At 65.3% G+C, this 85,100-nt stretch carries 76 protein-coding genes and 3 pseudogenes; 47 read left to right on the top strand and 32 right to left on the bottom strand.

Annotated features, from left to right (window positions below; translation table 11 throughout):
* The coding region (locus tag JZ791_RS11235; protein ID WP_254205558.1) for an FAD-dependent oxidoreductase at window positions 1–883 on the bottom strand (883 nt) is incomplete at its 3' end.
* A gap of 314 nt (window positions 884–1,197) precedes the next feature.
* The gene (locus tag JZ791_RS11230; protein WP_308162884.1) at window positions 1,198–2,460 is read right to left on the bottom strand and encodes a CynX/NimT family MFS transporter; all 1,263 of its coding nucleotides are present in this window, start codon (window positions 2,458–2,460) and stop codon (window positions 1,198–1,200) included.
* Between the two features lie 71 nt (window positions 2,461–2,531).
* On the opposite strand from JZ791_RS11230, the gene JZ791_RS11225 reads away from it, so the two are divergent.
* Complete coding sequence (locus tag JZ791_RS11225; RefSeq protein WP_216894166.1) at window positions 2,532–3,197, top strand: FadR/GntR family transcriptional regulator; 666 nt, start codon at window positions 2,532–2,534, stop codon at window positions 3,195–3,197.
* 159 nt (window positions 3,198–3,356) lie between these two features.
* Entirely contained in the window at window positions 3,357–4,817 is a 1,461-nt protein-coding gene (locus JZ791_RS11220) for an MFS transporter (protein ID WP_216894165.1), read from the top strand.
* Window positions 4,818–4,873: 56 nt separating this feature from the next.
* Here the strand turns inward: JZ791_RS11220 and JZ791_RS11215 are convergent, their stop codons facing one another.
* The 3 genes from JZ791_RS11215 to JZ791_RS11205 all read right to left on the bottom strand — a co-directional run bounded on the left by JZ791_RS11215 (window position 4,874) and on the right by JZ791_RS11205 (window position 7,949).
* On the bottom strand, window positions 4,874–5,725 hold the full coding sequence (locus tag JZ791_RS11215) for a TIGR02569 family protein (protein ID WP_216894164.1): 852 nt from the start codon (window positions 5,723–5,725) through the stop codon (window positions 4,874–4,876).
* Window positions 5,726–5,799: 74 nt separating this feature from the next.
* Window positions 5,800–6,984 (bottom strand): adenylyltransferase/sulfurtransferase MoeZ, encoded by a 1,185-nt coding sequence (gene moeZ / locus JZ791_RS11210; protein ID WP_216894163.1) that lies wholly within the window; start codon window positions 6,982–6,984, stop codon window positions 5,800–5,802.
* Window positions 6,985–7,070: 86 nt separating this feature from the next.
* Window positions 7,071–7,949 carry a DUF3152 domain-containing protein gene (locus JZ791_RS11205; RefSeq protein ID WP_308162883.1) on the bottom strand — a complete coding sequence of 293 codons (879 nt, stop codon included), beginning with the start codon at window positions 7,947–7,949 and terminating at the stop codon, window positions 7,071–7,073.
* A 292-nt stretch (window positions 7,950–8,241) separates the two neighbouring features.
* Between JZ791_RS11205 and fasR the strand changes: the two genes are divergently transcribed.
* A complete protein-coding gene (fasR, locus tag JZ791_RS11200; protein ID WP_216894161.1) occupies window positions 8,242–8,913 on the top strand; it encodes an HTH-type transcriptional activator FasR in 672 nt (223 codons plus the stop codon).
* 126 nt (window positions 8,914–9,039) lie between these two features.
* Here the strand turns inward: fasR and JZ791_RS11195 are convergent, their stop codons facing one another.
* Window positions 9,040–9,267 (bottom strand): DUF3107 domain-containing protein, encoded by a 228-nt coding sequence (locus JZ791_RS11195; protein WP_216894160.1) that lies wholly within the window; start codon window positions 9,265–9,267, stop codon window positions 9,040–9,042.
* Window positions 9,268–9,353: 86 nt separating this feature from the next.
* Window positions 9,354–10,052: a ferritin-like fold-containing protein gene (locus JZ791_RS11190; protein WP_216894159.1), complete on the bottom strand. Its 699-nt coding sequence runs from the start codon at window positions 10,050–10,052 to the stop codon at window positions 9,354–9,356.
* A 590-nt stretch (window positions 10,053–10,642) separates the two neighbouring features.
* Here JZ791_RS11190 and JZ791_RS11185 point away from each other — a divergent pair.
* Window positions 10,643–12,325 carry a DEAD/DEAH box helicase gene (locus JZ791_RS11185; RefSeq protein WP_254205554.1) on the top strand — a complete coding sequence of 561 codons (1,683 nt, stop codon included), beginning with the start codon at window positions 10,643–10,645 and terminating at the stop codon, window positions 12,323–12,325.
* A 357-nt stretch (window positions 12,326–12,682) separates the two neighbouring features.
* Window positions 12,683–13,906, top strand: coding sequence for an Rv3212 family protein (locus tag JZ791_RS11180; protein WP_216894157.1), 1,224 nt, complete (start codon window positions 12,683–12,685; stop codon window positions 13,904–13,906).
* A gap of 157 nt (window positions 13,907–14,063) precedes the next feature.
* Here JZ791_RS11180 and JZ791_RS11175 read toward each other — a convergent pair whose 3' ends face one another.
* Window positions 14,064–14,738, bottom strand: coding sequence for a class I SAM-dependent methyltransferase (locus JZ791_RS11175; protein WP_216894156.1), 675 nt, complete (start codon window positions 14,736–14,738; stop codon window positions 14,064–14,066).
* Between the two features lie 39 nt (window positions 14,739–14,777).
* Between JZ791_RS11175 and JZ791_RS11170 the strand changes: the two genes are divergently transcribed.
* From JZ791_RS11170 to JZ791_RS11160, 3 genes are all read left to right on the top strand, one after another.
* The gene (locus JZ791_RS11170) at window positions 14,778–15,203 is read left to right on the top strand and encodes a MarR family winged helix-turn-helix transcriptional regulator (RefSeq protein ID WP_216894155.1); all 426 of its coding nucleotides are present in this window, start codon (window positions 14,778–14,780) and stop codon (window positions 15,201–15,203) included.
* A 171-nt stretch (window positions 15,204–15,374) separates the two neighbouring features.
* Complete coding sequence (locus JZ791_RS11165; protein WP_216894154.1) at window positions 15,375–15,638, top strand: hypothetical protein; 264 nt, start codon at window positions 15,375–15,377, stop codon at window positions 15,636–15,638.
* Window positions 15,639–15,719: 81 nt separating this feature from the next.
* Window positions 15,720–15,965: a Smr/MutS family protein gene (locus JZ791_RS11160; protein WP_216894153.1), complete on the top strand. Its 246-nt coding sequence runs from the start codon at window positions 15,720–15,722 to the stop codon at window positions 15,963–15,965.
* A 67-nt stretch (window positions 15,966–16,032) separates the two neighbouring features.
* On the opposite strand, the gene JZ791_RS11155 is transcribed toward JZ791_RS11160, so the two are convergent.
* Window positions 16,033–16,659 (bottom strand): putative glycolipid-binding domain-containing protein, encoded by a 627-nt coding sequence (locus tag JZ791_RS11155; RefSeq protein ID WP_216894152.1) that lies wholly within the window; start codon window positions 16,657–16,659, stop codon window positions 16,033–16,035.
* 124 nt (window positions 16,660–16,783) lie between these two features.
* Here JZ791_RS11155 and JZ791_RS11150 point away from each other — a divergent pair, with 124 nt between their 5' ends.
* The gene (locus JZ791_RS11150; protein ID WP_216894151.1) at window positions 16,784–17,437 is read left to right on the top strand and encodes a nucleotidyltransferase domain-containing protein; all 654 of its coding nucleotides are present in this window, start codon (window positions 16,784–16,786) and stop codon (window positions 17,435–17,437) included.
* 644 nt (window positions 17,438–18,081) lie between these two features.
* On the opposite strand, the gene JZ791_RS44930 is transcribed toward JZ791_RS11150, so the two are convergent.
* A complete protein-coding gene (locus tag JZ791_RS44930; protein ID WP_254205538.1) occupies window positions 18,082–18,618 on the bottom strand; it encodes a Fic family protein in 537 nt (178 codons plus the stop codon).
* A gap of 9 nt (window positions 18,619–18,627) precedes the next feature.
* Window positions 18,628–19,128, bottom strand: a pseudogene (locus JZ791_RS44925) (Fic family protein); the annotation flags it as partial.
* Window positions 19,129–19,340: 212 nt separating this feature from the next.
* Between JZ791_RS44925 and JZ791_RS11140 the strand changes: the two are divergent.
* The 7 genes and pseudogenes from JZ791_RS11140 to JZ791_RS11110 all read left to right on the top strand — a co-directional run bounded on the left by JZ791_RS11140 (window position 19,341) and on the right by JZ791_RS11110 (window position 25,044).
* Window positions 19,341–20,248, top strand: a pseudogene (locus JZ791_RS11140) (IS5 family transposase).
* Window positions 20,249–20,563: 315 nt separating this feature from the next.
* Complete coding sequence (locus tag JZ791_RS11135) at window positions 20,564–20,851, top strand: hypothetical protein (RefSeq protein ID WP_254205537.1); 288 nt, start codon at window positions 20,564–20,566, stop codon at window positions 20,849–20,851.
* A 175-nt stretch (window positions 20,852–21,026) separates the two neighbouring features.
* Window positions 21,027–21,641, top strand: a complete 615-nt coding sequence (locus tag JZ791_RS11130; RefSeq protein ID WP_254205536.1) for an acid phosphatase — start codon at window positions 21,027–21,029, stop codon at window positions 21,639–21,641.
* Window positions 21,638–22,114, top strand: a complete 477-nt coding sequence (locus JZ791_RS11125; RefSeq protein WP_216894148.1) for a GNAT family N-acetyltransferase — start codon at window positions 21,638–21,640, stop codon at window positions 22,112–22,114. The genes JZ791_RS11130 and JZ791_RS11125 overlap by 4 nt, the downstream gene beginning before the upstream one ends.
* A gap of 167 nt (window positions 22,115–22,281) precedes the next feature.
* Window positions 22,282–22,623, top strand: a complete 342-nt coding sequence (locus JZ791_RS11120; protein ID WP_216894147.1) for a YciI family protein — start codon at window positions 22,282–22,284, stop codon at window positions 22,621–22,623.
* A gap of 242 nt (window positions 22,624–22,865) precedes the next feature.
* Entirely contained in the window at window positions 22,866–24,098 is a 1,233-nt protein-coding gene (locus tag JZ791_RS11115; protein WP_216894175.1) for an RNA polymerase sigma factor, read from the top strand.
* A 343-nt stretch (window positions 24,099–24,441) separates the two neighbouring features.
* Entirely contained in the window at window positions 24,442–25,044 is a 603-nt protein-coding gene (locus JZ791_RS11110; protein WP_216894146.1) for a GNAT family N-acetyltransferase, read from the top strand.
* Between the two features lie 9 nt (window positions 25,045–25,053).
* Here the strand turns inward: JZ791_RS11110 and JZ791_RS11105 are convergent, their stop codons facing one another.
* A complete protein-coding gene (locus JZ791_RS11105) occupies window positions 25,054–25,410 on the bottom strand; it encodes a hypothetical protein (protein ID WP_254205550.1) in 357 nt (118 codons plus the stop codon).
* A 237-nt stretch (window positions 25,411–25,647) separates the two neighbouring features.
* On the opposite strand from JZ791_RS11105, the gene JZ791_RS11100 reads away from it, so the two are divergent.
* Together JZ791_RS11100 and JZ791_RS11095 are read left to right on the top strand one after the other, a co-directional pair.
* Window positions 25,648–26,607, top strand: coding sequence for a diacylglycerol/lipid kinase family protein (locus JZ791_RS11100; RefSeq protein ID WP_216894145.1), 960 nt, complete (start codon window positions 25,648–25,650; stop codon window positions 26,605–26,607).
* A 233-nt stretch (window positions 26,608–26,840) separates the two neighbouring features.
* On the top strand, window positions 26,841–27,095 hold the full coding sequence (locus JZ791_RS11095) for a WhiB family transcriptional regulator (protein ID WP_040827274.1): 255 nt from the start codon (window positions 26,841–26,843) through the stop codon (window positions 27,093–27,095).
* A gap of 220 nt (window positions 27,096–27,315) precedes the next feature.
* On the opposite strand, the gene JZ791_RS11090 is transcribed toward JZ791_RS11095, so the two are convergent.
* Both JZ791_RS11090 and JZ791_RS11085 read right to left on the bottom strand, forming a co-directional pair.
* Complete coding sequence (locus JZ791_RS11090) at window positions 27,316–28,827, bottom strand: sensor histidine kinase (RefSeq protein WP_216894144.1); 1,512 nt, start codon at window positions 28,825–28,827, stop codon at window positions 27,316–27,318.
* A 127-nt stretch (window positions 28,828–28,954) separates the two neighbouring features.
* A complete protein-coding gene (locus JZ791_RS11085) occupies window positions 28,955–29,170 on the bottom strand; it encodes a biotin/lipoyl-binding carrier protein (protein ID WP_216894143.1) in 216 nt (71 codons plus the stop codon).
* Window positions 29,171–29,424: 254 nt separating this feature from the next.
* On the opposite strand from JZ791_RS11085, the gene JZ791_RS47170 reads away from it, so the two are divergent.
* A complete protein-coding gene (locus JZ791_RS47170) occupies window positions 29,425–29,499 on the top strand; it encodes a 50S ribosomal protein bL37 (protein ID WP_110293457.1) in 75 nt (24 codons plus the stop codon).
* Window positions 29,500–29,609: 110 nt separating this feature from the next.
* Here JZ791_RS47170 and rsrA read toward each other — a convergent pair whose 3' ends face one another.
* Window positions 29,610–29,873 carry a mycothiol system anti-sigma-R factor gene (gene rsrA / locus JZ791_RS11080; protein ID WP_216894173.1) on the bottom strand — a complete coding sequence of 88 codons (264 nt, stop codon included), beginning with the start codon at window positions 29,871–29,873 and terminating at the stop codon, window positions 29,610–29,612.
* A 53-nt stretch (window positions 29,874–29,926) separates the two neighbouring features.
* The gene (locus JZ791_RS11075; protein WP_305802009.1) at window positions 29,927–30,628 is read right to left on the bottom strand and encodes a sigma-70 family RNA polymerase sigma factor; all 702 of its coding nucleotides are present in this window, start codon (window positions 30,626–30,628) and stop codon (window positions 29,927–29,929) included.
* Window positions 30,629–30,903: 275 nt separating this feature from the next.
* On the opposite strand from JZ791_RS11075, the gene ybaK reads away from it, so the two are divergent.
* From ybaK to JZ791_RS11055, 4 genes are all read left to right on the top strand, one after another.
* Window positions 30,904–31,407: a Cys-tRNA(Pro) deacylase gene (gene ybaK, locus JZ791_RS11070; RefSeq protein ID WP_216894142.1), complete on the top strand. Its 504-nt coding sequence runs from the start codon at window positions 30,904–30,906 to the stop codon at window positions 31,405–31,407.
* A 281-nt stretch (window positions 31,408–31,688) separates the two neighbouring features.
* A complete protein-coding gene (locus tag JZ791_RS11065; RefSeq protein ID WP_216894141.1) occupies window positions 31,689–32,183 on the top strand; it encodes a MarR family winged helix-turn-helix transcriptional regulator in 495 nt (164 codons plus the stop codon).
* A complete protein-coding gene (locus JZ791_RS11060; protein ID WP_216894140.1) occupies window positions 32,180–33,889 on the top strand; it encodes an MDR family MFS transporter in 1,710 nt (569 codons plus the stop codon). The genes JZ791_RS11065 and JZ791_RS11060 overlap by 4 nt, the downstream gene beginning before the upstream one ends.
* 177 nt (window positions 33,890–34,066) lie before the next feature.
* The gene (locus JZ791_RS11055; protein ID WP_216894139.1) at window positions 34,067–34,366 is read left to right on the top strand and encodes a hypothetical protein; all 300 of its coding nucleotides are present in this window, start codon (window positions 34,067–34,069) and stop codon (window positions 34,364–34,366) included.
* Between the two features lie 9 nt (window positions 34,367–34,375).
* Here the strand turns inward: JZ791_RS11055 and JZ791_RS11050 are convergent, their stop codons facing one another.
* The gene (locus JZ791_RS11050) at window positions 34,376–35,149 is read right to left on the bottom strand and encodes an SOS response-associated peptidase (protein ID WP_216894138.1); all 774 of its coding nucleotides are present in this window, start codon (window positions 35,147–35,149) and stop codon (window positions 34,376–34,378) included.
* A gap of 267 nt (window positions 35,150–35,416) precedes the next feature.
* Here JZ791_RS11050 and JZ791_RS11045 point away from each other — a divergent pair, with 267 nt between their 5' ends.
* The 6 genes from JZ791_RS11045 to JZ791_RS11020 all read left to right on the top strand — a co-directional run bounded on the left by JZ791_RS11045 (window position 35,417) and on the right by JZ791_RS11020 (window position 42,990).
* Window positions 35,417–36,967 carry an aldehyde dehydrogenase family protein gene (locus tag JZ791_RS11045; RefSeq protein WP_216894137.1) on the top strand — a complete coding sequence of 517 codons (1,551 nt, stop codon included), beginning with the start codon at window positions 35,417–35,419 and terminating at the stop codon, window positions 36,965–36,967.
* Window positions 36,968–37,031: 64 nt separating this feature from the next.
* Window positions 37,032–38,360, top strand: a complete 1,329-nt coding sequence (gene aroA / locus JZ791_RS11040; protein ID WP_216894136.1) for a 3-phosphoshikimate 1-carboxyvinyltransferase — start codon at window positions 37,032–37,034, stop codon at window positions 38,358–38,360.
* A complete protein-coding gene (gene rsgA / locus JZ791_RS11035) occupies window positions 38,357–39,358 on the top strand; it encodes a ribosome small subunit-dependent GTPase A (protein ID WP_438804505.1) in 1,002 nt (333 codons plus the stop codon). Before aroA ends, rsgA begins: the two co-directional genes overlap by 4 nt.
* 87 nt (window positions 39,359–39,445) lie before the next feature.
* Window positions 39,446–40,894: an AAA family ATPase gene (locus tag JZ791_RS11030; protein WP_216894134.1), complete on the top strand. Its 1,449-nt coding sequence runs from the start codon at window positions 39,446–39,448 to the stop codon at window positions 40,892–40,894.
* Window positions 40,895–41,209: 315 nt separating this feature from the next.
* Window positions 41,210–42,172, top strand: a complete 963-nt coding sequence (locus tag JZ791_RS11025) for a DNA-processing protein DprA (RefSeq protein ID WP_216894133.1) — start codon at window positions 41,210–41,212, stop codon at window positions 42,170–42,172.
* Between the two features lie 35 nt (window positions 42,173–42,207).
* Window positions 42,208–42,990: a hypothetical protein gene (locus tag JZ791_RS11020; RefSeq protein WP_216894132.1), complete on the top strand. Its 783-nt coding sequence runs from the start codon at window positions 42,208–42,210 to the stop codon at window positions 42,988–42,990.
* Window positions 42,991–43,105: 115 nt separating this feature from the next.
* Here the strand turns inward: JZ791_RS11020 and JZ791_RS11015 are convergent, their stop codons facing one another.
* The 6 genes from JZ791_RS11015 to JZ791_RS10990 form a co-directional block, all read right to left on the bottom strand.
* A complete protein-coding gene (locus tag JZ791_RS11015) occupies window positions 43,106–43,957 on the bottom strand; it encodes a hypothetical protein (protein WP_216894131.1) in 852 nt (283 codons plus the stop codon).
* Window positions 43,957–47,973: a PDDEXK-like endonuclease domain-containing protein gene (locus JZ791_RS11010; protein WP_216894130.1), complete on the bottom strand. Its 4,017-nt coding sequence runs from the start codon at window positions 47,971–47,973 to the stop codon at window positions 43,957–43,959. Before JZ791_RS11010 ends, JZ791_RS11015 begins: the two co-directional genes overlap by 1 nt.
* A gap of 359 nt (window positions 47,974–48,332) precedes the next feature.
* The gene (locus tag JZ791_RS11005) at window positions 48,333–49,139 is read right to left on the bottom strand and encodes an SbcC/MukB-like Walker B domain-containing protein (RefSeq protein ID WP_216894129.1); all 807 of its coding nucleotides are present in this window, start codon (window positions 49,137–49,139) and stop codon (window positions 48,333–48,335) included.
* Window positions 49,140–49,203: 64 nt separating this feature from the next.
* Complete coding sequence (locus JZ791_RS11000) at window positions 49,204–50,136, bottom strand: restriction endonuclease (RefSeq protein ID WP_254205535.1); 933 nt, start codon at window positions 50,134–50,136, stop codon at window positions 49,204–49,206.
* A 123-nt stretch (window positions 50,137–50,259) separates the two neighbouring features.
* Window positions 50,260–52,326: an HsdM family class I SAM-dependent methyltransferase gene (locus JZ791_RS10995; protein ID WP_256461857.1), complete on the bottom strand. Its 2,067-nt coding sequence runs from the start codon at window positions 52,324–52,326 to the stop codon at window positions 50,260–50,262.
* 384 nt (window positions 52,327–52,710) lie between these two features.
* On the bottom strand, window positions 52,711–53,964 hold the full coding sequence (locus tag JZ791_RS10990) for a helix-turn-helix domain-containing protein (RefSeq protein ID WP_216894127.1): 1,254 nt from the start codon (window positions 53,962–53,964) through the stop codon (window positions 52,711–52,713).
* 590 nt (window positions 53,965–54,554) lie between these two features.
* Between JZ791_RS10990 and JZ791_RS10985 the strand changes: the two genes are divergently transcribed.
* Complete coding sequence (locus JZ791_RS10985; RefSeq protein ID WP_216894126.1) at window positions 54,555–56,060, top strand: plasmid pRiA4b ORF-3 family protein; 1,506 nt, start codon at window positions 54,555–54,557, stop codon at window positions 56,058–56,060.
* Window positions 56,061–56,308: 248 nt separating this feature from the next.
* On the opposite strand, the gene JZ791_RS10980 is transcribed toward JZ791_RS10985, so the two are convergent.
* The gene (locus JZ791_RS10980; protein ID WP_216894125.1) at window positions 56,309–56,833 is read right to left on the bottom strand and encodes a hypothetical protein; all 525 of its coding nucleotides are present in this window, start codon (window positions 56,831–56,833) and stop codon (window positions 56,309–56,311) included.
* 165 nt (window positions 56,834–56,998) lie between these two features.
* On the opposite strand from JZ791_RS10980, the gene JZ791_RS10975 reads away from it, so the two are divergent.
* Window positions 56,999–58,633, top strand: coding sequence for a hypothetical protein (locus tag JZ791_RS10975; RefSeq protein WP_216894124.1), 1,635 nt, complete (start codon window positions 56,999–57,001; stop codon window positions 58,631–58,633).
* Between the two features lie 592 nt (window positions 58,634–59,225).
* Here JZ791_RS10975 and JZ791_RS10970 read toward each other — a convergent pair.
* Window positions 59,226–59,597: a VOC family protein gene (locus JZ791_RS10970; RefSeq protein WP_216894123.1), complete on the bottom strand. Its 372-nt coding sequence runs from the start codon at window positions 59,595–59,597 to the stop codon at window positions 59,226–59,228.
* A gap of 334 nt (window positions 59,598–59,931) precedes the next feature.
* Between JZ791_RS10970 and JZ791_RS10965 the strand changes: the two genes are divergently transcribed.
* From JZ791_RS10965 to JZ791_RS10955, 3 genes are all read left to right on the top strand, one after another.
* A complete protein-coding gene (locus tag JZ791_RS10965; RefSeq protein WP_216894122.1) occupies window positions 59,932–60,285 on the top strand; it encodes a hypothetical protein in 354 nt (117 codons plus the stop codon).
* A gap of 277 nt (window positions 60,286–60,562) precedes the next feature.
* Window positions 60,563–62,107 (top strand): prenyltransferase/squalene oxidase repeat-containing protein, encoded by a 1,545-nt coding sequence (locus tag JZ791_RS10960; protein ID WP_216894121.1) that lies wholly within the window; start codon window positions 60,563–60,565, stop codon window positions 62,105–62,107.
* A gap of 185 nt (window positions 62,108–62,292) precedes the next feature.
* Window positions 62,293–63,135, top strand: a complete 843-nt coding sequence (locus JZ791_RS10955) for an SAM-dependent methyltransferase (protein ID WP_216894120.1) — start codon at window positions 62,293–62,295, stop codon at window positions 63,133–63,135.
* Window positions 63,136–63,218: 83 nt separating this feature from the next.
* Here the strand turns inward: JZ791_RS10955 and secA are convergent, their stop codons facing one another.
* Together secA and JZ791_RS10945 are read right to left on the bottom strand one after the other, a co-directional pair.
* The gene (secA, locus tag JZ791_RS10950) at window positions 63,219–66,050 is read right to left on the bottom strand and encodes a preprotein translocase subunit SecA (protein ID WP_216894119.1); all 2,832 of its coding nucleotides are present in this window, start codon (window positions 66,048–66,050) and stop codon (window positions 63,219–63,221) included.
* 98 nt (window positions 66,051–66,148) lie between these two features.
* Entirely contained in the window at window positions 66,149–66,463 is a 315-nt protein-coding gene (locus JZ791_RS10945; protein ID WP_216894118.1) for an Rv3235 family protein, read from the bottom strand.
* Between the two features lie 375 nt (window positions 66,464–66,838).
* Between JZ791_RS10945 and JZ791_RS10940 the strand changes: the two genes are divergently transcribed.
* The 6 genes from JZ791_RS10940 (at window position 66,839) to bluB (ending at window position 74,113) form a co-directional block, all read left to right on the top strand.
* Window positions 66,839–68,260 carry a WS/DGAT/MGAT family O-acyltransferase gene (locus JZ791_RS10940; protein WP_216894117.1) on the top strand — a complete coding sequence of 474 codons (1,422 nt, stop codon included), beginning with the start codon at window positions 66,839–66,841 and terminating at the stop codon, window positions 68,258–68,260.
* Window positions 68,261–68,279: 19 nt separating this feature from the next.
* The gene (locus JZ791_RS10935) at window positions 68,280–68,831 is read left to right on the top strand and encodes a DUF6912 family protein (RefSeq protein ID WP_438804504.1); all 552 of its coding nucleotides are present in this window, start codon (window positions 68,280–68,282) and stop codon (window positions 68,829–68,831) included.
* A gap of 86 nt (window positions 68,832–68,917) precedes the next feature.
* Entirely contained in the window at window positions 68,918–70,081 is a 1,164-nt protein-coding gene (locus tag JZ791_RS10930; RefSeq protein WP_438804502.1) for a ferredoxin reductase, read from the top strand.
* A 108-nt stretch (window positions 70,082–70,189) separates the two neighbouring features.
* The gene (locus JZ791_RS10925) at window positions 70,190–71,698 is read left to right on the top strand and encodes a fatty acid desaturase (RefSeq protein WP_216894116.1); all 1,509 of its coding nucleotides are present in this window, start codon (window positions 70,190–70,192) and stop codon (window positions 71,696–71,698) included.
* A 130-nt stretch (window positions 71,699–71,828) separates the two neighbouring features.
* On the top strand, window positions 71,829–73,082 hold the full coding sequence (locus JZ791_RS10920) for a fatty acid desaturase family protein (RefSeq protein ID WP_216894115.1): 1,254 nt from the start codon (window positions 71,829–71,831) through the stop codon (window positions 73,080–73,082).
* 380 nt (window positions 73,083–73,462) lie between these two features.
* Window positions 73,463–74,113, top strand: coding sequence for a 5,6-dimethylbenzimidazole synthase (bluB, locus tag JZ791_RS10915; protein WP_254205542.1), 651 nt, complete (start codon window positions 73,463–73,465; stop codon window positions 74,111–74,113).
* A gap of 139 nt (window positions 74,114–74,252) precedes the next feature.
* On the opposite strand, the gene hpf is transcribed toward bluB, so the two are convergent.
* The 4 genes and pseudogenes from hpf to JZ791_RS10895 form a co-directional block, all read right to left on the bottom strand.
* Complete coding sequence (gene hpf, locus JZ791_RS10910; RefSeq protein ID WP_438804503.1) at window positions 74,253–74,894, bottom strand: ribosome hibernation-promoting factor, HPF/YfiA family; 642 nt, start codon at window positions 74,892–74,894, stop codon at window positions 74,253–74,255.
* A gap of 307 nt (window positions 74,895–75,201) precedes the next feature.
* Window positions 75,202–75,363 (bottom strand): uracil phosphoribosyltransferase, encoded by a 162-nt coding sequence (locus tag JZ791_RS10905; protein WP_216894178.1) that lies wholly within the window; start codon window positions 75,361–75,363, stop codon window positions 75,202–75,204.
* Window positions 75,364–75,619: 256 nt separating this feature from the next.
* Window positions 75,620–75,856: pseudogene (locus JZ791_RS10900) on the bottom strand (iron chelate uptake ABC transporter family permease subunit); the annotation flags it as partial.
* Window positions 75,857–76,406: 550 nt separating this feature from the next.
* Window positions 76,407–77,471 carry a FecCD family ABC transporter permease gene (locus tag JZ791_RS10895; RefSeq protein ID WP_216894112.1) on the bottom strand — a complete coding sequence of 355 codons (1,065 nt, stop codon included), beginning with the start codon at window positions 77,469–77,471 and terminating at the stop codon, window positions 76,407–76,409.
* A gap of 68 nt (window positions 77,472–77,539) precedes the next feature.
* Here JZ791_RS10895 and JZ791_RS10890 point away from each other — a divergent pair, with 68 nt between their 5' ends.
* The 7 genes from JZ791_RS10890 to JZ791_RS10860 all read left to right on the top strand — a co-directional run bounded on the left by JZ791_RS10890 (window position 77,540) and on the right by JZ791_RS10860 (window position 83,183).
* Window positions 77,540–78,247, top strand: a complete 708-nt coding sequence (locus JZ791_RS10890) for a hypothetical protein (protein WP_216894111.1) — start codon at window positions 77,540–77,542, stop codon at window positions 78,245–78,247.
* A gap of 519 nt (window positions 78,248–78,766) precedes the next feature.
* Entirely contained in the window at window positions 78,767–79,213 is a 447-nt protein-coding gene (locus JZ791_RS10885; RefSeq protein WP_216894110.1) for a PaaI family thioesterase, read from the top strand.
* Between the two features lie 72 nt (window positions 79,214–79,285).
* The gene (locus tag JZ791_RS10880; protein ID WP_216894109.1) at window positions 79,286–79,588 is read left to right on the top strand and encodes an urease subunit gamma; all 303 of its coding nucleotides are present in this window, start codon (window positions 79,286–79,288) and stop codon (window positions 79,586–79,588) included.
* Window positions 79,589–79,638: 50 nt separating this feature from the next.
* Complete coding sequence (locus JZ791_RS10875) at window positions 79,639–79,947, top strand: urease subunit beta (protein ID WP_216894168.1); 309 nt, start codon at window positions 79,639–79,641, stop codon at window positions 79,945–79,947.
* On the top strand, window positions 79,947–81,668 hold the full coding sequence (locus JZ791_RS10870; RefSeq protein ID WP_216894108.1) for an urease subunit alpha: 1,722 nt from the start codon (window positions 79,947–79,949) through the stop codon (window positions 81,666–81,668). Before JZ791_RS10875 ends, JZ791_RS10870 begins: the two co-directional genes overlap by 1 nt.
* A gap of 472 nt (window positions 81,669–82,140) precedes the next feature.
* Window positions 82,141–82,458, top strand: a complete 318-nt coding sequence (locus tag JZ791_RS10865; RefSeq protein ID WP_216894107.1) for a hypothetical protein — start codon at window positions 82,141–82,143, stop codon at window positions 82,456–82,458.
* 50 nt (window positions 82,459–82,508) lie between these two features.
* The gene (locus JZ791_RS10860) at window positions 82,509–83,183 is read left to right on the top strand and encodes an O-methyltransferase (RefSeq protein WP_216894106.1); all 675 of its coding nucleotides are present in this window, start codon (window positions 82,509–82,511) and stop codon (window positions 83,181–83,183) included.
* Window positions 83,184–83,729: 546 nt separating this feature from the next.
* Here the strand turns inward: JZ791_RS10860 and JZ791_RS10855 are convergent.
* Window positions 83,730–84,521 carry a VOC family protein gene (locus JZ791_RS10855; RefSeq protein WP_216894105.1) on the bottom strand — a complete coding sequence of 264 codons (792 nt, stop codon included), beginning with the start codon at window positions 84,519–84,521 and terminating at the stop codon, window positions 83,730–83,732.
* Window positions 84,522–85,100: the final 579 nt, after the last annotated feature.

The following is an 85,100-nucleotide window of genomic DNA, read 5'->3' as shown; positions in this document are numbered from 1 at the left end:
CGACGACCTCGGCGGTGGTGTAACCGGGTGCGACCAGGCCGTAACAGGTCCCCTCCACCGCTGCGACCTCACCCACGGCGTAAATATCGGGATCGCTGGTCCGCAAACCGAGATCGGTGATCACACCGCCACGCGGACCGACCTGCAACCCGGCGTCGCGCGCCACCTGATCACGCGGACGCACACCGGCGGAGAACACCACCAGCGAGGCATCGATGACCGATTCGTCGGACAGCGAAACCCGTACTCCCGCACCGTCCTCGGCGGATTCGATGGCCGACGTGCCCACCCCGGTGTGCACATGCAGGCCCAGATCGGTGACCAGCTTTTCCAGGATGGCGGCGCCACCCTCGTCGATCTGCGCCGGCATCAGCCGCGGCGCGAACTCGACCACGTGCGGGGTCATTCCCATGAGGCGCAACGCATTCGCCGCCTCGAGACCCAGCAGGCCACCGCCGACCACGACGCCGACCGCCCCGGGACCGGCCGCCTGCGCGGCGGCGCGGATGCCGTCCAGATCGTCGATGGTGCGGTAGACGAAGCATTCCGGCCGGTCATGCCCGGGCACCGGTGGCACGAACGGATACGAACCGGTCGCCAGCACCACCGCGTCATAGGCGATCGCCTCGCCATCGGAGGTGAACACCTTGCGGGCGCCGCGGTCGATCGTCTCGGCCCGCACGCCCAGGCGCACGTCCACCAGATCGTCACCGGCGTAGTCGTTACCCGGCAGCGCCAGCGCGGCGGCGTCCCACGCCCCCACGTACGACGAGAGCCCGACACGGTCGTAAGCCGCCCGCGATTCCTCGCTCAGCACCACGACATGCCACAGGTTCTCGGTGTCACGCGCCCGCAGCGCCTCCACGAAGCGGTGACCGACCATGCCGTGGCCGACCACCACAACGGTGCGCTGGGCGGGAATGCTCGGCGTACTCACTGGGGACCTCCTGAATTCGGATGACCCCACCGTAGAAAACCGGTATTGCGCGAATGCTGCGCGAAATGTCCGTCGAATCAACGGATGCTCACGCATGTCCCGATCTTCGGGTGAGAACCGTGCGATTGTTTCATCCAGATGACACGACTGTTGCCGTGAATGACAAACGGTCGATCATCGCGAAAGAAGTCCGGTGAGGCGCCGAAACACAGTGTTCTGGGCCACATCCGAGGACCGTCGACGATATTCTGGGCAAAACCTCACCGCCGGTCAACTCGAACGGTGAAATTATCGGCCCAGGTGTCCTCCAGCATCCGCGGCTTACACGCCGACCATGCCCCAGCCACCATCAGGACCACCGCCACACCCTCGAACATGAAGGCCGCACCCCAGCCGCCCGTCCAGGTGTGCAGCACCCCGAACAGCAGCGGCCCCAGGCACGCCGCCAGATAGCCGACCCCCTGGGAGAACCCGGACAGCGCGGCCGAACCGGCCGCCGTCCGGCTGCGCAGATTCACCAGCGTGAGCGCCATCGGAAAGGTGCTCGGCCCCAGCCCCAGCAGCAGCACCCACAGCAGCGGCGCGGCCATCGGAGCCAGCACCAGCCCGGCGAAGGCGACGAAATAGCAGACGGCACAACCGATCACGAGCGGGAACGGATTACGCATCCGCGCGGTCAGGTTCGGCGCGACCAGCGCGACCAACAACCCGATCAAGGCGAAGACCCCGAGCATGGCGCCGCCGAAGGTCGCGCTGGCCCCCGCGTCACGCAGCACCTTGGGCAGCCAGGTGAACATCGAATACGAGATCAGCGAGGTCATCCCGAACATCCCGGCCATACCCCAGGCCACCGGCGAGCGCCACGCCCGACCGCCGCCCTGCCCGTCCCGCTGCGGCAGTGCCGTCCGATCGACCACGTCCCGGCCTCGACGGCCGCGCAGCACCCCGAACCACGGCAGCGTGGCCACGAATGCCGCCACCGCCCATATCCCGATCGAGACCCGCCAGCCGTGCGCGTCCGCCAGCGGCACCGCGATGAGCGCGGGCAGCACGGTGCCCGCCTGCACCACCGTGATGTACAGCGCGCTGAGCACCGCGAGCCGATCGGAGAAGTACCGCTTCACCAGCGGCGGAATGACGACGTTGCCGATACCCATCCCGGCCAGCGCCAGCGCGGAGCACACCAGCAGCTCCCAGGTCGACGGGACGACCGCCCGCACGGCCTGCCCCACCCCCGCCGCCAGCATCGCGACCAGCGCGGTCCGCTCCAGCCCGATCCACCGCGTCAGGATCGGGCTGAGTACGCCCCCGGCGGCGAACATCGCGGTCGGGATCATGCCGAACAGCCCGACCACGGCCGTCGAATAGCCGAGATCGGCCCCGATCCGATCGGCCAACGGGGAGAACGCCGTCACGGCGAGGCGCAGGGTGAACGCCGACAGGACGATCGCGGCCAGTACCAGCAGTCGCCCCTCGACCAGGGAACGACGCAGATCGAATTCCGTATACACAGGAGCTTCCACACTCACCGGAAAATCATAGGATGACCGGATGATGGGAGGCAATGGAATATCGCAGGGGTACGCTGTTGCCTGTGCAACAAGTCCGGCGGACCAGCCTCATCGCCCAGGTGACCGAGCAGCTGCGTACCGAAATCCGTTCCGGCCGCTGGCCCGTCGGCTCCCGCATTCCCACCGAGCCGGAGCTGACCGAGCTCACCGGCACCGGCCGCAACACCGTCAGGGAGGCGGTGCAGGCACTGGTTCACGCGGGCATGCTCGAACGCCGCCAGGGTTCGGGCACCTACGTCACCGCCGATTCCGATCTGGGTGGCGCGCTGACGAAGTACTTCGCCGACGCGGTCGAGCGGGACGTCCTCGAACTACGGCAGGCCCTGGACACGCACGCCGCGCGGCTGGCCGCCCAGCGCCGCGACGCCGCCGACATCGATTCCCTGCGGCAGCATCTGGAGGAGTACCGCCAGCGGCCGAACACCGATGACGCCGCCATCCACGCCGATGTGCAACTGCACCGCGCGATCGTCGTCGCCAGCCACAATCCGGTGTACCTCGAGTTCTACGACTCCCTGCTTCCGGTGATCGAACAGGGGATCCGCAGCCGTACGGCCCAAGCCGCCAACACCTATCACGATCAGCACGCCGAACTGGTGGATGCGGTGATCCAGGGCGACCCGGAGCATGCCGCGCGCGTGGCGAATTGCCTGCTGAGCTCGCTCATCTCCGAATATTCGGGCCGCTGACACGCACCTCACCACGCCACCCGGGCACGGGTGAGCTAGAAGTGGCGCTCATGCCACACGCACGTAACACCCGATTCCTACGGTAAGTCGGACCACAGCGATCAATCCGGCATACGCACCGCGCCGGAGCATCCGCGAGTGACGCTCGAGAGGAATCCCATGACCACCGACGCCCTGGCTCCGACCAGTCCGGCCACCTTCGGCTATCAGCGCCGAGGTCGCTGGCTGGACCACTGGGAGCCCGACAACGAAACCTTCTGGGACAACGGCGGCAGACAAACCGCGGGTAAGAACCTGGCCATGTCGGTGTTCTCCGAGAATCTCGGATTCAGTGTCTGGGTGCTGTGGGCCAGCGTGGTCACCGCCATGGGCTCGGCCGGATTCCATTACATGACCGGTCCGGCGGCCGTGAGCAATTCGCTGCTGCTGACCTCGACGCCCACTCTGGTCGGTTCGGTCCTGCGTATTCCCTATACGTTCGCGATTCCAAAATTCGGCGGCCGGAACTTCACCGTATTCAGCGCGGGCATGCTGCTGATCCCGACGCTGTTGCTGGCGTATTTCATCAACCAGCCGGGCACGCCGTTCTGGGTATTCATGCTGCTGGCCGCGCTGGCCGGATTCGGCGGCGGCAATTTCTCCTCGTCGATGGCGAATATCAACTTCTTCTACCCCGAGGGGAAAAAGGGCGCCGCGCTCGGCATCAACGCAGCGGGCGGCAATATGGGCGTGGCCCAGACTCAGCTTTTCGTCCCGCTGATCATCACCCTCGGCACTCACATCATGGCCAAGAATCCGGGCGGATACCGATTCGGCATCACCCTGTCGGTGCTGGTATGGGTGCCGTTCATTCTGGTCGCGATGTTCGGTGCGCTGCGCTATATGGATTCGATCACCACCGCCAAGGCCGACGGCAGCTCCTATCGGCTCGCCCTGACCAACCGGCACACCTGGATCATGTCGCTGCTGTACATCGGCACCTTCGGCTCGTTCATCGGATTCTCGTTCGCCTTCCCGACGCTGATCAAATCGAATTTCCCGGAGCTGGCCAAGATCGGCTGGATGAGCACGCTGGGCAATCTGGCGTTCCTCGGCGCGTTCCTTGGATCGCTGAGCCGTCCGTTCGGCGGATGGATCGCCGACCGATTGACCGGCGCGCGGATCACGCTGTACGTCTTCGTCGGCATGGCGGTGGCGACGGTGCTGACAATCATCGGCCTGTCGGCGAAGAGCTTTCCGCTGTATCTGATCGCATTCCTGCTGCTGTTCCTGCTCAGCGGCATCGGCAACGGTTCTGCCTATCGGATGATCCCGTCGATCTTCCGCGCCGAGGCCGCACGCCGTGCCGCCGAAGCGGGCCGGGATCCCGCGGCGGCCGCCGCCGCGGCCAAGCGCCAGGCGGGCGCGGCGATCGGCGTGGTCGGCGCGTTCGGCGGATCGGGCGGTTGGCTGTTGCAGCAGGTGCTGCGCGAATCCAATGTCCACTACCACGGCATGGCCCCCGCGATGTGGCTGTACACCGGAATCTTCCTGGTGCTGGGCGGGGTCACCTGGTGGTTCTATCTGCGTTCGGCGTTCGCGGTCGAGCGGATACCCTCGCTGGCACACGCGAACGTGTAGCGGCACACCGCGATTCACGGCCCCCTCCCGCTTCTCGCGGGGCGGGGGCCGTCGCGTCACAGCGACAACCGGACCATGTCGGCCGTATGTGCCAGCCCCGGAAAGGCTTCCGGCGTAGAGCGGGGATGCAGGGCGTGCACGGCGAGCCTGAACATGACCGCCCGCAATACCATCTGCCACCATTCCGGCAGGTCCGACCAGCGTTCCAGCAGTCCCTCGTCGGCCCCGCCCCAGGACAGCGCGTCGACCACGATCACCCCGGCGGCCCAGGGTCCGGGCCGCCAGTAGGGGGTGAGATCGGTGAGTCCGGGGGTGTCCGCGGCGGAGAACAGCACCGTGCCGAACAGATCCCCGTGCACCAGCTGCGGCGGGGTCTTGATCGGTTTGCGCAGGGTCGACAGCTGCGTGAGCAGTTTCAGGCTGTGCTGCCCGTCCAGCGAGGTGACCGGCTGCATGCCACCGGCCTTGAGGCTGCGCAGCGGCACCGGCTCCCACGCGGCGCGATCCGCGGCGACGAAGACGTCCACGTCCATCCACGGCGCGATGGGTTGCTGCACAAGGAAACGCGGCCGCTCCAATGCCGCGGTCGCCTCATGCAGCCGCAGCGAGACCGAGACCACCTCGTCGTGCCGGGGTTCGGGGGCGCCCTCCAGGAATGTGTCCGCGCGCCAACCGGACACGACGTAGCGTCCGTCGGTCGCGCGCACCGGCCGGGCCAGCCGCAGCCCGTCCACCTTCAGCGCCTCGCGCACCTTCGCCGACCAGGCCGCGCGTGCGTGGTCGGCGACCGGGGACAGCACCACGTCACCGCACCGCCACCCGCCGTCCCAGTCGTTGAGCGGGAGCGGTGTCACTTCGCGAAGACCGAATGTGGCCCGCACATGCTCGGGAGGTTCCACAGAAGTCACGACCGCACGCTACCCCCGACCGGCAATTCGGGCGCATGCGCCGCGCCGAACAAAGGCGCGGCGCATGGTGGGCGTCAGTAGACCGGCAGCGACGGGTCGATCTGCTTGGCCCAGGCGATGATTCCGCCCTGCAGGTGGGTGGCGTCGGAGAATCCGGCCTGCTTCAGCGCGGCCAGGGCCTCGGCCGAGCGCACACCTGTCTTGCAGTGCAGCACGATTGGACGGTTCTGCGGCAGTTCGGCCAGGGCCGCACCGGACAGGATCTGGTCCTTGGGGATCAGCGTCGCGCCCTCGATGCGCACGATGTCCCATTCGACGGGCTCGCGCACATCGATGATCGCGACATCCTTACCGGCGTCGAGCATGTCCTTGAGCTCGCGCGCGGTGATCGTGGAACCGGCGGCCGCGGCCTGCCCCTCCTCGGACACCACGCCGCAGAACGCGTCGTAGTCGATCAGTTCGGTGATCGGCTGACGCTCCGGATCGCGGCGCAGCTTGATGGTGCGGTAGTTCATGTCCAGTGCGTCGTACACCATCAGCCGGCCCAGCAACGGCTCGCCGATGCCGGTGATCAGCTTGATCGCCTCCGTCACCATGATCGAGCCGATCGAGGCGCACAGCACGCCCAGCACGCCGCCCTCGGCGCACGAGGGGACCATGCCCGGCGGCGGCGCCTCGGGGTACAGGTCGCGGTAGTTGATGCCGCGACCGTCGGGGGCGTCCTCCCAGAACACCGACGCCTGGCCCTCGAACCGGTAGATCGAGCCCCAGACGTAGGGCTTGCCCGCCAGCACCGCCGCGTCGTTCACCAGGTAGCGGGTGGCGAAGTTGTCGGTGCCGTCGACGATGAGGTCGTACTGGCGGAACAGTTCGACCGCGTTGTCGTTGTCGAGCCGGAACTTGTGCAGCACAACGTTGGTGCCGGAGTTGATCTCCAGGATCGAATCGCGCGCGCTGTCGGCCTTGCTGCGCCCGATATCGGATTCGCCGTGGATGACCTGCCGCTGCAGGTTGGAGGAGTCCACCTCGTCGAATTCCACGATGCCCAGCGTGCCGACACCGGCCGCGGCCAGGTACAACAGCGCCGGGGAGCCCAGCCCGCCCGCGCCGATCACCAGCACCTTGGCGTTGCGCAGGCGTTTCTGCCCGTCCACGCCCACATCGGGAATGATCAGGTGGCGGCTGTACCGGGCGACCTCCTCCCGGCTCAGCTCGCCGGCCGGTTCGACCAATGGCGGCAGGGGCTTCGGTGATGACACGTCCTGGACTCCTTCATCGAATTCGCAGCATCTCAGTCCTTCAACGCCGCGAACCGGATCGTTCTTCCCATGCCCATCGTGCCATCTCAGCCCCGGGGGTACGGCCACGGGTTGAAGCGGCACCGCTTCCCGTCCTTCGGCACCACACCCTGCGGATCCAGGGCGGCGATGTCGTCGTTGTGGGTGCCGAAGGTCTGCTGCATCATCACCGGAGCCAGCCCACCGTCGGTCTCGCACGGCTGATGCTGGTGGTAGCCGATGGCGTGGCCCACCTCGTGATTGATCTGGTACTGCCGGTACGAGCCGATATCGCCGTCGAAGGCCACCGCCCCACGCACCCATCGCACCTCCGAGAGCACCACGCGGCCGAGGTCGGCGTTGAAGCACGAGGAGTCGATCGGAATCTCGAAGCCGCAGGACGTCTCGGTGGTCTTGCGCGAGGTCAGCGAGACCCGGAAGTCGGGAGTGCCGGAATCGATGCGGCGGAAGCCGAAATCACGATCGTGGGTCCAGCTCTTGGGATTGGCCAGGGTGGCGTCGACCATGTGCGCGACCGCGTCGTCGCCGCCGAATCCGGAGGTGCCCACCCCGTCCTCGATCTCGACCGTATAGGTGAACGGATGGCCCTTGCCCGTGCCGACCTGCGCCGACGTACCGGGCACGATATGCCAGTGACCGGCGCCGGCCTCGGTGAACGAACCGCCGTCGGGCAGTGCGCCGGTCGGCAGACCGGCAGCGAACGCGCCGTCACCGCGAGGGGGTGCGCCGATGATGCCACCGGATTTCGAGTGCGGGCTCAGTCTGCCCAGGCCTGGCACGGCGGCGATAGGGGACTCGCCACCCCCCTTGACGGCGTCCACGATCACCAGCACCGTGACGACCGTCAGCAAGGGCAGTGCGTATGCCCGCCAGCCGTAGCTGCCCAGCAAACGGGCCAGTCGGCGCAGGTACCGGACGCCCGCGATGCCGAATGCGTCGTCCTTGGATGATCCGTCCCGCCGGTCGGTCACAACCTTCAGACTCTCACAACCGCGGCAGCTATACAGCAGCATCGACCGACCCGACTACGTCACAGTTAGCCGACTTAGCGGAAACGGTTGCGGTTTTTCACATCCTTGTGCGAGATTGCTTATGACGGCCAGCTACTGACGAGCTGCCAATAACTACCGGGATCGGCATCGCGGGACGCGGGCGAGTATCGTTCGTGGGATACCCGTGCACACCTTTTCCCGCCGGGAATCGATTGGGAGAGCCGAAATGACTGACCTCGTGGACCGGATGACGTCGTCGAGACTGTCGTCCGAGACCATGACGCCGAACAAGCGTGGAACCCGTCTGCCCCGCGACGCCCGACGGGCGCAGCTACTCGCGGCGGCCAGCGAGGTGTTCGTGCTACGCGGCTATCACGCGGCAGGCATGGACGAGATCTCGCAGTGCGCCGGCGTGTCCAAACCCGTGCTCTACCAGCACTTTTCGAGCAAACTGGAACTGTATCTCGCGGTCCTGCAGAACTACATCGACGCTCTGGTCTCCAGTGTGCGCCAGGCCCTGCGCTCGACCACCGACAACAGGCAGCGCGTGCGCGCCGCGGTGGCCGCCTACTTCGACTTCGTCGATCACGAGACCCAGGGCTTCCGCCTGGTCTTCGAATCCGATCTGACCAGCGAGCCGCAGGTGCAGCGCCGCGTCGAGCAGGCCACCGAGGCCTGCGTGGACGCGGTCTTCGACCTGGTCGCCCACGACTCCGGGCTGGACCCCTACCGCGCACGCATCCTGGCCGTCGGGCTGGTCGGCGCCAGCCAGATCACCGCCCGCTACTGGCTCGAGGCCGACCGCCCGATCCCGAAGGAAGAGGCCGTGGACACGACCGTCCAGCTGTGCTGGGGCGGCCTCAAGCACGTGCCGGCTGCCCGCCACTCCGCGTCTTAAGCCGACAAGCTGGCACCGCGAGAGCCGCTTGGCGAGCGGCGGTCGGCAGCGGATCAGCGATAGATGGCTTGACAATAGATCCGGGTCCCGGCGTTCTCGCCAGGACCCGGATTCGTTTTTCTGTGCTTAGACCGCGGCGAAACCCACGCGGCCCGCAGCGGCGGTGCCGATCTCGATGTAGGAGATCTTGGCGGCCTGGATCAGGTACTTGCGGCCCTTCTCGTCGGTCAGAGAGATCACGGCCTCTTTGCCACCCAACGCACCGGACACCAGCTTCTCGACCTCTTCCTGGGTCTGCGAACTCGTGATCACGAGTTCGCGCGGGCTATCCGAGATACCGATCTTGACCTCCACGGCCAACCTCCTAGAGTCCTTGGTGCTGTTCCGCACAAGGCTAATGCAGGACGAGCGGGCGTCGATAACGCTGTCAGCGAAACGGATTACCCCAGGCCGAGGACCCGCATCCGCTCGGCGTGGCTGTTCTGCATGTGCTCGAACAACGCCGCCACGCCGTTCAGGTCCCCGGTGGCCTGCAGCACCAGTTCGGTCAGCGAATCGCGCTGCGCCATCACCCACTGCGCCTGGGTGATCGCCTCGCCCAGCAGCCGCCGGCCCCACAGGGTGAGCCGGTCGCGCTGCGAGCGGCTGTCGGCGACCGCGCCGCGCACCTCCTCGACGACGAACTGCGAATGGTCGGTCTCGGCGAGCACATCGCGCACGACCGTGGCCACCTCGGGCGCGAGCGCGTTGGCCAGCACGGTGTAGAAGTCGGCGGCGATACCGTCGCCCACGTAGAACTTGACCATCGACTCGAGCCAGGTCGAGGGGTCGGTCGAGTCGTGGTAGGCGTCCAGTGCGCGCACGAACGGCGCCATCGCGTCGAAGACATCGACCCCCTGCCGCGCCAGCGCGCCGTTCAACGTCTCGAAGTGGCCCATCTCGGCGGCGGCCATGGTCGCGACGGCCACCTTGCCCCGCAGCGTCGGCGACAGCTTCGCCTCCTCGGCCAGGCGGTAGAACGCCGAGATCTCACCGTAGGCGAGCACGGCGAACAGATCGGTGACGCCGGGATGGTCGGCGGGGATACGATCGGCGGAATCGGATGAAACGTCCAGCGCGGCAGGCGGGTTTACTCCCATGCCATACACCCTAATAGGGGTATCGCCGGGCCGCCGACAGGTCATGCCCGATCGTCGCGAATCCGCGCTGGACGGCGCGCCCGACCCCGGGGCGTGTCGCGGAGCACACCGGCACTGTGTGATACCCCACTCCCGGACCCGGGCCCGGCAGTCGTGCGACGTGGACCACTCGGTGAATCTTCCTGTGCCGCACCACACGCCGGAGGCGCAGAATAAACCCTGAACCGAGCCCGCCGCAACGGCCGTTTGGCATTTTTGGCGGTAGAAATCGGACGGCGGAAGATATCACGCTACAATCTGCTTGGGCAACGGAAAATCCGGCTCGTGACACAGACCGATCACCCGGTCTCGTGACCGACCGGAGGCGCCGCCGCCCAAATGGAAAATGTGCGCGCACCAGATCCGCAACACCGATGCGCCGCGCCAGGTTGATGCCGTCACCGGCATCCCGCAGCGGCCGAGGTGGAAACACCGTCGGATATGTGGTCGTCGCGGGCCAGCGGGCCCGCCCCACACCTCGTGCGCGCGACGATGCGATACGCGAGGAAGGCAAGCACCTGAGCAAGCTCACTGTGGAACCAGAACCCGGGTTGACCGACACGCTGCTGACAGCGGAACTCGACCCCACACATAAGGCCCCGACATTCGCCGAATTGGGCGTTCGCGAGGAAATCGTCCGCGCGCTCGGCGAGATCGGAATCGAACGCACCTTCGCGATTCAAGAGCTCACCCTGCCGCTCGCGCTGGCCGGCGAGGATCTGATCGGCCAGGCACGCACCGGTATGGGTAAAACCTTCGGATTCGGCGTGCCGCTGCTGCAGCGCATTTCCACCACCGATTCGGGCACCACGCCGCTGGACGGTACGCCGCGGGCGCTGATCATCGTGCCGACCCGCGAGTTATGCATCCAGGTCACCCAGGACCTGGAAAATGCGGGCAAACATCTGACCAATCATCAGGGCTCGTTGAAGGTGGCCTCGATCTACGGCGGCCGGCCCTACGAATCCCAGATCGCGGCGCTGCGCTCCGGCGTCGATGTGGTCGTCGGCACCCCGGGCCGCCTGCTGGATCTGGCCGAACAGCAGCATCTGATCCTGGGCAAGGTCGGCGTGCTGGTGCTCGACGAGGCCGACGAGATGCTCGATCTGGGCTTCCTGCCCGATATCGAGCGCATCCTGACCATGGTGCCCGACAAGCGCCAGACGATGCTGTTCTCCGCGACCATGCCGGGCCCGATCATCACCCTGGCGCGCACGTTCCTGCACAAGCCCACGCACATCCGGGCCGAGGAACCGCACGATTCGGCGGTGCACGACCTCACCGCGCAGTTCGTCTACCGCGCACACGCGCTGGACAAGAGCGAGCTGGTCGCGCGCATCCTGCAGGCCGAGACTCGCGGCGCCACCATGGTTTTCACGCGCACCAAGCGCACCGCGCAGAAGGTCGCCGACGATCTGGCCGAGCGCGGCTTCGCCGTCGGGGCCGTGCACGGCGATCTGGGACAGGTGCAGCGCGAGAAGGCCCTGGACAAGTTCCGCAAGGGCAAGATCGACGTGCTGGTCGCCACCGACGTGGCTGCCCGCGGCATCGATATCGACGACGTCACCCACGTCGTCAACTACCAGTGCCCCGAGGACGAGAAGACCTACGTGCACCGCATCGGCCGCACCGGCCGCGCGGGCCGCACCGGCGTGGCGGTCACCCTGGTCGACTGGGACGAGCTGAACCGTTGGGCCGCTATCAATTCCGCGCTCGGCCTGGGCATCCCGGAGCCGGTGGAGACGTATTCCCGCTCACCGCACCTGTATGCGGAGCTGGGCATCCCGGAGGGCGTGGCGGGCACGCTGCACCGCAAGGTGGCCCAGCGCGACGAGGATGCCGTTGTGGTGGAACGCGAACCGCGCTCCCCGCGCAAGCGCAACCGTCGCCGCACCCGAAGCGGTCAGCCGGTCGATGGTGAAACCACCGATACCGCAACCGATTCGGATGACGATGTCACGCAATCGGTTACGGCCGAGACGGATTCGCCGGACACTGCCGATGATAAACCGGCTCGCCGTCGTCGGCGTCGTCGTCGCCCCTCGGATTCGAATGGCCGCGACGAGGATTCGGCCGCGGAGCCCGGCGACGTGACATCGGACTCCGGCGATTCGGAGCCGACCGACAACGACACCGACACCGCGGACGAGGCGGCAGACAGGCCCGCCCGCCGACGCCGTCGGCGCCGCAAGCCCACCGTCGATACCGACGCGCCCATCAGCGCATCGGCCTGATCGACCACACCTCCCGAGTAGGTGTGATCGCATCTCCTTTCCGTAGAGCTGCGCTGCCGGCCGGAGTCCTGGGCCCAGGACTCCGGCCGGCAGCATCCACGCCGGCAACCCACTCGGAGACTTCACCTATCAGCGCGCCAAGGCGACAACCTGCTCGGGCGACTCGGGATGCCGACGAGAATCCCGGCACCTGCCCGCCTACGCAAGCACGCGCCAGTTCCTTTCCGTAGAGGTGTACGGTCGGTCAGCATCCGAGGCTGGAGACTGCACCTATCAGCATGCCAAGGCGACAACCCGCTCGAGCGACTCGGGATGCCGACGAGACAACGCTGGAACCCAACCGCTACTCTCGCTGACGTGCTCGCACCCGAGCGCCGCACGCGCGCCGACCTCTATGCCGCCCTCGCTATCGCCATCTTCGTGGTGATCGCGATAGTCGTCGTGTGGTCGATCAGCGATGCGCGGGGCACGACCTCCGAGCCTGCCACCCATCCGGTCCCCCAGGCCGTGCCCGCCGAACAACTGCCCACATCTCTGCGGGAGCTGTGGCACGCGCCCGACGGAGCCGCCCGGCGTGCGTTGACCTCCGCCGGGGTCGCGGTCACGGGTGACGGCGGCACGGTCGCCGGTCGCAACCCCACGACGGGCGCCGTGGTGTGGAAGTATCAGCGCGATATGCCGCTGTGCGGGGTGGAGGCACAGTACGGCATGGTCATAGGCACCTATCGCGATCAGCGCGGCTGTAGCCAGACCACGATGCTGTCGGGCGAGAGCGGTGCGCGCAAGGCCGAGCGCAGCAGCTATATGGACCGTCAGCTGACGCTGTCCGGGGACGGCACCTACTTCCTGGCCCAGGGGCCGGACAGGCTCGAGGTGTGGCGCTCGGATCTGGTGCGCACGCTGGAATACGGCTATGTGGACGCGCCGGTCAATCCCAAGACCCAGCCGCGCACGGGCTGCACACTGCTGTCCTCGGTCTCCAGCAGCAGCCGCGTCGCGGTGCTCGAGCACTGCCCGGGCGAGGGCGCCGACAGGTTGTCGGTGGTGAACCCCGCGCCCAAGGACGCCACCATCCCCGAGGAGTACGGCTCCCACGTGCTGACCGAGGCCGGTGCGAGTGCCGACGGCGCGCGCCTGATCGGGGTGTCGGACAACCGCGTCGCGCTCTACCTCCCCGGAACGCCCACCGGCCCACCGAAGTTCGAGATCTACGACACGAACGCGAACGCGCTCGCCGAGAACCCCCTCAACGGTCCGGTGGCCCCGGCCATGACCACCACGCGCATCGGTTCGGCCGACTTGGTCTTCACCGGCGACAGCCTGATCGCCTTGAACGCCAGCACATTCGACATTCTGTGGGCCGTCCCCAACGTCCTGGGCTCCCCCGCTCTGATGGCCGACCAGATCCTGGTCCCGGTCACGGGAGGCATCGCGGCGATCAGCCCCACCACCGGCGCCCAGACCACCGTGATTCCCTTGCAGCGCAGCGACTATCACAACGAGCCGATCTCCCTCGGCGTGGTCGGCAATACGATTCTGGAGCAGCGGGGCGGTCAGCTGCATGCCCTCGGGCAGTCCTGAGCGGTGATCCCCAGTGCGGCGTGATCCTCAGTGCGGCCGGGGTTCTCCGTAGTGCGTCGCGGACACAGCACAACGCCTGCCCAGCAATGCGGTCAAAGGGACCGCACACCGGACAGGCGTTGAACAGTGTTGTAGCCGTAGCGAATTCAGCAGCCGATCAGGCCAGGTGCGCCTGCAACAGCCAGGCGGCCGCGGATTTGCGACCGTCACCCTCGTCGCGCAGGTCGGGGAACAGCTGCTGGGCGCCATCAGGGATATTGGCGTGGATGCGGGCCGGACGGATGTCATCAATGGCCCAGTACGCGCCGACAGCCTCGCGCAGCTCGTCCTCGCTGACGGCGTTGATCTCCGGCGGCAGCGCAAAGGCTCGATCGAAGACCAGCACGAAATAGGACGCGCCGGGCGCGGCCGCGCGCACGATCGACTCCTGATATCCCTTGCGCAGCTCGACGGGCATCGAGTGGAACAGGGTGCTGTCGACGATGGTCCCGAACCGGCCGTCGTAGCCGGTGAACGAGCTGATATCGGCGACCTCGAAGCCGGCGCCGGACAGACCGCGGGCGGCGGCCGCGGCCCGGGCGAGTTCGATCGCGGTGGACGACTGGTCAAGACCGACGGTCGTGAAGCCCCGTTCGGCCAGGTAGAGCGAGGTGGCGGCCTCGCCACAGCCGGCGTCGAGGATCTCGCCGTGGAATTTGCCCTCGGCGATGAGTGCGGCGATCTCGGGTTGCGGCTCCCCGATGCTCCACGGGGGCCGGACGCCCGACCCCATCTCGGGCATTTCGCCGCGGTAGGCGGATTCGAACATTGCTGGGTCGGCAGGGTTCGTCATGTAGCCGATTGTATGTCAACCTGGTTGATATATGTCAATATGGTTGACATGGCAGGACTAGAGGACAAACCGCTCGGCTACCTTCTGTACCGGGTGGCCGCGGCGCTACGTGCCGAGGTGGGCGCGACCGTCCTCGGTCCTCTGGAGCTGAGCTTCCCCGAATATCTCTGCCTGCGGGTCATCGGGGAATTCCCTGGCAAATCCAACGCCCAGCTGGCGCGCGACGTCACTGTCTCCCCCCAGGCCATGAACAAGGTGATCCGCGAACTCCAGAACCGCGGCCTGGTCACCCGCCCCGCCACCGTGCCCTCCGGTAGATCCCTGCCCATTACCCTCACCACCGCGGGCACAGCCTTGCTCGGGCGGGCCGATCCCATGGTGCTGGCCGCCGAATCCCGGGTCCTGGCCAACCTCAGCGATCAGGACCGCCGCGAATTCCGTCGCCTGCTCGCCGCTGTGGGATAGACGGACAGGTCGGAATCATTCGAGAACACTGGGAATTCGTTATTTTGCATCAAACGAATACCAGTTGACCGCGAGTCTCCTGTGCGTCTGCTCGAGACTGTTGATTCTTTCATTGCACGGGCGTGAAATGTATTGCGAGGTCGGGGACCCCTCAATATCGGAGAGAACGTCATGAAGAGGAAACTGTCCGCATCGATCGTCGCCCTCGCGGCCGGCGCCATGATCGCCGGCCCCATGATCGGCACCGCCAGCGCCGCACCCGTCTACTCGGCGCCCGCCCACCAGGACGGCGGCTGGGGCGGGTTCAACAACCCCGGTCGGCACGACCCGCACGATCCCTGGCACCAGGACTGGCGCTGTGACCGGCACGGCTTCTGGCACAACGATCAGCACGATTGGTGGGGTCACCGGGATTTCCGCTGCCGCGGGTGGTAATCCAGCAGCCCTGGTGATGTGATAGGTGGCCCGGTCGATGCCGACCGGGCCACCCACCGAGAGCCGGAAATGGAGCCGAGAGTGCTGAGTCTGGATCTGCACCCGATCTTTCGAAGCAATCGCGATATCGACCAGGCCATGCGAACCTTCCTGATCTCCGCCGCCGCCGGCGGCGCACAGGTCGCCGCCATCATCCCCGGCAAAGGCTCCGGCAAACTCCAAACCCGCGTCCTGCGCTTCCTCGACCAGGGCCACGTCAAAAAGCTCTACGCCCGCCGCGAGATCGACCCCAGCAACCCCGGCCGGATACTCGTGCACTTCGGCTAGGTGTTCTCGCCGAGGAACAGCGTCGGTGAGCTGCCCCTGAACACCGGCAGGCGCCCGAGCCCACGCCTCACAGCGAGCCCGGCCGCACCGACCCGGCTCCCGCCGAACGCTCCCGCCCGGTCACCGATTCGGTAGCCGGAACCCGCCGCCCCAGCATCGGATACTCGAGCACCAGCCCGTCGGAGTCGAAGAGCAGATCACTGGTGAACGAGCCCGACGCATACCGCACCCGCACACCACCGTCCGCCGCCCCGAGATGCGTGTACTGCTGCGCCGAGGCCACCACCCGCAGGCTCGGCACCTCCACGAACGCCATCGTGAACCGTTCCTGCCCCACGCCCTGATGCAGTCCGTGCCGCAGTACCGGCATCGTGTTGGTCATCGGCGAACACGCCAGATCGCAGTCCAGCGCCTCCGCCAAATCCGGTCGGGCCACCCCGTCGACGGTCCACCCGTCCCCGTCACGCCGTAGCGCCACCCTGCGCTGCGCGTCAGCGGTAGTGCAGACGACCTCGAGCCGGACGGTGGCCGCCCGATCGTCGGTCTCCAGCAGATACGACAACCGATAGGGCTCGGGCAACTGCCCCGCCACACTCCCGTCGGCCCGCACCCGAAGCCCATCGATCCACACCCACGCCGCCTCGAATCCCGCCGTCTCCTCGACCTCCCACACCGCAAACCGCTCGACACCCACAGCCATCACCCCTTTCAATACCGTTGTCGCACAATGTCTATCCCGTCACCCGGCGGCCCACCTCGAGAACCCTTCCGGCAAGGCACTCCTCCAATACTGCCCACCTCCGAGGACAATCACCGCAATGATGCCGAATTCCTTTCCGTCCCAACATCCCTCGAACCCTGACGAAACCGAATTCCAACGCCTCTACGGCCCCTGGGCAACTGTCACCCCCACCGACGTAACCGCTCTCCTGGGCGAGTTCCCCGCCCCCTGGTGGATAGCCGGCGGCTGGGCCCTCGATGCCCACACCAACACCCACCGCCCCCACGACGACCTCGACGTAGCCATCTTCCGAACCGACCTCCCCGCTCTCCAACGCGCCGCATCCCACCGCCTCCACATCTGGTCCGCCGCCGACGGCGCCCTGCGCCCCCTCAACGCCACCCACACCACCCTCCTGGACGGCGCAACCCAAGTCTGGCTACGCGAATCAGCAACCGCCCCTTGGCTTCTGGACGTCCTGCTCAACCCGGGCACCCCCACCGCCTGGATCAACCGCCGCGACGAATCCCACACGGCCCCACTAACCGAAGTCACCTGGACGACCGAAGACGGCATCCGCTACCTCAACCCCGAAATCGTCCTCATGTTCAAGGCGAAACAGGGCCGCCCAAAGGACCGCCGAGACCTCGAAAAAACTTGGCCGACACTGGATCAGAAGCAACGTAATACCGTCACCACCTACCTTCGGACGCACCACCCCGGACACGAATGGGAGTCCTACATCAGCTGACGCATACACCGGAGCCGCCGGCCCCTCGTCCTCGTCGCCCGCACTCGTCACACGTCGCCGAGGAATCGGTGATGGTTCGGCACGTAGTCCAGGTACGCGGGTCGGCCTGGAGCCGTGCGATCGCCACCGCAAAAGCACGGGTGTCCTCCGGCAGGGGCCGCTTCAAGGTATGCTGTGTACCTTCTTCAAAGGTCAGGAAAACGCAAGACAGGCTGGTTTACCAGCATAAATATGTCAATCCAGAGGTAAACCAGATGGTTGCTAGCTAGATGACCGGAAGGAACCATGGTGAAGAGGAAGACGATCGGCCGCCTATTCGCCGCAGCGGCCGCAGTTGGACTGATGACCGCGTCGTATGCGGGGACGGCGAGCGCCACGGCACTCCCCCTCACGCATCAGCAGCCGCCACCAGGTTCGGGCGGGTGGTGGAGGCCGCCGCCTCCGCCACCCGGGCCACACCAATGGTGGGGCCACGATCACGACGGACGGTGGGATCCCGGCGATCCGTATCACAACGATTGGCACTGTGACCGGTGGGGTTACTGGCACAACGGGCATGACGACGGGTACGGCCGCCCCGACGGCCGCTGCCGCCCATGGTGATACCGCACCGGATGTGACGGACTCTGCCTCGCAGCACGACATCAGGGCTGCGAGGCAGAGTCTCCGTCGGCCGTGGTGAAACCAGCCGTAAGAAGTGCGTGGCCGCCGAGTTCGTAGGATGTGCTGCGCCCACCGGAATCCGATCGTCGCAGCGCGCCGAGTTCGACCAGATCGTTGATATCGCGCAGTGCCGTGTCTTGCGAGCATTTCGCGAGGATGGACCATTTGCGAGTCGTGAGCTTGCCGTCGAACCCGTCCAAGAGACGGTTGAGCACGGTTATCTGGCGTGGGTTCATCGCTGTTTGTGCCCAGCGTCGCCAGAAACGGGCTTTCGCGAGGACCGTGTCGACGGTTGAATCGGCGTGGTCGATTGCGCGCTGTAATGCGCCCAGGAACCAGAGCAGCCATTCGGTCACGTCCAGCGAGCTTTTTTGCGTGCGCTCCAGGATCGAGTAGTAGGCGGCGCGTTCCCGCTGGATCTGTGCCGAAAGACTGTAGAAGCGTTGGGAACTGCGATCAGCGCGAGCCAGCCACAGGTCGCCGAGGGCTCGGGCGATACGGCCGTTGCCATCGTCCAAGGGGTGGATGGTTACGAACCATAGATGAGCCAAGCCGGCCTTGATGATCGCGGGCGTGGTGGGGTCCTCGTTGAACCAATCCAGAAACCGACGCATTTCGGTGTCGAGCCGAGCGCTGGGCGGCGCCTCGAAGTGCACTCGCTGTTTGCCGTAGGGCCCGGATATCACCTGCATCGGGCCGGTGGCATCGGTTCGCCAACCGCCTATACGAACACGCGCGATGCCGGAGTATCCCGTCGGGAAGAGCCCGGCATGCCAACCGAAGAGTCGTTCGGCGGTGACCGGCTGATCATGGTGGACGGTCGCGTCGAGAACCATCTCCACCACGCCATCCACATGCCGATCGGCGGGCACGATCGCACCGATGTCCACGCCCAGATGGCGCGCGATGGAAGAACGGACCGATGCGACATCGAGCAGTTCGCCCTCGATCTCACTCGTCTTGACCACGTCGGCGGTGAGAGCTGCCAGGCTGGCCTGCTGCTGTACGGAATCGTCGGTGTCGGCCAGCCTGCCGAGCAGATGCCCCTGCCGGCGGGCGACCTCAGCGATCGAGTCGGCTAGGCCGTGTTTAAGAAGTGAGTTGATGTCAGCACGATCGATGTCTGATTGCTTGTAGGCGTTTGGGTTTGGTGTGTCGCTGCTGGGAGATGGGCGAGGTCTCCGGTAGTTGGTTTGTTTACCAAGACGAACCGAATACCGGAGACCTCGTGACCAGGGTAGTGGCTGCGAGGCGTGCGGACCTCACCGATGAGCAGTGGGCGGCGATCGAGCCGCTTCTGCCTGTCGGTAAGAAGTCCGGGCGCCCGCCGAAGTGGATGAAACGGCAGCTCATCGACGGGATCCGTTGGCGGACACGGGTCGGTGCGCCATGGCGGGATGTGCCCGAGCAGTATGGGCCCTGGCAGTCGGTGTACGGGTTGTTCCGGTCCTGGCAGCGCGCCGGGGTGTGGGCAGCGATCCTGTCTGCGTTGCAGATCTGCGCCGAGGCCGCCGGCGACATTGCCTGGGAGGTCAGCGTGGACTCCACGATCGCCCGCGCCCACCAGCACGCTGCTGGTGCGCGTAAAAGGGGGATCTGCAGGTCCAGGCACCCGGCGGGGACCTTGTCGAGCCGGCCGATCACGGCTTGGGCCGCTCCCGGGGCGGCTGGGGCACGAAATTGCACGTGGCGTGCGAGCAGGGCCGTAAACCGTTGGCGCTGTTGATCACTCCCGGCCAGTGGGGTGATAGTCCACAGTTCACCGCCGTGCTCGACGAGATCAGGGTCCCCCGATTCGCGACCGGGCAGACCCGCACGCGACCGGACCGGGTCCTGGCCGACAAGGCCTACAGTTCCCGCGCCAACCGCGACTACCTGCGGCGGCGGGGCATCAAATCCACGATCGCCATCCCGGCCGACCAACTCGCCCACCGACGTCGACGAGGAACCCGAGGCGGGCGGCCACCAGGATTCGATACTGAGACCTACAAGCAGCGCCACGCCGTCGAATGCGGCATCAATCAGCTCAAACAACACCGTGCCGTGGCCACCCGATACGACAAACTCGCCGTCCGCTACCTGGCTACCGTCCACATCGCTGCCATCAACATCTGGCTCGGCACGGGCCACTTCTTAAACACGGCCTAGGCGTTCAGCATCGTACGTCAGGCCGGGCCAATGCTCGTCCTGCCAGATGTACCTGCGATAGCCACCCGTCATGCGGTGATCATACCAACTATTCACCGCAGATTCTGCGGTGAATAGTTGGTCTAGTCGCCGCAGCCGGCCGCCGGTAGGTAAAGCAGCCGAAATATAAGATCCGTAACCGCACGAGACCTGGGTATTTCGCCGAATGCGGGCGAGCCTGGCCTTGCGTAGTTAGCATCATGCGTCGGCTGGCCAAGTGGCTGCTGGATCGAACGACTGGAAGGGAACATGGTGAAACGCAAGACAATCGGTCGAATGTTTGTCGCGGTGGCCGCGGCTGCGCTGCTGACCGGCTCCGTTGCGGGAGCGGCGAGCGCTCAGGCGATCATGCCTGCACACCAGCAGGGTTCGGCGTCCGGGCCGAACCAGCCGCCGCCTCCGCCGCCGCGGGGGCCGCATCCGTGGTACGGCTACAACCACGACGGCCGGTGGGACCCCGCCGATCCGCATCACAACGATTGGCATTGCGACCGTTGGGGTTACTGGCACAACGACCACGGTGACCAGTGGGGCCACTCCGATCAGCGCTGCCACCAGTGGTAACACGCTCGACCGTCTAGACCCGTAGTAGAACGAGTGATGCACCGCAGTCCGGCATCGTGCTGGTGAGCGCCGATCGGTGTCGACTGCGGTGAATCCACGGCGGCGGTACGCGTCCGGACCGCACGATGACCGGGCGCGGGCTGCGGCGAATATCCGATCCGGCATGATCGACCCCATGAGTGGTTCCGCGAAGGACTTCCGGCTGGTGCTGCTACGACATGGGGAGACCGAGTGGTCTCGGGATCACAAGCACACGGGGCGGACGGATATTGCGCTGACGGCGGCCGGGGAGGAACAGGCTCGGGCCGCCGGGCCGGAGATCGCCGCGTTGGGGTTGGCGGATCCGTTGGTGTTGGTGAGTCCTAAGCAGCGAGCCGTGCGGACGGCGGAGTTGGCGGGGTTGCACGATGCTCAACTCGACGAGGACCTCGTGGAGTGGGATTACGGCGACTATGAGGGGCTGACCACGCCGGAGATTCAGAAGAGCGCGCCGGGGTGGACCGTGTTCACCGATCCGGTGCCGGGCGGGGAGTCGGCGGCGCAGGTGGGTGCGCGGGCGGATCGGGTGCTGTCGAAGGTCGAGCCGGAGTTGCAGGTGCGGGATGTGGTGTTGGTGGGGCACGGGCATTTTTCGCGGGTTCTGATCGCTCGGTGGGCGCAGTTCGAGGCGCGGGAGGGGCGGCGGTTTTTCCTGTCGACGGCGGGGATCAGCGTGCTGGGGCATGAGCATGGGACTCGAACGATCCTGGCGCACAACCTGATTCCGGATCCCACGGGAGTGGGGCGATGATCCGGCGGGCTACCCCGCAGGACGTGACCGCGATGGTAGGACTGGTCTACGACCTCGCGGAATACGAGAAGGCTCGCCACGAGTGCACACTGACCGACGAGCAGTTGCACGCCGCCCTGTTCTGCCCGGAGCCGAAGCTGTTCGCCCATGTGGCGCAACGAGATTCGGGTGGTGAGGTGCTGGGATGCGCGATCTGGTTTCTCAATTATTCGACCTGGACCGGAACGCACGGGATCTACCTCGAGGATCTGTTCGTCAAGCCGGAGGCTCGCGGCCTGGGGCTGGGTAAGGCCCTGATCGCGGCGCTGGCACGTGAGGCCGTCGCCAAAGGATACCGCCGGGTGGACTGGTCGGTGCTGGACTGGAACACACCCTCGATCGAGTTCTACAAGGCGCTGGGCGCCGAGGCTCAGGACGAGTGGACCGGGTTTCGCCTCACCGGACAGGCCCTGACCGCCCTGGCGCAAGATTGAACCACGGCTCAGCCTGGCAGTATCGAGCTTGGCCCCTAGCCCGCTGACGTCGCATGAGCGCAACCCGTCTGAGAATTTCCGCCAGGACTGTCGATTCCGCCGGACGGTATGCGTCGGAGAGTTGAATGGTCCGAACAGCGGGCCACACACTCGTAAGGACGGTAATCATGTCGCAATATCTGGTCCTGATCTATCAGGATGAGCGCGCTGTGCCCGAGCCCTCGCCCGGCGAGCCGGTCATGCAGAGTCACGTGGACTTCATGCAGGCCAACCAGGCCGCGATCGCCGGCGGTAACGCACTCGCGTGGAGTCACAGCGCGACCAGCGTCCGGCAGGACGGAGCCGGTGGGTTCGTGATCACGGACGGGCCGTTCGCCGAGACCAAGGAGCAACTCGGTGGTTACTACCTGATCGAGGCGAAGGATCTGGACGCGGCGCTCGAGGTCGCCAAGCAGGTGCCGATGCTCGAGGGCGGGGTCGAGGTACGCCCGATCCTCACGCTCGGCTGATCCGGCCGAGTCACAGAGCGCGAGATCATGACCCGGATGAATCCGTCCCACGCGTCCGCCCATAGGACACCGAACTCCGGTGCGGCTGTCCGGCGAGAACATGTGGGCGTACCCGCATCGCCCGATCCTCGCGCTCGACAGAGTCGGCCGAATCGGTCAGGAACGACACCGTGACCCGGGTGGATCCGCACTCCGCGGACTCGTCCACGTCGCCGGACGCCTCGCCAACGCGGCAGCCGGAAGTGGCCGCCGCAGTGGCCGATGCGCACCGGCGGGAGTGGGCGTTCGTGCTCGCGACGACCGTACGGATCACCCGGGATCTGGATCTGGCCGAGGAGTGTGTGCAGGACGCCTACGCGCAGGCGCTGCATCGGTGGGCCGCGCAGGGGGTACCCGCGCGGCCCGCCGCCTGGCTGACGACGGTAGCCCGCAATCGCGCCCTCGACCTGCTGCGACAGCAGTCGACCATGCGCCGGGCGCTGCCGCTGCTGATCGAGGACGAGCACACCGGCGACGTGGCCGACGCCGCGATCACCGCACTGGAGGAAATCCCCGACGATCGACTCCGGCTCATCTGCACCTGCGCCCACCCGGCACTGTCACCCGAGGCACAGGTCGCGCTGACACTGCGACTGGTCTGCGGGCTCAGCACCGCCGAGGTGGCCCGCGCGTTCCTGGTCGCCGAGCCGACCATGGCCGCGCGCATCACCCGGGCGAAGAAGAAGATCGCCGCCGCCCGCATCCCGTATCGCGTGCCCGGCCCGAACGAGTTGCCCGAACGCATCGAGGCCGTGCTCGCGGTCGTGCACCTGCTGTTCACCACCGGCCACACCGCACCCTCGGGCGCCGATCTGATCCGCCGCGATCTGACCGAGCGGGCCACCGACCTGGCCCGCATGCTGCACACGTTGCTCCCCGAAAATCCCGACGTCACAGGACTTCTCGCGCTCATCCTGCTGACCGACGCCCGCCGCGAGGCCCGCACCGACGTCGATGGCTCGATGCTGCCCCTGTCCGATCAGGACCGCACCCGCTGGGACCGCGACCGGATCACCGAGGGCATCGCGCTGGTCCGCGCGGCCCTGGCCCGCGAGCCGGGCCGATACGCCCTCCAGGCCGCGATCGCCGCGGTGCACGCCGAGGCGCCCACCTACGCCGACACCGATTGGGCCGAGATCGTCGGCCTCTACGACGTGCTGGTCCAGGTGTGGCCGTCACCGGTGGTCGCCTTGAACCGAGCAGTGGCCGTCGGGATGGCACAGGGCCCCGCCGCAGGTCTGACCTCGCTGGACGAACTGTCCGCCGAACCCCAACTGGCCGGATACGGCTACCTACCTGCCGCCCGCGCGCACTTCCTGGCCGAACTCGGCCGCACCCGGGAGGCCCGCACCGCCTACGAAGAGGCCATCCTGCTCACCGAAAACGCCACGGAACGCGCCTTCCTGGCCGCCCGGCTGGCCGAACTCGACGCCTGATGAACCTCGTTCATCGGAAAATCGGCCGCCCGCACCGCTGAGCGCCAGTCCGAGTGCCAGCGAGCACGCCCCACCGCCCATGAGGAAGTCCTCCTGCTCACCGAGGTCGCTACAGAGCGGATCTCGCTGGCCGCTCGTCCAGCCGAGCTGGATCCGAGGAGATTCGTGATCGCAAATCCGCCGACGCTGGCCAGCCCGGATACCTGCCCTGCGCGAGTGGCGACTCGACCGACGGCGGTCCGCCACTTCAGCCCGAGACCGCAGGCAGACCATCGAGTGACGCCGAAATCTGAACGAAACAATCTCCCGCACACTGTCGCATATGTCCCCTATCGTGGAACACATGGCGGGGACTGTCCGTCCGGCGACGACGTCGGATATCGCCGAGCTGGCACGGGTCCTCGGCTCGGCGTTCGCCGACGATCCCGTATTCGCCTGGCTGCTACCGGATTCCACGACCCGCGTCCGGCGTTTGACGACGATGTTCGGGACCATGGCCCGGCACCAATTCCTGGACACCGTCGATGTGGTCTTCGACGACGCCGGCGTCATGGTCGGCGCCGCCGGGTGGGCTCCCCCGGGCCGCTGGGCGCCCTCCGGCCTCACCCAGCTGCGAATGGCGCCCGCGTTGGCGCGCGCACTGCGCGGCCGAACGCTCGTCTCCGCACGGGTGGCCGATCGAATGGCCCAGCATCATCCCGACGATCCGCACTGGTACCTGGCCTTCGTCGGCACGCTGCCCACCGCGCGTGGACGCGGCTACGGCCAAGCGCTGCTGGCCCCGCGTCTGGCCCACTGCGATGCCGTGGCCAGTCCTGCCTATCTCGAATCGAGTAAGCCGGACAACATCCCCTACTACCAGCGCTTCGGCTACGAGGTGCAGAGCGAACTCGACATCACCGACGGAGGCCCGCCACTGTGGCCCATGTGGCGCGCACCCCGGTGACCGCGCAGGTCAGGCCGACCCGATCGACGAGTCGTACCCCTGCGCCATCCACCGTGACGACGGCGGCGAGAACAACAATCCGAGCCCGACCAGCGCGACCACCCCGAGCGGAATCCCCAACGGCACCAGATTGCCGCTGATCATGTACCAGGCCGCCGGAAGCAGCAGGATGTTCGCGATCACCGCGATGGCACGCCCCCACCGCTTGCCGAGGAACAGCCCAACCCCCGCCGCCAGCACCGCGCCGCCGAAGATCACGAACCAGCCCGCGGTGCCGTAGCCGCTGGTCTTGCTCTGATCGGCCCCGGACACACCGCGCACGATGAACACGATCGCCAGGATCAGCCCGAACGCGCCCTCCAGCATCGACACGGCCCCCGCCCCACGCACCGTCGCGGGCACGCCACGCCGGACGCCGGATTCCGTGCCGCTGTCATCGGAGTTCTGCTTCGCCACGCGCCCAGCCTACGACCACCGCGCGACGGACAGCGACCAGGGCATCGGAGCAGATCCCCGGCTCACACCCGGAATTCGCACGCCGTTGGCACTCCCGCCCGCACGGTCCCACACAGTTCGCACACAGTCTGTCAGTACGCTCGTAACGTGCGGACGCTGCTGATCGTCAACCCGAATGCCACCTCCACCACGCCCGCGACCCGCGATCTGCTGGCGCACGCGCTGGAGAGCCGCACTCAGTTGATCGTCGCGCACACCCAGCACCGCGGACACGCGGCCGAGCTCGCGCAGTGGGCCGCGACCAACCAGATGGACCTGATCGTGGTGCACGGCGGCGACGGCACGGTCAACGAGACGATCAACGGTTTCCTGCCGTTACCGCAGATCGACGACGGACAGGCATGGAAGCCCCGGCTCGGCGTCATCCCGGGCGGTTCGGCGAACGTGTTCGCGCGATCATTGGGAATCCGGCCCGACCCCGTGGCCGCCACCAATCAGCTCATCGATCTGCTGTCACTGGACAAGGATCGCCGGATCGGTCTCGGCATCGCCGACGACCGCTGGTTCGGCTTCAGCGCCGGGGTCGGGCTGGACGCCGAGGTCTGCGCGGCCATCGATCGCAGCCGCGCCAAGGGCCGCACGGCCACCCCGTCGCGCTATGTGCTCACCTCGATCCGGCAGTTCTTCCGGGCCCGCCGCCGCGAGCCGTCTGTGACACTGCACATCCCCGGACATGATCCGGTTTCGGACATTTATTACGCCTTCATCTCCAATACCACGCCGTGGACCTACCTTGACAACACCGCGGTACACACCAATCCGGGCACAACGTTCGAAACCGGTCTCGGAGTGTTTGCCATGCGCTCCATGGCGGTGGCGCCGTCGCTGTGGATGGTCAGGCAGCTGATGGCCGCCGGTGGAAATCCCAAGTCCCGCAACCTATTTCGAAACGACGATGTGAAGTCGGTGCGAATCGAGGCGTCCACGCCGATCGGATTGCAAATAGATGGCGATTTCATCGGCCGGCGCAACATGGTGGATTTCACATCCGTCCCGGAGATCCTCGATGTGCTCGCTCCGCAGCCGGAATCAGGCCGACACAACTGAGAAACACGCCAGTTGTGCTGCGAAAACCTACCCGACAGGGTAGAAAGGAGCCCACAGATCCCAGTAGTGGGGATCTTAGGCGTGAGCTTCCCCACGGTGCACCACATAGCTATTGACATCTACGGTGTTCGTGAAAGCATTCACAAGCAACCGTGCGGAAACATGCGAGTCGCACATGTGAACGAACCACAAACTCGAGGCGCACTACAGCGCCCAGCAAAGGAGCAGAGGAAATGGACTGGCGCCACAAGGCCATCTGTCGTGACGAGGACCCCGAGCTGTTCTTCCCGGTGGGAAACAGTGGTCCTGCGCTCGCGCAGATCGCCGATGCCAAGCTGGTCTGCGCCCGCTGCCCCGTTACCGCCGACTGCCTGTCCTGGGCCCTGCAGTCCGGACAGGATGCCGGCGTATGGGGTGGTATGAGCGAAGACGAGCGGCGCGCACTCAAGCGTCGCAACGCGCGCACACGTACCCGGGCCGTCGTCTAGTACGACGGTCGGCGTTACGGCCATCGCGAAACAACCGCATTACCCGGCTCGTAACGCGCACTTCAGCCCGGCACCTTCAGGTGCCGGGCTTCATTGTGCACACACCTGATTCCGGCATCCCCACTCTGTGATCCAGATGTACATTTTGCCGGAATCCACATCCGCGCAATTGCGTCATTCCGATCGAAAGCATTTGGGAATGGCGCGGGCTCAGCCGGATTCAACGCGATCTGCGCCCCAGCGGCACCCGCAGCACCGCATCGGTACCCACATCCGCACCCGGATGCAACCCGATGGACCCGCCCAGCTCGGCGGTCACCAGCGTGCGCACGATCTGCAGGCCGAGCCGGTCGGAGCCGTCGAGGCTGAACCCGTCCGGCAGGCCGCGCCCGTCGTCGCCGATGATCACGTCCAGCCAGCGCGCCGACCGTTCCGAGCGGATGGTGACGGTGCCGTTCTCGCCGGAGTCGAAGGCGTGCTCGATCGCGTTCTGCACTAGTTCGGTGAGCACCATGACCAGCGGCGTCGCGCGTTCGGCCGAGAAGACGCCCAGTGAGCCGTCGCGACGGACCTTGATGCGGGCGGTGTTCACCGTCGCCACGTCGGCCATGATCGGCAGCAGCCGGTCCACGACCTCGTCGAGATCGACCTCCTCGTCGACCGACATCGACAGCATCTCGTGCACCGAGGCGATGGAGGTGACCCGGCGCACCGATTCGGTCAGCGCCAGCTGCGCCTCCTCGTTCTCGGTGCGGCGCGCCTGCAGGCGCAGCAGTGCCGCGACGGTCTGCAGGTTGTTCTTCACCCGGTGGTGGATCTCGCGGATCGTGGCGTCCTTGGACAGCAGCGCGCGGTCGCGGCGCTTGACCTCGGTGACGTCGCGCACCAGCACCGCGGCTCCGGCCAGCTCGCCGCGCGGGCGCAGCACCAGGGTGCGCAGCAGGACCGTCGCCCCGCGCGCCTCCACCTCCATGCGGCGCCCCGATTTGCCCGCCAGCGCGGCCTGGATGTCGGTGACGACCTCCTGGGCGTCGAACGGGTCGGTGATCAGCGACCGGGTCGTCTGGGCCAGATCCTGCCCCGCCAGATCGGCCTGCAGGCCCATGCGGTGGTACGCGGACAGCGCGTTGGGGCTGGCGTACTCGACGATGCCCTCGGTGTTCAGGCGGATGAACCCGTCGCCGGCGCGTGGGCTGGAATGCGAGCCGGTGCGGTCCTCCAGGGTCGGGAAGGTGCCGTCGGCGATCATCTGGCACAGATCGTCGGCGCAGGCCATGTAGGCGGTCTCCAGGTTGCCCCGGACCTTGGACCGCTGCACCTCGGTATCGCGACCGAGCACAGCGATCACGTCGTCGCCGACACGCACCGGAATCGCCTCGCGGATGATACGCGCCGGATTGGGGTGGTAGACGCCGCTGGACTCGCCGTCGAGGTTCACTCGCACGATCACGCCCGTCGACAGGGCCTCGAAGACCTGCGCGTGGTCGGCCTGGGAGGCGAGCGAGCCGACCAGATCCTGCTGATGCACGGTGGCGGCCGTGGTGGGACGGCACTGCGCCACACAGACCACATCGGCCCCCTGCGTGACCGGGCCCGCACCGACCCACAGTTGCAGGTCCGCGAACGACAGATCCGACAGCAGCTGCCAATCGCCCACCACCCGCTGCAGATGATCCACGGCCGCACCCGGTAGGTCGGTGTGCTCGGCCAGCAGATCGCTCAACGTCGACATGGCTGCCCGCCTCTCCGCGCCGCAGCGCACCAGTGGGCGTCGCGAGAGCCCTGATACCCATAGTCGTACGAAATCGGTTGTCACGTCGTGCGTGCGCGCGACGCGTGCAATCTCCTAGGAGATGCCTCTAGGAGATGACGGCGATCAGATCGCCCTTCTGCAGCACATCACCGGGCTTGACGTTGATCGAGGCCACCGTACCGTCACCCTCGGCGACCACCGGAATCTCCATCTTCATGGACTCGAGCAGCACCAGGGTCTCACCCTCCTTCACCGCCGCGCCCTCCTGCGCGACGATCTGGAAGACGGTCGACACCATCTCCGCGAGCACTTCCTCAGCCATGACACCCTTCCGGTAGACCGCCACTGTGATTGACCTGCTGACAGTTATAGCGGACCACACCGACAGTGGTTACATCCGATCAGCAACGGGATACCCCGGCGTAACCACCATGTCGTCCCAGGCGAGTGCGGTCGGCGATGCCGTTGGCTGTAACCTCGGATCGCGGGAATGAACCTCTGATCCCGGAATGCGCGTATGAGGCGAGTCCGTACCGCCTCTACGAGGGTTCGAGCCGAGCAACGATAGGAGTAGCGATGGGTAAGCGTGGTCGCAAGAAGCGCAGCCGCAAGGGCAATGCCGCCAACCACGGCAAGCGTCCCAACAGCTGAACGCTGAAGTCATTCTCACGGCGCGATGTGCCTACGCACGGTAGCGGGTGAAATGCGCTGAGCGGCACGCCTTCTCATCGAGGGCGTGCCGCTCTGCTGTGTAGGCGCCGCTAGGAGTTGTCGATCCGCGTCTCGGTGATGGTGATCGAGCGGCGGATGTCCAGCGTCAGACGCTCACGCAGCGAATCGGGGGCGCGGTCGCCGCCGCATTTGCGGTTGAGCAGACGCTTGAGCTTCTCCTCGAGGCCGTAGGCGTCGATGCAGGGCGAACAGGTCTCCAGATGGTGCTGGAGGCGCTCGCGCGTGGCCTCGTCGCATTCGCCGTCCAGCATCAGCCACACGTCGGCCAGCACGGCCGTGCAGTCCAGCTTCATGTCGTCGTTGTCCTGGTGGTCGCTGTCCTGATGGTCGCTGTGTTCGTGCTCGCTCACTGGGTCACCTCCTGCCGCGCCCCGTTCCCCGACTGGTTGCGATCGAATCCCCGCTCGTGGGCCACGCCCGACAGCAGGCCTTTGAGCTGCCTGCGGCCGCGGTGCAGCCGCGACATCACGGTGCCGATCGGAGTGCCCATGATCTCGGCGATCTCCTTGTACGGGAAGCCCTCGACGTCGGCGTAGTACACCGCCATCCGGAATTCCTCCGGCAGCTCCTGCAGGGCGGCCTTGATGTCGTCGTCCGGCAGCGCCTCCAGCGCCTCCATCTCGGCCGAACGCAGGCCCGTCGAGGTGTGCTCGGCGGTGGCGGCCAGCTGCCAGTCGCTGATCTCGTCTGTCGGGTACTGCGCGGGCTGGCGCTGCTTCTTGCGGTAGGAGTTGATGTAGGTGTTGGTCAGGATCCGGTAGAGCCAGGCACGCAGGTTGGTGCCCTCCCGGAAGGACTTGAAGCCCTGATACGCCTTGGCGAAGGTCTCCTGCACCAGGTCTTCGGCATCGGCCGGATTGCGGGTCATCCGCAGCGCGGCGCCATACAGCTGATCCAGCAGCGGGAGCGCGTCGCGCTCGAACCGCTGCGCCAGTTCGGCCGGATCCTGCGTGGTGCGCGAGGTCGTATCCCCGTCTCCCGACTCCTCGGGGCCGGCATCACCATCCGGACGATCGGCCGTCAAATCTTCGTCGCTCGTCACGCCCATCCCTTCGATCGCCGTAGTCACAGAATCTACCGCGAACGTGGTGGACAGCGGGAACCCGGTAACCGGCGGCGTCCCGGGCAGCTGTGTGAACAGCGGCGACGATCCGGTGTGCACCGGACGTTCATCGATCAGAACCGTCACCGGCAGACTCCTTCGATTCTCACGGAATGGGATGGGGCGTATGCCGTTCAACATGCGCCCGGTCCGCGGTGTTCCCGAGTGTTCCCGATAATCGGTTGACTACACGCCGTTCGGGAGCTCTACTGTGGAGCCTCATGGCCGCCTCCACCCCCGCGATCCGCGCGCTGACCCAGGCGAAGGTGACGCATCGGGTGCACACCTATCAGCACGATCCGCGCAGTGATTCGTTCGGCGCCGAGGCGGTGGCCGCGCTCGCGGATCAACTGGGCGTCGCGGCCGGGCAGATCTTCAAGACGCTGGTGATCGAGCTGTCGGGCGGATCCGCACCGGCTCGGCTGGCGGTGGCGGTGCTGCCGGTGCCCACGACGCTGTCGCTCAAGGCCGCCGCCGCGGCGCTGGGCGCACCGAAGGCGGTCATGGCCGACAAGGCCAAGGCCGAACGCACCACCGGCTATGTGCTGGGTGGAATCTCCCCGCTGGGCCAGAAGCGCGCGCTGCCGACGGTGATCGACGCCTCGGCCCTGGAGTGGGACCGGATGCTGTGCAGTGCGGGGCGGCGGGGGTTGGAGATCGAGCTGGCGCCGGCGGATCTGGTTCGGCTCACGGATGCCGTCACGGCACCTGTCGCCGCGTCCTGACCTCTCCCAGCCTGGGCCGAATGCCGCGTTCGGTTGAGGTCCGGCTGTCTCAACCGACTGAACGTTACGTTCGTCCGCTTCGACCCGATGAACGTGATATCCGGCTGGTCCAGCCAGGATTGATAGCCGCCAACCCACTACTGTGAGCTGCGGCAATCCCGCGTGACCGAGCCCATCTTGCATATTCGATGCATCCCACACATACTTGCTCACTACAACTAGTTGGAATAAGCAAGAAGTTGGCTGCGTTAAGCAGTTCAGACATCAACGAGAGGCCGTTCATGGACCGCAACGAGGTGATCGACGTGATCGCCCTGCAACTGATCCGTCTTGGCCGCATCCGCGAACGCACCAACGCCCAGGTCTCCGCCGCTTCCGGCGGTGAGATCGAGACTGCGTCCTACGGGATCATCTTCCGGTTGCTCAATGACGGTCCCATGCGCTCAGGGGCGCTGGCCGAACTCCTCTACTCCGATGCCTCGACGATCAGCCGGCAGGCCGCCGCGCTGGTCAAACGCGGGATCATCGAACGCCGTGCCGATCCGGCCGACGGTCGAGCCAGCGTCCTGGCCGTCACCGACGCCGGACGGGAACTGGCCACCGCGCTGCGGCAACGCCGTAACGGGATGCTCGACACCATGTTGTCGCACTGGAGCGACGACGACCGCGAGCAACTCGCCACGATGCTGCGGCGGTTCGTGGACGACTACGAACAGGCGCGTCCCGCTCTCGATCCCCTGCACACGAAAGACGCGCACCCGAAAGACACACCATGACCTCGAACACCGCGACAGCCGGTGAGCTGTCCGCCGACCGCACAGCGGGCGGCTTCACCCACCGTCAGGTGCTGGTGATTCTGTCCGGCCTGATGCTGGGCATGCTGCTGGCCGCACTCGACCAGACCATCGTCTCGACCTCCATCCGTACCATTTCCGATGACCTGCACGGCTATTCGATGCAGGCGTGGGTGACCACCGCATATCTGATCACCTCGACCCTGAGCACGCCGCTGTACGGCAAGCTCTCGGACATGTTCGGCCGCAAGCCGTTCTATCTGGCCGCCATCACGATCTTCATCGTCGGCTCACTGGCATGCTCGTTCACCGATTCGATGTACCAGCTGGCCGCGTTCCGCGCGCTGCAGGGCCTGGGCGCGGGCGGGTTGATGTCGCTGGCGCTGACGATCATGGGCGATATCGTCGGCCCCCGCGAGCGTGCTCGCTACCAAGGTTATTTCCTGGCCGTCTTCGGCACCTCCAGCGTCGTCGGCCCGGTCCTGGGCGGACTGCTGGCCGGACAGTCGCACATTCTGGGCATCACCGGCTGGCGCTGGGTGTTCCTGGTGAACGTGCCGGTCGGCATCCTCGCGCTGGCCGTGGTCACCCGGGTGCTGCGGCTGCCCAAGCGCCCGCGCACCTCGGTCCGCATCGACTGGTGGGGCGTGCTGGCCCTGGTGGTCGGCCTGGTGCCGCTGCTGATCGTGGCCGAACAGGGTCGCAGCTGGGGCTGGGGCAGCGCCGCGGCGTTGGGCTGCTATGCGATCGGCGTCGTCGGCATCCTGGGCTTCATCGCGATCGAGGCGAAACTCGGTGACGCCGCGCTGATTCCGCTGCGGATGTTCAAGAACTCCACCTTCGCGCTCGGCGTGGTCATCTCGTTCGTGGTCGGCGCGGCCATGTTCGGCGGCATCAGCCTGCTGCCGCAGTACCTCCAGGTGGTGCGCGGCTCGAGCCCGACCGTCGCCGGATTGCAGACGCTGCCGATGGTGTTCGGCATGATGACCGCCTCGATCATCGCGGGCCAGACCATCTCCCGCACCGGGCGGTACCGGATCTTCCCGCTGATCGGCGGCACGCTGCTGACGCTGGGACTGTTCCTGCTGCACTTCGTCGGCGCCGACAGCCACCTGTGGCTGGTGATGATCTTCATGCTGATCACCGGGCTGGGCCTGGGCAATCTGATGCAGCCGCTCACGCTGGCGCTGCAGAATGCGTTGCCGCCCAAGGATATGGGTGTGTCGACCTCCTCGGCGACGTTCTTCCGACAGATCGGCGGCACGCTGGGTGTGGCTGTCTTCCTGTCCATCCTGTTCGCTCAGCTGAGCCCGAACATCGGGCATCAGATGCAGGTCGCGGCGAGTCAGCCCGCGTACCAGCAGGCGATCGCGCAAGGGGTGCACTCCAGCAACCCGGCGGATGCGGCGCTGTCGAAGGGCCTTGTCTCGCACGATACTTCGGCCGCGGCCTCGGTGCTGAACGACAGCTCGATGATCCAGAAGCTGAATCCGACGCTGGCCCATCCCTTGAAGGTCGGCTTCTCCGACTCGATGGACGCGGTGTTCCTGTCGGTCGCCGGGATGGCAGCGCTGGCACTGGTTCTGGTGATCTTCTGGAAGGAGGTGCCGCTGCGCACCGCGGGCGGCATCGCGGCCAGCTCCGAGGATTCCGACGAATCCCCGGAGAAGGTCGAACTGGTCGGCTGACCTTACGAACTGGTCGTTCGGTCGCAGGATCGGGCTCGTCGAGAACACGCAGAGCCACGGGGACCAATCGCGCAAATCACGCGAACACCCCCGTGGTGATGCGTTACTTGACGGGCCCGATTTGTCGTTCGACCCCCGGAGGATGTGATGCGAATGTCCCGACCGATCGTCCGCACCATGATCGTCGCCTTGTCGGGCGGTGCGATCATCGCACTAGGTTCCGCACCCGTTGTCGCAGCTCCGGAGAAGCCCAGTTTCCCGCTGGGCGCGCAAAACGAGCGCGAGCCGCAATCCGAGAAGCAGCCCCAATTGGAGAAGAAGCCGGATTCTGCCGACAAGGCGGAGAGGCTGGGAGGCGGAGTGGCCTCCAGGATCATCGATCTGGGTCAGGGCATGGCCAACAAGATCGTCGATATGGGTGCGGGCGTGGCCAAGTGCGGTCTCAACATCGCCGCGCCGACTGTGAAGTGCGATTGAGCCTGCGGATCACAGCAGGCTGATTTGCCCGGCCTGATCGTCGACCTGCGCCAGCAGTTCGGGGCCGTTGTTGCGCACGCTGTTCACCAGGGCCGGGACGGCTCGGATCGCGATATCCGAGACCCGTTCCGGCCCTGGTGTTTCCAGCAGTTCGTGCGGTGCGGGATGGTCCGGATCGAGCCACGCCGACCAGTGCTCGCGCGGCATCACCAGGGGCATCCGGTCGTGGATCTTGGTCAGGTCGCCGATCGCGTCGGTGGTCAGGATCGTGCACGACAGCAGCGGATCCATGTCGCGATGGGCCGGATCGCGCCAGCTCGACCACAACCCGGCCATGTACAGCCGCGAGCCGTCGGCGTGAGTCATGAAGTACGGCTGTTTGACCGCCTTGCCCTTGCCCGGCTCCCCCTGCACGACCCATTCGTACCAGCCGTCCATCGGCACCAGGCAGCGGCGCTTCTTCACCGCGTCACGGAACGAGGGCGCCTCGGCCGCACGGTCGGCGCGGGCGTTGAACAGCGGCTTGCCCTTGGCCGGGACGCCGGGCTCGCCGGCCTTGGTCCAGATCGGGATCAGACCCCAGCGCATGCGGCGGATGCGCAGGCGCGGGTCGTCGTCGGGGTGGTCGTGGTCGTGCCGCTCGACCACGGTCAGCACCTGGTTGGTCGGGGCGACGTTGTAGTTGGGCGTCGCGGCGTCGGGCGGGGTGTCCGTCTCGTCGATCGCGTCGAGTTCGGCCGCCAACCTGCTCGGATTCGCCGTGGTCGCATATCTGCCGCACATGGTTCCCATGCTGCCACCACGCTGCGCGTTCGGCCCGCGCTTCGCTCCGGCGGGCCGTGTCTCACGGACCCGGCCTTCTGCGCCCGATTCCGGCCTGGCGAGGCACTGCCGACCGCTGTGCGTGCCGCGCTAGCTGGATCTTTCCGATTAATACATAATCACTGCAATAGCTGGGATGTTGGCCGGAATTCCAACTGAGGGCGGTTGACTTCACATCTATGCTGTGAGAACTTCATGCCACCACTTTCTCAGTAGGGGTCGCCGATAATGTCCACCACGGAATCCACCACCGGATCGTCACCCGCGAAGCCGTCCGCCGCCAACGCCGAGACGACCACCGGCGAGACCGTGCTGACCTCGGTCAACCCGGCCACCGGCGAGACCATCGCCACGCACCCGATCGCCGACGAGCAGGCCGTCGCCGCAGCGGTTGCCACCGCGCGCACCGCCTCCGCCACCTGGGGCGCGCTGAGCTTCGCCGATCGCAAGCGCTACCTGCTGCGCTGGAGCAGCCGCCTGGTCGCCGTCTCCGACGAGCTGTGCGAGCTCATCCACACCGAGAACGGCAAGACCCGCGACGACGCCTTCCTCGAGCTGATGCTCGTGCTCGAGCACATCGCCTGGGCCGCCAAGAACGCCGAGAAGGTCCTGAAGCCCAAGAAGGTCGCCCCCGGCATGACGATGGCGAACTTCGGCGCGACCATCGAATATCGACCGATGGGCGTGATCGGCGTGATCGGCCCCTGGAACTACCCGATCTACACGCCCAACGGCTCGATCGCCTACGCGCTGGCCGCCGGGAACACCGTGGTGTACAAGCCGAGCGAGTACTCCACGAGCATCGGCAATTTCATGGCCAAGACCTTCGCCGAGGCCAATCCCGAACTGCCGGCGGGCGTGCTCGTCGCGATCAACGGTTACGGGGCCACAGGCGCCGCGCTGGTCACCTCGGGTGTGGACAAGGTCGCCTTCACCGGCTCGGCCGCCACCGGCAAGCGGATCATGGCCGCCGCGGCCGAGACGCTGACCCCCGTCCTGATCGAGGGCGGCGGTAAGGATGCGGTGATCGTGGCCGCCGACGCCGACATCAAGGCCGCCGCCGACGCCGTGGCCTACGGCGCGACCATGAACAGCGGTCAGACCTGCGCCGGCGTGGAGCGGGTGTACGTGGACTCCTCGATCCGCGACGCGTTCGTCACCGAGATCAAGAAGGTGCTGTCCGGCGTGCATCCCGGCTCGGACGACAAGGCCTCTTACGGTCCGATGACCATGCCGAGCCAGATCGATATCGTGCGTCGTCACATCGACAACGCGCTGGCCAATGGCGGTACCGCCGTGGTGGGCGGGCCGGAATCGGTCAAGGGGCCTTTCATCGAACCGGTCGTGCTGCTCGACGTGGACGAGGGCGCGCAGGCGGTCACCGACGAGACCTTCGGCCCGACGGTCACCATCCGCACGGTCAAGAGCGTCGACGAGGCGGTCGAGCTGGCCAACAACTCGAAGTACTCGCTGGGTTCGGCGGTGTTCTCGCGCAAGCAGGGCGTGGAGATCGCCCGCCGCCTGCATGCCGGAGCCACCTCGGTGAACTCGGTGCTGGGCTTCGCTGCCATCTCCGCGCTCCCGTTCGGCGGCCGGCGCGATTCGGGCATCGGCCGCATCCACGGCGCGCCGGGCCTGATGGAATTCGTCGACCCGCACTCGATCGCGGTGCAGCGCTTCGCGATTCCCGGTATGGCGCTGCTGAGCTACCAGCGCACGGCGAGCACGATGAAGCTGCTGCGCCGACTGGTCCCGCTGATCCACGGACGGCACAAGTAAGCCGCCATTGCGGCCCGCACCCCTACTCCCGACGGGTGCGGGCCTCGGCGTTTGCTTCAAGTTCATGACCATCCGCTCACCGATTCGCGCGATAAGCGAAGATGTAAGGGTGAGTCTCTGGCCTGCGCCCTACATCGACCAACCCGTCCACGCGACCGTCACCCTGCCCGGCTCCAAATCGATCACCAACCGGGCCCTGATCCTGGCCGCGCTCGCCGACCGCCCCTCGACCATCACCGGGGCGCTGCGCAGTCGCGACACCAACCTGATGATCGCCGCGCTGCAGGCCATGGGCGCGGGGATCGACGGCGACGCCGAAACGCTGACAGTCACCCCCGCCGCCGCGCTGACCGCGGCCCGCGTCGACTGCGGCCTGGCCGGAACCGTCATGCGCTTCCTGCCCTCGGTGGCCGCCCTGGCCGCCGGCGAGGTCGCCTTCTTCGGCGACGAGCAGGCCAGCGTGCGCCCGCTGACCACCATCCTGGACGCCCTGCGGCAGCTCGGCGCCAAGATCGACGGCGACGCTCTGCCGTTCACCGTGCACGGCGGTGGGTCGCTGCACGGCGGGCAGGTGCGGATCGACGCGTCGGGGTCTTCGCAGTTCGTTTCGGGGCTGCTGCTGTCGGCCGCACGGTTCACCGAGGGCCTCACGGTGCACCACGAGGGCGCGCCGCTGCCGTCGATGCCACACATCGAGATGACTGTGCAGATGCTGCAGCAGGCCGACGTCCAGGTCACCGCTCCCACCGATCCTCGTCGCGAACAGGTGTGGACGGTGGCTCCCGGTACGATCCACGCTGTGGACTGGGAGGTCGAGCCGGACCTGTCCAACGCCACGCCGTTCCTGGCTGCCGCGGCTATCACGGGTGGCGAGGTGACCATCCCGCACTGGCCTCAGCTGACCACTCAGCCCGGCGATGTCATCCGGGAGATCCTGGTCCGCATGGGCGCGGAGGTCCGACGCGCCCATGGCAAGCTGACTGTGCGCGGGCCCGAGCGGCTGGCTGGGATCGATATTGACCTGCACGACGTCGGCGAACTTACCCCGACGGTGGCAGCGCTTGCGGCCCTTGCGGATTCGCCGTCTCAGTTGCGTGGGATCGCACACCTGCGCGGGCACGAGACCGACCGCTTGGCGGCCCTGACCACCGAGCTCAACCGCTTGGGCGGCAAGGTCACCGAGACCGAGGACGGCCTGTACATCGTGCCGACACCGTTGCAAGGCGGCCCCTGGCACTCCTACGCCGACCACCGCATGGCGACTGCCGGCGCGATCCTGGGCCTGCGGGTGCCCGGCGTCCAGATCGAGGACATCGGCACCACGGCCAAGACCCTGCCCGACTTCGTATCGCTTTGGGATGCAATGCTTTCCGGCGAGGGAGCCGAGTCCTGAAACGCCGCGAGTACGACGAGTCCGATGTCCGGGTACGCCCGGGCAGGGGCTCGCGCCCTCGCACGAAAACTCGTCCGGAGCATCTGGACGCGGAGTCGGCCATGGTGATAGGCGTCGACCGTGGGCGGTGGAGCTGCGTGCTCGACGACGATCCGGCGCGACCGCTGGTGGCCATGCGTGCTCGGGAGTTGGGTCGGTCGCCGATCGTGGTGGGCGATCAGGTGGATGTGGTTGGCGATCTTTCGGGCAGGCCGGATACATTGGCCCGCATCGTCCGGGTGGCCGATCGCTCAACAGTGTTGCGCCGCACCGCCGATGACACCGATCCGTTCGAGCGAATCGTCGTCGCCAACGCTGAGCAGCTTTTCATCGTCGTCGCACTGGCCGACCCTCCCCCACGAACAGGTTTCGTAGAGCGCGCCATGGTGGCCGCGTACGCCGGTGGCCTTGAACCAATCCTCTGTTTGACCAAACACGACCTGGCCGCCGAATCCGAATTCGCCGCAGCCTTCGACGATTTGGACCTGACCATCGCCTACGGCGGGCGGGAGGATCCTCTCGAACCGATCCACGCCCTACTGCACGACAAACTGACCTGCCTACTGGGCCATTCCGGAGTCGGCAAGTCCACTCTGGTGAATCGCCTTGTCCCCGAGGCCGATCGAGCAGTTGGCGACGTCTCAGGCGTCGGCAAGGGCCGCCACACCTCCACCCAGTCCTTAGCCCTCCCCCTAGCCGATGGCGGCTGGGTCATCGATACTCCAGGCATCCGCTCCTTCGGCCTAGCCCACATCACCCCGGACGACGTCGTCCAAGCCTTCGCCGACTTGGCGGACGCCATCGAGGATTGTCCGCGAGGGTGCACACACCTTGGCCCGCCCGCCGATCCTGAGTGCGCGTTGGATCTGTTGCCGGGCAAGGAACGCCGCGTAGCCGCCATCCGCCTGCTCTTGGTCGCCCTCAACTCCAACGACCCGTGGGTCGTGGGGACCAGTTAGCGGGACGACTCCGGTGTACACAAACTTATGCACGCCGTCATCCGAGCAAAAGATAGAACTACACTTCTAAGATGTATAGTTCTATAAATGGCAGCTCTGAGCAAGCCCGAGCGTGTATTCGACCGTCACCGCGAGTGGGACGGGCTCGCACGCTTCGCCACCTCATCGAGCCCGGACGTACGGCTCGGCATTGTCAGTGGACGCCGGCGACAAGGCAAGACCTTCTTGCTCGACGCCCTCGCCGAGGTGGTCGACGGCTTCTTCTTCACCGCCACCGAAGCGACGGAAATCGAGTCACTGGAACGGTTCGGCCGCGCCGTGGCCGCCTACGCCGGCGGCGGGCGATACGCTTTCAAGGACTGGGATGAGGCGTTGGAGCGCCTGTTCGCCGTCGTCGGCGACGGCCTCATCGTCATCGACGAGTTCCCCTATCTGAGCAAGGCCAGCCCATCCCTGCCGTCGATGCTCCAACGCGCCCTCGACCCCCGCGGCGATGCCCGCCGAGCCCGGTCCCGGATCCTGCTGTGTGGATCCGCCATGTCCGTCATGGGCAAACTTCTGTCCGGCAGCGCACCACTGCGTGGCCGCGCCAGTATGGAACTGATCGTCAGGCCCCTCGCCTACCAGGACGCCGCCACATTCTGGGGAATCGACGACCCGCGACTGGCGGTGCTGGTCCATTCGATCGTCGGCGGCACACCTGCCTACCGCCGCGAATTCGTCGCCGGCGACGCCCCCGACTCCCTGAGCGACTTCGACTCATGGGTCCTGCGAACCGTCCTGAACCCACAAGTCCCCCTCTTCCGGGAAGCCCGCTACCTCTTGGCCGAGGAAACCGAAATCCGCGACCCTGCCCTGTATCACGCCGTCCTCGGCGCCATCGCGGGCGGCCACACCACCCGCGGCGGAATCGCAAACACCATCGGCCGCAACGCAACCGACATCGGACATCCCTTGTCGATACTGGAAGACTCCCAGCTGATCGTGCGCGAGACCGACCCTTTCAGCAAGGGCAAGTCCGTCTACCGAATCGCCGAACCCTTGATCGTGTTCTATGAGGCCATCATGCGCCGCCAATGGACGCTTCTGGAGCGGGGCAACCCCGAAACCGCTTGGCGCAATTCTCGAGCCAGCTTCCTCTCTCAGGTAGTGGGCCCCCACTTCGAAGGCCTCTGCCGAGACTGGGCAATGTCGGTGGGCCCCGAGGTATTCGGTGGTCTACCAGGCCAAGTAGCCGCAGCCACTGTCAACGACCCACGCGAAAAGTCCCCGATCCAAATCGATGTCGCAATCCTGGCCCCCGAAGAACCCGGCCACCCCCGCCGCATCCTGTCACTGGGCGAAGCCAAGTGGGACAAAATCATGACCCTCGGCCACGTAAACCGTCTCACCCGCGCCCGAGATCTGCTGGCAGCCAAAGGGTACGACACATCCGAGACCGTGCTCGCCTGCTACAGCGGTGCGGGATTCGACGAGAACCTGCAAGGGTCCGGGGAGAGTATGTTGATCGACCTGAGCAGCATGTACTCCGGCTAGAGGGGCTTACGCTCGAGCACGCCAACGGGTTCGGCAGCCGGTGCGGTTCAAAAGGGGCTCCTCCTCTGCCATGTCCCGGAACGCAGGCAGCCGTTATAAGTCGATCTCGGTCTTCCGCGCAACAACAGCCCTCGCACCGCGATCAAGTTAGGAGCTGACCGGGCCGAAGGGATGAGGACACGATGCCCGGGGCACCGCCGCGACACGCCTAGCCGATGCCGCCACGGACTACCCTTGCGACCAAACTCAGACGGTCGACTACAGTCGGTAGCATAATTCGAACAGATGTTCGTCTACGTGATTCGAGGAGGGCAGGTGACCCACCCATACGCCATCCAGCGTTGGGACGCCGACGCAGCGGCCAACGCGGCGTCGCACTGGGACGACAACGACCGCGCCGCTCTCGTCGCCTTGATGCGCCTGAAGCCGAAGAACGCGGAGTGGTCGGAGCTGACCGAACGCGTACTCGATCGTGGTAGCGCTTACGCACTGTGGAATGACGACCATCCCCGCGACCTATTCGGCAACGAAGACGGTGACGACGCCCTCCTCGAAGAGGCAGTCCGCGATGTCGCGGACTGGAAGCAGGCACCGTTCTACCTCCACACCTTCATGGACCAGTCGTACCCGGACCAACTGCGCTCGGTACGACAGATGCCGCCCCTCGTATTCATCCGTGGCAAGCAGGTCGATTCGGAAATCGGTGTATGTGTCGTCGGCTCTCGCAAAGTGAGCGATGCCGGAATCCGATTCGCACGCGCCATCACCGACCACTTGGTCACCAATTCCATCTCCGTGATCGCCGGACTGGCCGAGGGAGTGGACACCGTCGCACACGAGACCGCCCTCGAAGCAGGCGGCCGAACTGTCGCCGTACTCGGCAACGGCCTGAACAAGACTTACCCGCAATCGAATCGAGCACTGCAGGCCGAAATCGCCGACCGTGGAATGCTTCTGACCCACTTCCTGCCCGAGTACGCACCAACCCGCTGGTCATTTCCCGCCCGAAACGCGATCATGAGCGCCTACGCCGCAGCGACCGTAATAGTGGAGGCCGGCGAACGCAGCGGAACCCGCATCCAAGCACGAGAGGCCGTAGCACACGGACGCCCGGTAATCCTGAACTCATCGGTCGTTCTGTCCACAGCCTGGGGACGCGAACTCCTGGACGCCCCAGGGGTTTATGTAGCCGCGTCCGCAGACGAGGCGATCGAACACGTCAGAACCATCCTCGGCCACCGCGCCAAGATCGCCGACTGGCTCGACCCGGACGAATGATCACACCGGGAGATCCTGCGCGAGAGCTCAGGACGATGGTGCAGGAACGAGTAGGCGCATTTTTCCACAACACGTATGCGCCTGGCACAGAAGGTATTTGCATCGTGTGCCGCGGCGCGACGGGCGACGATCGCCTCTGTGGCTATTGCCGTAACCACCAGCGTCAGTTCCGCGGCCTACTGGCCGACCGAACAATCCTGTTGACCTACGCCCAGGGCTACCATCCGGACGGAAAGCACCAGTCCGCACACGAGGTCCGCGCGTACAAGGCACACCCTCCTGTACCCCGCTGCAGTCAGAACCTACGACTCGTGATCAAAGCCGCAGTGGCACTGCACCAGTCGTGCATTACTAGGTGGCTCGGCGCCAACTGGGACGCGATCACCTTCGTCCCGTCGGCCGAGCGCCCCGCCCAAACGCATCCCTTGGCCCAACTCGCCGGAGACGTTCAGCAGGTCACATCGAATCTTCCGATATTCCACCTGACCCCCGGTCCAGGCAGCGATTCCCGCCGCGTACTGGTCGACAACCGGTTCGCCGTACCCAAAGATCAGCGATCGATGGTCAACGGCCGCAACGTACTAATCATCGATGACACCTGGACCTCCGGAGCCAGCGCACAGGGTGCCGCCATCGCGGCCAAGCGCGCCGGCGCCAACACCGTAACAACCCTATGCATCGCACGATGGTTGAGCTGGAAATGGTCACCAGATCGGCCCGTGCTCCAATCCCTCGACAATCCTTACGATCCTCTGGTCTGCCCAGTCGACGGGCTCATCTGTCGATCCGCAGCAAGATTCACCTGGGGTCATACGTAGCCTGTGTCCGTCCAACTACGCGCTTGGCGCAACGGCAGGATTTGACGGGACATGGGATCGAGCAGCTCGGTGAACAACGATCAAAGCTGATGGTGATCAACCGCCCACTCGGAACTCATACTCCCTCGGTCTGAAATCGCTGCTCCAAGTCGTTGAGCATCGCCTGCAGTGGTGCCCAGCACAACCCGACGCTGTCGTTGTCGAAATCCGGATTGTCTGCCAGTTCCTTGCCAGGATGGATGTAGTTACGGAAATTCCGCACCGTATGCATAAATGTCTTGGCATCCAGCTGAATCCATCCATGAGCGTGGGCCGTGTCGATAAGCATCGCAAGGTTCGGCTGCCTGCTCGTCACGAGCTTGCCCTGCGGATCCACGAATCGATTGTTACGGCACTCCTCGTCACGCTCGGTCAGCATCGTCAGAAGCATCCCTTCGACAAAGCTACCGATCGCGATGACCGCCATCGTGTACGCCCCGCTCCGCTGACAGATCCGCGCCTCGGCCGCCCGCTTGAGGAGCAAATCCGCAGTGCCCGAATTATCGATCAACCGGCGCACCCGTTCATCGAGATCGTGCGGTTCGGCATTGGTCGAGCCGGAGCCGTTCGCACCAAGTTCCGCGACCACGGGCCGGCCGCCGGTGTCGATCACCAGGAGACCCTCCGCTTTAAGTACCTCATTCACCATATTGCGGAAAGCTCTTGCGGCAGCATCACCTTCGTCGTATTCCAGTGGATCGCAGACGCGACACAGCAGACGTTCGATGTCTCGCGACTGATTATTCCGCTCCTCCATCTGCTCAGCGAGCCACGAAACCTTGCTTGTCCCATCGTATTCCGGTGGATCCTGCCAACCAGCCCGAGCAAGGAGGATCTGCAGTTCTCGGCCCGTGCGGACATACGGTCCATCCGGGTCGACGATTATGCGCGCCAGTCGCTCAATGGTTTTCGGATCAATCGGAGACATCACAGTTCCTCCCGGTCTTGCCAACGCTGCGCTTCGTCCCAAGCCTTACGTAGACTCTCGTCGATCTTGCGACCGCGGCGCTTGAAGCCGAGGTCCTCCCGCACCTGCCGCATCCGTTCCTCCGGATCCAACAGCACCCCATCCGACATCCGCCAGCGGAACATCGAAGTCACTTGAGCATGCGAATAATTGTCGATCGTCAGCCCTGGACGCACGTCGGGACGCGGGAGCTTCGGTCGAATCTCTCTGGTGTGCACGGGAATCGCTCGATCCATTCGGACTACCTCGAACGCCGACTCCTCATTGCAAGCGGCGACGGCTTCGTCGAACGCCGTGACGATACGGTCGAGTTCTCGTTCCGGCTCGGTGAACCACGCAGATGCCCATACACGATGGAATCGCCAACCCAACCGCTCCAGATGCTGCTGGCGCAGACGATCTCGGTCTCGGGCGCTGGCCGTGCGGTGGTAGCTGTCACCATCTGCTTCCACGGCAAGGATCATCCGACCGGGCTCCTCCGGATGCGGAAGCGCAAAATCGATCCTGTAGTCCGATACTCCCCATTGAGGTACAACTGCGAGCCCCCGGCCGATCATGCCATCGTGGATCGCCTGCTCGAACCCATTCAACTCGGCCGCGACAGCCCGCCCCACGGATGCTGTGTCCCCGCCCCGACTCGCCGCATCCAGATAGCGGCGCAGCAGTTCGGTACCCGTCATCCGGTCACTCGGCGACAGAGCGCCCGGGGGAAACGATGAGACGACCGTCATACGGCGTTTGGCTCTCGTCACGGCCACGTTGACCCGCCGCTCGGTTCCCGCCTGGTTGAGCACGGCGAATCCCTGCCTTCGGACTCCGCCCGTCGCGTTCTTGGCGACCCCGAGGCTGAGGATGATGGCATCACGCTCGTCGCCCTGCACAGTCTCGATGTTCTTGATGAAGAAGCGTTTGGTGGGCCCACGATCGTCGGCGAAGAAGTCGTTCAGGTCCGGCCTGCCTTCCTGGGCTCGACGAATCGCCATATCGAGTTTCTTCTGGTGCGCCGCACCGAGGGTGATGACCCCCAAGCTCTCGTGCGGCCGGGTTTCAGCGTGCTCGATGATCAAATCGACGACCCGTAGCGCCTCGGCATCAGCGGAACCGTTCTCCCCCGGCAGTACTCGGCCGTCGACCACCTCGAGGCTGACCGGTGTATCCACACGCGCGCCGGGAAAAGATACCAGCTCGCCGCCATACACTTCCTTGTTCGAGAATTGGATCAACCGCTCATCCTGGCTGCGGTAATGCCATTGCAACCGACAATGATTCGCGACCATCGGCTGAAGGGTTGTCAGTATGGACTCATAATCGCGCAGCTCGACATCGGCGTCGGACTCGCCGTCGTCGGATTCGAGCCGGTCGAAGAAGCTGGTGGGTGGAAGCTGCTTTTCATCACCGGCCACTACCAACCGCCGCCCACGCATGATCGATGTGATCGCATCATGCGGCTGAACCTGACTCGCCTCATCGAAGATGACCAGATCGAACAGCTGCTCCGCCGGTAGAGCCCGGCTGACTACCAGCGGCGACATGGCCCAGCACGGTCGCACGGCGAGCATGACATGCGGGGCCTCGGCGACCAATTTTCGCACCGGGCGGTGACCGCGCTTCTTCTTGCCCTCCCGTTGCAGCAACATCGACTCATCGGGGTATTCGGCACGTGCCTGCATGGCGCCCCGCGCGACGCGACGAAGGATCCGCTGAACCGCAAGGTCGAGATGTCGTTGGTCGGACTCGCGGAACCGTTCGAGTACCCGATTGTGGGAGTCTGCCTGGAAATCGCGCAACGGCTGAGAGGTCAGCATGAACTCTTCATCGAGCGACCACATCAACGCATGACGGAACAACAATACTGCTTGTTCGGGATCGGCATTTCGTTGCGCGATCTCTTGAAGCAACGGATCCAATCCGGCACCGCGCATCCGGCCGAGCCGGGCGTTCAGATCGGGCAGAAAGGGAACCATCTGGCGGTCCGCAGCCAACACGTTCAACCCGCGATCGATGTTCTCGAGCGGTTGCTCTGCGAATTCCACGCCGGCAGTCATCGCGATGGCAGCCAGCTGGGTTTTCAGTTGATCGTATTGGTTACTGACGAGGCCCAGGTCACCGATCCGACCCGGCCCTGACGGCGCGCCGCCCAGCTGACGCCACTCGTTCCATTCCTCCAGTACCTTGGTCACCCCCGCGTGCAACTGCGGCTTCTGGGTGATCCCGGATGGGTTTTGCCGAAGCTCTTTGAGCCGGTACCTGCGCTGTCGCCACCCGAGCTTCGGCTGCAGCCCATTCCGCGCACCCCGCCCCGCCGTAGCCACCCGGAATTCGTTCAGTGGTGCGTGAAAGATATCGGGCCCCAGGACGCGGGCGCTTTCCGATATCGCGCTCAGCAGCCGCAGGGTGCGATCCCATCCCTGGAAGTCCTTCGGCTCGAGCAAGCCCGCCTGGGCGACCAGCGCGCGCATGCTCGCTTGGCCATCCCGCAACGTATGAGCAGTAACCTGCTCCAGCCGGAGCAGCACGTCACGGGCATCCTGCTCGGTGGCGACTCGGGCCTGCCACCATGGTGATTCGTGCCGGATGAGCCGCAGGCCGCCATTGGTGACAAATTGCCTCAGATCGTCCTCGACCGATCGGCACGCGTCGGGTGTGAATTGCTTCAACGATCGCAAACGAATCGAGGTCTCGATACCGCCAGCCGAACTGACGATCTTCTCGCGAACCTGGTAGGCACTCAGTGCCCACGGCTCGTGCGGAGTGTGCAATGCCTCGGCGTACTCGTTGAGACGTCTTCGACTGTCGTCCAATTCGCGATCCAGGTCGTCTCCGTCGACAGCCTGAACGCGGGACAACTTGTCGAAGCTCTCGCTCAATTGCGTTGCAACAGCTCGGTTACTGAGTGAGGACTGATGCAAATCGAGCACCAGTGCGCCGAGTTCGATCTCCTTCAGCCGATCCGTCACCGCCTCGATCGCCGCCCGTTTCTCGGCAACGAAGAGGATCTTGAGCCCCGCCGCGGATCCGGCGGCGATGATGTTCGCGATCGTCTGACTCTTACCGGTACCGGGCGGACCGTCGATTACTACATGTCTATCACCCAAAGCGGTTGCGATGGCACGGTATTGGGAGGAGTCCGCATCCAGGACCAGAGAGTCGTCCCGCGACGGAATCTGGTCCGGGCGCGCCGGGATGTATGGAGCCTCGCCTCGCGGGTCCGGGCCACGAGGCGCACAGCCCGCCAGTAGGGCGACCAGATCGTGCTGTGCCATCAGGTGCGATGCTGATCTCAAGTCTTGGACCATTGGAAGCTTTGCGTAATTGCAGATCCCGATGGCCGTCAACGGCTCGAACCCCAGCTTGACCCCCTGCTTCTCGGCAATTTCAGCGATGCGCCGGAATATCTTGTCCACCAGCTCATCTGGTCTTACAGACCCCTCAGCTTCGGCCAGCACGCCGTCGAACTCGACACCGTTGATGTCAATCCCGTATTCGTGCTGAAGGCAGTACAGGAGTACGGGATTCAGCTCGGGTTCCGGGTCCGCTTTCAGCGTAAAGTCGTTCTCGGCCGCGGTACGAGCTTCGACGGTGATCTGATACAGCAGCAACGGTGCACGCAGCGCGACCGCCGCGCGTGCACCCCCGCGCTTGACCTCATTGCTGGTCACCCGACCGTAAACGAGACGACCGACGTCGGTACCCTGCTCCTCGCTGAAGCCGCGGATCTTACGCACCAGACTGCGGGTTCGCGTACAGGCATCGCGGTACGCCTCGTCACCGGAGAACAGCTCACCCAACCTGGTCTGCCGTCCCGAAATAAGCTGCGCCACCTGCGGTTCAGGGCTGGAGCCGAGATCCAGCGCGGTCGTCTTGGTAATTTTGAAATTCAGCATCCCGTTGCGGTGGTCGAGCTGGATCAGCGCGTTGGACCACTCTTCCGCCTTACGTTGCAGTGCATCGTCGGCATCCTGAAGTCGACTCGTCATGCGGCAGCACCTCTCGGAGAAAATTCACACCCTGCACAAGACTGCGCACGGCCCCCGCAGCCCACCCGTATCTGTCCGAGTCGAACAGTATGCACCGTCACCAGGCAACTGATCTAGTCTCGCTGCGTTGTATGCGAACTTCTGGAGCATTCGTTACGTGCGTCGTCGTACTGCAGCAACCGTGTCGTCACCGAACCGTGCCTTGACAATCGAAGTGAGCGCGCCGGGGAGCCGAATCCGAACGGCCGCAGTCCTATCCGACCTTGTCCATCCGACGTCTCCATGGCAAGGACTGCATCGCAACTCGATCGGCATCGACCTGTCACCTGCAGGCCACCGTCGCGACTCGGTGAGTCGCCTCAATCCGACGTCAATTCCGTTCCGTCCCAGGTAAATCGCGCTGTGGTCACCGCATCGTCCCCGCCTCCCGTGAGGATCTGATGGATCCCGATCCCGCTCAGCTCAGCATACGTGCACCACTCATGGTCGGAAGTGAGTACGAGGTCGAGGTCCAAAGCCGCGAGGAGTGCGAAGATCTGGCCGCGATTGGTGGTATCCACACCGACGAACACCTCGTCCAGCATGATCACACGCGGCGCCTGTGGTGTGGCCTCGTAGTGTGCGGCTACGGCTGCGAAGAGTGGTAGATGCAGGGCTATGGCCTTTTCGCCGCCGGAGAGGGCGCCGTGGAGTTTCTTGGTGAGCAACTGGTAGCCCTCGCCGTTGCCGCGGTCTACTTTGACGACGAATCGATGCCATGCGGTGTAATCGAAGACCTGGGCCAGTTGTTGTTCCCAGCTTGTGGCGGTGTCGTCGGCCTTGGCCTCCTCGATGCGGTCGCGCAGGAAACGATGCAGGGCTTCGTGATCGGTCTCCGTGAGCCGGATGGGGTCCTTCAGGAGGAGGTCGCGGGCCGCTTTGGTGCCGGGAGGCAGATCGGGAGCGACCTGCCAGACCAGTTTGACCGATACGTTCGAGGCTGTTCGGACCTTCTCCAATCGGGCGTTCATGTTGTCCACCAGCTCGTTGGCCTGGCGGATCCTGGCTGCCAGATGACGGCGAGTGTCGCACTCTACGATCCACCATTCAGTAGCATGACTCCGCGTGGACCTGAAGAGTTGTTCTCCGCAGCGGAAATTGATGCGATCGAAGAAGTGCTCGCCCACCTCCGTGCCACGGCGATCCCCCACGACACAAAGATCGCCTAACTGATTCGCTAACTAGAAGAAGTTACTCGAAGTAGTCGTCGTCGACCTCAACGATGGGGATCACCTTCCGTTCCTGTACGCCCACCCCGTACTTGATCATCAGAGACGTCAGCCTTTCGCCATCGATGAGGACGACCCGGGTATTCTTGATCGAATTCGCGTATTCATGTGCACCTTTAGAGAAGCTGCTTGTCGTAATGAATACACCCCGAGAGGCGCCGACGCCATGCAGCGCCCCGACAAAGGATTGGAGTGTCGGTCGTTGTACGATGTTTTCGGCTCCATACCGTTTGGCCTGGACGTGAATCCGGTCGAGGCCAAGTGGGTCCTGGTCGATGACGCCATCCACACCTCCATCTCCGCTTCCCCCTATTCGGACAGCTCGCTTTTCGGCGCCGCCGTACCCCATGGCGATAAGCACGTCGAGTACAGACTGCTCAAAATCGTGTGGGGTTTGATCGCGCAGTCGCTTGAGTAGCTCTGCAGCGACGTCGGCGTGAATACGGGTGATGCCGGATTCGATCTGTTCAATGGGGTCGGCCGAGTTAATCGGTTCCGCAGGCGCTGCTTCGAGGCTCGCTAGCACTGCACGGGATCTCATCGCAGTATTGGCCTGATATGCGGGTAGGCTCTTCAGAGTCCGCTCGTCGAGGCCTGTCGGATATTCTACGAGAGCAGCACGCCCGGCATCGGTAATAACATAATGCGCCTTGGCTGGTTTGGCAATGAGCTCGGCACGATACAAACCACTCGATGCCCAGCCGATTCGGTTCAGTGAGCGTTGCTGTCCGGATGGCAGCATCTCGGCACGCTGCTCGGCCGGCATGTGGATACGGTCCAGGACGGCGTTTTCGAGTTCGCGTTTTTTCCAAATCCTGCCATCGCTCATCACCTCCAAGATCGGCGTGAGAAACCTGTACCATTCACGCATCTCGGTGACTTGGCCTGCAGTCATGGTTCCCCCTGTGTTCGAGCAGCCTTCGGATACTGGGCGCTGCGATTGTGGTAATTTATGTATACAGCATTTCTGCCCGGCTCCCACTTCTTGCGGGAGATGGTAGTAGAGGTCGTCTCCGGCCTACAGCCAGACAAGATCCAGGTTGAATTGGGGCCTTTCGGATAGTTTTTCATAGCTGAACATACGGAATTGATCAGATTCGGTTCGGAACGCTCTAGGCTGACCTGGTTTATACATGTCCAGAAAGTCTCTGAGATCGGAGTGCTGTAGGGGATGCTCCCGGGTGAACATCCCGCGACTACGGAGATCATAGGCCCACAACTGGCGCGTTGCGGGGTTCCCTCCACGTCGAGCAATCTTATCGAAGAACAGGACGTTCGCCTTGAGTCCGGCAGCATAGAATATGCCTGTGGGCAGGCGGAGGATTGTATGCACGTCGCACTCCTCTAGTAATCGCCGCCGAACCGTCTCGCCGACACCGCTGGCGAACATGAAGTTGTCAGGTACGACGATTGCGGCTCGTCCGCCGATACGCAACAGCGAATACACGTATTGCACCCAGTTGACTGGCTGGTTCGTTGTAGTGACCCAATGGCCTTGCGTTGTCTCGCCTTGTTTATCCCAAGCTTCCATACCGAAGGGTGGAGATGACAGCACGAGAGAGGCGCGGCGACGAGGCCGTGCGGCTAAAGCGTTATCGGCTTCGATTAAATCACCCCCGTCGACTCGGCCGATCCCATGCAGAAACATGTTCATCCGAGCAAGCAGGGCTGTTTTAGAGTCGAATTCGATACCGCTGATGCCACCGTCGGCCAAGTGCTCGATCTGATCTGCACTCAGCGCGGAGCCATATTTGTGTTCCAAGTACTCATACGCACTAATGAGGAATCCACCGCTCCCACAAGCAGGGTCGACAATCGTATCGTGCGGTTCAGGGGCCGCGCACGCTACGATCGTGTCGATCAGCGGGCGAGGGGTGAAGTGCTGACTCGTTCCGGAACGGACGTCTGCGGCGAATCGATCGAGTAGCGCGTCGAACGCACCGTCAGGTGTGCCGTCGGCTGGGGCCGGCTGTGACCAGGTGTGCTGGTCAATCAGTTTGATGATATCGCGCAGGGTCGTCGGTCGACGGACGGTCTTGCCTACTTCGGTAATCTTGGTGAACGGATTTCCCAACTGAGCAAGTTCGTGGAGAATGTGACTGTACTGCCCCATTAGGTTTTCGTCTTCAAGATTCCGCAACGATTGCCATCCGAGGTGAGCCGGCACCGTAAGCCGGGCCTTCTGGCTTCCAGACTGCTCATCGGCAACCTTGAGAGTCAGCAGGAGCGAAAGCTGGTCGGCATAGTCGATAGCGGACACCCCCTCATCTCGCAGTACTGTCGCGATCTGCCATAACTTCTCAGCAAGTAGCCGGTCACTAGAGAACCTGGCACGTGATAGGAGCGTGGCGGCGTCGAAGGGGATATCAGAAGTGCCGAGTTTGGTGGCTGTGGCGGTGAGTTGGCTGACCTGGTCGGACAAAGAGCGGACCAGCTCGCGAAGTTCAGCTTGGTCGGCGATGGCCTGGTGAATCTCATGGTCGGCGACGCTGCGGGCTTGCGATTCTGCCTGTATCCATGCTGACTGCTGGTCAAGCTTCATAGACTGCTCATCGACGGTAAACCGAATGCCAATAAGCTCTTCCCGGTATGCCTCCAACTCGCGCTTCAGCTGCTCGGAGGCTGTTGCTTGCTCATTGCCAGAAAGCGCTGGCGGCACGAATGGCGGTAGCTGTCTGTCGTCAGAGATCGTGCGTTCGAACCATACACCCAGCTGGTAACACTCGTAAACGAGCCTCAGGGCTGCACTCTTGTCGTCGAGGTTGTCGTGTGCTGCGGAATTGCCGGTCAGACGGACGTCGGTGAACAAGTCACTGACGACGTCGCTAATCAAGCCCCGAGCCTGTAGAACTTGTATCCGCTGGCTGAGATTGCCAGGTTTACCGCTCACAGCAAAAGCGGCCCAGAGTAGCTCAGTCAGTCGCTCAACGAACTGCCTGGCCTTTACCATCGCGGCCATGGGGTCCGAATACACGTGTGCCTCTGCAGACGCCCCCAGGAGGAACAAGAGCGAATCTCGGGCTGCCAAGTAACCAAAGTTCGATGACAGCTGCGCCGTCTTGTACAGCTGTGAATCCGAATCCATACGTCCCCTGCAGTGCGTTCGATGACAACAGAGCAAAGTAACACAGCGCTGCTTAGCCGACTGCCCAGAGCCGACCGAGTACGTGTTCACGCATTAGTTGCGTCCCGCTCCGTGCCGTATTCAGTACATGCACAGCCTCACGCCCGGTCAAACCCAATCGTTCCGCGAGTCCGAGCGGAACAGTATCCGTATCCCCAACTAGCTCGACGAGGAACCGATTGCGTGCTTGCTCTGCCACATGAATATCGGCCGAGGCCTTCCGAAACACCTCCGACCGCGGCGGTGTCCGCCCTCCCGATCCGAGCGTGTCCAGTTCCCCGGTCGCAACGAGTCGGGCGCGGGCACGTTCGAGCTGCGACATCACCTCGGCTTCGCGGTCGGCGCTCATGCGATCACGATATCGCGGGCCGCTAGCGCGGCGTCCAGTTCCCTGACTGACCGCGTATCGGCCCACGGTGACAGGTGATGCCGTCCCTGGACAATCGCACCTGCGAGTCTCGGTGAGCGGTTCTGCACCGCCAAGACGGCCGCTTCGGCGACCGCGCCGGCCGCCTCCTCGATTTCGTCGAGCTGGATCAGGCCGCGTTCCAATTCCAGGAGCGTGACCGCCCGGTCTCGCACATAGTTCGATGGCATGGTCGCCAGCGCGTGTCGAGATGCCTCCACCGCGCGGACGGCATCGCCCAGGACGGCCAGGCAATTGCCCCGATAGCTCTCCTGGATCCCCGCGCCCATGAAGTAGGCGCGGCTTTGGGACGGATGGCACGGCTCGATGCCGACGAGCATCGAGTCGGCCTCGTCGAGCGCCTCCAAACATGCCGATCGTTGTCCTGCGATCGCCGCGGCTTCAGCATTGCGTATTGCGACGTACGCTCGCAGGTGCCGGTCTTGTGATTGCGCCACCCAGCTACGCGCCGCGACCGCGTAGTCGACTGCTATGCGTGGCCGGCGTTGCCAGGTCTCCAGCTGCGACAGGTGGCACAGCATGTACGCGCCGAGATCCGAGTCCTCGGCCTCGTGGGCGTTCTCTCGCGCTTGGGTATACAGGCGTGCCGCAGTTGGATAATCTTGCCCATCCCAGGCCAAAGATCCTGCTAGACCGGTCCATTCGGCGTACAGCGACATCACCTCTGACCGCAGCGAGGCCGGACAGTCCCGCAGCATCGCCTCCGTGACCTGCTGTTGGGCGATGACCATGCCCTGCGCTGCGGGAGAGCCCAGCATGTCATCCAGTTGCATTGCCTGGTGCAGTGTCGAACGCAGCAACGACACCGCCTCGATGTCCGGTCGGCCTGCACCGGACATCAACCATGCCGCCCGTTCGGCCGCATCGCCGAGTCCCAACGCGGCCAACGCGCCAACTCCGAAGGCACTGATCTTCAACGCTTTTCGACGATTCACGTCGTCCTCATTCCGACGTAGACACTCGAACCGCTCCACGACCTCCTGCGGAGCCTTTGCGAGCATCGTTGCGTAAGCGGCTTGTCCGAGCCCGCCGACCGGCGTCGCGTCCTTCTCCCAACGTCTGACCGATCGCTCGGCCACGCCGAGTGTGCGTGCGAACGTGCCCTGTTTCATGCCGTAAGCGCGACGTAGCGCAACGCAGTCTTCCCAAGTCCATATCGCGACGAAAGCCATAACAGCCCCCTGCGGAAAAGTAGTGATCGCCACTCTAGACGGTCTTTGTCCGGCTGCGCCTGCAGTAAGAGCAGTAGTCGCCGATTCAGCCGGTTCCTGTCCGGCCATGTCCGGAAATGTCCGGCGCCACAGCGAAAACATTGCACCTGGCTCCGGCATCGAGTCGACACCGCGCCCTCGAAGTCCTCGATGCCGGGCCGCCTTCCATAGTCCAGCGACACATGACATACCAGGGGTGAGATGCGATGACGTTCAACTGGCGGCGAGGACACGAACCGGACCACAACTCGGTGCAGGCCATCATCGACCGCGTCCAAGCCGAATGGCACGCAGAGCGGAGACGCGCCCAATTCCGCGCCCAGATCGTCGACGCTGGGCTTTGGCCTGCCGGATGGCCCCACGAAGCACCCGAGGTCCCCCTGAGCGTGGAAGAATCTCACCGAACTATCGAGCGCCACAGGGGGTGTCGTGTCGACGAATGCCCGCAAAAAGCAGCGGCCATACAAACGCTGACCGCACCGCCGCGTGAGAAAATCGCCCGAGCCAGACTTTCCGACGGACCGCCGACACGCCCGGTGTAGCCTGCCGACATGTCACGCAAGGACCTGCCACATGGGATCGGGGAAGCTCTCGATGCCATGTCCCCCGACGACCTGCGTTACGTACTGGGACAGCTCCTGGCGGCCGGGGCGACGCTCGGCGAGCAACCCGCCGAGCCAGCACCCTCGCGACGGCGTCCGCGACGTACCGAGCTCAGGAAATATCGTGTCCGCGTAGACCTTCGCGGCACCAAGCCTCCGGTGTGGCGCCGACTCGAGCTGTCCTCGGATCTATTCCTGAACGAGCTGCATGAGGTGATCCAGACAGCGTTCGGGTGGACAGACAGCCATCTGCATCAATTCGGCAGCGGACCAACGTATTACGATCGCCGAACGGAGTACTACCTGTGCCCGTTTCAGGTTGAGGAGGGTGAACCCGGCATCCCCGAGGAACAGGTCCGCCTCGACGAGGTACTCGCCGAGATCGGCGACGTCTTGTACTACTGCTACGACTTCGGTGACGACTGGCAGCATACGATCAAACTCGAAGCCGTTCTGCCACATACGCCCGCCGCACCTCGCGTTGTCTGCACCGGCGGCCGCCGGCCCGGTCCGCTGGAGGACTGCGGCGGCACGGAGGGCTACGAACTTGTCGCCGCCGCAACCGATCCCAGTCACCCCGATCACGCTGCGGCCCAGGCTGAATTCCTCGATCTCTATGGCGAAGAAGTGCCTCCCCACTATCGGTTGACTCCCTTGGACTTTGAGGCGATCAACGATATTCTGACTACAATCGATACTGGTTCGAGCGAACCTGAAAACGGACGCGAACTGCCCCCCGCATTGGCGGAACTGGTGGGTAGTCTGCCGACTCCCATGCGAAAGCGGTTGCTCGCCTTGATCGATCGGGCCGCGCTAGCCGAACCGGTGTTGGTCGACACCACCGCCGTATCACAGGCCGTGCGTCCCTACCTGTGCGTAATCGAACATGTCGGTGCCGATGGTGTGAAACTGTCCGCCGCCGGATACCTTCCGCCCCGGATCGTCGAGTCGATCTTCACCGAACTCGGCATGGACGAGCACTGGATCGGCAAGGGCAACCGCGAAGATTTGACACCGCAGGTGCTGCGGCTGCGCGAATCGGCACAACGAATGGGGTTGCTACGGAAGCATCGTGGCCGACTCGACGTCACCAGTAAGGCGCGTGAGCGGAGCCAAGACCCGGTCGCACTGTGGTGGCATCTGGCCGAACGCGTTGCGCCGCTGACCAAGAAGCGTCACGAGCAGCAGGCCGGGCTGCTGTATCTCGTGGCCGTGGCCGCGGGTGCCGAGACCGACGGCATCGACCACACAGTCGCGCAGCATCTTGCCGCACTCGGCTGGGTCATGTCCGACGGCGGGCCATGCACCGCAGCCGATGCCTCACGCGCAGCGCATTCGGTCAAGGACACACTGGATAGCCTAGGGCTATTGCGCCGGCAAGGCGGCTCGCAGCATCTGACACCTCAAGCCATCGTCTTCGCCCGAGCCGCACTGCAGGACCGGTCACAAGCCTGAGCGCCGGGTGCAGGCAGGTTCATTCCCGCAATCGACGCCCGGCAAGGCGGCCACCACACAAGTCCGGAAAATGGCCCCGATCAAACCGGCTCGGCAGATCGTCAGTAGTGCACCCGGCAGATCCTCAATAAGTCTTCGGCAGATCGTCAGCAGCCTCCGTCAAAAAGGCGCTCTTCCTGCTGGTTTGCCTGTAATCAAGGCCGACGTCGGGCGGTGCAGGCTACTCGGCCCTCGCTTGGCCGACACAATCAATCCCCTCTCGGCGGGACAGGACCGAAGTCGCCTTCGAGGGGCTCCTGTAGCTTCTCGGCAAGTACCGGGTCGGTAAACACGAACGCCGTGTTGCGCCATTCGTAAACCACCCGGGCCACCGAGGACCATTCACCCAGCTCCGCGGATGCTTGAAAAGCACGGGCGAAATCTACGACGAATTGGCCACGCTCAGGTTCCGGAAGGAAGTCGACCCACGGAAACTCGTCCATCAGTGCTCGGGCTGCGAGGTCGTGTGGGAGGTGCGCCAACACGTTACGCAGCGCACGGGCGGCGTTGATCGCACCATCCGACGCGGACCGCGCGCGATCTTCCCTTATCAGCAGCAGCGGCACGCCATCGCGACGCCGTACCCGGACAACGCCGTCCTCGGCCAGTCTCGCTACCTGCTTGGGGTCGCGCCGTAGCTCACTCCACTGCACCTCGGTAACCATGCGCGAATTCTGAACTTTTTCAGAAGTATTGGCAAGCACATCGCCTACCAGCCCCTTCGCACGATTCACGGCGGCACCTGGCACCACACCGAAGATTGTGGCGGCAGGCCACGACCAGACGCCGGATAATCGGCTGCTGCGGAGGTTCAAACCCGGAAATCATCTACGCGGCATGCGGTTTCGGTCGGTATTGTACTGTCGTCCCTAGTCGATGGGGGCAACGAGGGGGTGTTGATGGTGATCAGGATTGATCCTCAGATCTACTACGATTCCGCCAAACAACTGCGCACGCTTGCCTCCGAAGTCCATCGCGTGGCTACAGCACTCGCCACTGGGTTGGGGGCCACGGCGGGGATGGGCGGTTCGGACCCGGCGACGGCGTGGAACAACGCGTACCGCCAACACGCGAACGATATAGTCGACACAGTGATCGCGTACTCGACCGCGATCGCCCGCTTCGCCGATGTCCTCGACGTCTGTGGCTGGAACTGGGATACCGCCGAGTACAACGCGAATATCAGCAAGAACAAGGGCCCAGCTCCCGGCAAGCCGCAACTGGGCAAGGCTCCAACGGTGGGCGTGGCAGATCTTCCCCATGTACCGGACCCCAACGCCGGCAGCGCGATCGGATTGACCATCGACCCGCTGATGGCGAATCCGTTACTTACGATGTCCTCGCCGCTGGGTAGCCTGCATATGCCCAGCGGCAATACCGATCTACTCGACGGAGCCACGACGGCGTGGACCGTCTTTGCGAACAGTGGTCCGATGAATACCGACAGCACTCCGCAGAGAATCAATGATGCCTTCGGTGTCATCAGCGCGCCCGAGGTATCCGATATAAACCAGTTTCTGGCGTATTTGGAGCAGGGTCAGACTGCAATCTGGAATGCGGCCTCCGGCCTAGCCAAAGCCGTGCGCGTCTACCACGATGAACTGATCGCTTTCCGATCCGGACTGGCGGCTGCGGCGCCGGATGTATTTCCACACCATCATGTTTCGACCGCAACCATCTCCAGTCAGGTGCAGATGACCGTCGTCGGTGACGTGTCGACCGACGAGATCGGTACCGCCGTAACCAAGCTCGACGATGTTTATTCCGGGCATTCCCTGGCGGGACTGTTACGAACTCCGACATTCGACGGCACCGACGAACTCGGCATCATCAGCCAATTGAGGACGATCGGCGAGATCGCGCTCCCCGCGGAATCGGGCAACCAGGCCGACAACGCAGGCATCGACCGTTCGTTCGACAATATCTCTACCTGGAATGCGGCGCCAACTCAGCTGTCCGCCGTCGACCCGAGTAAGCTTGATCCTTCGATGCGCACTTGGGTCGAGTCAGCCGTGAAGTACGGTAATCAAGCGGGTGTAGATCCCCGCCTTGTCATGGCTGTAGTCCTCAATGAGGGTGCGACTCGCAACCAGGTTCTCGGTGGTGTCGACAACACTGGATACGATGCAGTCCGCTACCTCGGCAGCCCCTTCCGCAACAATTCCCTCGGCCTGACCAACATGAAGGAAGACACATTCAACTCCGTGAAGCAAGCATTTCCCGACCAGTTCAAGAACGACGACTGGCACGATCTGACCGGAAATAATGACCTTGCTGTCAAGGCTAGCACCTACCGCCTCAAACAGATTCAGGATAACTATGCCGGACGCGTACCAGATGACATGAGGGCGAAATACAGCTTCAATCAATTCATGACCGCAGGCTACAACGCCGGCGATGGGGCCATGAGTGGAATATACATACCTAAAGGTAGCATCGGGCCCGATGGGCTCGCCTACAGCAATCGCATACTCAGTCGGTTCGATCAAGCCCAGTCAATAATGTGCGGGAGCGGTGCCTACATATGTCGATAATGCTGCGTCGAAGCGCTTGGAAATGGATTGCATCTACAACCGTAGTAATTCTACTCGCAGCGTTCGGGGTCGTGCTCTGGACATGGCTACACCGACCAGCCGAGTCAACTCGGATGATGGATCGAGTCACTATTTCAGGGTTCGAAAAGATTGCACAGAAGGTAACTACGAACAATGGAAGCGAAGACTTTCCGCCGAGCACAACAGCATACTTTTTCGGTCCAGGCGGTCGAGTGGATGTCTCGACGCCGGACTTCACACACGATGCGGGTGCCACCGACCTGCCCAGAGATGAACCTAGGTCGCGGCAGACGGTGCTCTACCTAGGTTCGAGGCCAGGAGATTGGGTAATCAGCGTTACTCGGCCATACCCGAACGTCAAACTTCAGGATGATTGGGTCGCGTTGACCGACAAACAGCAAGCCGCCATCGTGAACGGATCGGCGCAACTGCTCGAAGTGTATGTCGGTTCCGGTGGCTGACGGGCTGCGGTTGTATCGTTCACCAGCCGTTCCGGGTGTGGTGCGTGGCAGGACCACGCACCACACGCAGAATCAATCATCTGGACGCGGGCGGTCACCAGGGTTGGCAGCTACGCGGCGTGCCAAGTCACCAGGTCGAACTCGTTGCCCTCGGGGTCGGCGAGGGTGGTCCAGCGGACGTCCGGGAGGGTGGTCTCGCTGAGGGGATTGGCGCCCAGGGCGGTTACTCGGGCGATTTCCTCGGTGTAGTGGTCGGTGATCAGGACGAGGTGGAACCTGTTGCCTGGCTTGGGGTTGGGGACGTTGTGGAACAGCATTCGGGGGCCGGTTTCGGGGGTGGTGGTGTCGACTGCCGTGTCGCCGGCGACCTTGCCGGGGCTGACCGGTCGGCCGAGGGTCTTTGCCCAGAAGTCTGCCAGGGCTGTGGAATCGACGCAGTCGATGTTCAGGGCTGCGACATTCAGGGTGATGGGGGTGGACATGGCGGTTCCTTTCGGTGGGTTGTTCGAGGTCAGCGGTTCGTGTGCTGTTCCAATCTCGATGTCACTACTCTCCGGCCTCCTGTCACGGGAGAGTCAAGAGGTGATCTACTGCGCGCCCAGAACACGACGGTGACGTCGGCCGACGAGGTGCCTACTCGATGAGCGGAGCAGTCACACGGGAACGCTCGCGCACAACTACGACGAGCCTTGAGATGTGTAACCAGCTCTGGCAGTGCATATTTCAGACACCGTCGATTGCAGGGTGATGTAACCACCGCGGCTATCTGTTAAGTGAACCCGTTCTTTCGGGCCATTCAACAAACAGGTAATTGCCATGAATATCTTTGCGAGAATTGCCATTTCGTCGATTGGCGTCGCGGCCACCGTCGCGAGCGCCGGTATCGCCGCCGCCCGACCACCCGGACAGTGCGCCAGCGACTGGCGCGGTGACACGGTCTGCATCAACGTTGCGGATGGCCAGGTGCGGGCGACCGGTCATGACGACTCCCCTGGCGCCACCGTCTTTCTCACGCTCTACAACGCCACCACCGGCACTGTGGTTGCTGGGCCGGTGGTCGACCGGTCGCTGCACGTAGACCTCCCGCCTGGCGCGTACTACGCGAACTACTACGTAGCGACCACGGATCTGGGCGACGCTCAGATCAACAGTCCGATAGTCGCCATCTAACGATCCTCGTCCGAGCCCGACGACGAGACCTCCTCCCGGCCCGACCGCGCACCCACTCATGGAGATCCATCCAGCAACACCTCCGTCACGAAGGTGTGCGAGGGTAGCAAGGTCGGTCCGTTCACGAGAGGTCACCGTTGCCCGAAGATTGCTCGAATCATATTGTCAGCCGTGATCTTTCGATTACTGTAGTGAACCGGACTTGACGGGGTAGCCAGCACCGGCTGGTCCGACGGCTCACCGAAGCGCCACTCGAAAGACATGCATGAGAACCGCGATGTATTCTCCAGCCCTCGCCGGCTGGTCTGCTCAGCTCTTCCCTGCGACACTCGGCGAGGCCACCGCGCGCCTACGGACACGCCTGACAAGCTGGATCGGGCCCGATGGGGCGATAAGGGACGGGTGCCGCAGCCGGGTGTTCGAGTCGGTGCTGGCGCTGAACCTGTTGGAGCGTATCGGGTTGGAAGGGGAACGGCGGGACCGGTTGGTCGGCTATCTGAGTGCGCAGGTTGCGGTGGATCCGCTGGATCGGATTCTGGTCGATCTGGCGCTGACTCGCACCGACACCGCGACTCCCCCGGTGGGGCTGGTCGAGGCGTTCATCGCGCAGGCGCCGGACTTCACCAGTGCGCGTAAGAACGCCATGTTCGAGGCCACGTTCGCGTTGTACGGACGCACGCCCGACAAGCTGGATCCCGAGGCCTTCGCCATGGCGGGCCTGCATTCCTGGGCCAAGGTTCAGGTCACCGCGGTGAAGGTGGTTCTGGCGGATGCCACGGGGCAGCACGAGCTCATCGATGATGAGGACGTGCGGATCTTGTTGGAAACCCAACGCCGGGAACATGTTTGGGAAAGCAACGTGCTGATCCACCTGTGGACGCTGCATGCGCTGCACAGACTGCCCAATACCGAGCAGGTGGTGGCACAGGGGATCACGAAGGCGTTGGCGCACCAGCGGGAGGACGGGGGGATGCCCTTCTCCAGCGACACCGACACCTGGTGCACCGCGACCGCGGGTGTCGCGCTCGCCGCCGCCGGTGCGGACCCGGATGTTCTGCACACCATGGCCGCTCATCTGGTGTCCCAGCAACGGCCCGGAGGAGGCTGGTCCTATACCGACCTGTCGGATCAGACCGACGTCGACGACACCTCGGTCGCCGTGCAGTTCCTCACCGTCCTGGATAAAGATCGGTACCACGAGCAGATCTGCCGCGGCGAACACTCGCTGCTGGCCGTGCACAACCCCGACGGCGGGTTCCCCACCTACATCGTGGGGGCGGCCTCCGAGGCCTGTATGACCGCCGCTGCGGTGGACGCGCTCACCCTGCGGTGGAAGCACCACCACGGTGCCATCGTCGCCGGGCTCGAGTTCCTGGCCGGTCAGCAGGGCGATGACGGGGCGTTCCCCCCGGACTGGTCCAGCAGCCGCTGGCACACCATCTTCCGGGCCCTGCTCGCCGCCTCCCGCAATCCGGGGCACTGGCCCGTCGGCCTGCGGAACATGACCGACCGGATCATCGGCTTGGTCCTGGCCGCGCAGAACGACGACGGCGGCTGGGGACAGCAGGACGGCGAGCCCAGCGACGCGATCAGCACCGCCTACGCCCTCATCGCGGTCTGCCATCAGGACGATCCACGGCCGGCGGCGCGGGCGGCCGGATACCTTCTGACGTGCCAGCGCGAGGACGGCGGGATCGACTCCATCCCGGACTCGATCGGGCCGCGGCCGCTGCGATTCACCATCGCGGCGCTGGCCGATATCTTCGTGTTGCTGGCCCTGGGACACCTGTCCCATCGTCTTGCGGCGGAGGAACTTTCATGATCGAACGAGACCATCGGCCCTGGACTCCCGCCCCGTTGTGGCTATCGTCCCGGTTTCGCGGTATTCCGACTCTCCATCGGAATATCCTGTCGTCGTAGGCTTTGGCGAGTCGCCACGCGTCGGCAGTAGCTTGGTGTGGTCTGATCGGGCAGATCCTGCGCAACCCCTTATCGGAAAGGACCACCATGTCGGACAGCCAGGGCCAGACCGGTTCACGCCTGCCGACCACCATCGACACAACCAAGCCGCACGAAGCGCGCTTCTACGATTACTGGCTCGGTGGCGTAGACCACTATCCAGCCGATCGCGCGCTCGCCGACGAGATCGCCGCTCATGTGCCCACCATTCGCAATATGGTGCGCAACAATCGCGCGTTTCTCGGTCGGGCCGTGCGTTATGCGATCGCCGAGCTCGGCATCACCCAGTTCCTCGACATCGGCACCGGTCTGCCGACGGCCCGCAACACGCACGAAGTGGCCCAGGAAGTGGATCCATCAGCCCGGATCGTCTACGTCGACAAGGATCCGCTGGTCCTCGCGCACGCACGCGCCCTGATGGCCAGCACCCGGGAGGGCAAGACCAGGTTCATCCACGCTGATCTGCATGATCCCGCCTCGATCCTGAACGACCCGATGCTCACCGCCACGCTCGATTTCGATCGCCCGATCGCCATCACGCTAACGATGATCATGATGTACTTCCGTGACGCCGATGACCCGCACGGCATCATCAAGCAATTGCTGGAGGCCGTCCCGCCGGGCAGCAGCCTGACGATCTCGCACCCGACCGCCGACTTCAATCCGGCGGCCACCGAACAGGCCGTGCGCGCATGCGAGCAGGCCGGTATCCCGATGGTCCCGCGAACCCGCGCGGAGGTCGAAAAGCTGTTCGCCGGAACCGAAATCATCGATCCGGGCGTGGTCACACTCGAGGAATGGCATCCGGAGCTCGCCGAGGTGCCGCTGTTCGAAGTCGATCCCGACGCAGGTAACTCCTGGATCTACGCGGCTATCGGGCGCAAGCTCTGAATCCCGCATAGCGACAGCATAATCAGCGAAGGCTCCCATGGGATTCCATGGGAGCCTTCGCTATTGATCGGTCAGCCCGAAAACTACCGGCGGCGCTTGGACTTCGGCGCGCGGTCACCACGGGACTCGGCGCGGGCGGCCTCGCGGCGCTCGCGGCGGGTCTGGGTGTGGTCCTGCTCGTCGCCGTACTCCTCGCGATCGCTGCGGCGAGCGGCACGGCCGCCCTCGTCCGGGCCCGAGTAGCTCAGACCGCGGGGGCCGGAGTCGTCGATGCCCTTGGCGCGCAACGGCGCCGGGGCCCCGTTGCCGTTGGGCTGGTTGGGCATCGGCGCGTCGACCATCCGGCCGACGGGCGAGCGCAGGCCCTGATCGATCGCCACGCCCTCCGGCTGCGGCGCCTGGACCTCGACCTGGAGGTTGAACAGGAAGCCGACCGACTCCTCCTTCAGCCCCTCGAGCATCGCGGCGAACATGTCGAAGCCCTCGCGCTGGTACTCCACCAGCGGATCGCGCTGGGCCATCGCGCGCAGGCCGATGCCCTCCTTGAGGTAGTCCATCTCGTAGAGATGCTCGCGCCACTTGCGGTCCAGCACGCTCAGCAGCACCTGACGTTCCAGGTTGCGCATGCTGCCCTCGCCCGCCAGATCGTCGATCTCCTTCTCGCGCCGCGCGTAGGCGTCGTGCGCGTCGTCGAGGACCGCGTCCAGCAGTTCCTCGCGGCTCAGGTCGCCGACCTCATCGTGCTCGTTCTCGCCGGTCAGATCCCGGTAGTCGATGCTGACCGGGTAGAGCGTCTTGAGCGCGGTCCACAGCTTGTCCAGATCCCAGTCCTCGACGTAGCCGTCGGCGGTGGCGCCGTTGGTGTACGCGGTGATCACGTCGGTGATCATCTCCTGGACCTGGCCCTCCATATCCTCACCGGACAGGATGCGCTGCCGCTCGGCGTAGATGATGGTGCGCTGCTGGTTCATCACCTCGTCGTACTTCAGCACGTTCTTGCGGATCTCGAAGTTCTGCTGCTCGACCTGGGTCTGCGCGGACTTGATCGCGCGCGAGACCATCTTGGCCTCGATCGGCACGTCGTCCGGCAGGTTCAGCCGGGTCATGATCGACTCCAGGGCCGCGCCGTTGAAGCGGCGCATCAGCTCGTCGCCGAGGGACAGGTAGAAGCGGGACTCGCCCGGATCACCCTGACGACCGGAGCGGCCGCGCAGCTGGTTGTCGATGCGCCGCGATTCGTGGCGCTCGGTGCCGAGCACATACAGCCCGCCCGCGTCGCGCACGGCCTCGGCGTCCTCGTCGACCTCCTGCTTGACCTGCTCGAGCGTGCCGTGCCACGCCGCCTCGTACTGCTCCGGGGTCTCCACCGGATCCAGGCCCTGGCGGCGCAGCACCAGGTCGGCCAGGATGTCGGGGTTGCCGCCCAGCACGATGTCGGTACCACGACCGGCCATATTCGTCGCGACGGTGACCGCGCCCGGGCGGCCCGCCTCCGCGATGATCTGGGCCTCCTGCTCGTGGAACTTGGCGTTGAGCACGTTGTGCGGGATACCGCGCTTGGTGAGCAGCTTGGACAGATACTCCGAGCGCTCGACCGAGGTGGTACCGATCAGCACCGGCTGGCCGGCCTCGTGCCGCTCGGTGATGTCGTCGGCGACCGCGGCGAACTTGGATTCCTCGGTCTTGTAGATCAGATCCGCCTGATCCATGCGGATCATCGGCTTGTTGGTCGGGATCGGCACCACGCCCAGGGTGTAGGTCTGGTGCAGCTCGGCGGCCTCGGTCTCGGCGGTACCGGTCATGCCGGCCAGCTTGTCGTAGAGGCGGAAGTAGTTCTGCAGCGTGATGGTGGCCAGCGTCTGGTTCTCCGGCTGGATCTCCACCCGCTCCTTGGCCTCGATGGCCTGGTGCATGCCCTCGTTGTAACGGCGGCCCACCAGGATTCGGCCGGTGAACTCGTCGACGATGATGACCTCGCCGTCGCGGACGATGTAGTCCTTGTCCTTGGTGTACAACTCCTTGGCCTTGATGGAGTTGTTCAGGTAGCTGACCAGCGACGAGTTCGCGGACTCGTACAGGTTGTCGATGCCGAGCTGATCCTCGATGAATTCGACGCCTGCCTCGTGCACGCCGACGGTGCGCTTCTTGATGTCGACCTCGTAGTGCAGGTCCTTCTTCAGCAACGGCGCCATGCGCGCGAATTCCGCGTACCACTTGGAGGAGGCGTCGGCCGGGCCGGAGATGATCAGCGGGGTGCGGGCCTCGTCGATGAGGATCGAGTCGACCTCGTCGACGATGGCGTAGTTGTGCCCGCGCTGGACCAGATCGTCCAGCGAATGGGTCATGTTGTCGCGCAGGTAGTCGAAGCCGAACTCGTTGTTCGTGCCGTAGGTGATGTCGGCCGCATAGGCCGCGAGGCGCTCGGCGGGCGTCATCCCGCCCAGGATCACCCCGACCTCGAGGCCCAGGAAGCGGTGCACGCGGCCCATCCACTCCGAGTCGCGCTTGGCCAGATAGTCGTTGACGGTGACCACGTGCACGCCGTCGCCGCTGATCGCGTTCAGGTACGCGGGCAGCACACAGGTGAGGGTCTTGCCCTCACCTGTCTTCATCTCCGAGACGTTGCCGATGTGCAGTGCCGCGCCACCCATGATCTGCACCTTGTAGTGCTTCTGGTTCAGCACCCGCCAGGATGCCTCGCGCGCGGTCGCGAACGCCTCGAGCAGCAGCTCGTCCAGCGTTTCACCGTCGGCGTAGCGCTCCCTGAGCTCGTCGGTCTTGGCTTGCAGCTGCGCGTCGGAAAGGTCCTCGAACTCCTCCTCCAGAGCGATGACCTCGTCCGCGAGCCTCGCGAGCCGCTTGACGGTGCGACCCTCACCAAAACGTAGCAACCTCGTCAGTGTCAGCGCAGGCACGGGTTCGTCAATCCTCTGGTCGGTGGTGGCGTCTTTCGGTGCTTATGTCAGCAAGGTTCATGGTAATGCGGTCACCATGGTAGAGGGCGGGCGCATTTTCATCGCAGGCGTAGTGCTGTCACCCGCCATTCACCGCGACGGGCGACGATACGCGCGGCGAGAGCGAACCGTCGCGTCCCCCGTTCGTAGCCGCCGAAGACCTCGACGACCCCGGGCCGCACCGGCACGATATGCACCCCTACCAATACCGCGACGCCCAGTCTGCGGTCGGCGGCACAGGCGCGGACCAGCGTCTCCACCGCCGAAATCACGGCGGGGGCGGCCAGCGGACGCAGCTGCGGCGCCCCGCGGCGGCCGTCCAGCACCTCCAGCACCAGCCGCAGCGAACGCTCAGCGAATCGTTTTGCCGCCAAACCATTCTCATCGGTCGCGGCGTACGATGTACAACGTCCGGTATGTGGCGACCGGCGGCGCGCCGCAGGCGTGACCATGCCGTGGGCGGACATACTGGACACGACACCATGGCGGCAGGGCAGCGTGGCCCCGCGTACAGCGTCCGGCGTCAGCGGATCGTCCCGCAAGGGCGGTTCGCACTTCGGCGCATGCGACAGCGAACGACGAGACTCGACCATTCCCTTCCCCCTCGGCTAGTCGGACCGTTCACCCCTGGACGGACCGCAATAGCATGCCACGCCGTTCGCGAGAAGGTCGCTGCTTTCACATCCAACACCACCGGCTGACGCTGTCGTCCGCCACCCACGACGATTCGACAAGGGGTACCGCACGAGGTGATCACGAGACTGACGCCGCAGGACACGTCGTTCTTCCGGCTGGAGTCGAGCAGCAATCCGATGCATATCGGCTCCCTCGCGATCGTGCGCGACCCCTATCCCGGTGAGCACTCCGCCGAAGGCGTCCCCCAGAGCACGGACTCGCCCGGCCCGCTGACCCACGACCGGCTGCTGGACCTGGTGGGCAGGCGACTACCGCTGGTGCCGCGCTACCGGCACCGGGTGCGCGAGGTCCCGTACCAGATCGGACGGCCGGTATGGGTCCCGGACAGCGGGTTCGACCTCACCCGGCACGTGCGGTGCTCAGCCCTGCCCGCGCCCGGGACCGACGCGCAGTTGCTCGACCTGGTCGCCCAGCTGGCCTCACGCCCGCTGGAGCAGACCCGCCCGCTGTGGGAGATGCATCTGATCGAGGGCCTGTCCGGCGGCCGCCGCGCGATCTTCACCAAATCCCACGCCGCGCTGGTCGACGGCACGACGGCGCTGGAGATCGGGCATGTGATCCTGGATACGACTCCCGTCCCGCGGGCGCTGAACCCGGTCGCCTGGTTCCCCGAGCGCGAACCCGCCGACCTGGAATTGCTGGCCATGACGGCGATCGAGCTGGCGGGCCAGCCCAGCGAGGCGCTAGAGGCGATACGCCGTCCCCTGGCCGGCACCGCCGGACGGGTCCTCGGCGCGGTACGCACCGCCGCCGGCGGCACACCCGACGGCCCGTTCAACGCGCCCACCTCCCGCAACCGACGCCTCGAGGTCGTGTCCACCAACCTGGACGACTACCGCACGATCCGCAAACGGTTCGACTGTTCGGTCAACGACGCGGTTCTCGCGGTCGTCACCGGCGCGCTGCGTGTATTCCTGCAGTCCCGCGGCGAGGTGCTCACCGAGTCCGAGGTGCTGCGCGCGGTGGTGCCGATGGCGGTATATCCGGATCAGGCCGAGCCCAGTCGGCCCGACGCGGGCGGGGAGGTGTCCTCGTTCCTCATCGATCTGCCGGTGGGTGAGCAGAATCCGGTCATGCGCATATCGCATATCGCGCACGCGACCGAGACCAATTACGCCAATCGGCGCGGCGTGCGGGCGCGCGTACTGGTCCATATGGCCGGATTCGCTCCGGCGAGCCTGCATGCGATGAGTGTGCGCGCGGCGAGTACGTTCGCAGAACACACGTTCAACTTGGTGATCACCAACGCGCCGGGTCCGCAGCGGCCGATGTACGTCGGCGGCGCGCGGATGCTGGAGATGTATCCGGTATCGCCGCTGCTGCGCAACCAGACCACGACCATCGGAATCACGTCGTACGACGGGCGGGTGTTCTACGGTCTGAATGCCGATCGCGATGCGATGGCCGATATCGGTGTATTGGCCGCGGCGGTCGACGAGTCCATGGAGGAGATGCTCGGTGCCTGCGTCCAGTAAAGCTGCCGGTAACGGCAAGCTGCGGGTCTACGTCCCGGCGACCATCGCGATGCTGCGCGCCCTGGTGGCCGATCGCGAGATCCGCGCGGTCAACGACACCGCCTTCGCGGTCACCCCGGCACTGCGCGAGTCCTACGCCTCCGGTGACGACGAGGAACTGGCCGAGGTCGCCATGATCGAGGCGGGTCGCGCGGCGCTGCGGTTGCTCGCCCAGGAGCGCGAGGCCGCGCTGCTGTCCGGAGAGAGCTCCGATACCCCCGATGACGACACCCCCTACTCCAGCCCCGTCTACCGGCGTGCGGTGATCGCCGCCGACGTCACGGGCGCGACCCTGCGCTCGGACCTGGACGACGCGGTGGTCCGCCTCGACGCCCCGATCACCTACTCGCAGATCGCCTCGGTGCATGTCGACCTGGCCGAGGCCGAGCCCGCGGTGGCCAAGGCGGTGGACGTCATCGACGCCGCCGACCTGGGCAACGAGGACGCCGAATTCGTGCTCGGCGACGCCGAGGATCATCAACTTGCCTGGTACGGGGCGCAAGAGCTGCCGTTCCTGCTAGAGCTGTTGTAAGTCCTCACACACCGGCGCCGCGCTAACCTACGATGCCGTAACCTAGCTCCAAGGGCCGCGCCACCCGGGCGCACGAGCATAGGGAAATGAGCATTCGCACGATGGTCTCGAAATCGGTACAGGGCATTCGCGCATGGCTGGAGGCTCCGGTCGCCGAGGCGAAGGTGGCCGGACGGACCCGCCTCGACGCGCTGCGCGGCGCGGCCGCGCGTGTCACCACTCCCCTGCTACCCGACGACTACCTGCACCTGGTCAACCCCCTGTGGTCCGCGCGTGAGCTGCGCGGGCGCATCGTCGATGTGCGCAAGGAGACCGCCGACGCGGTCACCCTGGTGATCAAGCCCGGCTGGGGCTTCGATTTCAAGTTCACCCCCGGCCAGTACATCGGCATCGGCGTCCTGATCGACGGCCGCTGGCACTGGCGCTCCTACTCGCTGACCAGCCCCCCGGACTGGACCGATCCCGACAACCGGGCCAAGCGGGTGATCTCCATCGCGGTGAAGGCGATGCCCGAGGGATTCCTGTCCAGCCATCTTGTCAACGGCGTGCCCGAGGGCACCGTAGTGCGCCTGGCCGCACCGCAGGGTGGTTTCGTGCTGCCCGAGCCGACCCCGGCCAAGGTGTTGTTCCTCACCGCGGGCAGCGGCGTCACGCCCGTGATGGGGATGCTGCGCACGATGGACCGCCGCGCGAACATGAGCGATGTCGTCCACATCCACTCCGCGCGCACCGCCGAGGACGTGATGTTCCGTGACGAGCTGGCCGAACTGAACGAGAAGTACGCGGGCTTCACCTCCCATGTGAATCTGACCGGTGATCGGGGCAAATTCGCACTGTCCACCCTGGACGAGCTGTATCCGGACTGGCGTGAACGCCAGACCTGGGCGTGCGGCCCGCTGGAGATGCTCAACGACATCGAGAACCATTGGACCGCGGCAGGGCTGGCCGAGAACCTGCATATCGAGCGGTTCGAGGTCGAGCGTTCGGCGGTCGGCGAGGGCGGCACGGTCACCTTCGCGCGCACCGGCCGTAGCGCGCGGGTCGACGGCGCCACCACGCTGATGCAGGCCGGGGAGGACGCGGGCGTTCGGATGCCGTTCGGATGCCGGATGGGCATCTGCCAGACCTGTGTGGTCGCTATCACCGACGGGCATGCCCGCGACTTGCGCAACGGCATGGAACACCAGGCCGGGGAGAAGATCCAGACCTGCATTTCCGCTGCGGCCGGTGATTGCACCCTCGATGTGTGAAACCCGTTAACCGAAGCCCGCTACCCTCGGTATCGGCATTATGATGCCGCGTATAGGCAATCACTCCGAAATCCTCATGCGTCGACCGAAGCGAGGCATCCGACCACCGTGGCAATCACCGACATCAAGGCGTTCGCACATCTGACGACGTCCGATATCGAGGCACTAGGCCAGGAGCTCGACAGCGTCCGACGCACGGTCGAACTTTCCCTGGGCGATCGTGATGCGAAATACATCCGCGGCACCATCCGCACTCAGCGCATGCTCGAGGCCGCGGGCCGGATCACGCTGTTCGCCGGTAAGCGCCGTACGGCCTGGCTCACCGGCACAGCTCTGCTCGCCCTGGCCAAGATCATCGAGAACATGGAGCTCGGGCACAACATCAGCCACGGGCAATGGGACTGGATGAACGACCCGGAAATCCACTCCACCACCTGGGAATGGGATATGACCGGCACGTCCGGCCAGTGGAAACGGGCGCACAACTACTCCCACCACACCTATACCAACGTGCTGGGCAAGGACGAGGATCTGGGTTTCGGCATCCTGCGGATGACCCGCGACGAGCAGTGGCGTCCGCTGCACCTGCTCCAGCCGCTGGCCAATCTCGTGCTGGCCGCCACCTTCGAATGGGGCATCGCCTTTCATGATCTGTCCGCGGAGAAGGATCAGCTGGGCGTGAACAGCTGGCAGGTGCTGTCCGAGCCGAACAAGGCGTTCGCCCGCAAGGCCGGACGGCAGTTGGCCAAGGATTTCGTGATCTTCCCCGCGCTCACCGGCCCGGCCTGGAAGCAGACGCTGAAGGCCAATGCGACGGCGAATCTGATCCGCAACCTGTGGACCTACGCGGTGATCTTCTGCGGCCACTTTCCGGACGGCGCCGAGAAATTCACCGAGGAGCATTACGCGAACGAGACCCGCGGCGAATGGTATCTGCGCCAGATGCTGGGCAGCGCCAATTTCACCGCGGGCCGGGCGATGGCGTTCATGAGCGGCAACCTCTGCTATCAGATCGAGCACCATCTGTTCCCGGACATTCCGAGCAGCCGGTACCCGGAGATCTCGGTCCGGGTGCGCGAACTGTGCGATAAATACGATCTGCCCTATACGACCGGATCGATGGGCAAGCAGTATCTGCTGGCCTTCCGCACCATCCACAAGCTGGCCCTGCCCGACCGGTATCTACGCCGCACCGCGGACGACGCGCCCGAGACCTCCTCGGAGCGCAAATTCACCGACCTGCTGCACTGGCCCGGCGTTCCCGGCACCGATGCCGTCGTCGATCCTGATACCGGCGTGCGGCGCGGGCTGCGCTCGGCCATGGCCGAGGCGAAGGTGGCCCTGCGGGAGAAGGCGCGGCAGGAGAAGCAAGCGCTGCGCGAGGCCAAGCAGTCCCTGCAGGAGAAGGCCCGTCTGGAACAGCAGTCGCTGCGGGAGACGACGCTCGCCTTCCAGGAGAAGGCGCGCGTGGAGCAGCAGGCGTTCCGGGATGCCACGCAGGCCTGGCAGGACAAGGCGCGCGAGGAACAGCAGGTGCTGCGTCGCCGTGCGCTGCGGGAACGGGCGCTGTGGCGGGTACGGCGGCGTCAGCGTGCGCGCCGGGTCGGGGACGCATAAGATCCTCACGACCCACCCCGCTGGCTCCGCAAGCTCCGTCGGCTCACATCCTCCAATGCGGCGTACGTCACAGTTGTGATTCGATACGGAGACAACCTACGGACCCGTAACTTACGGTAGTGTAACCAATATGGCGATCTCGGATGTCAAGGAATACGCCCACCTCACCCCGGAGGACGTAGAGGCGATCGGTGTCGAACTGGATGCGATCCGGCGTGAAATCGAAGCCTCCCGTGGACAGAGCGACGCCCGCTATATCCGCAATGTGATCCGGCTGCAGCGTGCGCTCGAGATCAGCGGGCGGGCGGTGCTGTTCGCGAGCTTCCTCCCGCCGGCCTGGCTGGCCGGTGTCGCGCTGCTGAGTACGGCGAAGATCATCGAGAACATGGAACTCGGGCACAACATCATGCACGGGCAGTGGGACTGGATGAACGATCCGGAAATCCACTCCTCGTCGTGGGAGTGGGATAACGTCGGCCCCTCCGAGCACTGGAAGATCACGCACAACTTCCTGCACCACAAGTACACGAACGTGCTGGGCATGGACGACGACATCGGCTACGGCCTGCTGCGCGTCACCCGCGACCAGCGCTGGTCGCCCTTCTACCTGGGCCAGCCGGTGTACAATCTGCTGCTGCAGATGTTCTTCGAATACGGCGTCGCGATCCAGCACCTGGAACTCGGCAAGCTCGCGAAGAAGAAATGGGCGCCCGGCAGCCCCGAGCGCAAGCAGTTCGAGGAAGACCGCCGCCTGGTGCTGAAGAAGGTCGGCAGGCAGGTCGGCAAGGATTATCTGCTCTTCCCGGCGCTGACCGGCCCGTTCTTCCTGTCCACGCTCACCGCCAACCTCACCGCCAACGTCATCCGCAATATCTGGACCAACGCGGTGATCTTCTGCGGCCACTTCCCCGACGGCGCCGAGAAATTCACCAAGGGCGATGTGGAGAACGAGACGCAGGGCGAGTGGTACCTGCGCCAGATGCTCGGCAGCGCGAATATCTCCGGCAGTGCCCTCACACACTTCATGAGCGGCAACCTGTCGCACCAGATCGAGCACCACCTGTTCCCGGACCTGCCCAGCAATCGGCTGGCCTCGATCGCGGTGCGGGTGCGCGAGATGTGCGACAAGTACGACCTGCCCTACACCACCGGTTCGCTGCCGGTGCAATACGGCAAGGCGTGGCGCACCATCATCAAGCTGTCGCTGCCCAACAAGTACCTGCGCCGCGGCACCGACGACGCCCCCGAGACCAAGTCGGAGCGCGCGTTCGGCGGCGCCTCGATCGTGGACCCGTCCACCGGTCGCCGCAGTGGCCTGCGCACCGCGTTGAAGGAAGGCCGCCGGCGCCTCGCCGAGGCCCGCCAAACCGTATCTGCCAGCTAACCCGCCTCCCCGCGCCTCAGGCCAGACTAGGGTGCCACGCAGGCGGCGTTGGCGGCCGGCGGTAAGTTGGCGGCTGAGTCAGCCAGTCCCCGATCAGAGTTACCCTCTTCTTCCGGAGGTCGAGGGTTGCGCTGCGTCAGCGGATCAGTTGGGTGCCATTAGGCGTTGCGTTGCCGGGCTCTGGTTGAGTGCTGTCGAGAGTCGAGTGCCGTCGGGTCCGCCCCGTCCAGAGTTTCGGGCGTGGTGGACTCGTGCGTGCAGGGTGCCCGTGCGCGTAACGGTGTGGGGATGTTGGAGAGGGTTCCTCGATGCCGGAAAGTCGCCTCTGGTTGACTGAGGAGTGTTTTTGGCGGTTGCCGGTGAGATTGGCTGAGGGCTTGTTGACTGAGAGTATCTATGACGTCATTCGGCGGCGGCGGGATGTGCGGGCCGAGTTCACGGGGGAACTGGTCGACGACGACACGTTGATGCGCATCCTCGACGCCGCGCACCGCGCACCTAGTGTGGGCAACTCCCAGCCATGGGATTTCGTGATCGTGCGTGAGCGCGCCACGCTGGAGCGGTTTGCCGCGCATGTGGCGCAGAAGCGGATCGAGTTCCACGATTCGCTACCGCCCGAGCGGGCGAGCACCTTCGAGCCGATCAAGATCGAGGGCATTACCGAGAGCGGTACCGGCATCGTCGTGACGCACGACGACAGCCGCGGCGGGCCGCAGATCCTGGGCCGCGCCACTGTGCCCGAGACCGGCCTGTACTCCACGATCCTGGCGATTCAGAACCTGTGGCTGGCCGCGACCGCCGAGGGGGTCGGGGTCGGCTGGGTCAGCTTCTACGACTCCCCCGTGCTGACCGAGCTGATGCAGCTGCCGGCCGGGATCCGTCCGGTCGCCTGGCTGTGTGTGGGACCGGTCCGCGAATTCCAGGAGGTTCCCGACCTCGAACGGTTCGGCTGGCGCGACCGCAGGCCGCTGTCCGAGGCCGTCCACTGGGAGCACTACTGTAGCCCCACCGATAGCACCCATATCTCGTAAATCGCAGCTGGACAACTGATTTCGCGAGATATGGGTAACTTACCGGGTACGGGCGAACTTACCCGCACCTCTCCGCCAGCCGCCAACGCCACCGGTGTGGCACTCGAGTCTGGCCTGAGGCGCGGAGAGGCGGGACAGCCTACGCGAGCCTGATCAGGCCGTAGTCGAAGGCGTGACGCCTGTAGACGACCGATGGTCGATCGGACTCCCGGTCGTGGAAGAGGAAGAAATCGTGGCCTACCAGTTCCATCTGGTAGAGCGCGTCATCGACTGTCATCGGCATGGCGGAGTGCACCTTGGTCCGGACGATATGCCCGGGACCGGCGTTATCGGCCGATTCCATGTCCTGCGACTCGTGGTCGTGGACTGCGGATCCGTCGGCGCTGTGGGGCGCGGGCAGCGCCTCGTCCATGAGGTCGGCCGTGGCCTCGGCCACCGAGACCGGCGTCTTCTCGCCATAGTGCACGCGACGGCGATCCTTGGAGCGGCGCAGCCGGGCTTCCAGCTTGTCGATCGCCTGCTCGAGCGCGCCGTAGAAACTGTCGGCACACGCCTCCGCACGCACGATGGGGCCCTTGCCGCGGGCGGTGATCTCTACGCGCTGGCAACTCTTACGCTGACGACGATTGCGTTCGTGGAAGAGTTCGACATCGAATAAGTAAATCGACGGATCGAAGCGCTCGAGACGAGAGAGCTTGTCCGCCACATGAATTCGGAAATGATCGGGGACCTCAACGTTCCGGCCCTTGACCACGACGTCCGCGATGGGCGTCCTGGGCAGGTCCGACGCAGTTTGCTCGGCTCCGTCGAACTCGAAGGCATCAACGACGCCGTATCGGGCCGAGGAATCTGCTTCTTTCACTGAAGGTCGTGAAGTCGTCACGTGTACCTCCCGGATCTGGCCACGCACTCGAGTCATGCGCAGCGGGTATAAAAATCCGTGCCGAGGGGGCTCGCACCAGGAAGCTCGACACGAAAGTCGCTCGAGGCGCCACCTCCAACCTCTGAGATCGGGTGTCAGATCGCTCTGATGGCCACGCTATTACGCCAGCGACCGGTCCGCCAGTGTTCACGCAAATTTCGCTGACTCAGGCGACACAAGTCACCAAAACGGCACGCACGCCCACTTCCGCCTCAGCCAGCACACGGATCGACTCGGCGGCGGTGGCTCCGGTGGTGAGCACGTCGTCGATCAGAACAACCTCGACATTCGGGGTGAATAGGACATCGGGCAATCGGGCGGACGGCATGATGCGACCGCACAGATTGGCCCGGCGCTGGCGCGGACCGAGCCCCGCCGAATCGCGGGCCCTGCGGTGCATTCGCAGTGCGGGTGCGCAGTGGCAATCGGGCAGCACACGCGCGGCGACCCGGGCCGCCCTCGTCACCGGATCGCCTCCGCGGGCCCGCGCGGCATGCCGTCGCGTCGGCGCGGGCACCAGAACGAGCGACCGCCGCGAATCCCGCACCCGCCGTGATGCCCAGCACATCCGGCCCGGCCAGCGGATTACGCAGGACCGACTGCGTGATCGCCCCGGCGATCCCGAGCGCGGACCCCGCGACGACGGCGGTCACCGCCCGCGGCAACCGGGAATCGATCACGACGAACCGTTGCGCCCGAGTCCCCCCGCCGCCCAGCACCTCGACCACCTGCCCCAGCGGAATCCGGAACTCGCCCACCGCGATATCGATCGCGAACAGCACGACCACCGTCGCGAGCAACGCAATCGTGGTGACGACCATGGCGATTCGCAGCACCGCTGAATATCGCCCCAGTCGGATCGCCGGGCGCACCCGCGTGAGCGACGAGCCTTCGAACCGGGTGCGCACATCGATGGTCACGATCGAACCTCGGACGCGCTTGCCGGGGTCGTCATCGGTGCTGGCGTGCTTTTGCCTGACCGGTCTCTCGCTGCATTCTTCGCACCAAAAACGCTGGAACCAGACGAACACGGCCGAAGAATGCACGCCCAGGCCGGATCTACGAAGCTGCCCGTGCAGGGGGACAGGGGCCTCGGAGTAACAGCCACAGTCCGGCCTGACGCTGCATCTTCGGGGTCGAAAGCTCTGGTTTCCGCCAAATCGATCGTAAGAATGCAGCCGGAGGCCGGTTCTCCGCACCCGCCCAAGTGTGCGCAGACCAGACGGCCCGATCGCCACGTGGCGCCGATGCGCGTGTGCCGGGGCGAGTCCCGAGTCGGCCGCGCCCACGTTCGGCTGAGCAGGATGATGTCGGCCGAGTGCGCCGTCACCGGATATGCCGCTCCGGACGACTTTGCGCAAATGTCGATGCTCACAGTCCCACCGGTTTCCGGCGGCGGACCAGGGCGATGAAGACCGGACCGCCGAGTGCGGCCAAGATGATGCCGGCTTGAATTTCGCCGGGGCGCGCGACGATACGACCCACGATGTCGGCCAGGAGCAGCATCAGCGCCCCCAGCAACCCCGAACTGGGCAGCAGCCAGCGGTGATCCGAGCCGACGAGCATGCGGGCCAGGTGCGGGACGATCAGGCCGAGGAAGGCGATCGGGCCGACCGCGGCGGTGGCCGCACCGCACAGCACGACCACCGCGGCCAGACCCAGCGCCCGGTTGCGGCCGACGTGCACGCCCAGGCTGCGCGCGGAATCCTCGCCCAGCGCCAGGGCGTCGAGCCCGGGCGCGGCCGAGCAGGCGAGCAGCACGCCGAGGATCACGAACGGAAGGACCTGCCACAGCACGCTGACGTCATGCCCGGACACCGAGCCGATGACCCAGTATCGATAGGTCTCCAACGCCGTGGGATCCAGCAGCACAATGGCATTCGTCAGCGCTTGGAGCACCGCGGTGAGCGCGGCTCCGGCCAGCACGAGGCTCAGCGGGCTCGCCGCCCCGATCGCCGACACCGCGTACACCACCAGGCCCGCGAGCAGCGCCCCGGCGAATGCCAGCCAGATGTATTGCCGCGGTTGGGTCAAGGCGAACAGGTGCACGCCGAGGATCGCCGACAACGCCGCCCCGGCGTTGAGCCCGACCAGTCCAGCGTCGGCGAGTGGGTTGCGGGTGTAGCCCTGGATCAACGCACCGGCCATACCCAGCGCCGGCCCGGCGACCAGGGCCAAACCCGTGCGCGGCAGCCGTAATTCGCGCACGATCCGCGCGGTCCGCGTACTCGCCGGACAGCTCAGCGGCGGCCCGTGCGGGCACCACAGCGCGTGGAATACCGCGTCCGGCGCAATGGTCCGGGAACCCACCGCGATTCCGGCGATGATCGCGACCAGCAGCAATGCGGTCAGAAACACCAGCGCGCGGACGCGATGACGTTGGTGGGTGACTAGACCGGCCACGGCGACGAATAACTCCTGAGTGATTCCGAACATTGCCCAACAAGTCTGGTAAGCCTAACCTATCTTTCGTTTCGGTCCGCACTGCCAACGAGGAGCTTCGAATGTTCGAGCCGATCGCCGTCTGTCCGACCCGTCGCTGGGAACCGGCCTTCGGGCACGCCTGTGACCGGCTGCGCGCGCTGCAGCCGGAGCACCCCCGCGTCTACGCCGTGGCCGCGATGTCCGACCACGGAAAACGCCGATGGTGGCGGTTGTCCGATGGGCTGCGCGAGGGGCGCATCGAGCTGATGTATCGCCGTCACGTCGCGGAGATGGTCAACGCCGACATCGCGGCGGAGGTGGTGGCCACGGCGCTGATCCACGCCGTGGTCGGCAGGGTCGCCGCGCTGCTGGTGGCCGAGGGCCGCGCCTGGGATCCCGGACTCGAGAATTTGTGGGTGCACACCGACAACGACGGCGGCATCGACTGGGCGGGCCTGTCCGACACGACGATTCGCGTGGTCGAGGGCGATCCGCTGGAGGGTCGGCCGGGCGTGGTGGCGTTGCCGTGTGAGCGCGCACTACAGGTGTGGCTCGCGCACCGCTGTGCGGCGGCGCTGACCCTGGTGCAGGCCGCGATGTGGCGGTGCGCGGGGCTGAGTCCGCGACGGTTCTGGGCGCTGGTGGCCGAGGCGGTCGTTGGCGCGGCCACCTATGTGCCGGATCTGGCGGGCACCTCCTCGCAGCGGGGTGCCGACCGCGGGCAGGCGCTGCTGGTCGAGTTGCAGGGGCGCGGATTGCCGGTGCGTCGCTCTTGCCTAGTTAGGTAAGGCTGCCCTACACTCGAAGGCGGCGTACGGATCGAGCGTGAATCCCGAGGGCTGCGGTTGATTCCCTCGATCCTGTGCCGCGGCGGGTCCCGGCTCACGGTGCCGGGGCCCGCCGCCCTACTACTGCGTGGCCGGGCCACCAGTTGCGTGGGCCGAAGAGTTTCATACATGGCCGGGCGCCAGCATCATCGGGATCACCGCCGTGTCGAAGAGGACGGCCATTGCGAGGGCGAAGCCTAACTACTTCCGTTCGAGCGCATCGGCGGTGATAAAGCTGGCGAATACGGCGACCATGGTCGCTGCGTAGATTCTCACAACCGGGTCCGCTCGGCGCTCGAGACGACAAAGCGATGGCGTATATGCCCGTTCACGGCCCCGCGGGTAGTGACATACGCCATCTCTGCGGCGCGCGCCCGATCGTTCGGCATCATCGAGGGAGTCCCGGCGCTGGTGGGAGCGGTCGGGGCGTTCGACCGACCCGGGAATCGGGCAGTACTTGTCCTGTGTAACTGTTTTCTCATGACTCAGCACGATCGGTCCGAGATCGGATCCCTGGCGGATCTGACGCCGGAGGCCATGACCCGATTCAGTGAGGGGTACTTCACCGATCTGATCGGGCTGAAGTACACCGAGACCTCGCCCGACCGGGTGGTCGCGGAGTGGGTGGTCTCGCCGCAGCAGCATCAGCCCGCGGGCATCGTCAACGGGGGCGTGTACTGCACGGTCATCGAGACCATCGCCAGCGTCGGCGGCGGGGTTTGGTACGGCGATCGCGGCAATGTCGTCGGTGTGAACAACAACACCGACTTCCTGCGCGCGGTCCGCGAGGGCGTGCTGCGCGCGGTGGCCACGCCGCTGCATCGGGGTCGCTCGCAGCAGTTGTGGCAGGTGGTGATCACCGACGAGCAGGAGCGTGTGGTCGCGCGCGGCCAGGTTCGCCTGCAGAACCTCGCCTCCGCCGAATGATCGTCGGCGCGCGCGGACGTGCCCGGCGTGTCAAAATGTCCGTCACCTGTTGTTATCTGCCGAGGAGCCCGCATGCGATTGTCGCCGCATGAGCAGGAACGACTGATGCTCAGCTACGCGGCCGAGCTGGCTCGGCGTCGCCAGGCCCGGGGGCTGAGGCTCAACCACCCCGAGGCGGTGGCCGTCATCACCGACCACGTGCTCGAGGGCGCGCGGGACGGTCGCACCGTCGCCGAGTTGATGGCCTCGGGCCGCACCGTGCTCACCCGCGACGAGGTCATGGACGGAATTCCGGAGATGATCCCGGACGTGCAGGTCGAGGCCACCTTCCCGGACGGGACCAAACTCGTCACCGTCCATCACCCGATCGACTGAGAACGGCCATGTCACACGATGATTCGGCCGATCCGGCCACCGCCGGCCGGGTGATACCCGGCGAAATCCTGTACGCCGAGGACCCTGTCGAGATCAACGCCGGTGCCGACCGGATCGAGCTCGAGGTGGTCAACTCCGGCGACCGGCCGATCCAGGTCGGCAGCCACGTGCACTTTCCGCAGGCCAACCGCGCGCTGGAATTCGACCGTGCCGCCGCCCGGGGCCGTCGCCTCGATATCCCGGCGGGGACGGCCGTGCGTTTCGAACCGGGTCTGGGGCAGCGTGTTTCGCTGGTTCCGCTGCGCGGCGCCCGCGAGGTCCACGGCATCACACTGGATTCACCCGGAAAGCTGGACTGATGGTATCGCTCTCCCGCGCGCAGTATGCGGCACTGTACGGGCCCACCACCGGGGACCGAATCCGCCTGGCGGACACCGACCTGCTGATCGAGATCACCGAGGACCGGTGCGGCGGACCGGATTCGGCCGGTGACGAGGCGGTGTTCGGCGGCGGCAAGGTGCTGCGCGAATCCATGGGCCAGGGCCGCGCGACCCGCGCCCAGGGCGCCCCGGACACCGTCATCACCGGCGCGGTCATCGTCGATCACTGGGGAATCATCAAGGCGGACGTGGGAATTCGCGACGGCCGCATAGTCGCGATCGGCAAGGCGGGCAATCCCGACACCATGGACGGGGTCCATCCGCTCCTGGTGGTCGGTCCATCGACGGAGATCATCGCGGGTAACGGCAAGATACTCACCGCCGGCGCGCTGGACGTGCACGTGCACTTCATCTGCCCGCAGCTGGTGCCCGAGGCGTTGGGCGCCGGCATCACCACCATGGCCGGTGGCGGCACCGGACCGGCCGAGGGCAGTAAGGCCACCACTGTCACGCCGGGCGCGTGGCATCTGGCCCGGATGCTCGAGGCGATGGATCCGTGGCCGGTGAACGTGCTGTTGCTGGGTAAGGGCAACACCGTCAGTCACGAGTCGCTGTGGGAGCAATTGCGTGGCGGCGCAGGCGGTTTCAAACTGCACGAGGACTGGGGTTCCACGCCCGCGGCCATCGATGCGTCGCTGACGGTGGCCGACGCGTCGGGCGTGCAGGTGGCACTGCATTCGGACACGCTGAACGAGGCGGGTTTCGTCGAGGACACCATCGCCGCGATCAACGGGCGCTCGATCAACGCCTACCACGTCGAGGGCGCCGGCGGCGGACACGCGCCGGACATCATCCGCCTGGCCGGTGAGCCGAATGTGCTTCCGGGATCGACGAATCCGACTCGACCGCATACGGTCAACACCATCGACGAGCATCTGGACATGCTCATGGTGTGCCATCACCTGAACTCGGCCGTCCCGGAGGATCTGGCCTTCGCGGAGAGCCGGATCCGGCCCTCCACCATCGCCGCGGAGGATCTGCTGCACGATCTGGGCGCGATCTCCATGATGAGTTCGGACTCGCAGGCCATGGGCCGCATCGGCGAGGTGGTGATGCGGACCTGGCAGACCGCGCACGTGATGAAGCGCCGCCGCGGCGCGCTGCCCGGCGACGGCCGTGCCGACAACAACCGGGTGCGCCGCTATGTCGCGAAATACACCATCTGCCCGGCCATCGCGCACGGCATGGGCCACGAGATCGGCTCGGTCGAGACGGGGAAGCTCGCGGATCTGGTGCTGTGGGATCCCGCCTTCTTCGGTGTGCGTCCGGACCTGGTGCTCAAGGGCGGCATGATCGCGTGGGCGGCGATGGGCGATGCCAACGCCTCCATCCCGACCCCGCAGCCGATCCTGCCGCGGCCGATGTTCGGCGCCGCGCCGGCGGTCGCGGCGCACACCTCACTGCATTTCGTTTCCGAGCAGGCCGTCGAGGACGGCTTGGCGGAGCGAATCGCGGTGGCGCGCAAGCTGTCCCCGATCACCAATGTGCGCCGGGTGGCCAAGGCCGACATGCCCAACAACGAGGCCCTGCCTCGTATCGAGGTTGATCCGGACACCTTCACCGTCCGGGTCGACGGCGAGGTGTGGGCCGAGGAGCCCGCGACCGAACTCCCGCTGGCGCAGCGCTACTTTCTGTTCTGAGGCGACGTTTTCGTGGCATTGGGCCGACGGTCATCAGCGCTGCGCGAGACAAGGGCCGGCATTTCGTGGATCGGCTGCTCGAGCTCCGGCTCGGGCCTGCGGCACGGTTGATTCGAGGGCGGTTGGCGGCATAATTCGAGGCTGAGCATGACCTTGCCGCGAACCATGCACCCGTGGTCCGAGGTGGAACGATAAAGGTGGAACGTCCGGGGCTGGTCGAATCGCCGGTGTTCGTCGTGGACGCGGCGCGTTACCGTGGAATGGCAGGGGTGAATCTCACGTGAGTGCGGGATGTGGGGCGGTGCGGATGCGGATGGCGAACGTGATTGTGACCGCGATCGGGATCGCGGGCGTGGCGCTGTCGGGGTGTGCGGGGGCCGAGGGAGTGCGGAGTTCCATTGGTGTGTCGACCAACAGTGGTGCGGCTACGAGCGCGGTTGCGGCATCGGTTTCGTCGGAGAGGGATGCGCCGATGGCCGAGCCCCGGGTCGTGAGTGCGTGTGGCGGGTCGGCCGAGGTGCGGCCGGTGCGGATTTCCTCGCTGCACTGCGGGACCAATGCCGATATCTGGATCGACGGGTTGACGTGGACGAAGTGGGGTGCGAACGAGGCCGACGGGGCCGGGATCGAGCACGTGAACACATGTAGTCCGGATTGTGCGGCGGGCAATTACACGCCCTACCCGGTGCGGGTCGTACTGGGCGCGGTGAGCCCGGAGGGGACCGTGTTCGGGAGTATCACGATCACCGGCTACGGGAAGCCGGAGACCGACCAGTTGCCGCTCGGGTGACGTGTCCTCGGCCCGGAAACATGTCGGTTCCGGATGGCAGACTGGCTGCTATGACTAGCGGCGCATGGGATCGGGTGGACCAATATCTGGAACAGAGCCTGCTCACGGCTCCGGATCGGGAGCAGCGAACGGCTGTGGAGCAGGCGAATTCGGCGGCCGGGCTCCCGGCTATCGACGTTTCGCCCGCCCAGGGCAAATTTCTGAACCTGATCGCGCGCTCGATCCGGGCGCGACGGGTGCTCGAGATCGGCACGCTCGGCGGCTACAGCACCGGCTGGCTGGCGCGCGCGGTGGGCGAGGAGGGACAGGTCGTCACCCTCGAGTTCGAACCGCGCCACGCCGAGGTAGCCCGCGCCAACCTCGACCGGGCCGGCCTGGGCAAGCGCGTGGAGATCCGGGTCGGTGCGGCACTGGACAGCCTGCCCGTGTTGGAACAGGAGAATCCCGAACCGTTCGACTTGGTCTTCGTCGATGCCGACAAGGTCAACAACGCCGAGTACGTGCGCTGGGCGCTACGCCTGACTCGCCCCGGCTCGATAATCATCGTCGACAATGTGGTCCGTCAGGGCGGCATCGCCGACCCGAACTCCGCTGACGCGGCGGTCCGCGCCAGCCGCGAGGTGATCGAATTGGTCGGCGCCGAGCCCCGCCTGGACTCGATCGTCATGCAGACCGTCGGCAGCAAGGGCTGGGACGGATTCATCTACGCGATCGTCACCGAGTAAGTGCGCGTTCGCCTCGAGCCGAGCGTGCACGACCACTGAGCGGGCGAGTTCGGCTCGTGGTCCGGACTGACTCCGCGTATCACCTGGGCCTGCTGGGCTAGGTTCCTCGCGTTGACCTGCCGACGTCCGTGGCACTGGCGGATGTTGTCGCCTTGGCGCGCCCTTCGCCGGAGTGAACGGCCGGACGGGTGACGACGCTGACGCGCGGGCCGGCGCACACCGCCCCGCTCAGCGACACACTGGCCCAATTCGTGCGCACCGTCACCGCTCCGGACCACATCCTGACCATGAGCGACTTCGCGGCGGCCGAAAGCTCGGCGTACGTACCCCTTTCGGGGGCTATGCCAGAGTGTCGATCGGTGGTCTACGGGTGGGTGGACAGCCAGAGGCGATGGCGATCCGATGGAACTAGTCACTGCTCGACGACGGTTCGGCTATGTGCCGATGGGCGGCTGACATCCCGCCCATCTCGGCCAAGCATCGCGGCAGACAAGCAAGTACGCCGGAATTACAGGCGACCGCCGCGCGCCGAGATTGCGGCGGTGCTCACCCGCCGAACGCCATCAGTGCCAGTGTCGCTCCTGCGGGGTCGGCGATGACCGCGAGGCGGGACGGACCCGGATTGTCGTGTGGCTCTTGGGTTATCGTTCCGCCGAGTTCGGCGGCGCGGGTGGCGGCGGTGTCGCAGTCGGGGACGTGGACGGTCAGCGCCCAGAAGGGGGCGGGCTCGCCGGGGCGTGCGGCGGCCGCGCCGCCGAATTCCCGCTCGCCGACGGCCAGGGCCTGGTAGGGGTTCTCGGTGGAGGTCTCCCAGCCTGCGTTGCGGTAATCCCAGCCGAGGGCTTTGGCGTAGTGCGCCATGGCTTCGGCGGGGGTGCGAGTGGCCGTGTATTGGACCCAGCACGGGTTGTTCGGCCAACCCCAGCGCTGGGTGCCCGGATGGCCGGTGAGGTGGGCGAGGCCGTAATCCGCGCCGTCCGGATCGGTGAGAATGGCGAATTCCAGCTGGCCCGGGATTTCCGCGTAGGCGCACCGGGCGGCCCCACCGTCGGCGGACGCGGCGGTGACGGTCCGCCGCACATCGTCCACCGCGAAGTAGGGCAGCCACCGTGAGGGCAGTGGCTCGCCGTCGGGCGTGGCGGAGTCGTCCGGTGTGGCCGACCCGATCGCCGCCACCAACGCGTCGTCCTGGCTCAGCACCGTGTAGTGGCCGGTCTGCGGACCGGTGTCCTGTGCGGTCCAGCCGAATACCCCGCGATAGAACTCGGCGGCAGCCGGAATGTCGATAGCGGCCATATCGAACCAGCAGGGCGCGCCCGGGGCGAAACCGGTTGCCATAACTCGTCTCCTCGAAGAGTGACACTGTGCACGGACTCGCGTCCGGCGAATATCGCACCGAGCGCACATATAAGACGATGCGACCCGACCTGATTAATCGGCCCCGAGTGCGTGTATGAGGGGTCGCGTCGTCGGACTCCGAGAGAACCGGCCTCCCGCTACATTTTGCGGCTCGATCTGTCCGAAAGCGGCTTCTCGAGCCACCAAAATGTAGCAATAGGCCGGGATGTCCTTCGCGTGGTGGTGTGCAGGCGGCTCGCAGAGTTCAGCGTGGTGGCGGCCGTGCACGTGACCAGTTTTGGGCGTGGTGTCGGGTCGGTGTCGCGGCAAGTGGTTCGGAGAACCGGCCTCCCGCTGGATTTTTGGGGTGTAATTGTCCTAAGTCGGAGTTTCGGGCGGCCTAATGCAGCGGGAGGCTGGGCCGCTCAGCGCGTACCGGTCGGGGCGCGTCGGCGGACTCAACTCTGGGGTGGGGGTGTCGGTGATCCGTGGTGGGCGGCGAAGCCGTCGCACAGGGCGTCGAGGCCGGATTCCAGCAGGTGGGTCGGGTCTAGCAGGTCGCCGCGGCCGGTGCCCTCG

Origin of the sequence: Nocardia alni (assembly GCF_019038435.1) — a bacterium.
Lineage (GTDB): Bacteria > Actinomycetota > Actinomycetes > Mycobacteriales > Mycobacteriaceae > Nocardia > Nocardia alni.
This window is presented reverse-complemented; position numbering and strand designations above follow the sequence as displayed.

Excerpts from the sequence above, each read along its gene's own strand:
- JZ791_RS11130 (WP_254205536.1), top strand. The coding sequence starts at position 21,027 with ATGAGTGGTTCCGCGAAGGACTTCCGGCTGGTGCTGCTACGACATGGG.
- rsrA (WP_216894173.1), bottom strand. The coding sequence starts at position 29,873 with ATGAAGCTGGACTGCACGGCCGTGCTGGCCGACGTGTGGCTGATGCTG.
- JZ791_RS11060 (WP_216894140.1), top strand. The coding sequence starts at position 32,180 with ATGACCTCGAACACCGCGACAGCCGGTGAGCTGTCCGCCGACCGCACA.
- JZ791_RS11150 (WP_216894151.1), top strand. The coding sequence starts at position 16,784 with ATGATGCCGAATTCCTTTCCGTCCCAACATCCCTCGAACCCTGACGAA.
- JZ791_RS11020 (WP_216894132.1), top strand. The coding sequence starts at position 42,208 with ATGGTGCAGGAACGAGTAGGCGCATTTTTCCACAACACGTATGCGCCT.
- JZ791_RS11170 (WP_216894155.1), top strand. The coding sequence starts at position 14,778 with ATGGTTGACATGGCAGGACTAGAGGACAAACCGCTCGGCTACCTTCTG.
- JZ791_RS11165 (WP_216894154.1), top strand. The coding sequence starts at position 15,375 with ATGAAGAGGAAACTGTCCGCATCGATCGTCGCCCTCGCGGCCGGCGCC.
- JZ791_RS11125 (WP_216894148.1), top strand. The coding sequence starts at position 21,638 with ATGATCCGGCGGGCTACCCCGCAGGACGTGACCGCGATGGTAGGACTG.
- JZ791_RS11220 (WP_216894165.1), top strand. The coding sequence starts at position 3,357 with ATGACCACCGACGCCCTGGCTCCGACCAGTCCGGCCACCTTCGGCTAT.
- ybaK (WP_216894142.1), top strand. The coding sequence starts at position 30,904 with ATGGCCGCCTCCACCCCCGCGATCCGCGCGCTGACCCAGGCGAAGGTG.
- JZ791_RS11010 (WP_216894130.1), bottom strand. The coding sequence starts at position 47,973 with ATGACGAGTCGACTTCAGGATGCCGACGATGCACTGCAACGTAAGGCG.
- JZ791_RS11000 (WP_254205535.1), bottom strand. The coding sequence starts at position 50,136 with ATGACTGCAGGCCAAGTCACCGAGATGCGTGAATGGTACAGGTTTCTC.
- JZ791_RS10855 (WP_216894105.1), bottom strand. The coding sequence starts at position 84,521 with ATGGCAACCGGTTTCGCCCCGGGCGCGCCCTGCTGGTTCGATATGGCC.
- JZ791_RS11085 (WP_216894143.1), bottom strand. The coding sequence starts at position 29,170 with ATGGCTGAGGAAGTGCTCGCGGAGATGGTGTCGACCGTCTTCCAGATC.
- JZ791_RS11065 (WP_216894141.1), top strand. The coding sequence starts at position 31,689 with ATGGACCGCAACGAGGTGATCGACGTGATCGCCCTGCAACTGATCCGT.
- JZ791_RS10865 (WP_216894107.1), top strand. The coding sequence starts at position 82,141 with ATGGCCGAGCCCCGGGTCGTGAGTGCGTGTGGCGGGTCGGCCGAGGTG.
- JZ791_RS11120 (WP_216894147.1), top strand. The coding sequence starts at position 22,282 with ATGTCGCAATATCTGGTCCTGATCTATCAGGATGAGCGCGCTGTGCCC.
- JZ791_RS11030 (WP_216894134.1), top strand. The coding sequence starts at position 39,446 with ATGGCAGCTCTGAGCAAGCCCGAGCGTGTATTCGACCGTCACCGCGAG.
- JZ791_RS10975 (WP_216894124.1), top strand. The coding sequence starts at position 56,999 with ATGGTGATCAGGATTGATCCTCAGATCTACTACGATTCCGCCAAACAA.
- JZ791_RS10890 (WP_216894111.1), top strand. The coding sequence starts at position 77,540 with ATGTTCGAGCCGATCGCCGTCTGTCCGACCCGTCGCTGGGAACCGGCC.
- JZ791_RS10970 (WP_216894123.1), bottom strand. The coding sequence starts at position 59,597 with ATGTCCACCCCCATCACCCTGAATGTCGCAGCCCTGAACATCGACTGC.
- JZ791_RS10995 (WP_256461857.1), bottom strand. The coding sequence starts at position 52,326 with ATGGATTCGGATTCACAGCTGTACAAGACGGCGCAGCTGTCATCGAAC.
- aroA (WP_216894136.1), top strand. The coding sequence starts at position 37,032 with ATGACCATCCGCTCACCGATTCGCGCGATAAGCGAAGATGTAAGGGTG.
- JZ791_RS10905 (WP_216894178.1), bottom strand. The coding sequence starts at position 75,363 with ATGCCGTCCGCCCGATTGCCCGATGTCCTATTCACCCCGAATGTCGAG.
- fasR (WP_216894161.1), top strand. The coding sequence starts at position 8,242 with ATGACTGACCTCGTGGACCGGATGACGTCGTCGAGACTGTCGTCCGAG.
- JZ791_RS10870 (WP_216894108.1), top strand. The coding sequence starts at position 79,947 with ATGGTATCGCTCTCCCGCGCGCAGTATGCGGCACTGTACGGGCCCACC.
- JZ791_RS10990 (WP_216894127.1), bottom strand. The coding sequence starts at position 53,964 with ATGGCTTTCGTCGCGATATGGACTTGGGAAGACTGCGTTGCGCTACGT.
- JZ791_RS11050 (WP_216894138.1), bottom strand. The coding sequence starts at position 35,149 with ATGTGCGGCAGATATGCGACCACGGCGAATCCGAGCAGGTTGGCGGCC.
- JZ791_RS11175 (WP_216894156.1), bottom strand. The coding sequence starts at position 14,738 with ATGACGAACCCTGCCGACCCAGCAATGTTCGAATCCGCCTACCGCGGC.
- JZ791_RS10930 (WP_438804502.1), top strand. The coding sequence starts at position 68,918 with ATGAGCATTCGCACGATGGTCTCGAAATCGGTACAGGGCATTCGCGCA.
- JZ791_RS10955 (WP_216894120.1), top strand. The coding sequence starts at position 62,293 with ATGTCGGACAGCCAGGGCCAGACCGGTTCACGCCTGCCGACCACCATC.
- JZ791_RS11075 (WP_305802009.1), bottom strand. The coding sequence starts at position 30,628 with ATGGGCGTGACGAGCGACGAAGATTTGACGGCCGATCGTCCGGATGGT.
- JZ791_RS10880 (WP_216894109.1), top strand. The coding sequence starts at position 79,286 with ATGCGATTGTCGCCGCATGAGCAGGAACGACTGATGCTCAGCTACGCG.
- JZ791_RS10885 (WP_216894110.1), top strand. The coding sequence starts at position 78,767 with ATGACTCAGCACGATCGGTCCGAGATCGGATCCCTGGCGGATCTGACG.
- JZ791_RS11095 (WP_040827274.1), top strand. The coding sequence starts at position 26,841 with ATGGACTGGCGCCACAAGGCCATCTGTCGTGACGAGGACCCCGAGCTG.
- JZ791_RS11105 (WP_254205550.1), bottom strand. The coding sequence starts at position 25,410 with ATGCTGGAGGGCGCGTTCGGGCTGATCCTGGCGATCGTGTTCATCGTG.
- JZ791_RS10920 (WP_216894115.1), top strand. The coding sequence starts at position 71,829 with ATGGCGATCTCGGATGTCAAGGAATACGCCCACCTCACCCCGGAGGAC.
- JZ791_RS11090 (WP_216894144.1), bottom strand. The coding sequence starts at position 28,827 with ATGTCGACGTTGAGCGATCTGCTGGCCGAGCACACCGACCTACCGGGT.
- JZ791_RS11045 (WP_216894137.1), top strand. The coding sequence starts at position 35,417 with ATGTCCACCACGGAATCCACCACCGGATCGTCACCCGCGAAGCCGTCC.
- JZ791_RS10960 (WP_216894121.1), top strand. The coding sequence starts at position 60,563 with ATGTATTCTCCAGCCCTCGCCGGCTGGTCTGCTCAGCTCTTCCCTGCG.
- JZ791_RS10860 (WP_216894106.1), top strand. The coding sequence starts at position 82,509 with ATGACTAGCGGCGCATGGGATCGGGTGGACCAATATCTGGAACAGAGC.
- JZ791_RS11110 (WP_216894146.1), top strand. The coding sequence starts at position 24,442 with ATGGCGGGGACTGTCCGTCCGGCGACGACGTCGGATATCGCCGAGCTG.
- JZ791_RS11055 (WP_216894139.1), top strand. The coding sequence starts at position 34,067 with ATGATCGTCGCCTTGTCGGGCGGTGCGATCATCGCACTAGGTTCCGCA.
- JZ791_RS11190 (WP_216894159.1), bottom strand. The coding sequence starts at position 10,052 with ATGGGAGTAAACCCGCCTGCCGCGCTGGACGTTTCATCCGATTCCGCC.
- JZ791_RS11015 (WP_216894131.1), bottom strand. The coding sequence starts at position 43,957 with ATGTCTCCGATTGATCCGAAAACCATTGAGCGACTGGCGCGCATAATC.
- JZ791_RS10965 (WP_216894122.1), top strand. The coding sequence starts at position 59,932 with ATGAATATCTTTGCGAGAATTGCCATTTCGTCGATTGGCGTCGCGGCC.
- JZ791_RS10985 (WP_216894126.1), top strand. The coding sequence starts at position 54,555 with ATGTCACGCAAGGACCTGCCACATGGGATCGGGGAAGCTCTCGATGCC.
- JZ791_RS11135 (WP_254205537.1), top strand. The coding sequence starts at position 20,564 with ATGTTTGTCGCGGTGGCCGCGGCTGCGCTGCTGACCGGCTCCGTTGCG.
- JZ791_RS10895 (WP_216894112.1), bottom strand. The coding sequence starts at position 77,471 with ATGTTCGGAATCACTCAGGAGTTATTCGTCGCCGTGGCCGGTCTAGTC.